The following is a 115,343-nucleotide window of genomic DNA, read 5'->3' as shown; positions in this document are numbered from 1 at the left end:
GTCTGGTCTGGGCACGTTGCCAGCTTTCCAGCGAAGGCGTCGCGGACCCCAGCAAAACCGGGATGGCAAGCTGGTGGGCACGCCAGACTGCCAGGTCGCGCGCCGAATAACGCAGGCCTTCCTGTTGCTTGTAGGAAGGGTCATGCTCTTCATCGATAATCAGCAGTTTCAGGTTCGGCAGCGAAGCCAGCATCGCCAGTCTGGTACCAAGTACAATACGCGCACGACCGGTATGTGCTGCTAGCCAATGTAGCAAGCGCTCACCTTCAGCCATGCCGCTATGCAGTGTGGATAACATCAGGCCAGGGAAACGGGCCCGTATATGCGACTCCAGCTGCGGGGTCAGATTGATTTCCGGCACCAGTATCAACACCTGAGCGTCGGGTAACTGTGCCAGTATGCGGGCTGTACTTTGCAAGTACACCTCGGTTTTGCCGCTGCCGGTCACCCCGAATAGCAAGTGTGGAGCAAAGCCCCGGGCCTGCACCACGGCATCAACAGCAGCTTGTTGCTCGGGGTTAAGCCGGGGTTCGGGACCGGGCCTGACATCATCCTGCACCGGCAACTTGGCCAGCTTTTTGATGGCACGCTGCAAAGAGATCGTCTTGATCGCCTTCAGGTTTTTGGGCAAGGCTGGCAGGGCCACTTCCCCCAGCGGTCGTTGATAATACTCAGCAGCGAAACGGCATAGTTCCAGCCACTGGCTGCTAAGGGCGGGCAACTCATGCCTGACAGCCAGCACGTCGCGTAATTTGGCCGGAGGCACATCTGTCTCGGCCATCACTTCCAGGATCAGACCGACGACTTCCTGACGACCAAATGGCAGGGCCACCAGTTGCCCGGCTTGTGGCAGCAGCCCTCCTTCATCGTCTGCTGCAGACCAGCAATAATCAAAGCTCGTGTCAAGTGGCGTATCGAGCACAACGCGTAAATAGACTTGTTTCACGATCTAGGTGTAACCCTGAAAACTAGCGCTAAGTATTGATTTCATAAGGCTTTTTTACATATCCACAGTTTCTGTGGATAACTTTGTGGAGAAAGGTCTCTTGACATCGGTTTTCGCTAGCGTTTACGGGGGTTTACGCAAAATACCCTATCCATAAGCAAAGATTTAAATCGTTTAAAATCAATGACTTATAAAAAATGCCTGGGAACAAAAAAATTTTTACAAATTATTTTTTTATCGCCCCGATTTTGTGCATAAGTGACAGAAAATGTGCATATAAATGCAAAAATTCAATGCATCTGTTTTATTGGTTTTCCACAGTATTCCGGCTGGAAAAGCACACCAATGCTATGTTTTGCACAGCAACATGAAGCAAGGGCGTGCCTGTCGGGCTCTTGCTGTTTTATCAGCGAATGATTCAGCAATCTTTTTGCACTGAAGGCATGAGCAATCAAGCTGACAGCCGCACCATACGGGAGAAAAACCGTATAAATTAAATATACTTGTGTTGCGTCAGCCAGCTTATTCAACTATCAGTGCAATTTCAATGCACCTCAGCCACGTTGCTTGCGGCTGTATTCATGCACGGTTTCTACCAGCACACTGACTGATTCCACCGGTGTGAACTGGGAGATTCCGTGACCAAGGTTAAATACATGGCCATGACCGGCTGCCGGCTTGCCATAGGCATCCAGAGCGGCGATCACCTGCTGACGGATTTGTTCAGGTTCGGCAAACAGTACAGCGGGGTCAAGATTGCCTTGCAGCGCGACTTTGTCACCGACCCTGGCGCGTGCCTGGCCAAGATTGACGGTCCAGTCCAGGCCGACGGCATCCGCGCCGATGTCAGCGATCTGCTCCAGCCACAAACCACCACCTTTGGTGAAGACGATGGCTGGAATACGCTGGCCATCCTTCTCTTTTTGCAACTGACCAACGATGTCGCGCATATAAGACAGGGAGAATTGCTGGTACTCGGCATCCGCCAGCGCCCCGCCCCAGCTGTCGAAAATCATCACGGCCTGGGCGCCTGCGTCGATTTGTGCATTCAGGTAAGCAGCGACAGCATCGGCATTGACGCGCAGGATATGGTGCATCAGGTCCGGGCGCTTGTACATCATGCTCTTGACGGTATGGAAGTCGCGTGAGCCCTGGCCTTCCACCATATAGCAGGCCAGCGTCCAGGGACTGCCGGAAAAACCGATCAGTGGCACGCGGCCATCAAGAGCCGTGCGGATTTGCGTTACGGCATCAAACACATATTGCAGGCTGCCAGCTTCTGGCACTTTCAATGCCATGACGTCTTTTTCATCTTTGAGCGGCCGCTCGAATTTGGGACCTTCGCCCTCTTCAAAATACAGGCCCAGGCCCATGGCGTCAGGCACGGTCAGAATGTCAGAAAACAGGATGGCAGCATCCAGGCCATAGCGATCTATCGGTTGCAAAGTCACTTCAGTGGCAAAATCGGGATTTTTTGCCAGGCTCAAAAAAGAACCCGCCCCCTTGCGGGTGGCGCGGTATTCCGGCAGATAACGGCCTGCCTGGCGCATCAGCCATAATGGGGTGTAATCGGTTTCCTGACGCAGCAAGGCTTTCAGGAAGGTATCGTTTTTGAGTGGAGCAAAATTCAGGGACATAAGAGCTTTCGGTAATGCTGCGCCTTTTTATTCCAGGATGATGGGAGCGCATGCTGTCAATTTCTGTATAAGTGACATTATCGCCTATGCGGCCCGTATCGGCACCTGATCTGCAATAAGAAGCGTGATGAAGTGCCACTATTTCTGGCAAATTTTTCCAGGAATAAACTGTGGATAACTTTGTGGATAGAAATGACAAAATGCCGGTTTACTGATTATTTTTAAATTCGGTTAACAGGAAAGCTACATAAGTCATTGATTTTATTGATAGTGATCCGTAATTTCTAATAATTATCGAATTTTGTGGATAAATAGCAGGCAGGCTTAATTGTGCATAAGTAGCAAACTACAATTATTTTTCTTGACGATTTTCAAGAAATACTTGCGATAATTGGCGTGCCCAGATTGTGTTGCCAAGTGCTGACGGATGGTAGCCATCTTCGGCCATCAGGCGCTTATCTTTAAAATCCATTTGCATAGTCAAATGCAAGACTTCTGGCTTATTGCTAGCAAAATGACAAACCACCTGATCCAGAACCCGCGCTTTCACCCCCAGGACCGTACGCAGAGGCCATGGCAAGGCCGGGAAATATTGCATGGGAGGAACTCCAGAAACAATAATGCGCATTTGTGACTTTTGTGACTTCTGCAAGATATCAACAAGCCCGGCCAATTCTTGCCGGTAACGGTGTGGCAAGCAAAAACTGCTGGTGTCATTGACACCAAAGGCAAGCAACACCACATCCCAGTCTTGCCCGGTAGCCAGATCGGGTAAAGCTTTCTGCAAGTTGGCTTGTGCATCTGCCAACTTTGCTCCATTTTGTCCGACCGCCACCCATTCGACATTGCGCTTCAGACTGTCAGACAGACACTGGGCCAATTGCGCCGTGATTGCCTGTTGATAAGTATGGACCCCTACTCCGGCCACCGGCGACTCACCTATGCCAAGCAGGCGCAACCTGCGATCACTGTCCCATGCTCCCGCCTGACCATAGGGCAAACCACTGGCTTCCGGCAAACGCGGCGTGACTGCGCGGGTGCGACGCCCCTGCCAGACCAGCAAGGGATACAACGGCAGGGCCAGCAATTCAGGCAGATAAGTTGAGATCATTCAACCTTGATCTTGCTGTATTCGGGATTGCCAGGCGGATAGTTCAGTTTCATGCTGACCAGTTTTTCCTGGACGATACTGGCAATGGCCAGGTTCCTATGGGTCTTGGAATCTGCCGGGATGATATACCAGGGTGCGTGGTCACAGTCCGTCGCCAGAATCGCTCTTTCATACGCCTTTTGATAATCCGCCCAGTACTTTCTTTCGGCCAGGTCTTGCGGGTCGAATTTCCAGTGCTTATCGGGGTCAGCCAGGCGCTCTTCCAGCCGAGCTTTTTGCTCATCCCTGGAAATGTGCAGGAAAAACTTCAGAATGACTGTACCGGTCTGACTGAGCATGCGCTCGAAATCATTGATCTGTGCATAACGTCGCTCGCATTCAGCCTGGTCTATCCAGTTATGTACCCTGGTGATCAGGACATCCTCATAATGGCTGCGGTTGAAAATGACGACCTCACCATTGCCTGGCACTTCTTTGTGGACACGCCAGAGGTAATCGTGGTTCTTCTCTTCAGTACTCGGGGCCTTGAAGGCAACCGTACGGGCCCCCAAAGGATTGATTTGTCCGAATACACCTTTGACCGTACCATCCTTGCCTGAGGTATCCATACCCTGCAGGATGACAAGCAACTTGTACTGACGACCTGCATACAGGAGGTTTTGCAGATCAGAAATTTCTTCAGCCAGCTTCAAGGTGGTCAGCTTGTCGGCTGCCTTGTCCCCATTCTTTTCAGTAGCTGCCGTGCCCAGCAATTTTTTACTGGCGTCGGCGTCCCTGACCTGAAAGCCTTTACCTACACGAAACAAGTCTGCAACTGTCATTCAAGTCCCCATTCATTGTTGTTGGCTCACAAAGGAAAGTTCTCCTGGATCAGAGAAATTATTTTGATGATAATATGAAAGCTCCACAATCTGCATGCAAACCAAATCCAGCCATACTGTTTATCCCTTAAGTATGCTTGAAATTCATTGCCCATAAGATGCGAAAGAAGACTTATTATCTGGCATCCTTGTTATTGCCCGTCATCCTGAGCTTGCTCACTTTCACATTCGCGCAATTTGGAACGCTGCGCGAACTGTCGCGCTTTCTGGTCGGGGCGATGATCATTGGCGGCATACCTTATTTGCTGGTGCTGCTGATGTCCGGCATTGTTTTTTTTCGACTGGACGAAGACAAGTTCGTTTTCTATTGCCATTTTTCACCATTCGTCATGGCGCTGACGTTTGGTACTTGTGCTGCGGTCATGATGATCATCAACAACAGAAGCATGGATATCGCTGACCTGTTCAATGTATTTATTATCGGCGGCTTATACAGCCTGCTGCTTGGTTATGCCTACGTACTGCTGGCGGCTATCATATACAAACTGCTCAAGTCATTAAAGCTGATATATACAGAGCCGCACCGGGCTTTTTACGAATGACCATTGATGCTTGAGTCCATGATGAAATCACGCCTGCGAAATACTTAAGTGCAAGGGCCAGCGATCGACATCATCTGCAATATCAACGCTGGTAAAGGTGCTCTATCTTGATGCATTTATCCATGACGACTTTGATACCCGCTGATTCTGCCCTGGCAGCAGCAATTTCATTGACGATGCCCAATTGCATCCACAGGTAAGGCGCCGCTATCTGTATCGCCTCTTCCACGATGGGTGGAATGTCCGCCGCGTTGCGGAAGCAATCAACGATATCGATACGGTGTTCTTCTGCGGCGGTGATGAGGTCGGCATAACAATACTCACCCAGTATGATATTCCCTGCCTCACGCGGATTGACAGGGATGATGCGATAACCATGTGCCTGCATATAGGCAGCCACGCCATGACTGGGGCGCGAAGTTTTTGAGGACAGGCCGACGACGGCAATGATTTTACTTTTATTCAATATGCTGGCGATCAAGTCAGTTTGATTTGTAGCCATATTATCCTGCTTTCACTTTTTGAGATTATCCGCGAGTCTGTCATCTATCGCGTGTTTGTTATTGACACTCATATTGGGTAATTGCTAATGTCCTGTTTTGCTAATAGGACTTAAGCAAAATTGTCCCAGCAAGACGTCAGCGACGAAGACAGTACTTTAGTACCGAATTTGCTAAATGCGGGAGCTGCAACGCAGCTGGGGCGGTTTCGCGTAAGTCCTAGCTAATTTACAATAGTTTTGATTATGACAGGCAGATCAAAATCAACATCAAGTCTCTGCCCCAACACTATGAGTATACAGTTTTGACCAGGTCAACTCTTGTCTGTGGCCTGACTCTGGCTTTGCTGACACCTGGCACAAAGGCAGGTGAAGCACCGCTGGAACAAACCATACCGCAACAAGTCGTCGTGACTGGTGGGCAAACTGATATGAATGCCAGACGAGACTCTACCGCGGGCAAAATGACAATAAGCCGCAAGCGCATAGAAGAAAGTGGCGTCGAGAAGGTCGGTGATTTGCTGGCGCGCGAACCAGGGCTGCCCAGCACTTTGGGCGCACTTCGCGACCCTGCCTATACGCAATTTTTGATCGATGGTTTGCCCCCCGCCAAAAATCAGAATCCCGCAGACCTTGATTTGCAACTTGTCGATAAAATTGAAATCATCAAGACCACAGTCGCTGAATTTGGCCCCTATGGTATTGCTGGCACCATCAATATCATCACCCGCAAAATCATACCCGAGCAGAAAAAGATAGACCTAAGGGCTGCTTACAATAGCAGTGCAGGTCAATCAGGTGTCAGTATTTCTTCGTCTTTGAGCCGTGGAAAAGATGAAGATATTCTAAGCATGAATATGCAAATGTCTTCCTCCTACAAAACCATGGAGAGTAATAGCAGTCTGAGCCAGACTTCTGTCTCCTCGCTGCCTGGCATGACACAGCAACTGCAAGGACAGCTTGCGACAAGCAACCGCTTTGCAACTCTGGGTGTATCAGGAAATATTATCTGGCGCCCCGGCCAGCGTTACCAGATCGTCTTTTCGCCAGCTATTAATGCCAGCACCAGCACTTGGGAAAATGCAGATATTCGCACATGGGATAATGGCAGCAGCCTGGAGATGAATGAAGTTTTTCATGGAAATACCGAAACACTGAGCCTGCCGCTGAGCTGGACTTTTCGTCTTGATGAACAAAGTCAGCTAACACTACTAGGGCAAGCAAACCGTCACCGTGGCCGCAACGAAACAGTCAGGAATGAATACCGCAGCGGCCCTGGAATCAGCCTGCGCCGTAGTGCTGCAGATAGCTCAGGCAATGCAGATACATTCAAGCTTGACTATAAAACCGTGCTGGCCGATGTCCATGAAATCAAGGCCGGCATGCATCTGACACGCAGTAGTGATAGCTCTGATGAAAAGCACTGGCTTAACGGCAATCGTGACATTGGTCTTGATGAATTCAATGCGCCTTATAGTCTGGTCGAAACCAAAACCCGCTGGTTTTTGCAAGATGACTGGCGCCCTGGTGATAGTCTGTTCTTGAATATGGGTGTATCCGGGGAACAGACAGAACTGGATCTGCAAGAGCAGAATTATCACACCCGTGCGCTCTACCGTGTGCTGTCGCCATCCATGCATGTACAAAAAAAACTGAATGCAGATGGTGATCAAAGAGTGCGCTTTAGTCTGGCACGCTCGTTTAATGCACCACACTCCGGCGATTTGATGCAACGCCCTGTCATTAATACTTTGGCTCCTTGCATGGCAAATCGTGTGTGTATTGCAAATGGCATAGAAACGGCGGACAGTTCTGGCAATCCTGATTTACAGCCTGAGCGCGCCTTGAGCATCAATCTCACTTACGAATATGATCTGGCTGCGAATAGCCTGCTATCCATAGGGCTGTACACACGGGATATCGATAAAAAGCGTGGCTCGGAAATACGACTCGACAATGTGGCCTGGTCAAATCAGGCACGCTATGTGAGTCGTCCGGTGAATTTTGGGGATGCCAGTGTGCATGGCATCGACATGGAATTGCAGCTGGCTTTGCGTGACCTGAATGCACGGGCACCAGATGCCAGCGTGCGTGCAGGCTTTGGGCTGGCCGATTCCAGGGTAAATATGCGTTCAGGGCTGGACATGCTGACTGACAAGCAAACACCATGGAATGCCAAACTGGGTGCGAGCTACACCGCCAAAGCCTGGCCTTTAAAACTGGATATTGATGCCAACTGGATGCCTGGTAACTGGGTACGTGTGAATGCACAACAGCGCATTTTCTCCCCCCGGGAATTTAGCCTGAATGCGGGTGCCATCTGGAAATTCACTCCTGAAACCAGGCTGACGATCAATGTGGCAAACGTCCTGGCAGACAGCAGAGTCAGCGTGACGGAATATGCCAGCATCGATGGCATAGTGCGGCAGCAAAACCTCAACAAATCCCACACCCTTTTGAGTGTGCGCTTGAATTTCAAACTTTAAACCTAAAACACTGCATGGACAAATTGCAGAACAAGCGTATACCCTCAAGGCAATATCAGTGAGTGTGATCAAATGTCGCTGTACATCTCGCATCTGCGATGGCGATGGCACAGCTTGAGCACTTTACTGATGATGGGACAAGCGCAAAAAACTAAAGGCAGCCTTGGCTGCCTTTAGTTTTCATACGTGCTTACTTGATACGCAGCGGAGTGAACCGCTCACGCATTAACGCTTTTGACGCAATTTTTGTATCGCTGCCAGTTGGGCGATCGCGGATGCCAGTTCTGCCTGTGCTTGCGCATAGTCAATCTTGGAATCACGATTGACCAAAGCTTGTTCTGCCAGTTTCTTGGCTTCGTTGGCTTTGGCTTCGTCCAGATCGTGGCCGCGAATCGCTGTATCAGCCAAAACAGTCACTGCATTGGGTTGCACTTCAAGCAGACCGCCGGCAACGAAAACAAATTCGTCTTCAGCCTGGCCTGTAACCTTGATGCGCACCGCACCCGGCTTGATGCGGGTAATCAGTGGTGTATGTTTAGGATAGATACCCAATTCACCAGCCTCACCCGGCAACGCGACGAATTCGGCTTCACCGGAGAAGATCAGCTCTTCTGCGGAAACCACGTCAACGTGAATAGTGTGTGCCATGTTGGACCCTTATTATTCGCTCAAAAAAGCTATGGTGCAGTTAATCTGTCAACTGCACCGCCCTGTTTGCAATTAAGCAGCCAGTTTTTTCGCTTTTTCGATTGCTTCGTCGATAGTACCAACCATGTAGAACGCTTGTTCTGGCAGGTGATCGAGTTCGCCGGAAGCGATCATTTTGAAACCACGGATCGTTTCTTTCAGCGAAACGTATTTACCTGGGGAACCGGTAAACACTTCAGCAACGTGGAAAGGCTGAGACAGGAAACGCTGCATCTTACGTGCACGTGCCACCAGCAGTTTGTCTTCAGGAGCCAATTCGTCCATACCCAGAATCGCGATAATGTCACGCAATTCTTTGTAGCGCTGCAAAGTACCTTGAACAGCACGGGCTGTTTCATAGTGTTCTGCACCGACCACTTGTGGGTCGAGCTGACGGGATGTGGAATCCAGTGGATCAACCGCAGGGTAGATACCCAGGGAAGCGATGTCACGGGACAGAACAACGGTGGAATCCAAGTGAGCAAACGTAGTTGCTGGAGATGGATCGGTCAAGTCATCCGCTGGAACATACACGGCCTGAATGGACGTAATGGAACCAGTTTTGGTGGAAGTAATACGCTCTTGCAGACGGCCCATTTCTTCAGCCAGTGTAGGTTGATAACCCACGGCGGAAGGCATACGACCCAGCAAAGCGGATACTTCAGTACCAGCCAGTGTGTAACGGTAGATGTTATCCACGAAGAACAGAACGTCTTTGCCTTCGTCACGGAAACCTTCAGCGATCGTCAGACCTGTCAGAGCAACGCGCAGACGGTTGCCTGGTGGTTCATTCATCTGACCGTACACCATCGCTACTTTGGAGTTTTCTGGATTTTCCAGATCAACCACTTTAGCGTCAGCCATTTCGTGGTAGAAGTCGTTACCCTCACGAGTACGTTCACCCACACCGGCAAACACGGACAAACCGCTGTGTGCCTTGGCGATGTTGTTGATCAGTTCCATCATGTTAACGGTCTTGCCCACACCCGCACCACCGAACAGACCAACCTTACCACCTTTGGCGAATGGGCAAACCAGATCAATAACCTTGATACCGGTTTCCAGCAATTCCTGGGATGGGGACAGTTCGTCGTAAGCAGGGGCTTTACGGTGGATGGATGCTGTCTGCTCGAGGCTGACAGGACCGCATTCATCGATAGGGTTACCCAGTACGTCCATGATACGGCCCAGCGTTGCTTTGCCGGTTGGTACCATGATGGGGTTGCCAGTGTTGGTGATCGTCATGCCGCGACGCAGACCATCAGAAGTACCCAGAGCAATGGTACGGACGATGCCGTCACCCAATTGCTGCTGCACTTCCAGAGTCAGCTCGGAGCCTTCCATTTTCAAGGCATCGTAAACCTTAGGCATCGCGTCGCGTGGAAATTCAACGTCCACAACAGCGCCGATACACTGAACGATTTTGCCATTAGCCATGTTCGTTCCTTCTTAATATTTAAATTCAGTTTAGACCGCTGCCGCGCCGGCGACGATCTCGGAGAGCTCTTTGGTAATGGCAGCCTGACGGGTTTTGTTATAAACCAGTTTCAACTCACCAATCACGTTACCTGCGTTATCTGTTGCCGCTTTCATCGCCACCATACGGGCCGACTGTTCAGAAGCCATATTTTCCGCAACAGCTTGGAAAATCAACGCTTCTACATAGCGTATCAACAATTCATCAATGACCGTTGCAGCATCTGGCTCGTACAGATAATCCCAGGAATGGGCATTTTTATCTGTCGCCAGTTTGTCCGATGTCAGGGGCAGCAACTGCTCCAGTACCGGCTCTTGCTTCATGGTGTTGATGAACTTGGTATAACTCAGGTAAACCGCGTCCAGCTTGCCTTCCTGATACGCGTCCAGCAGTACTTTGACTGGACCGATCAGCTTGTCGAGGTGAGGAGTGTCGCCCAGTTGTGTCACATGGGAAACCACTTGCGCACCTACGCGATTCAGGAAGCCGAGACCTTTATTACCAATTGCGACCGCTTCTATCTTTGAACCCTTGCCTTCGAGTTCACGCATCTTGCTGGTGACCAGACGCAACACGTTAGTGTTGAGACCGCCGCACAGACCTTTATCTGTCGTAACAACGATCACGCCCACTTTTTTGGACTGATCCTGTTGCACCATGAAAGGATGCGTGTACTCTGGGTTGGCCTGTGACAAGTTAGCAGTGATCGTACGAATCTTTTCACTGTATGGACGAGCCGCACGCATCCGGTCTTGCGCCTTGCGCATTTTGGATGCGGCGACCATTTCCATCGCCTTTGTGATCTTCTTCGTATTTTCTACGCTTTTGATCTTGCCACGTATCTCTTTACCTGCAGCCATGAGTATTGACTCCTTCTAGCTACAGTAAATTAATAGGCACCGGATTTTTTGAAATCAGCAATTGCGGCAGCCATGGCAGCTTCGCCATCTTTGTCCAGTTGCTTGGTTTCTTCGATCTTCTGCAGCAAAGCTGCATGGTTCGTTTTCATGAAGTTGTGCACACCAGCTTCGAATGCCAGCACTTGCTTGACCGGTACATCATCCAGGAAGCCTTTGTTCACGGAGAACAATGTGACGGCCATCAGGGAGATGGACAGTGGAGCATATTGAGCCTGCTTCAACAATTCAGTAACACGAGCACCACGGTCAAGCTGCTTGCGTGTCACTTCGTCGAGGTCGGAAGCGAACTGCGCAAACGCGGCCAGTTCACGGTACTGCGCCAAGTCATTACGGATACCGCCGGACAGGTTTTTGATTACCTTGGTCTGCGCTGCACCACCAACGCGGGACACCGAGATGCCGGCGTTAATCGCAGGACGGATACCAGCATTGAACAGGGATGTTTCCAGGAAGATCTGACCGTCAGTAATCGAAATCACGTTGGTAGGAACGAAAGCGGAAACGTCACCAGCCTGGGTTTCAATGATAGGCAATGCTGTCAAGGAACCAGTTTTACCTTTCACTTCACCTTTGGTGAAGGCTTCAACGTAGTCAGGGTTGACACGCGCTGCACGTTCCAGCAAACGGCTGTGCAAATAGAATACGTCACCTGGGTAAGCTTCGCGGCCTGGTGGGCGACGCAGCAACAGGGATACCTGACGGTAAGCCACGGCTTGCTTGGACAGATCATCATAAATGATCAGCGCATCTTCACCACGGTCACGGAAGTATTCACCCATCGCACAACCGGAGTAGGCGGATACGTATTGCATCGCTGCGGATTCAGACGCAGTTGCTGCAACAACGATGGTGTATTCCATGGCGCCGTGGGCTTCCAGTGCGCGCACGACGTTCTTGATCGACGATGCTTTCTGACCGATAGCAACGTAGATACAAGTCATGTTCTGACCTTTTTGATTGATGATGGCATCAATCGCTACAGCTGTTTTACCAGTCTGACGGTCACCAATGATCAATTCACGCTGGCCACGGCCAACCGGTACCATGGAGTCGATAGACTTCAGGCCAGTTTGCATCGGTTCAGAAACGGATTGACGTGCAATAACGCCAGGCGCGATCTTTTCGATAGGCGCTGTCAGTTTTGCATTGATAGGACCTTTGCCGTCGATAGGCTGACCCAGCGCGTTAACAACACGACCGCGCAGTTCAGGACCGATAGGCACTTCCAGAATACGGCCAGTACATTTGACTGTATCGCCTTCGGAGATGTGTTCGTAGTCGCCCAGGATAACGGCACCAACGGAATCACGTTCCAGGTTCAGCGCCAGACCAAATGTGTTGCCTGGGAATTCCAGCATCTCGCCTTGCATCGCGTCAGACAGACCGTGAATGCGGCAGATACCGTCGGTAACGGAGATAACCGTACCTTGATTGCGAATCTCAGCTGTGTCGCCAAGGCCTTGAATCCGGCTCTTGATCAGCTCGCTGATTTCAGATGGGTTGAGTTGCATACTAACTCCTAATATTTATTACGTTCTTACGCGGTCAGGGCGATGTGCATTTTCTGCAGCTTCGCGCGTACCGACGTGTCGAGCACCTGATCACCAACCACGATGCGCACACCGCCGATCAAAGCAGAATCCACTTTGACAGTCGGGTGCAGTTTGCGGCCAAATTTCTTTTCCAGTACCGCTGCCAGTTCGCTCAACTGTACTGCCGTCATTTCAAAAGCGCTTGTCACTTCAGCATCTGCCGCGCCTTCAAAGGCGTTTTTCAGAGACTGGAACTGGAAAGCGATTTCCGGCAACAAAGTCAGGCGGTCATAGTCAGCAAGTGTATTGATGAAGTTTTTCGCTTCAGCAGTCACTGGAGATTTGAGCGCAGACAAGAAAATCTCAGCTTTTTGATCAGCCGAGACTTTGGGGTTGTGTGCAAGAGCTTGTACATCGGGATGCGCGCCTACCTGCCCCATTTCGGTAACCAGTTCCGACCAGGCGGAGAGGTTACCGGATTGGGCAACACGAAACAGCGCTTCTGCGTAAGGACGAGCGATCGTTGCGAGTTCGGCCATGATTACAGCTCGGTTTTCAGTTGGTTCAACAGATCAGCGTGAGCAGATGCGTTGACTTCACGTTTCAGAATTTGTTCTGCACCCTTGACTGCCAGTGTGGCAACCTGGTCGCGCAATTCTTCGCGTGCTTTAGTCACTTGATTTTCGGCATCAGCTTTTGCCGCAGCGATAATGCGTGCAGCTTCAGCAGCGGCTGTGTTGCGGGCTTCTTCAACGATCTGGGCAGCATGTTTCTCTGCGTTGGCGACACGTTGCTTGCCTTCTTCACCAGCTTTTGCCATTTCAGCCTGTATGCGCTTTTCTGCGGCAACCATTTCTGCTTTGCCTTTGTCAGCTGCAGCCAGACCGTCTGCAATGCGCTTCATGCGCTCATCGATCGCGCTAATTACTGGCGGCCAGATGAATTTTGCAGTAAACAAGGCCAGGATGATAAACACCCCTGCCTGGTACCACATGGATAGATTCAGATTCACTTTAGTTTCCTTATCAAATTAATCGTTCCGCAGGCGCTGGGCCTGCGGTAGAAAAAGGAAAGCTATTAGCCTTTGAATGGGTTAGCAGTTGCGAAGAACATGGCGATACCAACACCGATAATGAACGCAGCATCGATCAGACCAGCCAGCAGCAACATTTTGCCTTGCAGTTTTTCCATCAGTTCTGGTTGACGTGCAGACGCTTCCAGATATTTACCACCCATCATAGCGATACCGATACAAGCACCCAAAGCACCCAAACCGATGATCAAACCACAAGCCAATGCAACGAAAGCGACGTTAGTCATGAGAAAACTCCTAGAAAGTTAAAATTAAAATACCAAAATCAAAAAAACCAAAACCAAAAACTTAAAACCTGAAACTTCAAAACTTGATTAATGCGCTTCGTGAGCCTGACCCATGTATACCAGAGTCAACATCATGAAAATAAAGGCTTGCAGAGGCACGATCAGGATGTGGAAGATGGACCAGGCAGAACCCAGTATCAAGTGACCAATACCACCGAACAAAGAACCAGAAGCACCCAGCAAAGCTGCGATCAACAGGAACAACAATTCACCGGCGAACATGTTACCGAACAACCGCATACCGAGCGAAAAGGTTTTAGCCGCGAATTCAACCACGTTCAACATGAAGTTGAATGGGAACATCATGGGACCAAATGGAGCACTGAACAATTCCTTGATGAAACCGCCCACACCCTTGATCTTGAAACTGTAATACATCATCAGACCAAAAATACCGATGGAAATACCCAGGGTACCGTTCAGGTCAGCAGTAGGAACCACGCGGTGTGGCATTTCAGCATCCAGGCCCAGGGCCGGGAACAGCCATTGCGAGAACAGATCGACTGGCAAGAAGTCCAGCGAGTTCATCAACAGCACCCAGACAAAGACAGACAAAGCCATAGGGGCGATAAAGCTGGTGTTGCCGTGGACTATGCTTTTTGCATTGTTGTCGACCATTTCGATCAGCATTTCAACTGCACACTGGAAACGGCCAGGCACACCGGAAGTAGCTTTGCGAGCGGCCAGATACATGACGACAATTGCCAGCAGGCCACAAAATACCGACCAGATAACGGTATCGATATTGAGGTAAGACATGTCCCACAATGAGGTTTGTGCATGGTGGCCATGGTTGGTCAGATGCCCAAGATGGTGGGCGATATATTCTGATGGTGTGACTTGTTCAACTGAGCTCATGTTCAGCGCCTAAAGAGTAAAATGAAATAGCTTTTCAGTACGACGATGAAGGCGATCAAAAAGGCCGGCCAGTTGACATCGGGGTACCAGAAGACAACCGCTGCCATCAGCGCGACTGTCAATGTAACCTTGAAAAATTCACCGATGAAAAAACTCATCGGATTTGCTCCTCCGGGCCTCCGGGCGCTCATAGTCAGGCGCAACGCGAACAAGGCATTTGGAATTGCACAGGACATTCCCCCAAACAGGGCAGAAAGTCCATAAGAAATATTGCCGAATATTCCAGCCAGCAAAGCCACGACCAGCGCTGCCACCAGTTGCAGCAGTATGATGCGTGCCATGCTTACCTCACTTATCGAGAACTTGCGCAAGACAGCCCGGTTCACTACTGGACGGTGATCCGCCTGGCTGGCGGGGACAATCTTGCGTAAGTCCTAATATTTATCATCAGACCGTTGAATTTGCCTGTATCGCCACGATATATCCGGGCAGCGCAAATCCTCGCCGATCAAAACCACGGAATTATACGTGGTAGTGCGTAATCACGTCAAACGTTTGATGCGGCGCATCAAGATGCAACATTTTGGTGCTTTTTTACTATTGTACTGTTTTCGCCAATAATGCGCTGAGCCAACCCTGACCTTGCTTCCAGCTACCCAGGCCGGATTCACCATTGATATGACCCTTTGCACTGATAATGTGCAAATCTGCCCCCCAGGCTCTTGCCCAATCTTGCGCAATCTGCACATCGCACCAGGGGTCATCATCTGACGCAACCACTGTTACCGGGAAAGGAAACGCCATGCACGGCATGGGGGCAAAGCTGCTCGCCGGAAATTCAGTCCTGCCCACATCAGGCGGCGCCACCAGCAAAGCCGCCCTGACCTTGTTGTTCTTGTCCCCTACCCCGGGCATGCCGCTGGCCACCCACCAGGCAGTCAATGCACAACCAAGACTATGGGCTACCAGTACCACCTCTTCACTGGCCGCATTGATGGCTGCCGACAGGTTGAGCAGCCAGTCGTCTTTTTGCGGTTGATCCCAGTTGTGTTGTTGTACCCGCAAGGCATTTGGCATTTCTGCTTCCCACAGGCTTTGCCAGTGAGCAGGGCCAGAGTTATACAGGCCAGGCAATAAGAGAATTTGCGTCATCTTGATTCTTACGTTTTGGAAAGCAAGCTGCAATACCGATGTCAGGTGCAAACAGATGTCGCACCTGAAGTGCTTGATGATATGTTATTGACCACGAATCTTGAGGATGATGCCGTCGAGACTGTCGAGATCAGCAAAATCAATGAGCATCTGCCCCCTGCCCTTGCTCCCCATCTTCAGGGCAACCTGGGTTGCCAGCAGATCGGACAGTTCTTCTTCCAGACGGGTGATGTCACGCGACTTTTCTGCCTTTTCACGTGGCTTGGCTGTGTTGCCCATTTCTGCCGTGGTCTTGGCTACCAGTTTTTCTGCTTCGCGCACGGACATCCGTTTGGCGACGATCTGGTTGGCCAGCTGTATCTGGGTGGCAGCATCTGTCACCAACAGGGAACGGGCATGGCCCATATCAATGTCACCGGCCATCAGCATGGTCTGCACCGGCTTGGCCAGGTTCAGCAGGCGCAACAGATTCGAGACGGCGCTGCGTGAACGGCCTACGGCATTGGCCGCCTGCTCATGAGTGAAAGAGAAATCCGTGATCAGCCTGTGTATGCCCTGGGCCTCTTCAAGCGGGTTGAGATCTTCACGCTGGATGTTTTCGATCAGGGCCATGGCCGCAGCGGCCTGGTCGTCGACATCCTTGACCAGTACCGGTACTTCTTCCAGACCTGCCATCTGCGATGCGCGGAAGCGGCGTTCGCCGGCAATGATTTCATAACGGGTCACGCCATTATTCTGGCCGACCGGACGTACCAGGATAGGTTGCATCAAACCCTGAGCCTTGATGGAAGCCGCCAGTTCGGCCAGTGCGCCTTCATCCATGCGGGTACGTGGCTGGTATTTGCCGGCCTGCATGTGGGCTACATTCAGGCTGGTAGGTGCACCAGTGACAGTGGGCACGGCTTCTGCAAAATCGGCGGCACCGCCGAGCAAGGCGTCCAGGCCACGGCCCAGACCTTTTTGTTTTTTAATCGACATACTTATTTTTCCAATTGTTTAATTCTTTCCACCATCTCTGCGCCAAAGGCAATATAGGCTTGCGCCCCTTTGGATGCAGGATCGAACACCACGCCGGGGATACCGTAGGATGGTGCCTCTGCCAGGCGGACATTGCGCGGGATCAGGGTCTTGAAGACCTTGTCACCAAAATGCTGTTCAAGCTGGTCAGACACTTGTTGCGACAGTGTCATGCGTGGGTCAAACATGACGCGCAACAGGCCGACGATTTTGAGATCAGGATTCAGGCCAGCCGATACTTTTTTGATCGTATTGGCCAGGTCTGACAAACCTTCGAGCGCATAGTATTCACATTGCATGGGGATAATCACGCCATGCGCTGCACACAGGCCATTCAGTGTCAACAGTGACAAGGCTGGTGGACAATCGACGAGAATGAAATCATAGTCAGCATCCACCTTGGCCAAGGCTTCACGCAGGCGTTTGTCACGATTATCCAGCGAAACCATCTCCACTTCAGCACCGGCCAGCTCACGGTTGGCGGGCAAGACATCGAAACGGCCAGATTCTGAACGTTGTTTTGCTGTTGCCACATCCGACATGCCCAGCAAAACTTCATAGATAGAAGCAGTCAGTTTTGACTTGTTAATACCTGCACCCATGGTGGCATTGCCTTGCGGGTCAAGATCTACCAGCAAGACGCGCTGATCAAGTTTCGCCAGACCTGCGGCGAGATTAACGGTAGTCGTGGTTTTGCCCACACCGCCTTTTTGATTTGCTACACAAAAGATTTTTGCCATAAAGGTTTCCGTGAGATCAGGCCAGGGTTTTCTTGATAAAGACGAGGTGACGTTCTGCCTGCAGGCCGGGTACTGTCAAGGCTTGCAACCTATCCACATGCCAGCCAGCGGGCAGATTATCCATCTCTTGTTGAGATTGCACGCCTTTCATGGCGATGAATTGCCCACCTTCTGCCAGCAAATGCCCAGACCAGTTAACGAAGTTGGCCAACTCAGAAAATGCACGTGAGGTAATGACATCAAAGGCATCTTTGACCTGCAAGGCTTCTACCCTGCCCGTGTGCACGGTGACGTTTTTTAAACCCAGTTCCGTCTTGGCCTGGGTCAAAAATGCCGTCTTCTTGCTGACTGTATCTATCATCGACACTTTTGCCTGTGGATAAGTAATGGCGAGCATCATACCGGGCAAACCACCACCGGCACCCACATCCAGTATATTTTTTGCATCCTTGAATGCTGGTGCCGCAGAAAGCGAATCCAGCAAATGTTGCTTGACCATTTCTCTGGGGTCGCGGATAGCCGTCAGGTTATAAACAGAGTTCCATTTTGACAATAATGCCAAATATGCAATCATATTATCAATTTGATCATTATTTAAATCCAATGCCAATTCCTCGACACCACTCGCCAGCATCGCTCTTAACTGTGCTTGTTCCACGTGAATCATATGGTCAGGCCCTCGATTAGCTTCTTGTTTTTCATTTCAGTTTTATTCTTCGTTTTCATTTCTTGAGCTTGCAGACATGTCGATACCAAGGCATTGCAAAGCACACCTGCTGTTTGATGTTCCACGTGAATCAATCTGCATGGCTTGTGGCGCTTGCCTCAGCCACTTCATCTGCATGCGCCATAAACTCTTTGAAACCGCGCTTCTTCAAATGCACGAGCAGCAGGGAAATCGCCGCAGGCGTCACGCCAGAAATACGGCCACACTGACCCAGGCTTTCAGGCTGGTGCTTGTTGAGCTTTTGCCTGACTTCAATCGACAGCCCGTTGACTTCCATATAGTCAAAACCAACTGGCATTTTGAGGTTTTCATAATGGGCATGGCGCTCGACCTCCCTCGCCTGCCTGTCTATATAACCGGCGTACTTGACCTGTATCTCAACCTGCTCACGCACGTGTGGATCGGTGACACCTGGCCCGGCCAGCTCCTGCCCTTCCACACCCTGCAGACTCATGAGGCTGTCATAAGTCACTTGCGGACGGCGAAGCAAATCTGCCAGGGAATATTCACGCTCCAGCGCCTTGCCAACCACACGCTCGGCTTCCACATCGGCGAGGATGCGCGGGTTGACCCAGGTCGAGCGCAGCCTCTCCATTTCACGTGAAACACTTTCACGCTTTTCTTCAAATTGCTGCCATTGGGCATCGCTGACACAACCAAGCTGACGACCTATCTCGGTCAGGCGCATATCAGCATTATCTTCACGTAGGCTGAGACGGAATTCCGCACGGCTGGTGAACATACGGTAAGGCTCCTGCACACCCTTGGTAATCAGGTCATCGACCAGCACGCCTAGATAAGCCTCATCGCGACGTGGCACCCAGGCTTCTTTGCCCTGGGTTTTCAGTGCAGCATTCAAGCCGGCGAGCATACCCTGGGCGGCAGCTTCTTCGTAACCTGTCGTACCATTGATCTGCCCGGCGAAGAACAGGCCTTCGATCTGGCGGGTTTCCAGAGAGGACTTCAAACCGCGCGGGTCAAAATAATCGTATTCAATGGCATAGCCAGGGCGCAGGATGTAGGCGCTTTCCATACCACGCATGGAACGAACCAGGTCCAGCTGCACATCAAAAGGCAGGCTGGTAGAGATACCGTTGGGATAGAACTCATTGGTGGTCAGCCCTTCTGGCTCCAGGAAAATCTGGTGCGATTCCTTGCTGGCAAAGCGGTGTATCTTGTCTTCTATCGATGGGCAATAGCGTGGCCCCACTCCTTCGATGACACCGGTATACATCGGGCTGCGATCCAGACCTGCACGGATAATGTCATGGGTTTTCTCATTGGTATGGGTAATCCAGCATGGCAACTGCCTTGGATGCATGCTGGCATTACCCATATAGGAGAATACCGGCACAGGATCAAGATCACCCGGTTGCTCCTGCATCTGTGAAAAATCGATGCTACGGCCATCTATACGTGGTGGCGTACCCGTCTTCAGACGACCTTGCGGCAACGCCAGTTCTTTCAAGCGCGCTGACAAGGACACCGCTGGCGGATCACCGGCACGGCCTGCCGAGTAGTTATTCAGGCCCACATGTATCTTCCCATCCAGGAAAGTACCCGCCGTCAGCACCACTGCACGGGCACGAAACCGTATGCCGACCTGGGTCACAGCACCGACAACACGGTTACCTTCAACCAGCAAATCATCAACCGCCTGCTGGAACAGCCACAGATTAGGTTGATTTTCCAGACGACTACGTATGGCCTGCTTGTACAAAATGCGGTCAGCCTGGGCGCGAGTGGCACGTACCGCCGGCCCCTTGGACGAATTCAGTATGCGAAATTGTATGCCAGCTTCATCGGTGGCAATCGCCATGACTCCACCCATGGCATCAACCTCTTTGACCAGATGCCCCTTGCCTATGCCGCCGATGGATGGATTACAGGACATCTGCCCCAGGGTTTCTATATTATGGGTAAGCAAGAGGGTGGATTGCCCCATGCGCGCTGAGGCGAGTGCAGCTTCGGTACCGGCGTGACCGCCACCGACGACGATAACATCGAATTCTTTAGGATAAAACATGGTGGATTTCTGAGAAACTAGGAATGTGAGGCTCGATTATAGTTTGTTTTGCGCCGCAAACTTTAAAGTACCAAAGATTCTCTTTTTATTTGCATGACTGTTTCACGTGAAACATATATTTTAGATAACAAAAATGGAGCCTAAGCTCCACCTTTGTCCTGCCCTATGTTTCACGTGAAACAGTTTTATTTAAAGAAAGCGTCGTAAGTTGTCTTGCAGATCAAGGCTGCCACCACGCACAGGAACATCTTGCGGACAAAAGACGTTCCATGCTTTATTGCCAAATGACTACCCAATACGGAACCGCCTACACCGCATACGGCCATGGTCAGGCCCAACATCCACAGCACATGTCCACTGTATCCAAACCATATCAGTGCCGCCGCATTACAGGCGACATTCAAGACTTTTGCGGCGGCTGTGGCCCGTAGGAAGTCGTAACCGAATATGCGTACAAACAGAAACATGAAAAAGCTGCCGGTACCAGGACCAAAGAAGCCGTCATAAAAACCTATGGCGGCACCAACCAGCATGGCCATATAGGTCTCTTTGGAACCGGAAAATACCGGTTTATTGTCTGCGCCAAACTCCTTCTTCTTGAAGGTATAGACGGCCACACCAAGCAAGATGAAAGGCAGGGCTTTGCGCAAATAAGTGGGCGGTATATGCGTCACCAAATAAGAACCGCCAAAAGAAAACAAAAAAGCCATCAAGGCAGCAGGCACCACCATACTCCAGCGCAGACTGACCATCTTCAGATAGCGACCGGCAGCAACCGTTGTACCCCAGATACTGGCCATCTTGTTGGTGCCCAACAATGTCGCAGGTACGGTGCCCGGCAAGAATGAAAACAGTGCCGGCACCTGTATCAAGCCACCGCCACCTACAATGGAATCAACAAACCCGGCGAAGAAAGCCGCTAAACCAAGCAAAACAATATCCATAAGAAACCAATAGTCTGATAGAAAGTATGAGGTCTTTGCGCAAAGCAAACGACCCTGCGTGTAGTGAATATAGTGAGAACAGAATCAATAAGTTTATACAGAAACCAATACAGGCTAGCAAGGTACAGAGTTGGCCATAACAGTTCACGTGAATAATTCAAGTTCGCCCTATGGACAACACCAACACAGGAGAACTGTGCCAGCACAACCTTTTTCACGTATAGTTTTATCCACGATAAGCCCAGAGAAAACGAGAGAAAGATGAATGACTTTGAATTCAGAACCGTCCCCAGCCTGATCAGCCAAATCGGTGCAGCCACCCGCTTGGGTAAGATCATTCGCCAGGAATATGCCAACATCAGGCATGTGCTGCTGGTGACTGATGCCGGCTTCATGCGTACCGGCCTGGTACAGCCTGTCATAGAAAGCCTGGAAACAGAACAACTCAAAGTCAGTATTTTCTCGGACGTGATTGCCGATCCACCAGAAGCCGTCGTCCTGCAGGCAGTCGCCAATGCCCGTGAATTGCAAGTTGAACTGGTGGTTGGTCTCGGTGGCGGCAGCTCCATGGATGTCGCCAAGCTGATCGCCATCCTGGTCGGCAGCGAGCAAAGCCTGTCCACCATGTATGGCATAGGCAATGTCAAAGGCCACCGCCTGCCATTGATACAAATCCCGACCACGGCTGGTACAGGCTCTGAGGTCACGCCTATCTCCATCGTTACCACCGGCGCAACGACCAAGATGGGTGTGGTCGCGCCGCAGCTGTATGCCGACATCGCCATACTTGACGCACAACTCACCGTCGGTCTGCCCGCTAAAGTGACCGCCGCTACCGGCATCGATGCCATGGTGCATGCAATCGAGGCCTACACCACCAAACACAAAAAAAACCCACTGTCCGATATGCTGGCAGTGCAGGCTTTGAAATTACTGTGGAACAACATTGACGAAGCCTGTACCCATGGCAGCAACCTGGCCGCCAGACAGGCGATGTTACTCGGCGCCATGCTGGCCGGGCAATCCTTTGCCAACGCCCCCTGCGCCGCCGTGCATGCCCTCGCCTATCCGGTGGGCGGTATCTTCCATGTCCCGCATGGCTTGTCGAACTCCCTGGTCTTGCCGCATGTGTTGCGCTTCAATGCACCATACGCTGCCACGATGTACGCAGAACTGGCCAGCATCATCGCCCCGCAAGCCACGGGCAGTGATGAGGCACGCAGCACTGCCATGATCAAGGCCATGGAAGACCTTGCCACCAGGGTTGGCATAGAAACCCGTCTGAGCCAGGTAGGCATCGCTGAAAAAGACCTGGACCAGTTAGCCAGTGACGCCATGTTGCAAACACGTCTGCTGGGGAATAACCCGCGGGAAGTCAGTAGGGAAGATGCAAGGGCAATTTACGCAGCAGCCCTGTAGCTCCATCAATGAAGAGCAGCAGGCAGGGAAATGGTACCTCCTGCCTGCCATCGCGTACCAGCCCAGAAGGCCATACCGGACATGCCAAGCACAGCGCATCAGCAATCTGCACCAGCCATACTGCCTGTCATCATGGCTTGCGCAGAGGTGCGTAATGCCGACGACTTCAGCTGCCTGGTCCAGGGCATTCTGCACGAAGTCCTGCCTCATGAAATGATGGTCTGCGGCGTAGGTGGTGTCAGCCCGCAGGGGAACTATGTGCACAAACTGCTGCAATTCAATTGCCCGATAGAAACGTATCATTACTACCAATCCCTGCTCGACAGCAAAGGCCGTGCAAACAGCCCGCTCATGCAAAAATGGCGTGAGACTCAGGCAGCGGTTTTCTTCCAGGCCGGGCGCGATGATCATGCGTTCCCGGCAGCCTGGCTGACCTCGTTCAAGAAGCAGAAAATGCACAATACCGTTGCCCACGGCATGCTTGACCTGAGCGGGCGCTTTTCCAGTTATTTCATCTTCATCAACCTGCCTGTCGAAGTCAGCGAGCAGCACGCCTATCTGCTCAACCTGCTGACACCGCATCTTCATCTGGCCCTGTCCCACGCCCTGACGACGGTAGAAGAATTCCCGGTCAAACCGGGGCTCAGCAATAAAGTACTCAGTGAACGGCAAAGAGAAATCCTGCACTGGATACATGAGGGCAAGACCAACTGGGAAATCGCCATCATCCTCGACCTGAGCGAAGTCAACGTCAAATACCATATCGACCAGATCTTCTCCAAACTCGATGTGCGCAACCGAGTGAACGCCGTCGCCAAGGCGTATGAGCTCGGCCTGCTGCTGCCCTCATATAAAAGCTGAGTCACAAACCCTCCCCGTCGTAAGCAGCCATCACCAGATAAAGCGCCACTCCCCAAACGGATAGTGGTGTCCGTCATGACATGCTCCTACCCTGTTTTTTCCTGCGCATAAGACCGCAAGGGATCACATCAAAAACACCAACGGAGACTTCATCATGTTGCACAACACACTCAAACGAGTGCTGATCGCCATGGGCCTCAGCCTGACGGCCTATACAGCACAGGCCGCCTGCCTCGACAATGTGGTACTGGTACACGGCAATGCCGGTTCGCCTTCAGACTGGAACGCCACCATCAGCACTCTCAAAAGCCAGGGTTATACCGATGCCCAGTTTTACCGTCCCAACTGGGGTTCCAAGACCAACCCTGCCATCAATGATCATAGTGCTGCCAACACCAATCCGGTCAAGGCATCAATGCAGGCAGCCAAGGCTGCATCCTGCACAGGCAGGATCGATGTCATCGGCCATTCCATGGGGGTCACCCTGGCGATGAAGGCAATCAATGAACTGGCCTACTCTACGTCCGTCAATTCCTTCATCGGCATCGCCGGCGCCCAGCATGGGCTGGAGTCATGCGGTGTCTACCCCTTTAACGTCTTTACACCCACCTGCGGCAGCAATGGCCTGTCCATAGACAGTCCCTTGATACTGTCGGTCAAAAACAAGCGCTATGGCAGCAAGATGTATTCGATCAAAAGTTATATCGATGAAGTTGTCTGCATAGGCAGCTGCTATGTCTATGGCTCGCACACCAGCAATATCGATGGTCAGAATGCCACGTATGATTTTGCCCTCGGCCATTTTGGTTTGAAGGACTATACGACTTATACCCAGGCCAGCCTGGTGTTCCAATGACACGGCCAGAGCCAGTCTAAAATGAAATGAAAAGCCCCTTGTATATTGACAGGCTATCAACGCAACATTGCCATGCCTGCCAATGACAAGGGCTTACCTGGATAAAGCCATGAAAAAATTTCTGTTCCTGCTTCCCCTGCCCGCGCTGGTTTTATTTGGCAGCATGATCATGTCACATGACCAGGACAGGTCAGTCCCGCCACCAATGCCAGATGCAGCGGATACAAAAGTGCAGGCAGCCATGCCAGTTCCTGCAAAAAATACCCTGACCCAGTTCACCAATTTGTGGAATGGTGCTGGCAGCCCTGAGACAGAAAAACCTGACCCGTTCGACCAGTTGTGGGCACGTGTGATATTGCCAGCAGACCCCAATAGCCCTGGCGGCGACGCCCAGGACCAGTTACGAAAACTCGCCCAGGAAAATCCCTACTACCTGACAAGACTATTGATGCTGCATGAAAACGAGAAATCGGCCCATCTCAAAGAAATCATACGAAGCCTGCTGGTCAGCATACGCAGCCGGGAAGTATTTGCCTTGTCCAGGCAACTCGCCACCAGTGCAGACAGCGATCAAAGAATGGCTGGCTTGGTCATGTTGCGCGACCTCAATTTCAACCCGCAGGAAGAACGCCAACTGGTACGCCTGTCACTCAATAATGATCAGCAGGCAGCCGTCATCCTGCAGGCGCTGGCCGCCCTCAAGCCCCCTGTGCCAGCAACATCGGATACCCCGGCCAGCATCAGCAACAATGGTGCAGTGAACAGCATTGACGCGCAGACCAGCAGCGCCATTATTAACCAGCTGCAAAGCCTGACGCACAACGCCGACCCGGCTGTCAGAAGCCAGAGCGTATTACAACTGGCCCTATGGGATAAAAACGAGGGCAGTCTCAATTATTTTTCCGTAGCCCTCAATGACCCTGTAGCCAGCGTCCGCCAGTCGGCCATCTTCGCGCTCGCCCAGTCAGGCAGCAATGCAGACACCGTGAAACAGTTGCTGAACGGCGTCATCAATAATGCCAGCGAAAATACCGCAATCAAAACCAGCGCAAGGCAGGTGCTGGACGTGTTGACGGTAAAACAGTCATCGATCTCAGGTGCATAAGTACAACGCAAAACTCAGGCCAGAGCCAATACCGAACAGAAAAAAGTAGCGCAAATGCGCGTTGATATCGCTCGTCGGCGAACTGCCTCTGCCCTCGCTGAGGACAAACAGCATTCCCCACAAGGCATAGACCAGACACAAAAAAACTTCGACAATGATATTCCCAAAGAAAACCCCCATGCAGGCAAAGACTAAGGATGTGTAAGGTATCAGCACCAAATGCGCTTTATGCGTCAACCCAAACATCAACAGACAGATGAGCCCTGCATAAGCAGCCCCTGTGAAACCACCGAGCATCGCAAAAGCGATCCTGTCCCACACGCTGGAATCAGCGTCCCGCATGGCAGGTGTTCGTAGTGTCTTGGGTTTCATGCTGATCTGGCAGCAAACAAAAAATGTGCAATATCAAGCAACTTAGCAGACATAAAAAAACCCCGCAAGTTGCAGGGTCCTTTTAATCAACCAGGCGACAAGAATACTAACCTGCCCGGGCTTTACCAGTCCGTTCCACAAAAGCTATCAGTTCACCGACGATGCCGCGGCGGAACAGCAGCACGCAGACGATGAAGATCAGGCCGGTAACGATGGTGACAGAATCACCTATGGTGCGGAACCATTCTATCGTCGTGATGTTCGCCAGCAGGTTACCGAGATCGCCGAGCTTGTTTTCCAGCGCGATGATGATGATGGCGCCGATGATAGGGCCCACCAGCGTGCCCAGACCACCCACCAGGGTCATCAGGACCACCAGGCCGGACATGGACCAGTGAACGTCCGTCAGCGTCTCAAAACCCAGTACCAGGGTCTTGGTGGCGCCAGCCAGGCCTGCCAGGGCGGCAGACAGCACGAAGGCCATGAGTTTGTATTTGTCCACATCGTAGCCCAGGGAAACCGCACGTGGTTCATTTTCCTTGACGGCTTTCAGGACCTGGCCAAAAGGGGAATGGACGGTGCGCATGACCAGGGCAAATCCGGCAATCGCAATCAACAACACAAAGTAGTACAGCGTCAGGTCAGAACCCAGGTCCAGCATGCCAAGCAGTTTACCGCGCGGCACGCCTTGCAGACCATCTTCACCACCGGTGAACTTGGCTTGCAGGAAGACGAAATACAGCATCTGCGCCAACGCAAGCGTGATCATGGTGAAGTAAATACCCTGACGGCGTATCGCCAGCATACCCATGACCAGGCCTATCAACGCAGCCGCCCCTACCCCAAGCAAGATGCCAAGCTCGGTAGGCAAACCGGCATCACGCAAGGCCCAGCCAGCAATATAACCGGCAGCACCAAAGAAAGCTGCATGACCGAAGGACAGCAAACCAGTAAAGCCTATGAGCAAATTGAAAGCACAGGCAAACAGGGCGAAGCACAAGAGCTTCATCAAAAACACTGGATACACAATAAACGGTGCCGCCAGCAACAGGGCAAAAGCAATGCCGTAACTGATTTTCTTATTCATGGTGGCTCCGTTTATTTTTCTTTACCGAACAAACCGGCAGGGCGGATCATCAGGACAATCGCCATAACGATGAACACGACAGTCGCCGACAGCTCAGGATAAAACACCCGTGTCAGACCCTCGATAATACCCAGACCCAGACCGGTCAAAATCGAACCGAGGATGGAACCCATGCCCCCAATCACCACCACCGCAAACACCGTAATAATCAGGTTGGAACCCATCAGCGGCGACACTTGTATGACAGGCGCCGCCAGCACGCCGGCAAAGGCCGCCAGCGCCACACCGAAGCCGTAAGTCAGCGTGACCATCAGCGGCACGTTGACGCCAAAAGCCTCAACCAGTTTGGGGTTCTCGGTACCGGCACGCAGGTAAGCGCCCAACTTGGTTTTTTCAATGACAAACCAGGTGGCAAAGCACACCACCAGCGAAGCGACGACCACCCAGGCGCGGTAATTGGGCAGTATCATGAAACCGAGGTTAGTCGCCCCGGTCAGTGCGTCTGGCACTTGATAAGGCTGGCCAGATACGCCATAGATGGACCGGAACACACCTTCCAGCATCAGCGTGATACCAAAGGTCAGCAGCAAGCCATACAGATGATCAAGCTTGTACAGCCAGCGCAGCATAGTCTTTTCAATGACGACGCCAAACAGGCCGACCAGCAGCGGTGCAGCAAACAGCATCACCCAGTAATTGACACCAAAATAATTCATGCCCATCCATGCAAGGAAGGCACCCATCATATACAGGGCGCCATGGGCAAAATTGATGACATTGAGCAAGCCGAAGATCACGGCCAGCCCCAAAGACAGCATCGCGTAAAACGAGCCGTTGACCAAGCCCAGCAACAACTGGCTCAGCATCGCTTGCAGCGGAATACCAAATATTTCCATGGCACGCTAAATAAAAATGGATGGAAAGGGGAAGACCTCTCAACACAGAGGCACGGAGACACAGGGAACATCAAGAGAAAAGCCATTTCTATTTTTGGCTAATCGCAAAATACTTTTTTCTGTGAACGGCTCTGAGCAGAACGACTTCAATTCGACTTCAATTTTGCAAACACACAGGTCGCGACGAAGTCCGCGACCTTACCCGTAAAACAACGGCAATGTTGAAATTCAATTACCGGGATGCAGAGCAAGGCGCAAAACACAGCAATACGAAAGTATTGCGAGGCTTTGCAACGCCGCTATGCGCCCGAGAATTGGATTTCACTTCCAGAGGGAGCATTTGGATTCGGACTTGGTGGTAAATGCCTGCTCACCCGGAATCGTCTGCGCCACCTTGTAGTAATCCCAAGGCTCTTTCGACTCGGCGCTGGATTTCACCTGCATGAGGTACATATCATGGATCATGCTGCCATCAGCACGGATATAACCATTCTTGGCATACATGTCGTTGATCTTGGCAGCCTTCAGTTTTTCCATGACCTTGGCGGTGTCGTCGGTACCTGCTGCCTTGACGGCGTTCAGGTAAGCCATGGTCGCAGAGTAATCAGCCGCTTGCAGGCTGGAAGGCATTTTCTTCATTTTTTCGAAATAGCGGCGTGACCATTTGCGCGCTTCTTCGTTCTGGTTCCAGTACCAGCTATCGGTCAGGTACATGCCTTGCGTGGCATTCAGACCCAGGGAATGGATATCGTTGATAAACATCAGTAAGCCAGCCAGCTTCATGGTCTTGGTAATGCCGAATTCATTGGCAGCCTTGACCGCATTGATGGTGTCACCACCCGCATTCGCCAGGCCCAGGATTTGTGCCTTGGATGCTTGCGCCTGCAACAGGAAGGAAGAGAAATCAGATGCCGACAAAGGGTGTTTAACCGAACCCGCAACCGTACCGCCATTGGCCTTGACGACGTTGGCCGTATCGCTTTCCAGCGATGCACCAAAGGCATAATCAGCCGTCAGGAAATACCAGCTCTTGCCACCCTGTTTGACCACGGCAGAACCTGTGCCCTTGGCCAGGGCCACGGTGTCATACGCATAGTGCACGGTATTGGCTGTACATTCTTCATTGGTCAGGCGGGCTGTGCCAGCGCCGATGGAGATGAAGACACGTTTTTTTTCAGCTGCCACTTTGGACATGGACAGGGACGTACCAGAATTGGTGCCACCGATCAGCATATCGACGCCATCGCGGTCAAACCATTCGCGGGCGCGGCTGGCGGCGATATCGGCCTTGTTTTGGTGATCAGCTGTGACCAGTTCAATTTTCTTGCCCAGTACCGTGCCACCAAAATCGGCAATCGCCATCTTGATGGCTTCTGCACCACCCTGGCCATCAATATCAGAATACAGGCCTGAGATATCGGTGATGAAACCGATCTTGACCACATCGCCAGACACTTGCGCATTTGCATTGAGTGCCAGGCCAGCCAGTGCGGCAGATACTGCGAAACTTGCTACCTTGAGTTTTGTGAACTTAGCTTTCATGCGTCTTCTCCAATCACTTATTATCTGATCTGTCCGCCAGTTGACGTGACAGTTTGCTTGCCTGACTACACACCCAACAACTCATTCAAGACCGGCATTTTTTCCTGCAATTGCGCGGCCGCAAAACTTTCTACAATCTGCCCGTGTTCCATGACATAAAACCTATCAGCCAGCGGTGCAGCAAAACGGAAATTCTGTTCCACCATGACGATGGTATAACCCTTGGCTTTCAAAGTCGTGATCATGCGCGCCAGGGCCTGCACGATGACCGGGGCCAGGCCCTCGGATATCTCATCAAGCAACAGCAGGCGAGCACCTGTGCGCAGGATGCGGGCAACCGCCAGCATCTGTTGCTCACCACCAGACAGGCGCGTGCCCTGGCTGTTCTTGCGCTCGGCCAGATTAGGGAACATCTCGTAAATCTCGGCCACCGACATACCCTTGTGCTCTTTCGATACCAGGGGTGGCAACATCAGGTTTTCTTCTGTGGATAAGGACGAAAATATGCCCCGCTCTTCCGGGCAGTAACCCACACCCAGATGCGCCACCTTGTGGGTAGGCAGGTGAATAGCCTCTTGCCCATTGATCTTGATCGAACCCTTGCGTGCGCCCGTCAAACCGACGATGGCGCGCATGGTCGTCGTGCGCCCGGCACCGTTACGGCCCAATATGGTCACGACCTCGCCCTGGTTCACTTTCAGGTTCACATCATGCAGGATATGCGATTCGCCATACCAGGCTTGCAAGCCGGTAATTTCCAGCGCAGGATTTGTACTTGGTGCACTCATGCATGCGCCCCTTCCAGCTCACCGCTGGTACTGCCCATATAAGCTTCCATGACCTTGGGATTGGTCGATACTTCCTTGTAATTACCTTCAGCCAGCATCGCGCCACGTTGCAAGACCGAAATCTTGTCGCAAATACCTGAGACCACGCTCATATTATGTTCCACCATCAGGATGGTACGGCCAGCCGATACCTTCTTGATGAGCTCAGTCACGCGATGCACGTCTTCATGGCCCATGCCTTGCGTGGGTTCATCAAGCAGCATCATTTCCGGCTCCATCGCCAGCGTCGTGGCAATTTCCAGCGCACGTTTGCGGCCATAGGGCAAATCGACAGTAACAGTATCGGCAAACGAAGTCAGGTCAACTTCAGCCAGCAATTCCATGGCGCGGGCATTGAGCTGATTCAGCGACTGCTCGCTTTTCCAGAAATGAAAAGATGTGCCAAGTTTTCTCTGCAAGCCTATGCGCACGTTTTCCATCACCGTCAGGTGCGGGAAAACGGCAGAAATCTGGAAGGAACGGATAATGCCTTGTCTGGCGATCTGGGCCGGTTTGGCAGCCGTAATATCACGCCCGTTGAAAAGAATTTGTCCCGAAGTAGGGACAAGAAATTTGGTCAGCAAATTGAAACAGGTCGTCTTGCCGGCGCCATTAGGTCCGATCAGGGCGTGGATATGCCCACGCTGTACCTGCAAATTTACTTCGCTCACAGCAGTAAAGCCCTTGAACTCTTTTGTCAAGTGCTTGGTCTCCAGGATGACGTCTGTCATCTCTTCTCCTTTTTGTCCAGCCTATGGTTTTGAATCCAATGTGACAAAACTCCCTCTTTTAATTCGGGGAGCATTTTTTATTAGCTTTTTATAGTACCCAGCAAAGTGATTTCTCAACAATACGGTATAACTACTGTAAGTAGTACCACGCAAGTTGATTTTGCTGCTTCGCCGCAACGTTGCACCCTGCCCCGGCTCCTGACTCCCTGTCTGATCAACCCTCCAATATACTCCTGGCAGCCTTCTCTGCAATCATCACAGTTGGTGAGTTGGTATTACCTGAGGTTATGGTCGGCATGATGGAAGCATCAGCAACACGTAGCCCGGCTATGCCTATGACGCGCAAGGCACTGTCCACCACCGCCCCAGTATCGTCGATACGGCCCATTTTGCAAGTGCCTACCGGATGGAAGATCGTTGTCCCTATGTCACCGGCAGCTTTTGCCAGTTCTTCTTCACTGCGGAACTGTGCACCAGGCTTCATTTCCTCCGGCATATATTTCTGCAAAGCCGGGGCTGCGACGATCTTGCGCGTCAGCGTCAGGGAATCAGCGGCGATCTTGCGGTCTTCCGGCGTACTCAGATAATTTGGCACGATCCTGGGTGCGGCAAAGGCGTCATTGCTGGTGATTCGCACATGACCGCGTGAAGTTGGACGCAGATTGCAGACACTGGCCGTGAAGGCCGGGAAATCATGCAGCGGGTCACCAAATTTCTCCAGTGACAAGGGTTGCACATGGTATTGCAGGTTAGGCGTCGCCTGGCTGGCATCGGAACGGGTAAATGCCCCCAGTTGCGAAGGCGCCATCGACATGGGGCCGCTCTGGAACAAGGCGTATTCCAGACCAATGCGCGCCTTGCCCAGCAGACTGTTAGCCATCTTGTTAAGCGTTCTGGCTCCGCTGATTTTAAAGGCTGAACGTATCTGCAAGTGATCTTGCAGGTTGCCACCTACACCCGGCAAATCATGGACAAGGGCCACTCCCGCCTGTTGCAGGTGGTCGGCTGCACCTATGCCAGACAGCTGCAGTATCTGGGGTGAACCAATAGCGCCAGCTGCCAGCACCGTTTCTTTCACTGACTCGGCAAACCATTCATTGCCACCACCGACAAATTCCACACCAGTACAACGCTTGCCCTGTTCGCCTTCGCTGATGCGCAGACGCCTGACCTGGCAACCGGTCATGATGGTCAGGTTGGGCCGGTCCGATGCCGGCCGTAAAAAAGCCTTGGATGCATTCCAGCGTATGCCGCGTTTCTGGTTGACATCAAAATAGCCGCAGCCCTCATTGTCACCACGGTTGAAATCATCCGATTTCGGTATGCCGACTTCGGCTGCTGCGTCACGGAAGGCATCAAGGATTTCCCACGACAGCCTCTGTTTTTCCACCCGCCATTCACCACCGCTGCCATGGAATTCTGTATTGCCACTATAGTGATCTTCGCTTTGTTTAAATAGCGGCAAGACCTGCTCCCAGCGCCAGCTGTCGTCCCCGGTCAGTTCTGCCCATTGCTGGTAATCCCTTTCCTGGCCACGCATGTAGATCATGCCATTGATGGATGAGCAGCCACCCAGCACCTTGCCGCGCGGATAGATCAGGCTGCGGCCATTCAGGCCGGACTCTGCTTCGGTACGGTACATCCAGTCGGTACGCGGATTATTGATGCAATACAGATAACCAACGGGGATATGTATCCACACATAATCATCCTTGCCGCCTGCTTCTATCAACAAGACCCTGTTGTCTGGATTTTTGCTGAGGCGGTTTGCCAATACGCAACCTGCAGTACCGGCACCGACGACGATGTAGTCAAATTGTCCTGCTGCTTCCATACCATTTTCCCTTGCTGCTGATTAATCCTGCATTTCTGCGACCAGTGCTGCCATCAGTTCTGCCACACTCATATTCCTGACCGCTGCCATGCCCTGCCCGGCCCACATCGACATCAATTCAGTATTTGCTGCCTTGCCCGCCGCTGCACGTATGGAACCCGTCAGTGCGTTCTGTATAGGATAGGCAGGCACCTTGTCAGCCACGGCATCCATGGCCTGCATGAAATGATTGTCCAGACCACGTGCGATACGTCCAGAAAAAGCACGGGTCTGGCGGGTCGTGTCGCTGCTGCTGTCCAGCAGGCGTTGTTTATAGGCTGGATGTATCGCCGATTCCCTGGTCGTCAGGAAGGCTGTACCCATTTGCACCAGTTGTGCTCCCGCCTGCAAGGCCTGCCTGATCTGCCTGCCATCCATGATGCCGCCAGCAGCGATGATGGGCACCTGCATATGCGGCTTGCAGGCTTCCAGCAAGGCGAACAGGCCAAGAGTGGAATCTTTTTGCGCACCGATGAAAGTGCCACGGTGACCACCGGCCTCTACCCCTTGCAGGCAGACTGCATCCGCCCCCATGGCTTGCCAGACGATGGCTTCCTGCAAATTGGTGGCTGTGCCGACCACTTTGATCCCGGCAGCATGCAGGCGCTGTAACTGGCTGCCGTGCAAGACATCAAAAGTAAAACTGGCGACGGCTGGGCGGGCCGTGATCAGCGCATCGAGCTGTGCTTCAAAGTCTTCGCACCAGCGGGTAGGTGTAGGCAGGGTGTCCCAGCCCAGCTCCTGGCAAACAAGTTGCAACAATAACTTGGCGGCTTCAAGTGCCGCAAAATCGACCTGGGGCCGGGTTTGTACGAACAGGTTGATGGCGAACGGCTTGTCAGTCAGTCTTCTGATGTGTTCTGCCTGTTCTATGATGGCCAGTGGGGTCAGCAAAGGAGCGGCGAGCGAGCCCAGGCCTCCTGCATTCGATACTGCTGCGACCAGTTCCGGGGTGGTGGCGCCACCGGCCATGGGGGCCTGGATGATGGGGTGGGGGCAGAGTGTTTGCAAGTCAGCCATTTTGGAGCTCCAATTAAATTTATTAAGTGAGTCGCTAAAAACAGGGAAATCAGACTTTTTTAGTCTTGAATGGAATCAAGTTTTTGTACGCTAACCCATTTACATACTTCTGTCACTGTATTGCGATTGCAAGTCGGGGGTAGCCCGACAGCTACTCACTTTTCTTGTCTCGCCAAGAAAAGTAAGCCAAAGAAGGCGACCCAGGCGTACCCGCCCCTTCGGGGTTCCCGTTTGTGCAGTACAAAAAATGGGAAAGTCCGAAAACTCGCCTGCGGCTCAAACATCGGCCTTTCTCTTTCCATTTTCTGTACTGCACAAACGGCGGCTACACATGGGAACTGCAAAAGTCAAAAACAACAGCAAACCCAAAACCCTGGTTGATTGACCGCCCTCAACGCTATATTCATAACGGTCAAATTGACGTCGCAGTTGCGGTTGTTTTTGACTTTGTTCTTGACCTTAATCCGCTTGGGACGATGTAATTTGTGCGTCACAGAAAATGGAATCAGAAGAGCCGATGTTTGAGCCGCAGGCGAGTTTCGGATCTTCCCATTTTTTGTGATGCACAAATTATGCTGGAGCGTAGCGTAAGCACCCGGAGGGCGAGTCTGCGGTCGCCTTTCTTTGGATACTTTCTTTGGCGAAGCAAAGAAAGTATTTCGGCCGCCGGGCCGAGACCCGGCAGGTATCCACGAAGGGCAATCGTTTTAATAAAGACTCAAGCATGCAACAAACGCCACTGGGCTCCTGCCTGCGCAGGAGCGACGTTAATACCCATACGGTATTACAACCAAACCCCTTCCTCGTCCCGACCTTCTCCTTGAAGGAGAAGGAGGCAGCTGTCGCTAGTCGCTATTTCGCCACCGGCATCGTAAACTCTGCCCCCTTGCCTATGCTATCCGGCCACCGCTGCATGATCGATTTATAGCGCGTATAAAACCGTATGCCCTCTTCCCCATAGGCATGCACATCACCAAACAAAGAACGCTTCCAGCCACCAAAAGAGTGCCACGCCATGGGGACAGGGATCGGCACATTGATACCCACCATGCCGACCTGAATGCGGCGTGAGAATTCGCGGGCAGTGTTACCGTCAGACGTGAACAAGGACACGCCGTTACCGAATTCATGACGATTGATAAGCTCAACAGCAGAGGCAAAATCAGGCACGCGGACTATGCATAATACCGGGCCAAAAATTTCTTCGCGATGTATCTTCATGCCCTCTCTGACATGGTCGAACAGGCAGCCGCCGAGGAAGAAACCTTTTTCATGTCCAGGCACTTTCAGGTCACGGCCATCGACCAGCAGTTGTGCACCTTCAGCTATGCCTTCAGCAATATAAGACTCGATTTTCGCCTTGTGCTGGGCAGTCACTACCGGACCCATTTCAGCATCGGACTCCATGCCGTTCTTGATCTTCAGCGCTTGCACGCGTGGTACCAAAGTTTCTACGAGTTTGTCAGCCACATTGCCAACAGCGACAGCGACCGAGATCGCCATGCAACGCTCACCGGCAGAGCCATAAGCTGCGCCCATCAGGGCATCGACGGCTTGTTCCAGATTGGCGTCAGGCATGACGACCAGGTGGTTTTTTGCACCACCCAAAGCCTGCACACGCTTGCCCCTGCGCGTGCCTTCGCTGTAAATATATTCGGCGATAGGCGTGGAGCCGACGAAAGAAATCGCCGACACATCAGGGTGCTGGAGCAGTGCATCGACAGCCACTTTATCACCCTGCACGACATTGAAAACACCATCGGGTAAACCCGCTTTTTTGAACAGGTCGGCAATCAGCAATGAGCAGGACGGGTCACGCTCGGATGGTTTCAGTATGAAGGTATTGCCAGTCGCAATCGCCAGCGGCGCCATCCACATAGGCACCATGAAGGGGAAGTTGAAAGGCGTGATGCCAGCTGTCACACCGAGTGGTTGGCGCAAGTTGTAATTGTCTATGCCGCCACCGATATTGTCCGAAAATTGTGACTTCAATAATTGTGGCATGCCGCAGGCAAATTCCACGATTTCTATGCCGCGCGTGACTTCGCCCATGGCGTCCGACAAAACCTTGCCGTGTTCGCGGGTGATCAGGGCGGCCATTTCCTGGTGATGCTGGTCCAGCAATTCCTTGAATTTGAACATCACACGGGCGCGTTTCAAGGGGGCGGTTTCTGCCCAGGCTGGTGCGGCAGCCTTGGCGGCGGCAATAACGGCATGTACTTCATCCATGCTGGCGAGGGCGACACTACCCGTCACCTCACCGGTCGCGGGATTGAACACGTCTTGCCTGCGACCACTGCCGGAAGCAAAAATTTCACCATTCATGTAATGCGATATTGTGGATGTCATAAGTAAAATTTAGGTAGAAAACAGAGAATGACAGAGAGAGTAAATCAGTCCCTCTTGTTAATCCAATGAGTTATTATCAATAGCAATATAAGGATTACTGATAATGGATCTGACACAATTGCGTGCCTTCGTCGCCGTCGCCAAAGAAGGCAACCTGACCCGTGCTGCTGAGCAACTGCATGTGACCCAGCCAGCTGTAAGCCTGCAAATCAAGTCGCTGCAAGAACATCTGCAACTGGCTTTATTCACACGCAGCGCCAGCGGCATGCGCCTCAGCAATGGAGGGGCCAAGCTCCTGCCTTATGCAGAAAAGGTGCTGGCCAGCATGGGCGAATTCCGCCAGGCTGCTGCTGCCATGCACACCACCATTTCGGGTGAACTGGCGATAGGCACCATACTCGACCCGGAATTCACCCGCCTTGGTGTCTTCCTGAAACGCCTGGTCGAGACTTATCCACAGTTATCCACAAAGCTGCAGCAAGGCATGTCCGGCACGGTATTACAGCAAGTGCGCGCGGGCAGCCTTGATGTCGGGTTTTACCTGGGTCAGCCACCGGACGATGGCAAGATACCCTGCCATAGCCAGACATTGACGCATTTTACTTATCGTGTTGTTGCACCCAGTGGCTGGAAAAACCGCGTGGCCGGGCAAGGCTGGGCCAGCCTGGCAGCACTGCCATGGTTATGGACGCCACCAGAATCTGCCCACCATCGGCTGTTGAGCCAGATTTTCGCCAGTCACGGAGTCAGGCCGAATGTCGTCGCCCTGGTCGACCAGGAACCCAGCATGCTGGACCTGGTCAAGTCTGGCGTCGGCCTGAGCCTGATCCGCGATTCCATCGCCATACGCGAAGCCCATGCCCACGGCCTGGTGATTGCCGACGCGGTCAGCGTGACGACCGAACTGAGCTTCATCTGCCAGGAAAAACGCCAGCATGAGGCCATGATCGCCGCCAGTTTTGCCTTGTTGAAAACAATCTGGGTTTAAGCAGCCATCACGCACCAAGGAACTACCGCCCTGATTGTCTCCAAAGCCGCACACGGGCGTCAAAAACAAGAAAATATCTGCCCTTATTGGAAATTCAGTTGTATATTTCCACCACTTATCTATTTCGGAAATCCCGTAAGTGAAATTCCTGCTTCCCAGTTTGCTGGTATCTCTGGCCGCCGTTCCTGTCATCAGCCATGCAGAAACGCTCAAACTGCTTATCCAGGAATATGCACCGTTTACCCATACCGACATAAAAACCGGGGAAATCCAGGGCGCATTGACTGAAAAAATCACGGAAATACTCAAGCGCGCCGGCGACAATTACAGCATCAGCAGCACTTCCCTGGCACGCGGTCTGAATTCCACATTAAATGATGACAATACCTGCCTGTTTGGTTTTCGCCGCACGCCTGAGCGTGAAAACTCTTATAAATGGGTAGGCCCCCTGGTTACAGACAATTGGGTTTTGTACAGCCGCAAATCGGAAACACGCATACTAAAAAGTTTTGAAGATGCGAAACCCTATTCCATGGGTTCTTACAAAAATGCAGCAACAGGTATACAACTTGCTGAACAAGGCTACAAAATAGAATTTGCCAGCCAGGATGAAGACAATCCACGCCTGCTGGCCAATGGCAGGCTTAATTACTGGATCGTCTCGGAATCTCACGGCATGTTCCTGGCCCAGCAACAGGGATATGGAAGTGAAATAACCCGTGCCATCAAATGGAAAAGCATAGAACTCAATATGTTATGCAATGTCCGCATGGATAAGCAGCGTATAGAGCTCTACAACAAGATCAATAAAGAACTGGATAACGACGGCACTATGGAAAAAATCATGCACAAATACGGGATCAAATAATGGCAAGGTCAACCAAGGCCAGCAATGCCGTCAATCGCCTGCGTGAACGCAGTAATAATGCCCCCTACTCCATGGTCAGCCTGGCCGATGGCCGCTTTTCGCTGACACTGGCCAATCTTGACAATCCGGATGAGCATCCTCAAGCCATAGGCGAAGCCCTGGAAATCGATGATTTTGTCGCCTACGTCAACAGCCTGCATAAACAGGCACCTAAAAAAGCCAGCAAGCTTGATATCGCCTTTGAAAAAAAACTGGCAGCTGCAAAACAAAAATAGACTAGTGGACTGTCATAGTTGAAACTGAAGTGAAAGACGCTTGCCCGACGATCAGGGCAAGGCGCAAAGCGCAGAGATAGTGAGCTATCGCGGGCATTTGCAACGCAGGCATGCTCGTCGAGCAAGCGGAAGGCACTCTAGTTTCAGCTATGACAGTTCACTAACCTCAGTCATCCACCAGTAGTCCAAATATAAGGAAAACCGTATGAAGTCAGTTGCTAAAAAAACCGCCGGTATTACTTCTGCCATCGCAGCAACACTCGTTGCCAGCCTGTTCTGCACCCCGTTGAGCCAGGCGCAGCAAGCACCGGTAGACAGTGTGGTCATGGTCAGCAAGTTAAGAAAAATCGATGAAAAAGTAGGTACAGGCAAAGAAGCTACTGTTGGCAATACCGTCTATGTACACTATACCGGCTGGCTGCATGACCCCTTTGCCGCCAAGGAACATGGCGCCAAATTTGACAGCTCACAGGGGAACTCGCCCTTCAGTTTTACCATCGGCGCCGGACGTGTCATCAAGGGCTGGGACCAGGGAGTAGCAGGCATGAAGGTTGGCGGCAAGCGCACGCTGATCATACCGCCAGAGCTCGCTTATGGTGCTGCAGGTGCAGGCGGTGTCATACCACCGAACTCCCACCTGATTTTTGATATTGAACTGATTGACGTACGCTAAGATTGACATACGCTAAACCGGAGCGTCTTTCAGGAACGCTGATCAACTTTGATTTCCTGAGCATCCGCGAGTACGGATTCATAAGAATAAATGGCGTAGAAAAAAACCGAAATAGCCAATACGGTGGCCAGCGTTCCGCAAAAAAACAACATGCTCAGTCCTGCCGGGAAAATATACTGATACCAGCCCAGCAGGCTGACAGCGACCAGAGCAAAAAATGCCACGATAATCAAACGGCGACTCTTGCGCATGGTACCTAATGCGATCAGCAAGAGTACAAGCAGGGACAAGCTGAAACTGGTTAATCCTGACACAAAAAAGCCTTTCTTGCTTTGTATAAATGTTAATAGTAAATTAGCTATCAACTATAACAAATTCAATTCTGTTTGCCAGTCTGTGTCAGGCTTAAAATTGTAACCAGACGTCAATAAACCTCTTCTGCTGTTCAAGAGAAAAAGGGGTTGATTTTTTGATCGCAGTCCAGATTCATCAGGATAATTTATGACCTACCTGCTTGCCCTGGATCAGGGTACGTCCAGTTCACGCAGCATCATCTTCAATGATCGTGGACAATTAATCGCCAGCGTACAGCAAGAGTTTCGCCAGATTTTTCCACGACCCGGCTGGGTGGAGCATGACGCCATGGAAATCTGGCAAAGTCAGTTCGCTACCTGCCAGCAAGTCCTGGGCAAGGCCGGCATACAGGCCAGCGAGATTGCTGCACTCGGTATCACCAACCAGCGTGAGACCACTGTCCTGTGGGACAGAAAAACCGGGCAGCCGCTTTATCATGCCATCGTCTGGCAAGACCGCCGGACCGAAGCCTATTGCGAGCAGTTGCGCCAGCAGGGCTATGCAGAGCGCATACAGGCCAAGACCGGCTTGATACTGGACCCGTATTTTTCGGCAACCAAACTCAAGTGGCTGCTCGACGAAATCCCCGACGCCAGGAAGCGTGCAGCAGCCGGAGAACTGGCCTTTGGCACCATAGACTGCTGGCTGGCCTGGCAACTCAGTGCAGGCAACGGTGAGAGACAGTTGCATGTCACCGATGTCAGCAATGCCTCGCGCACCATGCTCTACAACATCCATGAAAGCAAATGGGATGAAGAATTACTGGCCTGGTTTGATATCCCCAGGGCTGTCTTGCCCGAAGTCTTACCGTCGAGCCATCAATACGGTGTCTGTACACTGCTGGGCGCACCCATCCCGATTGCCGGTATTGCCGGCGACCAGCAGTCAGCATTGTTTGGCCAGGCCTGCTTCAGTCCGGGCATGGCCAAGAATACGTATGGCACGGGCTGCTTCATGCTTTTGCACACCGGCGATCAATGTCCGGTTTCACAGAACGGCCTGATCAGTACCGCGGCTTGCCAGACTGACAGTCGCCAGCAGTATGCACTTGAAGGCAGTGTTTTCATCGGTGGTGCGGTCGTCCAATGGCTCAGGGACGGTTTGAAAGCCATACAGCATTCCCCCGACGTAGAACAACTGGCCACCAGCGTGCCTGATTCTGGCGGCGTCGTCTTCGTGCCCTCTTTTACGGGTCTTGGTGCACCTTATTGGGTACCGTCAGCCAAAGGCGCCATCCTTGGGCTGAGCCGTGGCACGACGGTAGCCCATATCGCCAGGGCCGCGCTGGAATCCATCGCCTTTCAAAGTACTGCCTTATTGCAGGCCATGGTCAGGGATGCGGTTTTCCCCATACGTGAACTGCGTGTCGATGGCGGCGCCGCGGCAAATAATATGCTGCTGCAATTCCAGGCTGACCTGCTCGGCATACCGGTGATACGTCCACAGGTGACAGAAACCACGGCGCTTGGTGCAGCTTACCTGGCCGGTCTTGGTGCGGGCGTGTACAAGAATCTCGATGAATGTGCTTCGCAATGGCAGATGGACAGGGTTTTTACACCCGCCATGAGCAGGGACGAAGCAGCCAGCCTGATGCAAAATTGGGAAGTTGCCATCGGAAAAGTAAGATAATGCCGGATTGTCCAGAATCGTCGCTATCATCGTTGCAATCCGAAGCGCGGTGGACTTGAACAAAATGAAATGGAATTAGAGGAGAATAAAAATGAAAATCATCAAATGGACAGTAGCAATACTGGTGGTGGCGATAGGTTTGATCTTTGCCATTGCCTATTCATTGCCAAATGAATACAAGGTCAGCCGCAGCATACTGATACGTTCTACGCCAGATAAATTATTTCCCCTGATCGCCACCCCAAAAGAATGGAAAAACTGGTCGGTCTGGAACCAGCGCGACCCCGCCATGGAATTGACATTTTCCGGCCCTGAGACAGGTACCAATGCCGCCTGGGACTGGAAAAGCAAGACCCAGGGCAACGGCGGCATGAAAATCACCCATGCCAGCCCATACCGACTCATCGACTATGACCTGCATTTTGAAGGCATGGGCAAACCATCGACAGGCAGTTTCCTGTTTGAAGCAGAAGCCACGGGAACAAGAATCACCTGGAGCATGGAAGGCAGCAGCGAAGGTAATCTGATGATGAAGCTATTTGCGCCATTTATGGATAAAATGGTGGGTCCTGATTTTGAAGCTGGCCTGGCCAACCTCAAAAAATATGCAGAAAAGTAATATTTTCAGGTAACAGTGTCACCCGAATCATCCTTTATCGTTAGCCTTAATGAAACTCAAGCCAGCCCTGATACTGGCCCTGCAATTGCTCTGTGCATTGCCGGCCACGCCTGTTTTTGCTGCTAATGCAGGCAATACCGCAGCCAAACCTGGCCAGGGTTCGCAAGCAGTTTTTGTTGTCGCGCCTGAAGATTTGCCCAAACAGAATGTCGGCGTACAAATCGATACGCCCAAGCAAGACCGGGCAGAAAAAAGCAATAAACCTGATGTCCCCATCCAGGTCTGGTCCGGCCCCGTCCCACTGGCAGGTGGTTTGTGGATACTGGTTGCTTCCATGCCGGTGCTGGCATCGCTGTATTTTGCCTATCAATTACTATTGTTCATCCGGGCCAGACGGCGTCGCCTTTCGACAGAACACCGTGCCTGAATGATTGCCGGGTAAAAACAAAAAGCAAACAAAAAGCGCATAAGCTGTCTGGCTTATGCGCTTTTGTTGTTTTTATATCTGTTTTTCACGGAATCTTCATCTGCCTGTCACTTGCCTGTCACCTGTGCATCCTAAAGTCTTTCTTATTGCAGCCCAAGCGCGCAGCTAATCGCAGCAGCAGCCAACCATAAGCGGAGACCAGCATGTCCACTAAAGCCCTGATAGACAGCGCCGTTTTTAACTCAACCACTTCCGGCCGCAAGGGCCTGGCAGACAAGCTGTTTGCCCATTGGTTCAGCCGCCTGGTGTACGCCCAGATATGGGAAGATCCACAATCCGACCTCGACGCCCTGCAACTCAAGCCCGGCGCCAATATCCTGACCATTTCTTCCGGTGGTTGCAATGCCCTGGCTTACCTGTCGGCCGAACCGGCAGCTGTCCATGCTGTCGATTTGAATGCCGCCCACCTGGCCATGCTCAACATCAAGCAAAATGCCATCAAGCACTTGCCAGACTACCAGGCTGTACTGGCCTTTCTCGGTGATGCCAATCAGGCAGACAATCTGAAACGCTATAAGCGCCATGTGCGCCAGCACCTGTCGGAAGATGCCAGTGACTTTTGGGAAAGCCGCTCCATATCGGGCAAACCGCGTTATCACTATTTCTGCAACCAGGCTTATCAACATGGCCTGCTCGGCAACTTCATCGGCTTTGCCCATTTCTTTGTCAGGATGATGGGTGGCGACATGAGCAAAGTCATGCAAGCCCGCAACATGCAGGAGCAGACTGAGCTGTTTGACAAGCATGTAGCACCGGTATTTGAAACCCGCCTGTTCCGCCTGATCGCCAGCCAACCCCTGGCTTTATACAGCCTGGGTATCCCGCCTTCGCAATTCGCCGCCCTGAAACAGGATGCCAAGAATGGCTTGCATATCCTGTTCAAGGAAAGAATGCGTCACCTGGCCTGTGATTTTCCGCTGGATCAGAACTGCTTTGCCCAACAAGCCTTTGCCCGTCGTTATAACACCAAAACGCAGGCCGCACTTCCCTTGTACCTGCAGCAAGAGCATTTTGTCAGCCTGCGTCGCAATATAGACAGGCTGCATGCCCATCACAAGACCCTGACCGACTTCCTGCTGGGCCAGCCACGTGCCTCCATGGATGCCTATCTCTTTCTCGATGCCCAGGACTGGATGGATCAACAACAGCTGACAGCACTCTGGCAAGAAGTGACACGTACCGCAGCAGCAGGCGCCAAAGTCGTGTTCCGTACCGGTGGCAGCGAATCCCCCCTGGAAGGCAAATTGCCGGCCGACATACTGGCAGCCTGGCATACTGACCCTGTGCATAACCGTGCATTGCATGCAACTGACCGCTCCGCCATCTATGGTGGCATGCACCTGTACATCAAAAACTGATTCTTCACTTGAATACTTCACTACCGCCACATGTGGTGGCTGACGCCCTGTGGCTGCTCACTGCGCGTTCGCGCGGTGGCCAGCACTGGCTGGACAATGCCAGCTGCGAAATCCAGTCCATCAATATCGCCGGACAAAGCCAGCCTGTCAGCCTGCTTGATCACAGCAACTGGCAAGAAAGCTATGTATCGAGTCCCCGTTCAACATGGCTGAGATACACCAGGCAGGAAATGTTGCGTCAGTTCAGTCCAGCCACGACGCAGCTCCTGAAGCTGGCCAGTTGTGCCCTCTTTGGCCCCCTGTCTGCCCTGTTCACAGCAACCAGGCTGGATCAGGCGGCCATCGTGGCCAATCACCTGGTATCAACGAATCTGTATCCGGAATGGTCGCTGGCAGATATTGCAGCAATGACAGAGCAGCTGCAGCACAGTTATCCACAGCGCCCATTAATGATGCGCAATATCTGTCCGCAAGTGAATCCGCAACTGGCGCAGGCCTTGACTGAAACCGGCTGGGATTTACTGCCTTCACGCATGATTTACTTATGCGACCCGCAACAAGCCAGTGTCTGGAAACATAATCACGTCAGACAAGACGCCAGACTGTTGGCTAATACAGAAGTCGAAGTAATTGCTCACCATTCTTTAAAGCCAGAAGATATCAAGCTATTACGCCCCCTGTTCCGCCAGCTTTTCATGAACAAGCATTCCTGTCTGAACCCCGACTTCAGTCCGGCTTTCTTTGAACTGTGCCTGGAAACCCAGTTCCTGGAATTGCAGGCCCTGCGCTGGCAAGGCAAATTTGTTGGCGTACTTGGTCTGTACAGTAACCCTGATAATGGCTGGATCACCACCCCGCTGATAGGTTATGACACCAGCCTGCCACAAGAACTGGGTCTGTACCGCAGGCTGATGGCTTTGCTGCTGGCACGCGCCAGGGAGAAACAGTTAAAACTCCATTACAGTTCCGGCGCCAGCCAGTTCAAGCGTTCCCGTGGTGGCATACCTACGCTTGAATATACAGCCATCTATAACCATCACCTGACAGGCAGGCAAAAACCTGCCTATGCGGTTTTCAGCAAACTGGTCCATCAATTTGCCCCGGCCATCTTGCGCCGCGCTGATGGAATCTGATTATTCAATGTATTCAATTCAATCATACTTGCCTTGATACCCACGTTAACTTCTGTGGATAAGCCTATGCATATCCACAGGATGAACTGTGCAAAACGGTCTTAACTTGTGCAGTCAGTTTTTTTATCCCAAAACTGTCCTTTTTTCATACAAGACTTATACGGCCATCTATACATGAACTAAGTCTTTGTTTCTGTGGACAAATACAGACTTATCCACAAAAAATCGCGACGTTAACAACTATTACTATGTATATATAAACTAAGTTATTTAATTAAACGCTTTTTGAAGAACCTCAGGGCATTTCCTGGAAAAACCCGACTGCCGGTAAAACGCAAAAGAAGCTTGAAAAAATAAATCAGCTTTTTATAAAAGATTTTCTTGAAATAAACATCTTTTCAACAAGGCAAACATTTCTTGAAAACCTGTGTTTTTCAAAAAAACCAGTTTCACAAATAACATCAGCTTATTTATTTGAAGCTGATACTGAGTTTTCTAACAGCAAAACCATATTTCTTAACGATTTATTGGAAATTTTCTTGTTCCATAAGCAAAAACGTCCCTGGTTTGCTGGAATTTCTCACTTAAAACAACAAATTTAAAAATATTTCTGTGGATAAGTCAGTCGATATCCACTGTATTCATTGTGTGTAAGCTTAGGTTTACTCAAAAGCAAGTTTACTGTTCAGATTTTGTCCTGTGGATATACAGACTTTTATCACCGCCTTATCATTGGCCTAAACTTTTGATTCTGTGGATGTAAACCGACTTATCCACAGTCAAGTACTCGCGTTAACAATCACTACCATGTATATATAAACTTATTCAATTTAAGCCTGTCCACAGCTCAAAAAAAACCAAAAAAACAAAAGCCGGGATCTGTCGTAGAATTCCTAACTCGTTAAAAGTTAAGGGAATTTTCATGAAACTCTGGTCGCGTTTATTCTTCGCCGGTATGCTCGTCTGTGCTTCAGCACATGCAGAAAAACCCACAGATGCATCGGTCAAAGAACTGCTGACATTGGCCAACAGCCAACAGATCATCAGAAATGTGGAAGCACAGATGGACGGCATGATGAAAAGCACCATGAAAGCCGCCATGAAGGATCAGGCCGTCAACGAAGCCCAGCAGAAAGTGCTTGATAAGTTCAAGGATAAAGTCCTGGATATCCACAGGAAAGAAATGCGTTGGGAAAACCTGGAGCCGATTTTCGTCCGTATCTACAGCAATTCATTAACTCAGGAAGATGTAGACGGTATCATTGCTTTCTATAAATCCCCAGCGGGGAAATCTTTTATCAGCAAAATGCCGGTCATGATGCAGCAAACAACAGGTGAAATGCAAAAACTCATGACGCCCATGATAGAAAAAATGCTTGAAGCCAGTAAGGAAATGACTGAAGAACTGCATAAACTGGAAAAGCAATAGTAATACGTATGTGAAACAGGGGTATGTGGAACAGAAGCAAGGTAAAGAATATTACCGATAATAAAAAGGCGGATATATGTTGATCAAAATAATGTCTGCATTAATTACGTCAAATTTCTACGCTGTCATTTTTCGGGTGGGATAGGGATGTAAGCCGTCTACAAAAACTGTCAGAGTTGCAGTATGCCCCTGAAACGTGATGAAAACGGTGGCCGTAGCAATAGCGATGGTCCAAAAAGCACTATTTATTGCAGTAAATGCTATGCAAATGGCAAATTCCTGCAGCCTGATATCAGCGTTGTGCAAATGCAGGCACTGGTGAAAGAAAAAATGATGGAATTTGGCTTCCCTGGGTTTCTCTGTGGATTTTTCACCAAGGAAATACCAAAGCTGAAGCGCTGGCAAAAAGACTGATCATGCTGAAACACGTCAGTATAGAAAGACAGCGAATGTTCAGATCCTTGTATTCTATGAGTAAATTTACTTAAAAATATACTGACTCACAGGTACATTACCGAACTTGATAAACAGATCTGCTCACCCGCTCACAATACGAGCGTGCAGCACAAATTCTGCCTGCTAAATGGCAATTGTCTTGGCTTTTCCTCAATATAAAAATGACAGTTTGCATCCCTTATCCAAAAAAAGGCAGTGGATTTGATGTTTGAATCCCGTCCCGGATATGACTGAATTCGTAGCCAGATATCCACTGCCTTAGTGCCTCGGCGTCCCAGCTGGAACCCAGGCACATTCACTGCACTGTCCAACAAGCCTTCAATAAATGTTCAACATCAGACAGCCAGCTTCAGTTGCAGGTAGCTGACCAGCGCCAGTTTGTATTCCCTGACCAGTTGCACACGTTCTGCTTTTGTCGCTGCGGCATACAGGGGATTGAGTGACTTCACGATTTCCAGCGCAACGATGGCCAGCCTCAGGCTGTCGGTACTGTTCATGGCAGGCTGCTTTTCGCGTATGACAGCCGCAAATCGCTTGCGCAGACGTAGCCTGTCCTGGTCACTGCGCTTGTATTTCAAAGACGCATTGAGCAGGCAGAAATAAGCCGGATGCTCATGCAGGAACGCGACCATCAAGTCAATAATTCTTTCCCCCAACTCAGCAATGTTTAAACCGGCTGCGATCTCGATCAGTGCAGTCCAACGGTTATCCATCTCATCACTGTATTGTTTGCGCAAAGCCAGCGCAATAGTCTCCTTATCAGGAAAATATTGGTACAGGGCGCCAATTGAAGAAGCTGATTTTTCTGCAATGGCGGTCATCGTTGTTACTTCATATCCCAGCCTGGCAAACAATTGCGCGGCTGCCTCCAGCATCGTTGCCTTACGCTGCTCCCCTCTTTCCTGTTGAGGGATACGTCTCGGTAATTTACCTGTCTTTTCAAAACCTGAGTTCATCCTCATATTATACAGTATTATTATAAATATGAGGATATCCTCAGGTTATATTTTTATGAAAAAGAGGAAAAAATGCAGGGAATAAATCTCGATGCAACAAGGACTGCACTGGTGCTGATTGATCTGCAAAACAGCAATATGGCACGCACGCTTGCGCCCTACAGTTCTGCCAAGGTGCTCGACAATTGTCAGCATCTGGTGAAAGCCATGAAGGCTTGTGGCGCCCTGGTCATTTATGTACGGGTTGATGTGAACAAATTGCTGCACCTGCCTGTCGATATTTCGCTGGCACGTGACCCGAATGCCGGCCCCGCGCCGGAAAGTGTTTCGCAACTGACTGCGGCGATTGATGTACAGGCTGACGACATACTGGTCACAAAATTCCAGTGGGGTGCGTTTTATGGGACAGCGCTGGAGCAGCATCTGCGGCGGCATGGAATACGCAGCATCATCCTCGCAGGCATCGCCACCAATTTTGGCGTGGAATCAACAGCCAGGGCTGCTTTTGACTCTGGTTATGAATTGATCTTTGCAGAAGACGCGATGTCGAGCATCAGTGCAGAATTGCATGAATTTGCCGTTGGCAGGCTGTTCCCCTTCATGGGCAGGGTCAGGAAAACTACAGAAATATTGTATGCCCTGGGTGTATAAAAACAAATAAAAAAGCCCTGTGAATTTTCACAGGGCTTTAAGCACTCAAACTCAAAAAGCTGGGTAAATTCAGCTTTGTAAAGTCATCAAACTGGCATTACCACCAGCCGCTGTCGTATTGACGCACAGTGCACGTTCTGCCACCAGCCGCCAGAGCGGGGCTTCAGCATGTTCATGGCTTTCGACGATGGAGACAATGGCTTCATTCTGTGCTGCGAACAAGAGCTTGTAATGGGCCAGCAAGCCCCCTTCCACCAGCGCCAGTTGTGCACCGCATTGCTCGGCTTCTGCAGCGATGATGAGCTTGCTGACTTCTGCAGGCATGCCACCCGGCAGCAGGGCCAGGGTTTGTGCCGGCAATACTGGCTGGTTACCGGTCGCCAGCACAGCAGCCAGTTGGTTCAACAGGCAATTGACTGTACTGGCTGCGCAGAAGATACGGCCACGCGGCGCAAATGACAGGGTATTGCGCTCACCCGTCGGGCCTGGCAGGACCTGGGTCAGTTTGTAAGGGCTGTGGTGGGCATAGTGTTCGCCAAGTTCGGCAATCTTTTGATGGCCATGTGTTTTGGCCCAGACCAGCAAGGCTTCCAGCGCCGGTGGTGACTGGCGTTCATACACGGTATGCCCGCCCAGGCCGACCACAGGTGTACGTTGCAGGCGTTTCAGGTACAGAGGGCCGCCAGCTTTGGGGCCGGTACCGGATTTACCTTCACCGCCAAATGGCTGCACGCCGACCACAGCACCGACGATATTGCGGTTCACATAGATATTGCCGACATGCGCGCGATCAGTGATGAAATTGATGGTTTCATCGATACGTGAATGGATGCCCAGGGTCAGGCCAAAACCGGTGCCATTGATCTGGTCTATCAATTGCGCCAGGTCATCGCGTTTATAGCGCAATACATGCAGTACCGGGCCGAATACTTCTTTTTTTAGGTCGGCCAGATTGGCGATCTCCATCACCGTAGGGGCGACAAAAGTGCCGCTGCGGCAATCGCTGGCCAGGTCCAGTGTATGAAAGGATTTTGCCTTGTCACGCATGCCGTTGATATGGCTGAGCAGATTTTTTTGTGCTTCAGCATCAATCACCGGGCCGATATCGATGGACAGTCTGTCAGGCTGACCTATGCGCAGTTCTTTCATCGCGCCATGCAGCATTTCCAGGGTCTTGTCTGCAATATCTTCCTGCAGGCAGAGTATGCGCAGGGCCGAGCAACGCTGACCCGCGCTGTCAAAGGCTGATGACAGCACATCATTGACTACCTGTTCTGGCAAGGCGCTGCTGTCGACGATCATAGCGTTCTGGCCACCTGTCTCGGCGATCAGTGCGATATCTATGCCTTCATCAACGGCGCGTTTCGCCAGGGTGCGGTTGATGATCTGGGCGACTTCAGTGGAGCCGGTAAAAATCACCCCTTTGACGCGGTGATCGGCGACCAGCTGGGCGCCGACCACTTCACCGGTACCCGGCAGGAATTGCAGGGCGCCGCGTGGTACACCGGCTTCATGCATCAATTGTATGGCGCGATAAGCAATCAATGGTGTCTGTTCGGCCGGTTTGGCCAGTACCACATTACCGGCTGCCAGCGCCGCACTGACTTCACCAATGAAGATGGCCAGAGGGAAATTCCAGGGGCTGATACAGACTACCGGTCCCAATGCCTGGGTGTTGGGCAGACCTTCCACCTGGGCGGCATAGTAGCGTAAAAAGTCGACAGCTTCGCGCACTTCAGCCAGGGCATTGGGTAAGGATTTGCCAGCTTCACGTATTGCCAGCGCCATGAAGTCCAGGGTTTGCGCTTCCAGCAGGTCAGCGGCTTTTTTCAGGGCTGCGGCACGTTCTACCGGGGCCGTGGTCTGCCAGTCCATTGCATATTGTTCTGCCGCGTGCAGGGCCGTCTGCACATCCTGGGCATCGGCATCGATCACTTCACCAACGACGTCAAGCTGGTTGGCCGGGTTAGTCACGGGATGAGCCTGTGTCGCAGAAACCTGTCCATGCAGGATGGGGCCAGCCGACAGAGACTGTGTGCTGCTTGCGGCAAAGTGGGCAGAAATCCTCTGCAATTCCAGTTCATTCGAAAAATCGAGACCGGCAGAATTTTTTCTTTCCTTGCCAAACAGATCCTGCGGCAAGGCGATGCCGGGGTGACCTGCACCGCCCAGTTCACGCGATACCGCAATGGGGTCAGCCAGCATTGATTCGATGGAAATATTTTCGTCGACGATCTGATTGACGAAGGAAGAATTGGCGCCGTTTTCGAGCAGGCGGCGTACCAGATAGGCCAGCAGGGTCTGGTGCGAACCTACTGGCGCATAAATACGGCAAGGCTTGTCCAGTTTGTCTTTGCCAACCACCTGGTCATACAGGGTTTCACCCATGCCATGCAGGCACTGGAATTCATAATCAGTAATACCAGCTTTTTGCGCCCAGGTGTAAATCGTCGCCAGGGTCAGTGCATTATGAGTGGCAAACTGGGGATAAATCACATCCGTCGCTGCCAGCAGTCTTTGTGCGCAGGTCAGGTAAGACAAATCGGTATACACCTTGCGGGTGTAGACGGGAAAGCCGCTCATGCCATCGACTTGCGAGCGTTTGATTTCAGCATCCCAATACGCGCCCTTGACCAGACGTATCATGAACTTGCTGCCGCTGCGACGCGCCAGGTCAACCAGGTAATCGATAACGAAAGGGCAGCGTTTCTGATAGCCTTGCACGACGAAGCCTATGCCCTCAAAACCTTTGAGGTCGGCATCAAAGGCCAGGGCTTCCATCAAGTCCAGAGACAGTTCCAGCCTGTCGGTTTCTTCGGCATCGATATTAAGGCCGATATTGTATTGTTTGGCCAGCACCAGTAATTTCTTCAGCAGCGGCAGCAATTCATTCATGGTGCGCTCACGCTGGGCACGTGAATAACGCGGGTGCAGAGCTGACAATTTGACCGAGATGCCAGGGCCGTTCTTGATGCCGCGACCATTTGAGGCCTTGCCTATGGCATGGATCGCGGTTTCATAGGCTTTGTAGTAAAACGCTGCGTCTTTTGCCGTCAATGCTGCTTCACCAAGCATGTCGTAAGAATAACGATAGCCGCGTTTTTCATTGTCCTGGCTATTCTTTAGCGCTTCTTCTATGGTCTGGCCGGTGACAAACTGGTTGCCGAGCATGCGCATAGCCAGGTCCACACCTTTGCGTATCAGCGGTTCACCACCTTTGGCGATCAGGCGCGTCAGGGCAGAACCCAGGCCTTGTTCGCTATTTGTGCTGACCAGTTTGCCGGTGACCAGCAGGCCCCAGGTCGCGGCATTGACAAACAGCGACGGTGATTCACCGAGATGCTTGCGCCAGTCGCCCTTGCTGATTTTGTCAGCAATCAGGCGGTCTGCAGTTTGATGGTCAGGGATGCGCAACAAGGCTTCAGCCAGGCACATCAGGGCCACACCTTCTTCGGAAGACAAGGAGAATTCATGCATCAGGGCATCAACACCCGATGCCCGGGTGCGCTGCTGCCTGACCTGACTGACCAGGCGGTGTGCCAGTTCTACAACACTCTTTTGCTGGTCCGCATGAGGATTTACTTCAGACAGCAGCCATTGCACTGCATCGGTTTCTGATCGGCGGTATGCTTGCGTTATGGCGGTTCTGAGGGGCGTCGCTGCGGGAAGTAACTCTGCCTGCAAGGCAGAAAAGGGTGTGTTGGTCATGGGGACTGTGGTCGCAATCATATAAAAATAATCAAAACAAATATGATTTAATTGTATAGATGCTCTTCGATGATTAATTCTGGAAATCGGAACATATATCGAAATTTTCTTTTTTGTGAGAAAATATTCCCGAATATTATTAATCACCACACTGACGATTTCTGACTTCTTATGCTCGACAAAATCAGTAAAAGAATTCTGGCCGAATTGCAAAACGACGGCCGTATCAGTAATGTAGAACTGGCAACCAGGGTTAACCTCTCCCCTGCTGCCTGCCTGGAACGCGTGCGCAAGTTGCAAGAGTCCGGCTACATACTGGGATACACAGCCCAGCTCAACCCGCATCTACTCGATGTGGCTTTGCTGGTTTTCATTGAAGTTGTGCTTGATCGCACTACACCAGATGTATTCGATGCCTTCCGGCGTGGCGTACAGGCCATCCCTGAAGTGCTGGAATGCCATATGGTGGCCGGTGGTTTCGATTACCTGGTCAAGGCGCGCGTCAAGGACATGAATGCCTACCGCGATTTCCTCGGTAAATCATTGTTGCAATTGAACGGTGTGCGCGAAACGCATACCTATGCGGTGATGGAAGAGGTCAAGAACACCAGCTGCCTGCCGATCAAATAAGTGACAGTTTGTCCCGGGAAATATTTGTGAAATATGCCCGGGGTTTGCCTGGCGCCTGTTGCCTAGTGTCGGTTAGACAGCGCCAGTTTGATACCGAAGGACACAAACATTGCGCCGATGAAGCGGTTCAGCCACAGCGTCACTGCCTGGTTGACACGTACACGCTGACGGGCAAACGCTGTAGAAACAGCGAGAAAATGGCACCACAACATGCCATTGAAGTTGAAAATACAACCTAGAACAATCAGGGCCAGTGGTTTATTGCTGGCGTCAGCAGCGATGAACTGTGGCACAAAAGCCAGGAAAAAGATCGCGACCTTGGGATTGAGTACATTGGTCAGAAAGCCCTGCATGAAAATCTTGCGATGACTGAGTATTACTGGCAGGGTCGTGCCTGCTGTGGCAGCCTGTTCTCCTTTTGCCTTGCTCAGCAGCAGTGATACACCAACGTACAGCAGATATGCCGCACCGGCCAGTTTGACGATGGTAAAGGCTGTAGCCGAAGTTGCCAGCAAGGCCGACAAACCCAGCGCCGCCGCCATGATATGCACCAGAGTACCTGCCCCTATGCCCAGGGCCGCTGCCGAACCGGCGCGCCAGCCCTGGGTGGCGCTGCGTGTCATGATCAGGAGGGAGTCGGGGCCGGGGGCAATATTGAGCAATATGCCGGCGATGATGAACTGGGCGAGGTCTTGTGTGCCTAACATGGTGGTATCTCCGTGGTTGAAATCTGGCGAACAAGGGCTACATTATACTGTGCTTTTGATCAGCGCTTTTGATCAATCATTCTGCGTTGTCGTGTGAACCGGAAATTGCAATGACTCGCGCCCTGGGCCAGGGTTTGTGTCCTTTCCAGGTGGATGCCCCGCGTCGCATAATCGTCGAAGTCAAGCCCGCAAATGCTGGGCAGGATTTCCTTGTCTCCATGTTGAGCCGCAAACTTGCAAAAACCGCAGGCTTTGTAGTTGATGCCAAAGTCAAAGCTGTCACCCGGGCCAGGCTCGACGAATTCGTAGACGAAATCTGCCGGAAATTCTTCCTGGTGATTTTCTGTCGTGCTTTGTGCGGCCTGCTCGCGCACCATAGCCAGATTTTCCGGCGACAGGAACTGGTGGCCCAAGGCGAGGCGCTCCGCTTCAGACATGGTGAGCATCTGTGCCTTCAGGGTTTCACGCCCGATGTCGCCAATCACGGGCAGTGGTACAGCATGCCGCCGCAGCACCCGTCCAATGGCCAGAAAACCAATAAGACGCATGAAGAAATGACTCATGCGATTTTCGGCGCCACCGACATATGGCAACTGGGTGATTACGATGTCGAATTCGTCCATCACCTCACGTCTGATGCCATCGATATCAGATAGATGCGCCCGCTCGCGCAGTATCGTTTCAGCAAGGTCGAGGCGATGGCGCATTGCGGCTTCCATGGCACCTCGATGCGATTCGTAAAAAGGATGGATGGTCTCAGTCATTGGATATCTTTCTCTCATGGGTCAGCTTGCCAGAGCCGCTTGATGGTTTGATGTCACCAGCATTGAGCATGGTGCTGCCAGTGCACTGCCGCGATCATGGTAAGCCCGGAAATCTGCTTCTGGCAGCAGCAATCCGCCGGTGCTCCACACCACGTGTGTTGCCTGTTGCATGTGCCCGGTCAGACCATGGCGTGACAAGTAGCTGGTCGCCTGTTCCGAATTGCAGAGCGCGCGTACAGCAGCGAAGCCGGCGGCGGCGGAAGGTTCCACGCGGATTTTCTCAGTTTGCTCCAGCAGGTACAGGTCACGCAAAAGATCCTCGTCGCGCACGGTACAAGCGCCTGCCACCAGATGTCGTACCGAGTCCATGGCAAAACGGGATGCACGCGGAACAGCAAGTCCATCGGCTTCGGTGCGATTATCCAGCCCGTAGTCGTAGACGGAGTCGGTCCGTCCCGTGGCAAGGTCAATGAGCACGCAAGGGCTGCTTACGGGTTCAACAAAAAAGCAATGGACGAAGGGGCCAAATATGTCAGCCAGTCCATGGGCGATACCACCGGGTGCGCCACCCACGCCGCAGGGAATATAGACAAACAGGGGATGGCTGGCGTCAACCACGACCCCTGCTGTCATGAGTTGCTCTTGCAGCTCTGCTCCCGCTGTGCTGTAACCTGCGAACAGCGAAGCAGAATTTTCATCGTCGACGAAGTGGCAGTTCAACTGACCCTGCGCTTGCTGACGGCCTGCTGCAACCGCATCTGCATAGTCGCCGCTATGTTCTACGACAGTGGCTCCGCGCGCCCGCAGGCGTGCTTTTTTCCATTCCTTGGCATCAGATGACATGTGCACAACCGCACGAAAGCCCAATGCAGCCGCCATGGTTCCAATGGCCAGACCCAGGTTACCCGTAGAGCCAACGGCGATCTCATGTCGAGCGAATAATGCCCGGACTTCCGGTGCGTCCAGTCCTTCCACCCGATCATGGAGCGAAATGCCGGCCGCAGCTGCAATGCTTTCTGCATATTCAAATACCTCGTGAAAGCCACCGCGGGCCTTGACCGATCCGGCTACTGGCAGTGCGTGATCGCACTTGATCCAGACTTTCCCCTGCTTCACGTCCATTGTCTTCTGCATGTGTGGCGCCTGTTTCAGTTCAGAACGGACCCGACCACCGTCACTGGCCAGTTCGGGAAACAAGCGTGCGACAAGTGGCTGGAATCGCTGCAGGCGCGCCATGGCGGCGGCTGTCAGCCGTTTGTCGAATCCATTTGCAAGCGCTGGTGTACCACGCATGTCAGATGTCCACAAAAATGGGAGTCCTGCGCGCAGAGACGATAGCGTAGTGGTCCGATCGGAAGAGTTTGGGTCCGTGATTTTCATGGATGTTAAATGAAAGTGAATATTGTGAATGATTTTAGGTGATGAATTCATAGTAGACAAATCACTTATAATGCAAAAAAGTATTAGTGAAACTAAATCATGCTGACTGCCTCCATGTTGGCCTGGTTGCGCTGTTTTGAGGCAGCCGGGCGTCATCACAGCGTTTCGCGCGCTGCGGCCGAATTGTGCATTTCCCAAGGCGCGGTCAGCCAGCAGATCAAGCAGCTGGAGGCTGCCCTGGGACGTACCCTGCTGCTGCGTGCCGGGCGCGAACTGAAACTCAGCCCCGATGGCTTGCAGTTGCATCAGGCGGTCCATGAGGGCTGGCGCGGCATCGAGGCAGCGCTCGCCCGGTTGCGACGCAGCCAGGAACCCCAGGCTGTGGTCCTCAGTTGTTCACCATCGTTTGCCATGAAGTGGCTGACTCCCAGGCTGAGTGATTTCTTTGGTCAGCATCCTGGCATCCCTTTGTCCGTGCAGGGCGAATTCCACGCCGTGAATCGACGGCGTATGGAAGAAGAAGCGCTTGATGCAGCGGTACGCTTCGATACTGGACAGTACCAGGGCTTGTATATGAGGCAACTGCTGGACGAATGGGTGCTGCCTGTCACCAGTCCTGCTTTCTTGAAAGCCCATCCAGGATTGCGGACACCGGCTGACCTGCGACCAGAATGGCTGCTGCATGACGTCAGCCCCTGGGACGGGGCTGACGCTTTTCGGGAATGGGCGCAGTGGTTCGCAGCGATGGGCGAAGAACCACGACAGCTGGACGGTGGGAGACAGTTCAACCTGTCATTGCTGGCACTGGAAGCAGCGGTGGCCGGGCAAGGGGTTGCAATGGGCCGTGTGGCTTTGGTTCTTGATGACATTCGCAATGGCCGGCTGGTCGACTTGTTTTCCACGCCGGTACGCTCGGATGCCGCCTACTACTTCGTCTCGCCACAGGAACCTCGCGGTGATGTGGTCCGCGTCGAATCCTGGCTGAAAAGCCAGGCAGACATGTTCATGGCGGCGCGTCTGATGCTGTGGGATGCACCACATGTTGAGGGCGATGAAACTTGAATCCAGGTAAATCAATAATAATATAGCAATGATTGATCTTTACTTACCATGCTTACGATGGATTTTCCAGGCTACCCGGCCATGGTTTGTGCTTGCGTAATCATTTCTTTCAACAATTTATTGCATAATGACGCTTTTAGTCGGCATTTTCGTTTAAAAATGAATGATCAAAGCTCTCCTATCTGTTTGAAGATGAAGACTTGCCGCTTGACTGTTTAATTTTCCCAGTACTCCATGTCTACTTCTGCACAAACAACAACATCTCCCGACTTATCCACAGTGCAAACCCTGGCTGAATTATTCGCCTGGCGGGTTGCACAAACCCCTGATGCAGAAGCCTACCGGCAATTTGATGATGTGCAGGGCTTGTGGATATCCTATTCATGGCGGCAGACGCAAGAGCGCGTCCACAGCTTTATCAGGGCTCTGTCACCGTTGGGACTGGAACATGGCTCGCGTATTGCCATCCTGTTGCCCAATGGCTTGCACGCAATCTGCATGGACCAGGCCACCCAGGCCTGCGGCTTTGTGCCTGTACCCATGCATGCCCTTGATAACCCGGCCAGTATTGCCTACATCCTCAGCGACAGCGATGCGGCATTCCTGATTGCGGCATCTGACCAGCAATGGAAGGACATCGCCGACGCGGGCCTGGAACTGCCTGCGCTGCGCCAGGTCGTTGTACTGGAAAAAATACTGGATGCAGCTGCCTCGTCTGCCTCATTACCTGCTCATATCCCCGTTGCGCAAATTGATGAATGGCTGGCCAGAGGTGCAAATCTGCAAATCAATGTACTGGGGCCGAAAGAAGATGATCTGGCGGCGCTGGTCTACACCTCGGGTACGACCGGCAAACCCAAGGGTGTCATGCTTACGCACAAGAATGTGATGTCGAACGTAAAGGCAGTTGTCCACAGGGTGTCGCCAGTCATCACAGACGTATTTTTATCCTTCCTGCCGCTGTCGCATACCTTTGAGCGCACGGCTGGCTATTACCTGCCGGTTGCTGCCGGCGCCTGTGTGGCGTTCTCGCGTTCGGTCAAACAATTACCGCAGGATTTGCTTGAAGTACGGCCAACGATACTGATTTCGGTACCGCGCATTTACGAGCGTGTATATGGTGTTATCCAGACCAGGTTGTCAGCCTCTGCCCTGCAGGCCAAGCTGTTCAAACTGGCGATAGAAACCGGCTGGCGGCGCTTTAGCCGTGAGCAGGGCTTGCTCAAGGGCGACGGCCTGACTGCGCTGGTTGATACCCTGCGCTGGCTGCTGTTGGGGCCGCTGGTCGCGAGCAAGCTCAAGAATCAGTTCGGCGGCCGCTTGCGGGTCGCTGTCAGCGGTGGCGCTGCTTTGTCGCAGACCATATCGCAATGCTTTCTGGGCCTGGGCATTCCCATCGTACAAGGCTATGGCATGACAGAGACAGCACCGGTGGTCGCTTTCAATGCGCCTGACGATAATGACCCGGCGACAGTTGGCCGCGCTGTGGAAGGTGTGGAAGTACGCATAGGTGAAAATGCTGAATTGCAGGTACGTGGCCCGAACGTCATGCGCGGTTACTGGAAGCGTGAAGAAGACACTGCCAAAACCTTCATCGATGGCTGGTTGCGCACAGGCGACCAGGCCTCGGTCGTTGATGGTCGTGTGCACATCCTCGGTCGCGTCAAGGAAATCATCGTCACTTCCACCGGTGAAAAAATTGCCCCGGTAGATCTGGAACTGGCCATCATGAATGATGCCGTGTTCGAGCAGGCTTATGCCTTTGGCGAAAACTCCCCCTTCATTGCCTGTGCCGTTGTATTGAACCGCGCGTACTGGACAGAACTGGCCCGCTCCCTGGGCCTCAATCCTGATGACCAGGCCTGCCTGAAATCACCGCAGGCGCAGGAAGCGGTGGTCAAGCGCATCAAGGTCCTGACCAGGAATTTCCCCTACTATGCGCAGCCACGTGCGGCGATCCTGACACTGGAACCATGGACTGTGGAAAATACCCTGATCACGCCGACCCTGAAGCTCAAGCGCAACAACCTGGTCGCGCATTTTGCCGAAGATATCAAGGCGATTTACAAACGTTGAATCTGCAAGCCTTGATGATGGTACAGGGTATGCTGTTTACATAAAAAACAGCATACCCTGTCAGGCGCCTGATGGCTTATCCAAACGGGATGAAGTCTATGCCATTCTGGATTTTGGCAATGACTTGCGCCTGGTTTTCCGTACTTTCGCTAAAACCAGCGAGTGCAGTAGCTATTGTGTCCTTGCCACTGGCAAGCTGGCCCAGCCAGTAATCCATGCCTGGCTGATCCGGTGCTCGATGCAGAACGTTTTGATAGTAAGCAGTAATGACTTGCGTATTCGTCGGGTTGTTGCCATATAGCTGATGAAATTCGTCAGATACGACAAAACTTTTGGCAACATCCCCCAGAGTGGCGCCCTTATCCATCTGCCCTATCCAGTAACCGAGTCCTGGCAAATCCGGTGTGCGGTTGAAAGCTGCCTGGTAGATACGGTAGGCGACACCGGCCGTGCTGTTGATATCAAGCGCCACGCTCATGTCAGAAAACTGCAGGCGCTCCACCTGGTTGACCGTATCCGTACCCTCGGCGCCGGTTTTATCGACGACAGTAAAACCAGAACCCGATGCGCTGATGGTAAAGTCAGCACGCTTGCCGGCATAAATGGCAGTGTCCAGGCCGGCGCCGCCATTGATGCTGTCATTCCCGGCCAGCCCGTTGAAACTGTCGTTGCCGCTGGTGCCGTTCAGGCTGTCGTTGCCCGTTGTACCGACGATGCTGCCGGGGACCGATTTAATCGCCGTGGTGAATGAATAACTGCTGCTGCCGGCGTAGCTGTTGCCTGCTGTATCCCTGATCGCTCCTGCAGGAATGGACAGCTTGTACGTGCTGCCGGCACTTAAATCATTGGTGGGATTGATAGTCAGCTTGTTGCCGGAAATACTGACATTGCTGCTCTTGCTGACATCATAGCTGGCCAGGGTGGAGCCGTCGCCATTGAGCAGGTTGATGATGCCGCTGCCAGCCTTGATGGTTTCGCTGAAGGTCAGCACGATGTCGGCATTGGGGGCTACGCCGGTGGCTAGTGCTGCCGGGCTGAAGCTGGTGACAGAAGGTGGCGTCGTATCGCCACCGAAGAAGCTGGTCAGGTCGAGTACGTCCTGGCCGTTGTTGAACACCAGTCTTTCCATGTTCAGCAGGGTCGCATGCAATTCGCCGCTGGCGCCGGACAGGGTGTCAACATGGATTGAGCCATCTGCTGCCTTGGTAATGGTATAGCTGGTACGTAATGAAGTACCGAGGTTCAGGGTGTCGATCCCGCCACGGCCGTCCAGGGTGAAAGTGGAAGGATTGATGACGGTCCAGGTATTGTCGCCATCGTCGCCGATTACTGTTGCCATGATGTTTACTCCGGTAAATTCACTAACTGCTTACATGTCATTTTCGTGTTCATGATCTTGCTCAGGAACGCACCTGCGTATGTACAGCACCCTCTGCATCGATCGCCAGGTAGCGCACACCGGCCGCATCGAGATAATCCAAACCTGCATCTTCTTTCAGCATGGCGATGGTGGTGCAGCTACCGGCCATCGAGGTCAGCGCGGCCAGTACGCTGACACTACGCCAATACCTGACCGGCATGCCGGTATGCGGATTGAGGATGTGGCAATAGCGCTGTCCATCAACTTCAAAATATTTTTCATAGTCACCGCTGGTAGCCAGGGCGCCTTCACGTACCGGTATGCTGGCAATGATCTTGCCTGGCTGTCTGGGGTCCTGTATGCCTATGATCCAGGGTTCCTGGTCCGGTTTGGGGCCCAGCACCCGTATGTCGCCGCCAAGATTCACATAACCATGGCTGCCACCGGCAGCCTGCAAGACGGCAGCAGCACGGTCTGCCGCATATTCCTTGCCAAAACCGCCAAAATCTATTTCCATCCCTGCCTGCGGCAAACGCAGGGTATTGTCTTTGCGTTCTACCTTGTCCCAGCCTATCAATTGGCATAAGTTTGCCAGGTCCTGTGCCGACGGTATGCGTGTACTCTTGAAATCCCAGGCGCGTCGCAGGATGCCTGCCGTAATATCAAACAAACCTTCGCTGCTGCCGTACAGCACCTGGGCATAGTCGAGCAGGGCACAGGTTTCTTCATCACATTCCGTTGCTTTGCCACCGGCTTCGCCATTGATCCTCGATACGATACTGTCGCTGCGATAGCGTGAATATTTAAGTTCTATCCTCTTCACTTCTGCAATGGCGTCACGGACCATGCTCATCGTCGCCTGCTCATCCATGGCGGCGATAACCACTTCGCAAGTACATGCCATGGCATGGAACGGAATACGGTAAGTCTGCATAAGTCCTGTTTTACTGTTTTCTGGCCCCGGATTCATCAGCCGTCAAAACTGGTGTGACAGACCGAGCTGTATCGTACGCGCCCGGAAAGGCAGCAAACCCGGGCTGCCACTGCCAAACATGCGCCACGAGGCACGTTGTTCATATTGCTCCAGCTTGATATCGGCTTCCCAGTCATCGTTGATCTGTTTTGCCAGCTTGATACCGAGGGTGCGTGCACCATAGGCAGAAATACGCTGGTCTTCGGCGTAATTCTGCGCCCCGGCGGGCGGGTTGGGGGCAAACGGATAAATCGAGGGGTCGGCATCGACATAAAAACTTGCTGCCGATTGCGTGTACAGACGCAGTATCGGTGTGACACTCCAGCCCTGCGCAAATGGCTGGGTATATTCGGCACTGAAAGTATGTGCGCGGATTTTCCAGGAGTCGGCAAAGAAACGGTAGCTGAAACGCGCACTGCCGCCAGTGGCGTTGACATGATGATTCCAGCGCGTCAGCAGGGTATAGGTATTTCTTTCATCAGGGCGTTTTTCAAAGGCCTTATAAGGGTCGGACAGATAACCATGGGCATGCGAAAAGCCAGCGTTCAGTTGCACGATATCATTGCTGCTGATGACCTGGGTCAGGCCAAACAGGGCATCCACGAGCTGCTTGTTTTCGCCTCTTACCCTGCCTGTACTGGCGCTGACGGTGTCATTGGCAAAACCCAGGCCGGCAGTCCAGGTGGTATTTTTGTCTTCGCTGAACTGGCTGCCCTTGACGGAAACGGCGCGTGAAATATAGTCGGCCTCGTTGGAAAAACTGGCGCCGACGGTCAGCGTGTGATGCGGGAAGTAGCGGGTCACATCCGTATCAAGCGCACGCCGGAAGTCCCTGAGCTTGCTCAGGCCATAACTGTGGAAAGAAGGCGATGCGCCCGATATGCTGTCTGTCACGAAAGTGGCGCCAACTGACCATTCTTCATTGAGCGGCGCCATGACTTTCAGCGCATTAGCCTTGACCTTGACCCTGTCTTCACCGGGCTGGCTGTCCTGGTAATCGAGTATTTTCAGACTGATCTCACCCTTGTCGGGGGCTGTTTCAGCATGTGCAGTCCGTATCATGGGCAGGGCCAGGGCGGCAGCCATCAGGGTCAGGCCCAGCTTGCCCACAGGTTTATCCACAGGCTTGTCCACAAATTTATCCCCGGCATGTTTTGCCTGGCACGGACTCGGCAATCTGGTTGGTTTCATGCAATTTCCTGAAAATCGTCTGTCAATTAATCCGCTACAAATTAACAATTAATCAATTGCAGCCACAGCCACCACCGCCTACACCATTGCCGCCAAAGGCAGATTCCTTGCTGGAATAGGTGTGTTCTGCAAACTTGTTTTCCAGCGCATCAGCATCAAAAGTCATGGCTTTCTTGGCCAGTTTGCCTTTTTCCCATGCCTGCACCGGCTGTATCATGCTGCTGCAGGCGGTGCACAGGCAGATGCTGCCCAGCAGTGCCGACAGGTGCAACAGCTGTTTGCCTCGTTTGCTTGTCATGCTTGCTCCGTTCATTGTTTTTCCGCCACGCTGGCCGCTATGGCCTGTTCTATCTTTTGCTTGCTGGCTTCAAAAAAACCTGCATGCTGTGACAACACTTTACCATCCCTGCCTATCAGTATGCTGGTCGGCATGCCCTTGACTTCATATTGCTGGGCAACCTTGCCCTTGGGATCGTAGGCAACGGTGAAATTGCCAGGAGTCGCCTTTAAAAACTGCAAGGCATCATCCTTCTCCGCATCAACATTCACGGCTACTACCTGGAAGCCCTGTGCACCATACTTGCTTTGCAAGGCATTCATCCAGGGAAAGGACTGCTTGCAGGGACGGCACCAGGATGCCCAGAAGTCGAGATAAACGATCTTGCCCTTGTAATCGCTGAGCTGTATGTTGGAGCTGGCGCCGCCTCCGGGATTGTTATGGGTCGCAGGCAAGGTAAATTCCGGTGCCGGCTTGCCACTTTCCAGTGCATGGGCAGGCTGCTTCCACACGACCAGCATACATATCAGCATGGCGGCTGACACAAAACCGGTTGGTTTCCTGGATGATATTCTGGTTTGGCCAGCTACTGTCGCTTGCATGTAGAGTTTCCCTGATGTTGCCTTGAGTAATTCAATCATAAGCCCTTGACCTTCCAATGCAATGTCACTACGGGTAAAGATAAGCAGTATTCTGTAATTTTATGTAACTACTCCTGGCAGCATAAACTATGCCTGCCGTCTGTGTGGCCCGGTATTTTCTGGGTCGCAAGACAGGACAGAAACTTACAGGTATCTTGTCAGCGCATAGCAAATTTTAAACACGAAAGCGAGACAGCAATGGATAAACAGATGGATGAGCAATTCGCCGATGGTCTGGCAATACGCAGGCAAGTCATGGGCGAGGCCTTTGTGGAAAAGGCATTCAGCAATACCGACGCATTTACTGCGCCGCTGCAGGAGTTTGTCACCCGCAATGCCTGGGGCACGGTCTGGTGTCGTGATGGACTCGATTTGAAGACCCGCAGCCTGATCACCCTGTCCATGCTGACTGCACTGGGCCGTGCGCACGAGATCAAGGGACATGTACGTGGCGCGGTGAACAATGGCGCCAGCATGAAAGAAATACAAGAAGTATTATTGCATGCCAGTGTGTATTGCGGCATGCCGCTGGCGATTGATGCCTATCGTTCTGCTCACGAAGTTTTGCAAGAGATGGGCAAGATAGACGCCGCCTGACGCAGTCTTTTCCAGTCCCTTTCAGTCTTCTCAAGAGCGCAATCATGACAGACAGCAAAAAAGCGATAACGGCGGCTGGTATCACCCGGCCTTTTATGGTGGATGAAGTACCTTGGGATGAATTTGCCCATGGTGAACGTTTTGGTTCGCGTTACCGCCAGTTGGGTGAGTACGGCGGTTGCCAGCACGTCGGTGTCAGTATGGAAGAACTTGCACCCGGCAAGCAGGCCTGCCCCAATCATTACCACCACCTGGAAGAAGAGCAGTTGATGATGCTCGAAGGTACGGCGACGCTACGCCTGGGGGATGACAACTATGTCCTGGTGGCCGGTAGTTATGTGGTCTTCCCCGCCGGTCAGAAGGCTGGGCACAGCATCTACAACCACAGTGATGCGCCTTGCCGCTACCTGGTCATCGGTGAACGTAATCCGCATGATGTGGTGGTTTATCCAGACAGCAACCGGGTCGGCGTACGCCTGACTGGGGAGGGATATAACAAATCAGCAACCATGGAATACTGGGAGGGCGAGAAACAGTAATCGGGTGAACAATCATACCAGGGGCCGGTGCAACAGTACGATAGCGTCAGCGATTTTGCACTTAAGGCTAAAAAATCCTCACTTGGTGTCTTCACCTTACCTGCCTGACATGAAATGGCCGATACTGTCGTCAAGGCATCAGGAGCAGATTCAGGGAAAGGGCAGCTAATGCGTCGCATGTGGTATTTTTATATTCTGGCATGGGTGATCTATTCGATACTGATAGGCTTCGTCATACAGATTGATGGTTTATCAAAAGGCCAGTTTGAACTGAAACTGGTACTGTATTCAGAACTCAATACCCTGCCTGCCGCCATGATGCTGGCCCTGATCTGGCCGCTGACTGCTTATATCGAACGCAAGGGTTTGCGGCCATTTGCCATTGTCCTGATCCATCTTGCCCTGTCGATGGTGTTTGGTTTTTTATGCCACTACCTGATCAGCAGTTTCATGCAATTCATTGAGCACGGCGAACGCATCCAGGAAAGCAAACCCCTGAGCGCCTATATCTGGCCCTATCTCTACAACCTGATGATGTATGGTGTGGTCGCCAGTATCTTCCATGCGGTGCGTGCCAGCGAGGCCAGGCGCGCCCAGGCAATGGCAGCCAGTCAGGCGCAGGGTTTGCTGGTGGTGGCAGAACTGGCCAGCCTGCGCAACAAGCTCAACCCCCACTTCCTGTTCAATACCCTGCACTCCATCATTGCCCTGGTACGCAAGGACACCAGGGCAGCCGAGGCGGCCCTGTTCCGTTTTTCCGACATGCTGCGCTATGTACTCGATACGGAAAAAGGTGGCAGCGCCCATGTAGCGCTTGAAGAAGAATTGAATTTTGTGCGCGATTACCTCAACCTCGAAGCCCTGCGCCTGGGCCCCAGGCTGCATGTGGACTGGCAACTGGACGAAGCCGCCAATGGCTATGGCCTGCCCGCGCTGAGCGTACAGCCGCTGGTGGAAAACAGCATCAAACACGCGTTCAATCCGCGCAGCCAGCCCGGCAATCTGTTGATACGGACCAGGCTCAAGGCCATGCGGGGTGTCATGGAAATCACCATCAAGGATGATGGCCCTGGCGCTGAGCTGGCAGCGGTCCAGGCTTCCACCGGCATCGGTGTCAAAACCGTGGAGAGACGCCTGCAACTGGAATATGGTCAGCGTGCCGGCTTTGTCATGGCGACAGCACCTGGGCAGGGGTTTGAAATCTGCCTGACAATACCCCTGTCCTCGATCTGAACCGGAACAGGGCATCAGATATTGAATGAGAAAAGAAAAAACATCATGACCATAGTGAAAACCGCCTTCATCGCAGAAGATGAACCACTGGCCCGCGAAGTCTTGCGCGATGCCGTCAGCGACAGGCACGAGCTCAGTCTGATCGGCGAAGCGGCCGATGGCGTCAGTGCACTGACGCAAATCAACCTGCTCAAGCCCGACGTGGTTTTCATGGATATACAGATGCCGGAAATGACCGGCCTGGAAGTCCTGCGCCGGCTCAGTCACCTGCCGGAAATCATCTTTACTACCGCTTACGATCAATATGCCGTGACAGCCTTTGAATTGCATGCGGTGGATTACCTGCTCAAACCATTTTCACGTGAACGTTTTGATGCCGCGGTTGACCGTCTGCTGGATGCACCACCATCCATGCAGGTGATGGAACACGCGTTGAGTCAGGCCAGCGGGCGCGAGACAGGGCGTCTTGATCGTATTCTGGTGCGTGATCGCGGCCATATTTTCCCTGTGCACGTCAACGATATCGCCTATCTGAAGGCCGATGCCAAGTACACCGCCATCATCGTCGGTGACAAGACGCACCTGGTCAGGCTTGGTATTTCTGAACTTGAATCACGGCTGGACCCGGCGCGTTTCATCCGCATACACCGTTCGTTGCTGGTGAACCTGGATTTTGTTGAATCCATGAAGGCTGATGAGCAGTCACAATTGCGTCTGCATATGCGTGACGGCAGTGTTTTGCTGGCCAATCGCGAGGCGTCCAGGATGTTGCGGGATATGTCGATCTGACTGGTCTGTTTCGACGTGAGCTGTCTTGCTGTCACTCCGGCCAGAGCGACAGCACCAGTTCTTCAATATTACCGGGGTCGTTGAGCTTTTTCCTGGCTTCGGGCCAGTCTGGTGGTTCGGGCACGGCTTTTTGTGTGTGTACCGCCGTATCGATGGCCATCTTGATGCCAAACACCAGAATGCCGCTCCTGACATCGACCGGATTGATTTTCTTTACCGTCTCATAAATCTGGTTATCGTAATGTTCATGCACCGCAGGGCTCATATCGAGCCAGGTTGCCACCTCGCCATCAGAACGGACAGCGACGACCAGATAACCGGCGCTTTGCGGCATCTTCACTTTTTTTAAGGCTCTGTAAATCTGCGTTTGCAAGACCCGGGTGTAGCGGCCAAAACTTTCGATATTGATGCCTTTTTTTTCAAGTTCGGCTTGTGACTGAAAAAAATAAATCGAGTCAAAGCGGGTATCTGCTGCCTGCGTCAGCGTCGTAAAACAAAACAGCATGGTAGCCAGCAGCAGTCTCATCATTCACCTCATTTAGTGACAAACACGCCGGCAGCCCGGTTTTTTTGCACATTGTCCCATGCGAAGACCTTGCCATTCATGGCCACATGCACGCCAGGCGGTAACAACTGGGCGGCGCTGCAGGCAAAGCCGAGGTTGAAGAAGGCGTCAGAATTGGCGATTTCGTAAGGTATCATGGCGCCGGTGAACACGATGGTCTTGCCCAGGTTGGCAGCACCGAGTACTTCGGCGGTTTCACGCAAGGTGTCAGTACCGTGGATGATGACGATCGCCTCTTCTTTGGCGTTCTGGCAGGCTTGCAGTATGGTCTGCCGGTGGCTGTCATCCATGTCCAGGGAGTCCATCAGCATGCAGACTTCCAGCTCTACCGGTATGGTCAGGCGTGCACGTTTGAGCACCTCGGGCAGATGGCTGTCGGCGAAAGCCAGTTTGCCTGCCAGTTCATCATAGTGTTTATCGAAAGTGCCACCGGTGGCGAGTATGCGTAAAGTCATGGTCTGTCTCTGTTGATGTTGGAAAATTCAAGACACATTGTAACGCGCCGGATGCAGGACTGAAAACTGCTACACTAATGCGTTGTAGCACAGCCATACCAGACCATATCAAGTTCATACAAAATGAAAGCCATCGCCCCCGGAACCGTCATCTTTCACCGCCATCGCGGATATGGCGTACTGACTGCCGTCAATTTGTTGAGCGGCTGGGTAGCGGCGCGCTTTGGTGATGAAAAACGTACCCTGGACCTGAACCTGTCCACGGATGAAGTCCAGCATGCAGATGGGGAGCCCATACTGTTCCGCCGCTCACCGCCTGAGCGCATGCCGCATGCGCGCCTGATGGCCATGGTCAGGGAATTGCATGCCGCCGGTTATCAAAAACTCTATCTGTACAGCTGGCCCAAGCCGTCCGGCTTGCACTGGCGCTGGCAATTGTTCACAGGTCCGCGCAACTGGATGCAAAGGCCCTGGCGTGAAGGCTGGTATGGTTCCGGTGCCGACTATAATTTCAATCCCGTGATGGGTTGGGGTGATGCACCCGGTGCGACCACGGCTGAACTGATCGATGCCCTGGCCCGTTTTGATCCGGCCGGGCTGGCCCAGGCCCTGGGCCAGGATGAAGATCATACAGCCTGGTTTGCTGCTACCTGCGATGCCCTCTTGCCGAATTATGCATACAGCCTGGGGGCTGATACACTGGAACAGCCTTTGTCACTGTACCTGCCCGTCATCGCGGTACGCCAGCGCCTGCCTCAATGGGAAGGCCCTGACCTGACTTATCCTCCCGGCTGGGAGCAGACCTGGAGTCCTGACAGCCTGCAGCGCCGCCAGCAACAGCGGGCCGTGGTCAGGCATGATGTGATTCCCAGTGGCTGGAGTCTGCCGCTGGAATTTTGATTATTCGCTACCAGCAAGACATGCTCCCCTTACTGGGGATTTCTGAAGGTGTATTCGAAATAGGCAAACACTTCGCGCAGCAGGGAATAGGCATCCCTGGCTTCAAAGTAATTGGCATGCACATGGCCCGCAGCCGGTACACCAAATTTTTTCATCGCCAGCTGCAGGCGGGCGATGTGAAAGAACTGGCTGACCAGGATGGTTGATTTAAAACCTTTTTCCTGTACCAGCCTGGCGGTCGCCCTGGCCGTTTCAAAGGTATTGACGCCCTGGCTGTCGGTGTAGACGGCAGCAGCAGGCACACCGTGGCTGACCAGGTAGTCTTTCATGACAGCCGCTTCATCGTGACCTTCTTCACCCATACCGCCACTGACCAGGATGGCCTTGCATTTTTGTGCCACGTACAGTTGCAAGGCGGCGTCAAGACGACCGCGCAAACGCGGCGAGGGTTTGCCATTGGCTTCTACCGTATTGCCAGGGACGACGGCCAGGTCGGCGACTACTACCTGGTCACGCAGACCGAGCACGCTGATCGCGGCTGCAATGAACAGCAGGCACAACAAAAGGCCTAGGCTGAGCCGGGTGAGTTTTTTCTTCAGGGTGTCATCAGGCATGAATAAATGGGGGCTTGGATTAAAAACCCCCATGCTACTGCCTTTTGCCTGCTTTGACGATATCGTGGTTGATACTGATGCTCAGGCCGACAGCGCTGCCCGCTTATTGATCTGCCAGGCCCTGGCCCACTGACTGAAGACATCAGCAGGCATGGGTTTGCAAAAATAAAAGCCTTGTCCCACGTCACAGGCCATGTCCTGCAGCAGTTTCTCTGTCCTGGGGTTTTCCACACCCTCTGCGACGGCCCTCAGGTTCAGGTTATGGGCCAGTTGTATGGTGGATTGCACAATAGCGCGACTGTTACCGTCATTTGCCATACCGCGTATATAGACCTGGTCTATCTTCAGCTCGTCAATCTTCAGGTCTTTGAGGCAGGACAGCGAGGTTTGAGCGGCGCCAAAATCATCGATAGACAGGCGGAACCCCATTTTGTGCAGGCTGGCGACGATTTGCACGAGTGCTGCCGGCGTGTCGGTGAACATGGCTTCTGTCAATTCCAGTATCACTGATCCGGCTGGCAGATTGCATGTCCTGAACAGGTGACGTAATTCGTCGACTACCTCGCCCTCCATGATGCATCGGGCTGGTATATTGATGGCAACCGACAGGTTCAGGCCTTCTGCACGCCATCTGAGTAACTGGCCAAAGGCCTCGCGCATGGCCCACAGGGTGAGTGGTTTGATCAGGCCGGATTTTTCAGCGATGGGAATAAACTCTGCGGCAGAAACCGGGCCCGATATGGGATCTATCCAGCGCATCAGGGCTTCGGCTGCAATGATGGTTCCGCTACGCAGGTCAACCTGGGCCTGGTAATGCAGGCTGAGCCCATTTTTTCTCAGGGCTTCCTGCAGTTTGCTGAACAGCATGTGGCTCCTGACAAAATGCTGCTCCTGTTTTTCGTCATAGAATGCCAGGTTCTGGTTGGCGAACTGGGCTTGCAGCATGGCCTGCCCGGCTTTATGCAGCAAGGTGACTGCATCCTGGGCATGTTGTGGGAAGCTGGCGACACCTATGGTATGGGAAACCTGTACAGCAAAGTCATCAATCTTGTATTCAAGCCGGAAAGCCAGGATTTCCTTGATGATTTCCGTAGCATTGATTTCTTCTGAATGTTGGCGGTAGACGCAGACAAATTCATCGCGGCGCACACGGGCGAAAACACCACGTGAACCCACTGCCGCCGTCATGGTGGCAACGATGTTGCAGATCAGTCTGTCGCTTGCCTCCACCCCGATGATGCTGCGGTTTTCAAACATTCTTTGCAGGCGTATATGGGCCAGCATCAGGGAATGCCCACGTTCTTGCGCCAGACTGATTTCCTTGTCCAGTATCTCGATGAAACACAGGCGGTTCGGCAAGCCAGTGAGGCTGTCGTGATAGGCAATCTGTTCCAGATAGGCCAGTTTTTCCTTGTTTCCCTGATCGGCGGCTGCGGCCTCGTCACTGTTTTGCCCGGCACCGACGGCGCGGTTCAGCATCAGCGCAATGCCAATATAAAACAGCAGGGCAACACCGGCCTGCCATAACAGTCTTTCGTTCTGGGCTGACGCCAGTGAGAATTGTGCGGCGATCTGCATGCCTGCAAACAGGATGATCGCCCAGGCCATACTCCATTGCAGCCCCCTGCGCCGGCCTTTCAGGTGCAGGGCGAGAAAGGGAAAGGCGACAGCAGATGACAGCCCTCCTGTTGGCCCTGCTGTCAGTCCAATGATCAGACTGCTGATCAGGGCAAACCAGAGTATCAGGGACTCTGCCTGCACCAGAAGTTTTTCTTTGCTGCTGAGCAACAGCGCCGGGAATAGCAAGACAAGTGCAGTCATCACAACCAGCACGCCAGGCAATTGCGATCCTGCGTGCCAGTAATTAAAGGCAAAAAAGACCAGGGCAGAGAGTAAAAAAAGAATAATCAGACCTCTGGCCTGAAACCGTCTCTCTGTCACCTCAAAGTCTGTACTGACTGCGGCTTCCGGTATTGCCGAATTCTGCACCTGTGGTCTCATCGCAAGGTTCTCCTTCCAATTTTTTTGGACCTGAAGTGCAAGGATGAATGCCCTTTGCTGCAAGCTCTCGACAAGCTGGGTATATTCTATTTCTATGCCTCGCTTATGATGCAAGCAGGAAACATTGCACTTAAAACACCAATCAACCCGGGCTGATTGTGTTGAATATGCATTTTAGTGCATTTTTTGCAAAGTTAAAGTAATTGCAATGTTAATCTTAAAATATTTTTTGCTTGCATCAGCATATCAGTGCCGGATTCATGAAGACGCAGGTATGGAGTCATGCTATTTGCAGGATATTGCGTGGATTGCCGTTGGCAAAGTCAACGATATTCTGGAATGCCATGCGAAAATACAGTTCATAACTATCCTGTTCCACATAGCCAAGATGCGGCGTCGCCAGGACGTTTTCACGGCGTATCAGAGGGTAGTCGGTGGTAACCGGTTCGCTCTCGAATACATCAATTGCAGCAAAGCCGGGCTGACCGGCATCAAGTGCCGCTTCCAGGGCACCGGGCTGTACCAGCTCGGCACGGCTGGTATTGACGAACAGGGCGTCAGCTTTCATCAGTGCCAGGTCTGCCTGGCTGACGATGCCCCTGGTCGCTTCGTTCAGGCGCAAATGCATGCTGATCACATCACATTCAGCGAAAAATGCTTCCTTGCTGGCGGCGACCAGCAAGCCGTCACTGGCGGCCTGCGCACGACTGGGTTCACGGCCCCAGACCATCACCTGCATGCCAAAGGCCTTGGCGTAACCGGCGATCATTTTGCCTATCTTGCCGTAACCCCAGATGCCCAGGGTACGCTTCTTCAGCACGCGGCCCAGGTGATTGTGGGCAGGGTACAGGGAAGAAGTCTGCCAGGCGCCTTGCTGTAACAGGGCTGCGTAATTCGTCAATTTGCGCGAAGCTGCCATGATCAGCGCCCAGGTCAGTTCTGCCGGTGCAGTCGGGTCGCCAACACCTTCCGCTATGCTGATGCCAAGCTCATGCGCTGCTGCGATGTCTATATTGCCAGCCACTTTGCCGGTCTGCGAAATCAGCTTCAGATTCGGCAGTTTCTGTAGCAAGGGCCTGGTCAGGCGACTGCGCTCGCGTATCAGCACCACGGCGTCAAACGGTTGCAGGCGTATTGCCAGCTGACCTGTGCCGGTTGCCGTATTGTTGAAAACCTTGACCTCATGCTCTTTCAACAAATCAAAACAGGGCAAGTGGCGGACTGCATCCTGATAATCATCGAGTATGGCTATTTTCATGACTTATTTTTCCTTAAAACGCGCTTAAACCAGTTAATTTCATCCAACCGGGATTTTCAGAGGCTGGGCTGAAAAATCTTCACTTTCATAAAGCGTAAAACAATGATAATAAAACTGAGGCAAAATTCGCCTGAATCTCCACTCGCGTGTACAATAACCGCCTACGTAGCTTTTTATTCTTCCGCCCCGCGCCATCCTGCCGGGCGCAAGCCAGGAGCCAAGACACCCTCTTGTCTTCGTATTATCCGACAGAACCGCCGCTATGGTGTTCGCCTTGCTTGAGCGCTCTCCTGCGATCGCATCGCCACATTCCAACGACGATCCTGCCGTGCCGCTACACCGGTTTTTTTATTGAAATGGCATTGGAGGTAGTATCGTGAATCAACCCATCATGCAAGGTGTGGCTGCATTGAATGCACCCGCTTACGTGAAACATCAGAAATTGATCAACTGGATCGCCGATATGGCGGCCCTGACCAAACCTGACAACATCTACTGGTGTGACGGCACGCAAGAAGAGTATGACCGTCTGTGTGCCCAGATGGTTGCCGCCGGCACCATGAAAAAACTCAACGAGGCCAAACGTCCCAACAGCTACCTGGCCTGTTCTGATCCTTCTGACGTCGCCCGCGTCGAAGACCGTACCTATATCTGTTCTGCCAACAAGGAAGACGCAGGTCCGACCAATAACTGGATGGCCCCGGCAGAAATGCGCGCCACCCTGAACCCGCTGTTCGATGGCTGCATGCGTGGTCGCACCATGTATGTCGTGCCTTTCTCCATGGGGCCGCTCGGTTCACCTATCGCCCATATCGGCGTTGAACTGTCTGACTCCCCTTATGTGGCAGTCAATATGCGTATCATGACGCGCATGGGCAAGGCCGTGTATGACGTGCTTGGCACAGATGGCGATTTCGTCCCTTGCGTACACACAGTTGGTGCGCCGCTGGCAGCAGGCCAGGCCGATGTCGCATGGCCGTGCAACAGCACCAAATACATCGTGCATTATCCAGAAACGCGCGAAATCTGGTCCTTTGGCTCCGGCTACGGTGGCAATGCGCTGCTGGGCAAGAAGTGCTTTGCACTGCGTATCGCCTCCACAATGGGCCGTGACCAGGGCTGGCTGGCAGAACATATGCTGATCCTGGGTGTGGAATCACCAGAAGGCAAAAAGCATTATGTGGCTGCAGCCTTCCCGTCTGCCTGCGGCAAGACCAATTTCGCCATGCTGATTCCCGCCATCAAAGGCTGGAAAGTCACGACCATTGGCGATGACATCGCCTGGATCAAACCTGGCAAGGATGGACGTTTGTATGCGATCAACCCGGAAGCCGGTTATTTTGGCGTGGCGCCTGGTACCAATACTGCGACCAATTCCAACTGCATGGCTTCATTGACAGCCAACACCATCTTCACCAATGTCGGCCTGACCGATGATGGCGACGTCTGGTGGGAAGGCATGAGCAAGGAGGCGCCAGCGCATCTGATCGATTGGCAAGGCAAGGACTGGACACCAGAAATCGCCAAAGAGACAGGCCGTAAAGCTGCTCATCCCAATGCGCGTTTCACGGTGGCAGCTACTCAAAACCCGGTGATTGATGCAGCATGGGATGACCCGGCTGGCGTGCCTATTTCGGCCTTTATCTTCGGTGGCCGCCGCTCGACAACCGTACCATTGGTGACAGAAGCCCGCAACTGGGTAGAAGGCGTCTACATGGCAGCGACCATGGGCTCCGAAACCACGGCTGCAGCCGTTGGTCAGCAAGGCGTGGTACGTCGTGATCCATTCGCCATGTTGCCGTTCATGGGTTACAACATGAGTGACTATTTCCAGCACTGGCTGGACATGGGCGATAAGATAGCAGCGACTGGCGCAAAACAGCCTGCCATTTTCTGCGTCAACTGGTTCCGCACCGATGAAAACGGCAAGTTTGTCTGGCCAGGTTTTGGCGACAATATGCGTGTCCTGAAATGGATGCTGGAACGCATAGAAGGCAAAGCCGGCGGTGTCGAAAATATCTTCGGTGTCACTCCCAACTATGGCGACCTGAACTGGGAAGGACTGAACTTCACCCAGGCACAGTTTGACACCATCACTTCCATCGACAAGGCAGCCTGGGAAGCAGAGTTGAAACTGCATACCGAGTTGTTTGAAAAACTGGCTTACCATTTGCCGGCTGAACTGGAAGCAACCCGCCTGGCTCTGGAAAAACGTCTGGCGGCTTGAATGTAGGTTGATTTTTGAGTTGGTCAAAAAAGCGCGGCCCCGGTCGCGCTTTTTGTTTTTTAGACACATGCTGGAAATGCGGAGGATTCGGGTGTATAAATACTCAGGGAATATCGCTCATTTACCTGGGGCTGGCATGCGTCTACAAACTGGCGGACTATTCACAGTCATGGCACTGAGTATCAGTCTTACCGTGCCGGTAACAGCCTGGTCCCGCGAGGATACCCGTTTTGATATTGCTTATCCCGACGTCAACCGTCCCAGCACCATGGCAGCCCAGAAAATTCTGGGTACAGCCTATGCGCAGATGGGTATCAAGGTCAATTTCATTGCCCTGCCTGCCGCGCGCGCCATGAGCATGTGGGCCGCCGGCAAACTCGATGCTTATTCTGCCAAGATCATCGATAGCGGCCTGCCTGATTCTGTCAAAAGCAGTGTGCCCATCATGATAGAAGAAGCCGTCGTTTTCGCGACCAAAAAAAATTTTACCGTAGATGGTTACGACAGCCTGAAGCCTTATCAGGTTGGCTATGTGAGTGGTGTCACGTATTTTGAAGACCGTCTCAAGAACGTGCCACAAAAAGAAACCGCCCCCAACCTGGAGTCGCTGTTCAGAAAACTGGATGCAGGTCGTACTGATGTCGCGGTGGATTCACGCTTTGCTTTTTGTCTGGTGCGCAAACTGGGCCTGAATCAAGTCCACATGCTGGAACCATCGCTGGAAAGAAGGCTGGGCTACCACTTCCTGCACAGCCGTCATCAGCACCTGCTGCCAGAGCTGGACAATGTCTTGCGTGCAATGGAAAAGGATGGCAGCATCAAACGCATACAGGAAGAAGTCATGCAGGAATACATGACGCAGTGTACAGAGCTGTCAGGTACAAAAAACAAAAAAGCCACAGGCTGATGCTGTGGCTTTCTGGCTATTGAGACCTGTTTTATCGATGCTTAGCGATGTATAGGCAACACATTGATCTTGCGTTGCAGACCACTCTGTGCCGTAGCCTGGTCTGATGCCTGCATCACCGCACTGACACCAAAGCCGGTTGCGGCTGGCAGAGGCCTGCTCAGGCGGCGCGCCAGTTTATTGATCAGCGGTTTGCTGATATATGCCGCTGGGAAAGCGATAGGCCACACGGTCAGCCAGGCTTCCATCCAGGCGCCGAAGAAATCATGACCAACACCCATCCACAACATGCGCATGACTGCCGTCGCCACCAGACTGACCACACCAGTAGTCAGGATGGTTGGCAACATCGATGCCAGACTCCTCGAACCGGCCACGGCGCGCGGCTGGTGAGGTAAAGATCCAGAGATTGTGGCCAGTGAGTACAAAGACGATTCTTGCATGACGACAATAAATTGATTAAACGCTATACTAAAATTTGATGTCTGATCAGGGGCGACCAGACATCGGCTAGGACTAGTTGCGATCAGCCACGTGCAGCCATGGCGCGCAGTTCAGCGGCCATGTTTGGCGATGTGCCGTCGAGGTCATTGGCGATGCGATGAATGGCCAGCATATTGCGCAGGTTGCGGCCGGCTGTTTTTTCTTCGCGGGTTTTTTTCGGGCTGATGACCAGCAGGGCTGCGCGCAGCATGCCAACCAGCATAGGCTTGAATACGATCAGCATGGTGGCCAGAATACCTAGGCCCAGCAGAGGACGGGCAGCGCCAACAACGGCACTGATGGCGATTTGGGAAACGGGCAGCGCATTGGCGACTGGGAAGGCGATAGTCAGGAAACTCATGATTTACTCCACTCTTTAAACACTTTGTAATGAGGTCATCATATTGCACTGCATCATATAAATCTAATTTTGATTTATCATATCAATTATGCTTTTTGTGAATAATTGTTGTTTACTACATGACCAGGGTGGATAAAGTGAATTTCCTGACATTGGATTTAAACCTGCTGCGGGTTTTTGATGCAGTCATGATCGAACAGAACCTCACCCGTGCGGCTGACAAGCTGGCAATGACGCAACCGGCCGTCTCCAACGCCTTGAAGCGCCTGCGCCATTCTTTGGGTGATGAACTCTTGATTCGTACGGCCTACGGGGTGAAGCCGACACCAAGGGCAGAAACCCTGTGGCCGGCCATACGTCAGGCCCTGTCCAGTCTGGAAAGTGCGATCGCTCCAGCCAGTTTTGATGTCTCCAAGGCCCAGACCACCTTCCGCATGGCCATGGCCGACGCCACGGCAGCGCTATGGATGCCTACCCTGGTCAAGGCGATAGAAAAAGACGCCCCCGGTGTCAATGCCCGCATGGTGCCACTGACCACACGTGAACCCCGCCCCATGCTGATGCGTGGCGATATTGATATCGCCATCGGCTTTTTCCCTGGCGTAGTCGCCCAGCTGACCGGTGGTCAGGGCGCTGCCAACAGCGCCATACGCCATGAACGCCTGTATTCCGGCCACTATGTCTGCGTGATGCGGCAAGACCACCCGCTGGCTGCCAGCAAGCTGACCATTGATGATTATTGCAATGCAAAACACCTGCTGGTGAGTTTTTCGGGGCGCGCTCATGGTCTGGTCGATGAAGCACTGAGCCAGATGGGCCGTGAGCGGCGTATCCTGCTGACAGTTAACCAGTTCTTTACCGGTGGTCGTGTGGTAGCCAATTCCGACCTGCTGACAGTGCTGCCGCGCCACCTGATCTCTGCCACCGGCATGACCGAAGCCCTGATCTGGAAAGAACTGCCTTTCGCCATGCCTGACGTCCACATCGACATGCTCTGGCATGAACGTGACAGCCGTAACCCGGCCCATCAATGGCTGCGCCAGAACCTGGTGAATATGACGCATTCCAATCTGATACCTGAACTTGAGCATGACGTGCTGCTTGATACTTGAGTGTAATGATTCGCGCTGACGCCGGCTGTATCCGGATGGCATCAGCATGGATAAGTGCTATTGCTGCCCGCAGTAAAACTTGCTAGTCTGAAGCTATGTCGCCTTGCCTGTCACTCGTTGCAAGGCGGCACTCATCCAACACGACCAGTCAACGATGCCTGCAAACAGCCTGAACTGTGTACGCTTATTATTGTTACTTGCACTTTACCTTTGCCTGGGTGGAGGCAACCTGCATGCAGCGACACTGAGCCTGGACAGTGACCAGGGCAAGCTGTCCCTGACGTCTCAATTCGACTTGCTTGAAGACAAGACAGGCAAACTCGACATCCAGGACATCCTCAAACCCGAATACGCCAGCCAATTCAGGCACTTGCCGGGTAATCTACGTGCATCGTATTCAAAATCCGTGTTCTGGCTCAGGCTTGACCTGCAGAGAAGCAAACTCACCGTCAGCCAGCAATGGCTGATGGAAATCACCCCCGTCATGCTCGACGATCTGCGCCTGTATCACCCCAGGGCAGATGGCAGCATGGATGTCCACAGGGCTGGTGACCGCCTGCCTTTCTCTTCGCTGGAAGTTCGCCATCATTACCCGGTATTTTTACTGAACCTGCTTTCGACAGACACCACCGTGGTCTATCTGCGAGTGCAAAGCACCAGTTCGGTATTTTTACGGGCGACCCTGTCGACACCGCAAACCTTTGTGGAAGAATCGAATTTCATCTCCAACATGATGGGCGTGTACTACGGCATCATGCTGGCGATGATCCTGTATAACCTGATGCTGGCCGCATCATACCGCAGCCGCGCCATGGGATATTACCTGCTGCTCTCCACCACTACCCTGATTGCCGGCATGAGCACCAATGGCCATATCGGCATGTATCTCGCACCCAACTGGCCGGCCCTGGTCGACATCATCCCTGGCCTGATTTCACCGCTGATACTGCTGTGCATATCGTTGTTCATGTCGACATTTTTACAACTGGGCCAACGCTTGCCACGTGTCAACTGGTTCTTCCGCCTGGTGCAGATCGGCGCCGCCTGCGGTGCCATGGCCGTGCTGGCCGGTTATAACCCGGTAGTCGCGCCGTTTGTACAAACCCTGGGCATGCTGCAACTGCTGGTGGTCTTGCCGGTCTGCCTGTATGTGGGCTTGCAGGGCTACCGGCCAGGCTACATCGTCATGCTGGCATCGATCGCCTGGATTACCGGCGCCATGATGGTGACCATGCGCAATCTCGGCATCATAGAATCGAGCTGGGCCAGCGACTATGGCTTCCAGATAGGTTCTGCCATAGAAGTAATTTTGCTGGCTCTGGCTCAGGCTGACCATATCAACCTCATCAAGCGCGAGCATCAGCAAAGCCAGGCCAAGCTGCTGGAGATATCCCAGCGTAGTGAACAGGAACTTGACACCCTGGTCAAACAGCGCACGATGGAACTGGCCGAAGCCGTCAACCGGCTGCAAAGACTGGACAAGGACAAAAACGATTTTCTCGGCATTGCCGCCCATGACCTGAAAAACCCGCTGACCAGCATCATAGGCATGAGCGACCTGCTGCGAAAACTCTACGAGAAAATGCCGGAACAGCAACGCCAGCATTATCTCGAACGCATCAGCCACAGCGGCCAGCGCATGATGCGCATCATCAGCAACCTGCTCGATGTCAATGCCATGGATACCGGCAACCTCCATCTGCAATTGCAGCCGCTTGATCTGGGCAAAGTCCTGCAGGATGTTGCCCATCAATACGAAGAAATGCTCAAGGCCAAAGACCTGCAATTGAACATGGAAACGGCGCAAGCCGTGATGGTGAATGCTGATTTGGATGCTTGTGTGCAGATGATTGACAATCTGCTTTCCAACGCCATCAAGTATTCACCACTGGGCAAACAAATCTGGCTCAGCGTCAGCAGCAACCAGACCTATGGCATTTTCCAGGTGCGCGACGAAGGCCCGGGTTTGTCAACAGAAGACCAGCAACACCTGTTTGAAAAATTCTCCAAACTCTCCAGCCTGCCGACAGCTGGCGAACATTCGACCGGCCTGGGCCTTTCCATCGTCAAAAAACTCAGTGAGGCCTGCGGGGGCAAAGTTCACTGTGAAAGTGTTGTCGGCCAGGGCTGCAATTTTATTGTGGAGCTGCCATTGGTCACGCAGGCAGGGACTAACGATTGAACATGAGCGTGTGCTTTTCACCAGATGGCTTACAATCTGCATCATCCTTTATTACTGAAATATCACTGAAATCATTATGTTCACAGGCATCGTTCAGGGCATAGCCCGCATTGCGCAAGTCAGCGACAAAACAGGTTTGCGTACTTACCAGCTGGAATTTCCCCAGGGTTTTTGCAAGGATCTGGAGATTGGCGCCAGCGTAGCGGTTGATGGTGTCTGTCTGACTGTAACGGCCCTGCATGGCGACAGCGCTGCAGAATTCGATGTCATGCAGCAGAGCCTGGCCATTACCACTCTGGGTGAATATGCGCAGGATGGCCGTGTCAACGTAGAACGGGCTGCCAAAGACGGTGCTGAAATTGGCGGCCATCCCCTGTCTGGCCATATCGACTTCAAAGCCCATATCGCCCAGATACGCGCGCTCGAAAACAATTATGTGATACGCATCGCGGTGCCGCCAGAATGGCTGCGTTACATCTTCGCCAAAGGCTATATCGCCATCAATGGTGCGAGTCTGACGATTGCTGAAGTCAATCGCCAGGAAGGCTGGTTTGAAGTCTGGCTGATCCCGGAAACCCTGCGCATGACCGTCTTTGCCGAGAAAAAAGCCGGTTCCAGCCTGAACATAGAAATTGAACGGACCACGCAAGTCGTGGTCGACACCGTACGCACCATGCTGGCCGAAACCCTGGGTCCGCTGATGCCGGCACTGGAAAGCCTGCTGGCACAACAAGGCAAGGACCTGGGGCAAATCGTCCAGCCTGATCGCAAGGACAAACCCCATCCCTGAAACCAGCCATGCAGCGGGGCATCTCAGTATTGAATAAGGGCAGATCATGCAAACTGATAAAGCGGCAGTTGAAAACGAAATCAGCCAATTGATACATCAGTGGCAGGATGCAACGGCGGTTGGGGATGTGGATAACTTGCTGGATCTGATGGAAGAAGACGTGGTCTTCCTGGTTGCCGGGCTGGCTCCCATGCGTGGCCGCCAGCAGTTTGCCGATAATTTGCGGGCTGTGCTGCAAAGCCATGCGATCAATTCACGTTCAGAAATTCATGACATCTACACCAGTGGTGATCTTGCCTATAGCTGGTCTTACCTGAAAGTCACGATCAGCCCCAGGCAAGGCGGTCAGGATATGGTGCGGCAGGGTCATGTGCTAACAGTCTGGCGCAAGCATGCCGACGGCAAATGGCGCATTTCGCGCGATGCGAACATGCTGAGTCTGGCACAGGGAAATCCGGCATGATGACGCTAAGAGCCTGTATCAGCCTGATAAGCCGGAATTTATGCATAGGCATATTAACAGCCTTATACACACGCTTATGCACACACTTACCAACAGGCTTGTCAACATACTTATGCACCGCTTTTATAGGCTTATCTACAGCCTTGTCTACAGGTTTATCCACAACTGTCCGGGCGCAAGACCTGGATGCGCCGAATGTTGTTCCCATCACCGTGCGCCTGACCAGCTCTGGTCAGCCCACGGCCAAAGCCCTGGAAGGCCTGGCCGCACAGGGCTATGAAGCCGTGATTTACCTGGCGCCGCCAAATGTGTCTGACGCCGTGCGCGACGAACATATGATCATCGGTCGCCAGGGCATCAATTTTGTGAATATCCCCATACTTTTCAACAAGCCGACGGAAAAAGACTTTGATACCTTTGCCGGCATACTGCAAAGCCTGGGTGACAAAAAAGTGCTGGTGCATTGCCAGGTCAATATGCGTGCTTCCACCATGGTTTTTCTGTACCGTGTTGTTGTCGGCAAGGAAGACCCGCGTGTTGCTTATGAGGCTGTTTCCCGCATCTGGGTGCCAAGCGGCCCCTGGAAGCAATTGATGCTCGATGTGCTGCGCCGACACCATGTGGATTTTGAGCCTTACTGAAAGCCTGCTTTTCAAACTGCAAGCCATACTGAAGTCTGTTGCATTTGCCCCGCGGAAGAAACCGTAACACCGGAAGAAATCGTAATGAATGAAAATATTGATAATGACCATGCCATAATCATTGTTGATCATTCAAGCAGTACATCCGGTGTCACGACTCTGTCAGGGAAGCCACATGCAAAGCAAATCTTTCAAAATGGCGATGGTGTTCGCCTTACTTATCGCCATCCTGGGTGGTGCTTACTGGTACAAGAATAAAAACCCTGCGCCGGGCGGCGGTCTGGAAGTCAATGACGACCCCAATGCCCCACTGACTCTGGTTGATGCAGCGGATCGTGGTCTCGATGGTGCGCCGGCTCTGGCCCTGACTTTCAGCATACCGCTCGACAGTGGCAAGAACTATGACAAATACCTGCAGGTATTTGAAATGCCGCCCTCGGCTGCGGACCTGAAAAAGACCGAAACCACCAATAATGATGAAGACAATGGCTATGACGATGATGGCCAGCCCAAAAAGGGCAAGGTCAGCGCCGTCAGTACCAAACCTGAAGATACCGACAGCAAGGGCGGCAAGCCGGTCAGCGGCGCCTGGGTGGTTGGTGATAACCCGCGTCTCCTCTTCTTTCCCCACATTAAGCCGCAAACCCGCTATGTGATACAGGTACAGACAGGCCTGCCCGCACGCAATGGCAAGACACTGGGGGCTGAGGCACGCTATTCCATCGTTTCGGCGCCGGTCTCTCCTTCATATTATTTCGCTAGCAATGGCATGGTCCTGCCAGCCAAGCAGAATGGCGGCTTACCTGTCGTGACGGTGAATGTGCCCGAAGTTGATGTGCAGTTCCTGCGCGTTAAAAATGACCAGTTGCCACGTTTCCTGGATCGCGTCATCAATGGCAAGCCAAAAACAGCCGACGAAGCCAAGGCCAGCGATGGCGACGGTGAAGGTGACAGTGATTACAACTATGACTGGAGGCGTAGCGCCCTCAAAGGTGCGGTACAGGTCTACCAGCTCGACGATTTGCGCAATATGACTGACAGCGTCTATATGGGACGCTTCATGACCGAGCAAAAACCGAACAAGCGCAGCGTCACCTATATCTCGGTTGAAGACATCAAGGAAATCAAGGAGCCAGGTGTTTACGTTGCTGTCATGAGCCAGCCTGGCCGCTTCCGGTATGAATTCCAGACCACCTATTTCTACGTGTCTGACCTGGGCCTGCAAACCCGCCTGTATGACAAGGCGGCCGATGCCTTCGTCAGCTCACTGACTGACGGCAAGGCAGTCAGCGGCGTCGAAGTATCGTGGATGGATGAAGCCGGCAAGGTCCTGGCCAGGGCAGAAACCGATGGCGACGGCCATGTCAGCTTTGCCGAACAGCCAAAGACCGCCAAGGTGTTGCTGGCGCGTAAAGGTGAGCAAATATCACTGCTGGCCCTGAAAGAGCCTGCCCTGGACCTGTCGGAATATGACATCACCGGCGCGCCATTCAAGGCGACCCGTCTGTTTGCCTATTCCGGCCGCAACCTGTACCGGCCTGGCGAGCAGTTTGATGTGTCGGTACTGGCGCGCGATGCCGATGGCCATACTGTGCCCGCCAAAGCCATACAGGCCAGACTGAAGCGCCCGGATGGCAAAGACCAGTTCACCGCAACCTGGCGCCCTGACCAGCGCTTTGGCGGTTATCTGGTAAAACGCCTGGAATTGCCTGCTGATGCCCCGACCGGTTTCTGGACCCTGGAATTACGTGCCGACCCGGCTGACAAGGTGCCGGGCACGGTCTTCCGTTTTGGTGTCGAAGAATTCCTGCCAGAACGCATGAAGCTGGACTTGTCCAGCAAACAGGCCACCCTGGCGGCTGACAGTGATTACACCGTCGATGTCGAAGGCAATTACCTGTATGGCGCACCGGCAGCCGGCAACCGCCTGCTTGGGGTAGCGCAGTTTGAGCGCAACAAGAATCCGCTGGCCAAGCAATACCCTGGCTTTGAATTTGGTGATGTCACGGAAAACGAAGCGAAGACCCGCACCGAACTTGAGGAAAGCAAGCTTGATGATGCCGGCAAGGCCAGTGTCGATGTTGACCTGACGCCAGTCGCCAAACGCCGCTCACCGTTCACTGTACGTACGACCCTGAGCCTGCTTGAAAGCGGCGGCCGTCCTGTCGTGCGCAGCCTGGAAAAAACCGTCTGGCCTGCCCCTGTGCTGATCGGCCTGCGCCCCATGTTCACCGGCGAGTATGCACCCGAAGGCAGCCCGGTGGAATTTGAAGTGATACGCGCTGACCAGAATGGCAAACTGCAGGCATCACCAACCCTGCCGGTACGCCTGTTCCGTGAAGACCGCAATTATTACTGGCGCTTTGAAGACCAGCGTGGCTGGCAATCGGGCTTTACCGAAACCGACGAGCTGGTGGAAACCGCAGCCACCTCGGTACCAGCCAACGGGCGTGGCAAGATACGCCTGCCTGTACGCTATGGTCGCTACCGCATGGAAGTGCTGGACCCTGATACCAAACTGTCTGCCGTGTACCGCTTCTATGTAGGCTGGAGCGCCCGTACTGACGAAACCCAGGGTGTGCGTCCCGACAAGGTCGCCATGAAGCTGGACAAACCATCCTACAAGGATGGCGATACAGCCCGCCTGACCATGACGCCGCCGCATAAAGGGGAAGCCCTGATCACGGTCGAAGGTGACAAGACCCTGTGGATAAAACGCATGGCTGTCGGTGCCGAAGCGACAACGATAGACATCCCGCTCAATAAAGAGTGGAAGCGTCATGACCTGTATGTCTCGGCGGTGGTGCTGCGCCCTGGCAATGAAGGCGACAAGGTCACACCGGCACGGGCGCTGGGCCTGGCCCACATTCCGTTTGAGCGTGCTGACCGCAAATATGCGGTGACCATGGAGGCACCGGTCAAGGTATTGCCAGACAGCACCGTCAAGGTGAAGATCAAGGTGCCAGAAGCCAAGGGGCAGAAAACCATGGTGACCCTGTCGGCTGTCGATGTTGGTATCCTGAACATTACCAAATTTGTGTCGCCGGACCCGCACGCCTTCTTCTTTGCCAAACTGCGCTATGGTTCTGACCAGCATGATATCTATGGCCGCCTGATAGAAAAAATGCAGGGCCAGAAAGGCAAACTCAAGTTTGGTGGTGACAACACACCAAAACCGACCAAGAACCTGCCGAAGAAAGTCAAACTCATCGACATCTTCAGCGGACCGGTGCAACTCAATGATCAGGGCGAGGCAGAAATCCCGCTGGCCATCCCTGACTTCAACGGTACACTGCGCCTGATGGCCGTGGTCGCCGGTGGTGAACGCTTTGGCGCAAAAGATGCAGAGATGACAGTCGCTGCACCACTGATCGCCGAGCTGGCAACGCCGCGCTTCCTGTCTTTCGGTGACAATGCCATCGTCGCGCTGGATTTGCACAACCTGTCCGGTGCAGTGCAAAACCTGAAAGTCAGCATCAATGGCGGTGAAGCCCTGAAGTTGACAGAAGCCGAGCGCACGTTGAGCCTGAAAGACCAGCAAAAACAGACCTTGCGATTCCCGATAGAAGCCAAGCCCATGCCGGGTTTGCATACCATCACGGTCAATATCAGCGGTTCCGGCATCAAGATGGAGCGCAGCTTTGCCCTGACGGTACAGGCGCCGACACCACAGACCCAGATCACCAAACGCTTCACCATCAAGGCCGGTGAATCGCTGGACATCCGGGAGGCAGAACTCGGCGGCTTGCATCGTGCCTCGCTGGCGGCGCATATGGTGATGTCGAACAAGGCGCCGATAGACATACGTGCGGCGATCCAGGGCTTGCTGACCTACCCTTACGGCTGCGCCGAGCAGACGACCAGTACCGCTTATCCGCATGTGTTTGTCGATGAAGAAGCGGCCAAGCGCTTTGGTCTGAAAGCCTATACCCGCGAACAAAGGGTGGAAATGCTGGACAAGGCGATAGCCCGCCTGGCGACCATGCAGGCGCCGAATGGTGGCTTCAGCCTGTGGGGTAATGCATCCGAGTATGAATACTGGCTGTCGGCCTATGTCACGGGCTTTTTGGTCGATGCGCGTGAGCAGGGCTTTGGTGTGCCCGACGCCATGTATAACAAGGCGCTTGACTACCTGCTGCGTGGTCTGCAGGAGGGCGTCGCCCGCCTGCCGTCGAATCCCAAACCGGTGGTCATCACCGGCAACAGCAATAGCCTGTGGGAAGAAAACCGGGTACGCGACAACAGTCATTTTGGTGTACTGGCTGCCGGTGCCTACGTACTGTCACGGCAAAACAAAGCCCCTCTGGCAACGCTGCGCCAGCTCCATGATTCACGCGGCAATGCGCAGTCCGGCCTGGCCCTGATACAGCTGGGTGTGGCCCTCAAGCAAATGGGTGACAAGGCACGCAGTGATGTGGCCCTGGCCGAAGGTGTCAAGAAAGGTCGTGACAATGGCTACTGGTGGTATGACTACGGCAGCAACCTGCGTGACGCAGCCCTGTCCTATGCCTTGCTGGACCGTCACCAGATCACTATCCCTGGCCGTGACAACCTGGTTGCCGTGATTGCTGCTGAAATGGAGAAATACCGTTATTACAGCACCCAGGAAAAACTCGCCCTGTTCCTGGTTGGCCGTTCCTACAATACCGGTGATACCGCGCCATGGACAGGCAGCCTGACTGTCGCCGGCAAGGCAGAAGAAATTGGCGCCAAGACCAGCCTGTTCCGCGAACTGCCTGCCGGCGATCTGTCAGCGGGTCTGAAGCTGACGAATAACAGCAAGGACAATCTGTATGTGGAATTGTCGATGTCCGGCAACCCGGTCAAGCTGCCGCCGGCCAAGAGCGATGTCATCGAACTGAGTCGCAAGATGTATAACCCTGACGGCACAGAAATCAATGGCCGCGCCCTGAAGGTCGGCGAAACCATACTCATGCGTATCACTGCCCGCAGCCGCAGCGCCATGGGCACAGGCATGATCGTCGACCGCATCCCGGCCGGACTGGAAATCGAGAACACCAATATCGTCCAGGGTGAACAGATGAATGCCGTGACGATAGACAAGCTCAATCCGGCTGAGGTGATGCAGGACCCGCACATCAAGCATGTGGAATTCCGCGATGACCGTTTTGTTGCGGCGGTACGCATGGACTGGAATGTGTTGAACCTGTTCTACCGCGTGCGGGTGGTGACACCGGGTAAATTCGTCATACCGCCGTTGTATGCGGAAGACATGTACAGGCCGGATTTGTATGGACAGACGGGTGGGACAGATGTGTTGACGGTGGTGGAGAGCGGGAAGTAAGGATTATCGTGCAGGTCTAATAGCAAATCGTAGGTTGGGCTATGCATCATCAGCCCAACACCCTGCCTCTGAATAAGGTATTTGTTCATTACGGTCAGGCCTAAAACCCCTCACCGCAGAGGAAAAGCAAGGGGATTTCGTGATTTCTTTGCTTTGATCTGCTATTGGCCAGCCAGTACTGGATTTGTTACTCCTTTCTCTTCAAGAAGAAGGTTGGGATGGAGTTTGGTTGCGATACCGTATGGGTATTAACGTCGCTCCTGCGAAGGCAGGAGCCCCGCGGCGTTCGTTGCATGCTTGAGTCTTTATTAAAACGATAGCCCTTCGTGGATACCTGCCGGGTCTCGGTCCGGCGGCCGAATTCCTTTCTTTGCTTCGCCAAAGAAAGGAATCAAAGAAAGGCGACCGCAGACTTGCCCTTCGGGTGCTTGCGCAAATTGCTAGGTCCCAAGCGGTTGAAGAGCAAAATCAAAAACACAAAAACAAGATCAATTTGACCATCATTCATATTACCCGTTTGCTGTTTATCTGATTTTTCATATTCGAGATTAATAAAAAATTTCCACCGAATGACGCTCAATCTCAAGAAGTACACCAACTTCACCTCTTTGCGTAAAGCTCTGCTCTCCTACAAAAAAACCTGGGCAGCAATCGCCATCGTTGCACTGATTTTCATCATCGCCGACCTCTGCTTCCCCCTGCCCAAGCCAGGCCGCGATTCGCCTTATGCGATGGTCGTCCTTGCCCGTGACGGCACGCCGCTGCGGGCCTTCCCTGACAAGGACCATATCTGGCGGCATGCCATCAGCCTGCAAGAAGTCTCGCCTTACTACGTCGACACGCTGACGCAGTATGAAGACAGGGCTTTCTGGTGGCACCCTGGCGTCAACCCGTTTGCACTGATGCGTGCCGGCTGGCAGTGGCTGCATAATGGCAAAATCATTTCCGGCGGCTCCACCATTACCATGCAGGTGGCACGCATCATCGACCCTACCCCGCATACCATACGTGGCAAGCTCAGGCAGATTGCCCGCGCCCTGCAACTGGAAGCGCATTACTCCAAAAAAGAGATACTGACCCTCTATCTCAACTATGCGCCCATGGGCGGCGTGCTGGAAGGCGTGGAAGCCGCCAGCCGCGCCTATCTGGGCAAACCGTCCAATCGCCTCACGCATGCCGAGGCAGCCTTGCTGACGGTTTTGCCGCAATTGCCATCGGTACTGCGGCCAGACCGTTATCCACAGCGTGCGCAGCTGGCCAGGGACAAGGTGATACGGCGTATGGAAGACCGCTGGAGCAAGGCCGATGTCGCCGATGCACTGAGCGAACCGGTGACCGCCCAGGTGGTGCGCGAACCCTTGCTGGCCCCTCTGCTGGCCCTGCGCATGAAGCAGCAGAACAAGCGTAGCAAGACGCAACAGGCAGTGATACAAACCACGGTGGATACCGCAGCCCAGCAAACTGTCGAAACCCTGCTGGCTGACCGCATACGCCAGTTGCCGCCGCATGTATCGATGGCGGCCATGGTGATGGACAATGCCAGCTTTGAAGTGCTGGCCTATGCAGGTTCTGCCGACTTCAGTGATCGTGAACGTTTCAGCGATGTCGACATGGTGCGTGCTGCCCGCTCACCCGGTTCGGCGCTAAAACCTTTTCTGTATGGCTTTGCCATGGATGAGGGGTTGATTCATTCCGAATCATTGCTGTCGGATACGCCGCAATCTTTTTCCGGCTACCAGCCTGGCAATTTCCAGCAGAATTTCCACGGCCCGGTCAGTGTGTCGGAGGCCCTGGTCAAATCGCTCAATGTACCGGCGGTGGAAGTGCTGGAACAGCTTGGCTCGGCGACATTTGTGTCCATGCTCAGACGTGGCGGCCTGAAGCTGGAATTTCCGCGCGGTGCTACGCCCAACCTGAGTGTGATCTTGGGTGGCGCCGGCGCCAGGCTGGAAGACATGGTGGGCGCCTATTCTGCATTTGCCCGCAAGGGCATGGCAGCCGTACCGCGCCTGACACCGGATGCCCCGCGCAAGGAACAGAGAATGATGAGTGAGGGAGCCGCCTTCATCGTGCGTGACATACTGGAAACCGGTGGGCCAGTGGCCAGGGCGGTCGAAGGCAACGGCACCTATCGCGGCATTGCCTGGAAGACTGGCACCAGCTTTGGTTTTCGCGATGCCTGGGCCGTTGGTGTGAGTAACCGTTATACCATCGGTGTCTGGGTAGGGCGGCCTGACGGTACACCGAACCCTGGTTTTTTTGGGGCTAACGTGGCTGCGCCTTTGCTGGTCGATATTTTCACGGCCTTGCCTGATGGCCGCAACCTCAGCCCTAACCCGCCGCCTGCCACTGTCAGCCAGGAGAAAATCTGCTGGCCACTGGGTACGCGCGCCAGCGAACAGCCTGAACGCCTGTGCCCGCTGCAACGCACTGCCTGGGTCCTGCATGGCGCAACGCCGCCAACCTTTGCCGATCGCCTGAAAACTTCTTCACCTGTCTTCACTTACTACGTCGATACGCAAACCGGGTTGCGTGTCGCGCCTGAGTGCAGCAAACAGGCCAGTGAACAGCGTCAGGCCGCCCGCTGGCCGTCCGCGCTGGAACCCTGGCTCGATGCGGGCCTGCGCAAGGTCGCCCTGCCACCAGCCTGGGCGCCGGCCTGTGCGGCTATTTACAACGCTGATGAAATCATCAAGATAGTCGGGCTCAGCGATGGCGAAATCCTGCATCGGGCAAACAGCAGGGATGTGCCAAAAGCGCGGCTGGAAATTCGTGGTTCGCAGGCAGAAGTCAGCTGGATGGTCAATGGCAAACTGGTCGCAAGCAAGCCAGCGACGGCTTCACAGGTCATTGAGTTTGCCGAAGCGGGGCGTTACGATATCACTGCCTTTGACAGTTTTGGTCGTTATGACAGGATCAGCATCAGCGTTACAAGATGATACGAAACGTCGAGCCTGCCTTCATTTTTTCTCCATAGTTTCAGAACACAATGCAGTCAGTAGCAAACCCGAGGTATATCTGATTGAACTGATGGAAAGGAAGAAAAAATGAAATCCCTGTTATCTCTGTCACGCGCCAGCATTATCCTGATCGCTCTGGTCAGTGGCATGTCTGCCCACGCCCAGCCACCTGGCGGCGATCAAAAGAGGCCGCCAGAGCAAGGCGCCGGCGACAGGCCGCCTCACGAACCGCCGCCACAGGCTTATGAAGATTGCAAAGGCAAGAAAGAAGGCGACGTAGTTCAGATCACTACACCACGTGAAGGCAAGATTGCCGCCACCTGCACAACCTCACCAAAAGGTCTGTTCGCCCGTCCGCAGCGTCCACCACGCCCGCCTGAAGGTGATGACAAGAAACCACCGCAAAAGAAATAATTTGTCACAACAAGTGCTCTTTCCTTACATGTCTGCTCCGGTACGGGCAGGTTTGCCAGAGTAAAATTTCCTTTACTGGCAAATCTGCATGCATGCTGAAAGAAGATGATGAATGAAGAGAAATTGGTCCCTGTTTTTATCCCCGCCCTGATTGCGCTGCTGGTACACGCAGAAGACAGCAAGGGCGATCCTCTGACCCATGCCGAAGTGCTCAGCATCCGTGACCATGCCAATGTCATGATGATGGAAAAAATGCATGCACAGGCACTCGACGAATCGCGGGGCTACGACGACATAGACCCCGAAAACTGCTGGTACGACTGGCAGATGTGCAGGAGAAAAATGGGCCGCCAGCCTGACCTCGACCCCGGCGCCAGTATCAGCATGAGCAATGCCGACGACGAGAGCATGCAGCAGGCCTTTGCCCAGGCACAGCAATCTTTGCCAGATTTCCGCCAGCTGATTGACAGCAGCACAGCCGGTGAATTCCATCCCCTGGTCAAGACCAGATTTGTATTGGCCAGTGGCAATATGTTTGTATGGCTATTGGTGCGGGAAAGTAATAGCGAAGGTTTTCTTGCAGAGTTATTTGAAGTGCCGCCAGCAATGACAGACCATGAAATTGGTGACACTTTCAAGGTCGCCAACGATGCCGTCGTCGACTGGATGATCAACCACAACGGCAGACTGCACGGCGGTTACACTATCCGCGCCCACAGGGCGACACTCGATGCCAGGGAGCAGGCCAAACTGGATGAACATCTGGGTGTCAGGCATTATCTGTGAAAAGTTCTTTGCAGGAGCGGCTTTAGCCGCGAACAGCCTGGACAACTAGCTTTAAATACTATCGGACTTCTTGAAGTCATGCGTGCGAATACGCAAAGCTATTGGCACTTGCGGGAGCTATTTATTTTCTCTTGTAGTCTGTGGATAACGCAGGTAGTAATTATCAAACTCCGCCGTCTCACGCAAAACAAAACCATGGCGCAGGTAGAAACAGTTGGCGTCACTGTCGCGCAAGGCGCCTACGTGGATGATCTTTCCCAACGCATCGGCTTCTGCCAGTACGCGCTGCATGACTGCGCTGCCGAGACCACGCTGCTGGAAATCCGGGTGCAGGTAGAAATGGTCCAACAAGAGATCATTGTCCTGCGGACGCAGTACTAGAAATCCTGCGAGTATCCCATTGAGTTTGATGAGTCTGGTGTATTCGGCGGCAAAATTTTGCAGCAGACGCTGCCGTGCACGTTCGGGATCAAAGCGGCCTATGCGCTCGAGGCTGGGGCGCATGGCCAGCACGCGCAAATCGGCTAATTGCAACGCCTGATCCGGGCTCGCTGCTTCCAGGCTTATCGTAAGGTCATGCATGAGCGTCTTTCTTCATTCAGGCTGGCAAGCACTGGCCAGTATTTTTGCTACGTGGAAGAACGCATTCTTCCCCACTTTTTCCACATCCCATGATCCATTGACCGGCACTTTGCGCTGGTGTGCGATCACCATCTGCAGTTTTGGCAGCACCAGTATATATTGTCCATGCAGACCCCAGGCCAAATAGGCACCATGCAGGACTGAATCAGCCGGTTCTTCTGGCACCCACCACATATAACCATAGCCGACCTTGCGCGCAGCGGTGCTGGCGGGATGCATGTCTGCTGACGGTGTAAAACTGCTGGTGGTCTTGCGCATCCAGGCTGCCGGTATCAGTTGCTGCCCGTTCCAGTTACCCTGGTGCAGGGCCAGCACGCCCAGGCGCGCCATGTCGCGTGTCGATAACAACAGGTGATAAGGCAGATGTATGGACTTGCTGCTGTCACCCATTTTCTTTTGCTTGGCCAGCTGGAAATCTTCCAGTTGCAGGGGCCGGGCGATATCAGCATCAAATAATTCATACACCGTTTTATGCGTGGCATTTTCCAGTACGGTGCCGGCAGCATTGAAATCCCAGTTGTTGTACAGGAAGTAGCTGCCCGGCGCCTGTGTCCCGCGTGCAGGGGCTTTACCCAGATCGTCGCCACTGTTTGCCGCCGGGTGAAAAACCCCGGACCTGGCCGTCAGCAGATCACGGATGCGCGCCTGTTTTTCTGACTCCAGCAAACCGCCGACGTCATCAATGCCGGCTGCGGTCAGTGTCTGCTCAAGATCAATGAGGCCGTTTTCTACATATTTGCCGTACAGCATTGATAGCACGCTCTTGCGCGCAGATTCTATGATGCCCGGTACTTCTGGGTGGCCATAACTGAAAACGATCTGGCCCTTGCGTATAGCTAATAAAGCGGTCGTCGCCTGGGTTTGCAGGTAGTCGCGGGCTTCCGCCTGCCCTTGTTTGCAGGTAGTGCTGATGGATGCGGCAGGTACTTCTTCCCAATGTGCCCCGGGGTAAATGGCGTTTATGCCAGTTGCACTCTCAGTTGCATTTGTCGAGAGGCAGGTGAGCAGTAGGGAAGTGGCCAATGTAGCCAGGCTGATTAAGGACGACAATTTCAAGTTTCTCATCAAGCACCTGATTATGGGTAACGTTGATTTACTTGACTGGTTTTCCTGAGCTTGGTTCCCTGTAGGATTCTGATACAGTTTATGAGGCAGTAAGTTTATTGAGGATACTCAAGAAGCAGGCTGACCAGTGACCTGGTTGATTTGCCGTAGGTTTGGCCCAGTTCTCTCAAGGCTTTGTCGATGGCGTGTGCTGACGCTGTTTCATGCAGCCAGGCATGCCGCTCTGACAGTCTGGCGAATGCCTCCGGTGCCAAGGTCGCATCTGGCAGCAGGTGCAAGCCATAGCGCGTACTGACGGTCTGTTTGTCCAGGGCCACGCCCACTACCTGCGAACGATAGGTGCGTGACCAGGCGTCGGCATACAGGGCCAGGGCGATATCATCGACGCCTTCACGCAGTGGCAGGGCAACTTCATCATGTGCCCAGAAGCGCAACCAGTTGCCGGCAAGGGTGAAGACGGCGCCGGTGCTTAAATGGAATTGCCGGCTGTCATGTCTGGCCGACCAGTCTGGTAGTCCCAGTTGTTTTGCCAGTGTGTTGGCGCTGTCTGCACCGGCTATCGCCGCCACTAGGGCGATGGAGGCCGGTAATGAAGCTGTCACCCCTGTGGTTGTCATGACATGGCCGTCAGCCACATAGCGTTGATTGCGCAGCCAGGTGGTGTCGGGGAACTGCTTTTGCAGGCTGTTCATGGAATACCAGAAGCCCACGGCTTTTTTGCCTGCCAGCAAACCTGCATGGGCCAGCACCCAGGCGCCGTCACAGATGCCAACGATGCGCGCACCCTTGGCGGATTGTGCCTTCAGCCAGTTTTGTAGTTTGCTGGCCTGTACATTGTGTATGGCTGGCACGATGACAAAATCAGCACCCTGTGGATAAGCTTGGTCAAAATCTGCCAGCGTACTGTCGGGCTGCATGCGCAGGGCTGGGTAGAGCTGCACCGGCCCCGCATCTGGAGCGACAGTGATGACCTTGCTGCTGCCAGAAGCTGTCAGCACGGCATAGGGCACGACAAAATCAGTCAGCTCGGTCATTTCATTATCAGCCAGGACGGCAATCACAGGCTGGCTGCGGCCAAAACGTGGCTGGTAGGCCGGGATATCTGTGGACAACTGCGCATCCGCAACGGTGACAGGCTGTTCAGCGGCCGCTCCGGCAGCAAGGACAAGACAGGTGATGCAGGCAATAATGACGAATAAGGGGCCAGACCAGATTCCGGTTTTCATGGGGATGACAGACGCTGAGAAGAAGACAGTACCACTATAAGCTGGCAGAAACTGGCAAAATAGCCAATCTTGTCGCAAAAATCGCCATGAACATTCATACCAAGACCATTCTCTTCATCGCCCTGGACGGCGTACAAAGCCTGGACCTGAGCGGCCCCATGGAAGTATTCACCCTGGCCAACCAGTACCGCAGCGCCGGCATGCCTGTGTACAACTTGCTGACGGCGACGCCGCGTGGCGGCAGCATCAAAACCAATGCAGGGCTGGAGATACACGGTTTTACTGCCCTGGCGGACCTGGATGCAGACTTGTCAACATGCTTATCAACATACTTGCCCACAGATTTGCCAACAGGTTTATCCACAGGTATAGATACCATCATCGTCACCGGTGGCAGTGAGGCCGCCATGCATGCCGCCGCTGCAGAGAATATCTTGCTGCCCTGGTTGCGTGAACGTAGCCAGCACACCAGGCGTATTGCCAGCATCTGTACCGGGGCCCTGGTGCTGGCTGCTGCCGGTTTGCTGAATGGCCGCCGTGCCACCACACACTGGAACACTTGCGCACTGTTGCAAAAGCTCTTCCCGGAAGTCAGGGTCGAAGCCGACGCCATCTTTACTGTCGATGGACCCATCCATACCTCAGCCGGTGTCACTGCCGGTATAGACCTGTGCCTGAACCTGGTGGAAGCCGATGCCGGTCCGGCGCTGAGCCTGTCCATCGCACGTGAACTGGTGCTCTACATGCGTCGTGCCGGCGGCCAGTCACAATTCAGCAACGCCCTGCAAATTCAGTCGCAGACCCTGGGCCAGGCCAGCCCGCGACTACAGCAACTGCTCAATGACATTATCAGCAATCCGGCTGCCGACTGGCGTGGCCCTGTCATGGCCGCACGGGTCCATATGAGCGAGCGCAGCTTCGCCCGCAACTTCCAGCAAGAAACCGGCACCACTCCGGCCCGCTTCGTTGACCAGGCCCGCCTGGAACACGCCAAAAACCTGCTCATCACGACTACATGGCCCCTGGCACGTATCGCCAGCCATGCCGGTTATAACAGCCTCGATACCCTGCATCGCAGTTTTATCAAGCACCTGGGGACGACACCGGGGTTTTTCCGTGAAAGATTCAGTACGAAAAACTAGATGGCTGTTGCCTCAGCAGCTTGCATTAATCCTGTTTCACCAGCACTTCCAGCACCGATACCAGCGCACGGGATTCGGCATCTGTCCCTATTGAAATCCGCAGGAAATTATCTATGCGCGGCAGTTTGAAATGGCGCACGATGATGCCGGAGCTGCGCAAGCCCTGCGCCAGCTGCTGTGCATCAAAATCCGGGTGACGGGCGAAGATGAAATTGGCTGCTGATGGCAAGACCTCAAAGCCCAGGTGTGCCAGGCTGGCAGTCAGCCTTTCGCGGGTTGCCATAATGGCCTGGCAGTTTTGCGCAAAGCTGGCCTGGTCTTCAAAAGCGGCGATGGCGCCGGCCGCTGCCAGCCTGTCCAGCGGGTAAGAGTTGAAGCTGTTCTTGACGCGGTTCAGGCCAGCAATCAGGTCGGCGTGACCGGCAGCAAAGCCTACCCGCAAACCTGCCAGTGAACGCGACTTGGACAGGGTCTGCACTACCAGCAGGTTCGGGTAGCGGTTGATCAGGGTAATTGCCGTATTACCGCCAAAGTCGATATAGGCTTCGTCGATGACAACAACAGAATCACGGTTGTTTTGCAACAGGTGCTCTATCTGTTCCAGGCCCAGCAGGCAGCCTGTCGGTGCATTCGGGTTGGGGAAAATGATGCCACCGTTGGGCTGTGCATAATCTGCCACGTTCAGGCGGTAATCAGCATCCAGTGCAACGGTGCGGTAGTCGATTTCATACAGTCCGCAATACACAGGATAAAAGCTGTAGCTGATGTCGGGGAACAGCAATGGCTGCTCATGCTTCAGCAAGGCCTGGAATACATGGGCCAGCACTTCATCCGAACTGTTGCCGACAAAAACCTGTTCAGCCTGCAGGCCGTGATAGTTCGCGATGACTTCACGCAAACGATCAGAACCAGGATCAGGGTACAGCCGTAAATCGGTATTCGCTGCTGCCTGTATCGCTGCCAGCACCTGCGGTGATGGCGGATAAGGGTTTTCATTGGTATTGAGCTTGATCAGCCGGGCCATCTTCGGTTGTTCGCCCGGTGTATAGGGGGTCAGCTTGTGTACAACTTTACTCCAGTATTGGCTCATGGTTTCTGATGTTGAAGAGTCTGAAAAATTCGAGGCGTTGCCTAAGTCTCGGTATCGAGATTGGCTTTGACGCGCAGCAAAAGCTGTTGCAATTGCAATTGTTCTGTCTGATCCAGGCCCGCTACAGCTTTGCCATTCAAATGCCTGCCCTGCTGGCGCAGGACGCCTAGTACATTTTGGCCGTCCTGGGTCAGATTCAGCCTGACATTGCGCTTGTCTGCCTCGTCGGCGATGGCGTCAAGCAGGCCACGTTCGCGCAGACCTTTGATCAGGCGCGCCAGTTGCGCCTTGTCGCGCCCGCTATGCCTGGCCAGGTCGCTCTGGGTAGAGCCGGGATAGTGGCCAAAAAAGCCCAGCACCTTGCCTTCCATATGGGTGATGTCATGTGGACCGTCACGCAAGGCCTGGTATTGCAGGGAGCGGTACTGGTGCATGACGGTATGGATGAGGTCGAGTACACCATCCTCTTTATTTTTTGAAGAATGGTTGACATTGTCATTTGTTTTTTGCATTATAGTAGATATTGTCAACTAATTTGATGAGTGAATAAATGAGTATAGACCTTAGCACCAGCCGCGTACAACGCATACGCCATGAAATCAAACGCCGTGACCTGCAAGTTGTCAGGGTAGAAAGCCCTAGCCCGCAATTTCGCCGTATTACGCTTAGCGGCAGTGATTTGCCAGGCTTTATCAGTGCTTCTTTTGATGATCATGTCAAACTGATATTGAATGCCGACAGCGAACAAGCCGTCAGGCGCGATTACACACCACGTCACTATGATGCAGTCAAAGGTGAGCTGGTCCTGGAGTTTTCCATCCATGGCGATGGCCCGGCAGCCAGCTGGGCTGCCCAGGCGGCTGCCGGGCAGACGATCACTATAGCTGGGCCGCGTGGCTCGCTGGTGATACCAACAGACTATGACTGGCATTTGCTGGCTGGCGATGAAACCGCCATCCCCGCAATTGCCCGCCGTCTGGAAGAATTGCCGGCCGGCGCCAAAGTCACGGTTATCCTGCTGGCAGAAGCCAGTGAACGTCGCCAGTTCAGTTTTGCGGCCAACGTCAGCCTGCTATGGGTAGAGACGCCGGAAGAATTGCTGGCCATGCTGCGTGCCTGGCAATTGCCGGAAGGTGAAGGTTATGCCTGGTGTGCCGGCGAGGCCAGCATGATGGCGGCAGCAAGGCGCATACTGGCGGAAGAAAAAGGCCATCCAGGTTCGGCGATGCGGGTAGCTGCCTACTGGAAGCGTGGTCTGGCAAATCATCACGAAAACCTGGAAGGATAAACGCGCTGAAATAGTGATGTCTCTGGGTCTGTCGGACCCAGGTCAGCTAACAGGAACTTTTGGTGGATTCATGACTGAAAGCAATTGATCAATTGTTCCGCCGTGCATACAGTCAAGTGTTCTGCCCTTTCAAGCAGAATTGAAGAATGCGTGACCAACGCGCTTCAGTCTGATCTATTCGATCAGATTATCAATCAGCTTACGCCAGATCAAGGTCTCAGATGCTTTGTATTCTTCAGGATGATAATACGTGATCCTGTATGTAACTCCTGAGTTGTCCATGGCGATATACGCGAGGTAAATTCGACGACCATTTGGCCCGGTTGCCGTCAGCTCTTCGATGGGAGTGTTTTTCTTATCCAGACGTCTTGAAAGCACATTGGTAAAGCCTAACTTTTTATAATCTGTCTGGACCTCATCTTCACCACTGAATTTATTAGAGCCAGGATCAAAACCTACGTTCAGCGATAGCCCAATAGTGATTAATCCATCTCCTACTATATGGGGAGTATCTGTACTGAACATACTGTCCAAGTTAGTCGTAGAACTTTTAATACATATTATTGATATCCCTTTGGCGTCTCGCACCTCGGTGGAAAAATTTGATGGGTAGGTGATTACAATTGGCTGTTCCCCATGCTCGACCGCAGTTGTGTTCGCATTAAAAAGATTAACCAGATTACTTTTGATGAATTTAACATCTTGCGCCATTGCCGAGACGCCAAGCAAGCTGCACATTAGCAGCGTAGTAAAGCGTAAATAATTCATTAAGAACCCGATGTTAAGACTTCTTTTACTGACTGGTGACGTACTTTTTTGTTCAGCAAAAAAAGGCCAATTCCTGATTAGGGACATAAGGATTCCTGTAGATAAGTGAATCAGGGGATATCTGATTAAGCAAACGCATCTCCGTCAGAAACCTTAAACAAAGTTTATTTTCTTGTCAACCACAACCCAAGTTTTTCCACACGCAAGAAATAATTTACCTGGTTCTATGTGGTTCATGTTTTTGTCTGGAGTTTGCGCTAATGTCCCGGTAATGATCAAGTAATCTTAGCAATACCAGCGCCAGGCAGCCACCATCTCGCGGGCATCGCCTATGCCCGCCAGCAGTTTATCCAGATTCAGAGTGACTTGTGCACGCGCGGCGGCCGTCAATTCATAAGTATCATCGAAAGCCAGTTCACCCAGATCACGCATAGTATTGGCGACGCAGGCAATAGCAGCGAAGGCCGTTAGCAAGTCTGGAGCGAATAGCCGAAAATCAGGCTTACCACCAGCCAGGGCAAAATAGACTTGCCCCGTCACGGTGTCAAGCATGAAGGGATTGCTGCCTTCTGTCGCTACCACCAGCCAGTGATCTTGCCACTCAGGTAAACGCTGGCCGGTATTGCCATGCCAGCGATAACAAGCCTGGCGGGACCAGAGGTTCTTGAGTACCGGAACATCGACAGGATTACCGCCCGCGTTCAGCGATAAACCGGTAGGTCCGACTTTTTCATGGACTATTTCACCCCAGGGGCCTATCTGTGCATAAAAATTGGCAAGAATGGCAGGCAGGGGTATTTCACCCTGCCAGTCTGTTACTGCCTGCGGGCGCAATTCTCCCCAGGGTGACAACAAGTCACGCAAGACGGCAAAAGTAATGGCGCTTATTTTGCCACTCCGTCTTCCTTGAACATGGTTTTCAGACCACGCAAGGCCTGGCGTATGCGTGACTCATTTTCTATCAGCGCAAAGCGCACATACTCATCGCCATATTCTCCAAAGCCTATGCCGGGCGACACGCAAAGCTTGGCTTTTTCCAGCACTTGCCGTGAAAATTCCAGCGAACCCAGGTGGCGATAATGTTCGGGGATATGCGCCCAGATATACATTGAAGCCTTGGGTTTTTCCACCATCCAGCCGAGTTCATGCAAGCCCTTGACCAGCACATCGCGGCGGCTCTGGTATTGCTCACAGATCTTCCTGACGCAGCTCTGGTCACCTTCCAGTGCGGCAATCGCTGCCACCTGTACCGGGGTGAAGCTGCCATAGTCATGGTAACTCTTGATACGCGCCAGGGCGGCTACCAGCTCCTTGTTGCCGACCATGAAGCCTATGCGCCAGCCTGCCATGTTATAGCTCTTGGACATGGTGAAAAACTCGACGGCGACATCACGCGCACCGGGCACCTGCATGATGGACGGCGCTTTCCAGCCGTCATAGACGATGTCGGCATAGGCCAGGTCATGTACCACCAGGATATTGTGTTCCCTGGCCAGCTTGACGACGCGCTCGAAAAATTCCAGTTCCACGCATTGTGCGGTCGGATTGGAGGGAAAGCCAAAGATCATCATCTTCGGCTTGGGATAGGTTTCACGTATCGCTCTTTCGAGTTCGGCAAAAAAATCCACGCCAGGACTCATGCGTATCGAGCGTATATCAGCGCCGGCGATGACAGCGCCATAGATGTGAATGGGGTAGCTGGGATTGGGCACCAATACCGTGTCGCCCTTGTCCAGCGTCGCCAGCATCAGATGGGCCAGCCCTTCCTTGGAACCGATGGTGACGATGGCCTCACTGTCAGGATTGATGTCGACTTCATAACGGTCCTTGTACCAGCGCGAAATCGCACGGCGCAGGCGTGGTATGCCCTTGGAGGCGGAATAGCCATGGGTATCGGGGCGCTGCGCCACTTCGACCAGTTTTTCGACTATATGTGGCGGGGTAGCCCCATCGGGATTGCCCATCGACATATCGATGATGTCTTCGCCACGACGGCGTGCCGCCATCTTCAGTTCGGCAGTGATATTGAATACGTAAGGAGGCAGGCGGTTGATGCGTGCGAAAGAAAAACGCGGAGTCGTCGTTGCAGGCGCAGACGTGCCTTCAACCACTGAACCCCGGCCCGGCGGAGTAGATAGATTTGTCATGTTCAATAAATTGTACGTAGTCCGGCCAGTCTTTGCAGATTGACAGAACGGGCGCCCGGAACCGTCCGAGCGACGTTGAGGCGATTGCCTCGCGATTGATTGTAGCGAGCAATCACGGATTGCACAAGCTAAGGTATGCTAGGCATATTCAAAAAAGACAAAGATATCCACAATCTACAACAGGAGTTATTCATGACGCCGTATCAAGCCGGTATCCTGCAGCCCATACCTGCACATGCCATTTATCTGGTTTTCGATGTCAGGGTGGGCAGTTCCCCGGATTCTGTATCGAGGGTATTGAGCGCCCTGGCAAATCTCAGCGATGGTCAGCAATTGGTTATCGGCCTCGGCGCTCGCCTGGTCGGTTTGCTGGACAAACACATTGATGGTTTGACAGAATTCCAGGGTGTTGCAGACAGCCGGGTACGTTTGCCTGCCACGCCAGCGGCATTATTCTGCTGGCTGCGCCAGCAGGAGCGTGGCGCCCTGGTCCGTCAATTGCAGCAAGTGCTGCATGCGGTCACACCGGTATTTGAAGTACAGTCACAGGTCGACGCCTTCAAATACCTGGAAGGCCGTGATCTCAGCGGCTATGAAGACGGCACCGAAAACCCTGAAGCTGAAGCAGCCATTGATACGGCTTTTGTCAGTGGCGATGTTGCAGGCCTGGCCGGCTCCAGTTTTGTCGCCGTCCAGCAATGGACGCACAGGTTTGAACGTTTTGACGCCATGACAAAGCAGGCGCAGGATGATGCCATAGGCCGTCGACAAAGCGATAATGAAGAACTGGACGACGCACCGGAATCTGCTCACGTCAAACGTACGGCGCAAGAAGATTTCACGCCCGAGGCTTTCATGCTCAGACGCTCCATGCCCTGGTCCGGTGCTGACAAGGCGGGTCTGATGTTTGCTGCCTTCGGTAAATCCTTCTATGCTTTTGAAGCGCAATTGCGTCGCATGTCTGGTGCTGAAGATGGCATCGTCGATGCGCTGTTCCAGTTCACGCAACCGCAGACCGGCAGTTACTTCTGGTGTCCGCCCATGCATGAGGGCAAGCTTGATCTGCGCCTGCTGGGTGTTGCCTAACTATCTTCCGGTTCAGGCTGTTTGAGCAAGGCTAAAAAACCTTCCAGTGGCAGCGGTTTGGAAAAATAATAGCCCTGGAAGGCGTAGCAATTATGTGCAATCAGAAAGGCGCGCTGGGCGCTGGTTTCCACCCCTTCTGCAATCACGTTCAGACCCAGGTTGACGCCGAGTGAAATGATGGCGCGGACGATCGTCGCATCATTTTCATCATGGCTGAGGTCGCGCACAAAGGACTGGTCTATCTTCAGCTGGTTCAGCGGCAGGCGCTGCAGATAAGCGAGTGAAGAATAACCGGTCCCAAAATCATCCATGGAAAAAGCGATACCAAGTTTTTTCAACTGATGCATTTTTTCCGTCGTGGCGTCGACATTGTCGAGGATAGTGCTCTCGGTCAGTTCTACCTTCAGGCGGGTCGGGTCTATCTGGTGGCGCTTGACGATCTCGGTGAGCACATCAACAAAATCAGGCTGCTGGAATTGTTTGGCGCTGACATTGACTGCCAACGTCAGGTGCCGGGTTTCGTGGCTGCTTTCCCATTGCTTGATCTGGGCGCAGGCGGTTTCAAGTACCCACAGACCTATCGGTATGATGAGGCCGGTTTCTTCCGCCAGCGGGATGAATTCTGCCGGCGAGATAAAACCGCGGTCGGGGTGTTCCCAGCGCAGCAGTGCTTCTGCGCCGATCAGCCTGCCTTCGGAATTGACCTGCACCTGGTAGTACAGCGTGAACTGATTATTGGCCAAAGCGATACGCAGATTCGACTCCAGCAACATGCGCACCACCAGTATGGCCTGCATGGCCGGGTCAAAGAAGCGCACGGCATTGCGGCCGGCCGTCTTGGCTTCGTACATGGCGGTATCGGCGCGCTTGAACAAGTCCTTGACCGTCGTGTCGCCGCCCTGGAACAGGCAGACGCCTATGCTGCTGGAGCCATGGTGTTCAAAATCGGTAATGTGGAAAGGCTGGCTCAGCAACTGACGAATTTTTTCGGCGATCATGCCAGCCTGGCGCATGGCGTCATCGCGCACGCTGCTCAGTTCTTCCAGCACCACCACAAATTCGTCGCCGCCAAGACGGGCCACGGTATCACTGTCGCGCACACAGGTTTGCAGGCGGCTGGCGGTTTCTATCAGCAGCAGATCACCGGCGTCGTGACCACGGGTATCGTTCAGGGTCTTGAAGTTGTCGAGGTCAATGAACAGGATGGCGCTATGGCTGTCATTGCGATTGCTGATCGATATCAGATGCTGCAGCCTGTCCATCAACAGACGCCGGTTGGGCAGTTGCGTCAGCGAGTCATAGAAAGCCAGATTGCGTATCTCTGCCTCATAACCTTTATGACGGCTGATATCATTGAACGAACCGATGTAATTGCTGACCTCGCCGCGGTTATCGATGACTGCCGTCAGGGTGATCATTTGCGGATAGACATCGCCGTTCTTGCGGCGGCTCCAGATTTCACCTTGCCAGTAACGGCGGCTTGCCAGTGATTCATTGATACCGATAAAAAAATTGCGGTCCTGTTGCCGGGTTTTGTACAGCGGTGGACGCTTGCCTATCAGGTCTTGCGGCTCATAGCCGGAAATGCGGGTAAATGCCTGGTTGACCCTGAGTATGGTCCAGTCCGCGGCGGCGACGAAGATACCTTCCTGTGATTCAAAGGTACAGGCGGCAATCTGCAAATCCTGCTCGGCCTGTTTGCGTTCCGTGATATCCGTGATGAAGCAGTGCCAGAGCATGGAGCCGTCAGCTTCCGGCTCGGGCAAGCCATCCAGATACAGCCAGCGCACACTGCCATCCTTGCGCTGCATGCGGAACTCGCTTTGCCAGGGCGACAGATTGCGCATGGCATTACGTATGGTTTCTGTACCGCTTTCTATGTCTCGGTTGTCTATGCGTTTGAACAGGTGCAGGGCGTCGTCCCTGACTTCTGCATGGGTGACTTCAAACATCTGTTCGATGGCGTTGCTGGCAAAAGGTATCGAGGCGCTGTGGTCGGGATGGATGCGGTATTGCAGTACCAGGCCGGGCAGGCGCGAGGCCACCTTGTTGATGCGCTGATAAGCTTCCTGGATTTGCCGCGTGGCGTCTATGCTTTCTGACTGCAGGGCAGTGATGATCAGGGTGATCAGGACCATGGTGGTCATGTAGGCCCACAGTATCAGCAGGTTGGCCTGACCGCCTTCGTAGAACGGCCCCATGCCATGTGAAGTCGCCCACGCGGCAAACAGGGAGGTGGCGAGCACGACAAAGGATGCGCCGGATATCCCGAAACGCATGGCTGCCCAGATCATGATGCCGACCATGATGAAGGTCAGGTGCAGGCGGCTGTAGGGTGAAGCGAAAATCAGCCAGTTGGCCAGTATGAATAATCCCAGAAAGACCAGAATCTCGCTACGCCGCGTGAAGGTGGCGGACAGCACCTTCAATGAGACCGACAATAGCAGAGGCCCTGCCAGCAAGGCGCCGACAGTATCGCCGGCCCACCAGGTAAACCAGACTGCCGCCAGGTCAGTATTGAGGCCATTGAACCATAGTGTCAGTGTGCCGCCGGTGGCCGAAATACACATGCCCAGCATGACGGCAACACCAAAACCGATGACGTCACGGCGGCGCGTGAAATCACGACGGAAGTCTTGCCTGCGCAATAAGTATTTGCTCAGCAATGGCCCCAGGGTATTACCCACAGCCATACTGGCACTGGCCAGTATGCTGAAGCCAGCCGATATTTCAAGCAGCCAGGCTGAGAAAAAAATCGCTATTGCAGCCAGCTTGCCATAACGCAGCAGGCTGGCAATGGCTATACCGGTAGGCAACCATACCAGGCTGACGTTCGGGTTCACATAGGGTACGGCCAGACCTATGCGCCCGGCTACAAAGTAGGCAAGCATGATCAGCAAAAAATATCTCACCCTGATTTCGCGACGGAAATGTTGGAATGGGGCAGGTTGCTGGGGCTTGTACATAGGATTGGGAACGGTGGACTGGCCTGTATGGGTTTAAGCAATTATGCGTCAAAGGCAAGAAAGCATTAGATAACTTTTGTTGCATGAGGACCAATTCACCAACTCTCTTTAATAAAAGAACAAGCAAATCAGTGCATGTTTCTTCCTTGTTAATACATCTGGCGCCTCTGTTGCCGGTTTGGTCTCTTCCGGCATGTGGTTTGCAGCAATTTTTACGTGCCCTTTACTCCCCTGCCTGAAGTCTTTACAAAATTTTTACAGGCTTCTGGCTATGCTTGAATGGTGAAAAATCGGGAGAGAAAGCTCATGGATTATCTGATGGAAATTCTGTATGTCGGCGGGATAGCACTGTTCTTCCTGCTGGTGTGGGCGCTGGTACAGGCCTGTGACAAATTGGGAGCAAAAGCATGAACGCGTTTTACGTCCTGGGCACTATCGTGTCCGCTGCCTTGTTCGTGTATCTGATCGTGGCTTTATTGAATGCCGAGGAGCTGTGATGACGACGCAAGCAATAGTACTGCTGGTACTTTTCCTGGGGCTGCTGCTGGCCCTGTCCTATCCACTGGGCCTGTATATCGCCAGAATCGCCGATGACAGGGCTGTTGTGCCTGGCATGGGCTGGCTGCGATGGCTGGAACGCGGCTTGTACCGCATGGCCGGTATCAAAGCTGATGCAGACAACGGCATGGGCTGGAAACAGTATGCTGTGACCCTGCTGGTCTTTAATGCCCTCGGCGCCCTGGCCGTGTATCTGGTACAACGTCTGCAACTCTGGTTGCCATTAAACCCGCAGGGTTTTGCCAATGTCAGCGCAGATTCTTCTTTCAATACCGCAGTCAGTTTTGTCAGCAATACCAACTGGCAGGGTTATACCGGTGAAGCGACCATGAGTTACCTGACCCAGATGCTGGTGCTGGCCGGGCAAAACTTTTTCTCTGCCGCGACCGGCATCGCCGTGGTATTTGCCCTGATACGCGGCTTTTGCCGTCATTCCGCAGCATCGATAGGTAATTTCTGGACTGATATCACCCGCTCCACCCTGTATCTGTTATTGCCTTTGTCAGTCATTTTTGCCGTTTTCCTCATGGGGCAAGGCGTTATCCAGAATTTTTCCGCTTATAAAGACGTGCAATTGATGGACCCGGTGACTTACAGTCAGCCTAAAGTCGGTGCAGATGGTCAACCTCTGAAAGATGCCAAAGGTGCGCCGGTCATGGAAACCCTGACGACGGCTACCCAGACGCTGCCGATGGGACCGGTTGCTTCCCAGGAAGCCATCAAGATGCTGGGTACTAATGGTGGCGGTTTCTTTAATGCCAACTCGGCGCATCCCTATGAAAATCCAACGGCGCTGGCGAATTTCTTCCAGATGATCGCGATTTTCCTGATTCCTGCGTCTCTGTGTTTTGCCTTTGGTCGTCTGGTTGGCGATATGCGCCAGGGGTGGGCCGTATTGGCTGCCATGACTATTCTGTTCGTGGCGATGACCGCGACGGTCATGATTTCGGAGCAGCAGGCACATCCTGTGCTGGCGTCCCTGAACGTGGACCAGGCGCAATCTGCCCTGCAGGCTGGTGGCAATATGGAGGGTAAAGAAACCCGTTTCGGCATCAGCGCTTCCTCCCTGTTTGTGGCGGTGACTACGGCTGCGTCCTGCGGCGCTGTCAACGCCATGCACGATTCCCTCATGCCCATAGGCGGTCTGGTACCCATCGTACTCATGCAATTTGGTGAGGTGGTGTTTGGCGGTGTCGGTAGCGGCTTGTATGGCATGTTGATCTTCGCCATCCTGGCGGTGTTTATTGCCGGTCTGATGATAGGTCGTACACCAGAATACCTGGGCAAGAAAATCCAGTCCTTTGAAATGAAGATGACATCGATTGCCATTCTGGTAACGCCAGTGCTGGTGCTGGCAGGCACAGCGATTGCCTTGATGGCCGAAGCTGGCAAGGCTGGCATCCTGAATCCAGGGGCGCATGGTTTTTCTGAGGTGCTGTATGCCTTTACCTCGGCTGCCAACAATAACGGCAGCGCCTTTGCCGGCATCAGCGCCAACACGCCGTTTTATAACGTCTTGCTGGCGATAGCGATGTGGTTTGGCCGCTTTGCCATGATTGTCCCTATCCTGGCGATTGCAGGCTCGCTGGCCGGCAAGAAGCGCCTGGAAGCCAATGCCGGCACCATGCCTACCCATGGCCCCATGTTTATTGCCCTGCTGGTCGGTACGGTGGTGTTGATCAGTGTGCTCAACTATGTACCGGCGCTGGCGCTGGGACCAGTGGTTGAACATTTGCAGCTTATGACGAAATAATAGGGGATCTTTATGTCCAGTACCACAGTACAAAAAAACACTGACGGCAAAGTCCAGTCGGCTGGCAAGCCTGATGCCGGCACCGCCAGTGCCGCCAGCGTCAATGGTAGCAAGGCAGGCCTGTCCTTGTTCGACAGCAGCCTGCTGATGCCCGCCATCGTTGACGCCTTCAAGAAATTAAGCCCGCGTACACAATTGCGCAGCCCAGTGATGTTTGTCGTCTATGTCGGCAGCATCATCACCTCCATGCTGTATGTGCAGGCCCTGATGGGCCAGGGCGAAGCCAGCCCCGGTTTCATCCTGGCGATATCGGTATGGTTGTGGTTTACCGTCCTGTTTGCCAATTTTGCCGAAGCCCTGGCAGAAGGTCGCAGCAAGGCGCAAGCCGCATCACTGCGCGCCCTGAAACAGACAGTCATGGCCAAGAAACTGGCCACACCCAAACATGGCACGACCTGGTTGCCCGCCGCAGCGACAGATTTGCGCAAAGGCGATGTGGTGCTGGTAGAAGCCAATGATGTCATCCCTATCGATGGTGAGGTCATCGAAGGTGTGGCCACCGTTGATGAAAGCGCCATCACCGGTGAATCGGCCCCGGTGATACGTGAATCGGGCGGTGATTTTTCAGCTGTTACTGGTGGCACCCGCGTCCTGTCAGACTGGCTGGTCGTCAGGGTCACCTCCAATCCTGGCGAAGCCTTCATTGACCGCATGATTGCCATGGTGGAAGGCGCTAAACGGCAAAAGACGCCAAACGAGGTTGCACTGACGATATTGCTGGTGGCGTTGACCATCATCTTCCTGGTGGTGACGGTGACCTTGCTGCCCTTTTCCCTGTTCAGTGTTGACGCTGCCAGGGCTGCGGGCATTGCTTCTTCACCCATCTCCATCACGGTGCTGATTGCCCTGCTGGTATGCCTGATCCCTACCACCATAGGCGGCCTGCTGTCGGCCATCGGTGTGGCAGGCATGAGCCGCATGATGCAGGCGAATGTGATTGCCACTTCCGGCCGCGCGGTTGAGGCTGCCGGTGACGTTGATGTGCTGATGCTGGACAAGACTGGCACCATCACCCTTGGCAACCGTCAGGCATCAGACTTCTTTCCGGCACCTGGTGTCAGCCTGCCGCAACTGGCCGACTCAGCCCAGCTCGCTTCGCTGGCGGATGAAACGCCGGAAGGCCGCAGCATAGTCATCTTTGCCAAGCAAAAATATAATTTGCGTGAACGTGAAATGAGCAGTCTGCATGCCACTTTCGTACAATTCACTGCCCAGACCCGCATGAGTGGTGTTGATATCGGTGAGCGCGTGATACGCAAGGGTGCGGCGGACTCTGTCAGAAAATATGTGGAGTCACTGGGCCGCCCTTTCCCTGCAGAAGTTGCAAAAACCGTGGACGACATCTCGCGCCGAGGCAGCACGCCACTGGTGGTGGTTGATGATGGCAGGATAATGGGTACGGTAGAGCTGAAAGACATCGTCAAGGGCGGTATCAAGGAAAGGTTTGCCGAACTGCGCCGCATGGGCATCAAGACCATCATGATTACCGGTGACAACAAGCTGACGGCAGCAGCGATTGCCGCCGAAGCCGGTGTTGATGACTTTCTGGCAGAGGCCACGCCGGAAGACAAATTGAAGCTGATACGCAGCCATCAGGGCGAAGGCCGCCTGGTCGCCATGACCGGTGACGGCACCAATGACGCCCCTGCCCTGGCCCAGGCGGATGTGGCCGTTGCCATGGCTTCCGGTACCCAGGCAGCCAAAGAGGCAGGCAATATGGTGGATCTGGATTCCAACCCGACCAAGCTGCTGGAAATTGTCGAGATCGGCAAGCAGATGCTGATGACGCGCGGCTCATTGACCACCTTTTCGATCGCCAACGATATCGCCAAGTATTTTGCCATTATTCCCGCTGCTTTTGTCGCTACTTATCCACAGTTGAAGGCGCTCGATATTATGCATTTGAGCAGCCCTTCATCGGCCATCATGTCGGCAGTGATCTTCAATGCCCTGATCATTGTCTTCCTGATCCCTCTGGCCTTGAAGGGGGTGAAATACCGGGCCATAGGCGCGTCACTGCTGTTGCGTCGCAATCTGCTGATCTATGGCGTGGGCGGCATCTTCCTGCCTTTCGTCGGCATCAAGCTGATCGACATGGTGCTGTCACTGCTTAATCTGGTTTGAATCAAAGGAATACATCATGAGTACATTCAGTTCAAGCCTGCGTCCGGCTGTAGTCTTGTTTGCCGGTCTGACGCTGGTAGTTGGCGTCATCTATCCCTATGCCATGACAGGCATAGGCAAGCTGGCTTTCAGTGACCAGGCCGAGGGTAGCCTGATAGTCCGTGAGGGCAAGACCGTCGGCTCCACCTTGATAGGACAGTCGTTTACTTCTCCCAAATATTTCTGGGGCAGGCCATCGGCCACTGGCCCTATGCCGAATAATGGCAATGGCTCCAGCGGTTCCAATCTTGGTCCCACCAATCCGGCACAGATCGATGCAGTCAAAGGACGTATCGACGCCCTCAAGGCTGCAGACCCCGGCAACGTGGCCAGGATACCGGTAGACTTGGTGACCGCTTCCGGCAGCGGTCTTGACCCTGACATCAGTCTGGCTGCTGCCTATTATCAGGTTGGCCGGGTAGCGCGCGAACGCAAGCTGCCAGAGGCAACGGTCAAGGCACTGGTCGATCAGCTGGCAAAGCAGCCCTTTGCCGGCCTGCTGGGCGAAGCACGGGTCAATGTGCTGGAACTGAACCTGACGCTGGACAAGAAACAATAATTTATCGCGCATTCGGATAATATTGCGATATATGGCTACCAACAGCGAACAGCGCCCCGATCCTGATGTCTTGCTCGCCCATGTGCAAGAGCAGGAGCGCCGCGCCATGCGTGGCAAGCTCAGAATCTATTTTGGCGCTTCAGCCGGCGTCGGCAAGACCTATGCCATGCTGACGGCGGCACGCAAGTTGATCGCTGACGGCCAGCAGGTGCTGGTCGGCGTCATCGAAACCCATGGCCGCGATGAAACCGCTGCCCTGGCTGATGGCCTGGAGATCCTGCCGCTCAAGGCCATTGCCTATCGTGACAAAACCCTGCATGAATTCGATATCGATGCCGCACTGGAGCGTCAGCCACCACTGATCTTGATGGATGAACTGGCGCATTCCAATGCGGCTGGTTCGCGCCACCCCAAACGCTGGCAGGACGTGGAAGAATTACTGAGCGCCGGTATCGACGTGTATACCACGGTCAATGTCCAGCATCTGGAGAGCCTCAATGATGTGGTGGGGGGCATTACCGGCATACGCGTCAGCGAGACCTTGCCGGATAAAGTATTTGACGAAGCGGATGAGGTGGTGCTGGTCGATATACCGGCAGACGAATTGCTCGCCAGGCTGAAGTCTGGCCGCGTATACAAGTTGCAGCAGGCTGAACGTGCAGCCAGGAATTTTTTCCGCAAAGGTAACCTGATTGCCTTGCGCGAACTGGCCCTGCGCCGCACGGCTGACCGTATAGAAGATGATGTACAAGCCTATCGCGTAGAAAAGTCCATCGGTAATATCTGGAAGACCGACGCTGCCCTGCTGGCCTGCATAGGTCCCGATGGCGATGCAGACCACCTGGTACGTAGTGCCGCCCGTCTGGCCAGTCAGATGAATGCGGAATGGCATGCCGTGTACGTGGAAACACCACAATTGCAACGTTTGCCTTCCGCTCAGCGTGAACGCATCCTGAAAACCCTGAAATTGGCCCAGGACCTGGGTGCAGTGACAACAGTACTGAGCGGCGCTGATGTTGCGCAAAGTCTGGTCGATTATGCGCATAGCCATAATTTCTCCAGACTGGTACTGGCGCGTTATCAGCCAGCCGGATTTCGCCTGCACTGGCAACATGGCAAGCTGCTGCAGAGAATAGCCGCCTGCGCACCAGACCTGGACCTGATTGAAGTTGGCCAGGGCAAAACTGTTACAGACGCTGTTCAGGGCAAAGCCCCCAATTCTGCCGGACCGGATGAGCCGGTTGGTCTGCGCTCGCCTGCGCGCCACTGGCGTTATGTGTATGCCGTATTGGCCAGCGTTGCGACCGGCGTGGTTGCCACGCCGCTGTTCGAGATTTTCAACCTGGTGAACATCGCCATGCTGTTTTTGCTGACGGTCGTGCTGGTTGCAGTCAAGTTCGGACGCGCTCCTTCGGTGCTGTCCACAGTGGTAGGCATAGCGGTGTTCGATTTCTTTTTTGTGCCGCCGCGCTTTTCTTTTGCTGTCAGCGATCTGCAATACCTGATGACCTTTGCCGTCATGCTGCTGGTCGGCCTGATTACCGGACACCTGACTGCTGATCTGCGCTACCAGGCCAGGGTAGCGTCACACCGCGAGTCAAGGGCGCGCGCACTGTATGAATTTGCCCGTGACCTGTCTGGTGTCCTGCAGGCAGAACAAATATCAGAAACCACCCAAGCCATCATACAAAGGGCATTCCATGCCCGGGCTACCCTGCTACTGCCTGATGACGCAGGCCGCCTGCTGCCGCCACCTGTCAGTGTGGACGGACTGGACCTGGGTATCGCGCAGTGGGCCTTTGACAAGGTGGAGGCGGCAGGCATAGGCACTGACACCCTGCCCGCCAGCAATTTCTTTTACCTGCCCCTGGTCGCCCCCATGCGTACCCGCGGCCTGCTGGCCATGCAGCCAGAGAACAGGCGCTGGATCATGATACCTGAGCAAAGGCAGCAGCTTGACACCTTCGCCGCCCTGGCAGCGATTGCGCTTGAACGTGTGCATTATATTGAAGTGGCACAGGATGCCCTGATCCACATGGAATCAGAACGCCTGCGCAACTCATTGCTGGCTGCACTCTCACACGATCTGCGCACACCATTGACTTCACTGGTCGGCATATCGGAATCGCTGGCCATGTCCAAGCCGCCGCTGGCTGAGGCACAACTGCATATGGCCCAGTCACTGCGTGACGAAACCCTGCGCATGAGCGCCCTGGTGACCAACCTGCTCGATATGGCCAGGATAGAAAGTGGCGAAGTCAAACTCAATATGCAGTGGCAGGCATTTGAAGAAGTCGTAGGCAGTGCCTTGCGCATCAGCGCACCGCAACTGCAACATCACAAGGTGGAAACCAGGTTGGCCAGCGACCTGCCCCTGATCAATTTTGATGCCGTACTGATAGAAAGGGTATTGTGCAATCTGCTCGAAAATGCCGCCAAATATACCCCGCCGGGATCACAGATCTGTATCGCTGCCAGAGTCGAAGGCAGCATGTTACAGGCCAGCGTATATGATAATGGCCCTGGCTTGCCGGCGGGACGTGAAGAAGCCGTATTTGAGAAATTTACCCGCGGCGAGCGCGAGTCCGCCCTGCCCGGCGTTGGTCTGGGCCTGGCAATCTGTCGCGCCATCATTGGGGCGCATAAGGGAGATATCCATTCTGCCCAATCGCCCCAGGGCGGAGCATGCATCGTCTTTGACCTGCCCCTGGGCATACCACCGGCGATGCCGGACCCTGAAGAAGAACATCAATCAGAAGGACATGATTTTTCAAGCGCATTATGAATGCAACTACCCAAGCAATGCCAGTCGTCTTACTGGTGGAAGATGAACCGCAAATCCGTCGCTTTGTGCGCAATGCCATGGAAGAAGAACAATGGCAGGTCTTTGAAGCTGCCACCATGCAGCGCGGCCTGATCGATGCCGGTACCCGCCAGCCTGACCTGGTCATACTCGACCTGGGTTTGCCGGACGGCGACGGTGTCGACTTCATCAAGGACGTGCGCAAGTGGTCGAATGTGCCTGTCATCGTGCTGTCTGCCCGTGTCAATGAGGCAGACAAGATCAAGGCGCTCGATGCCGGTGCCGATGATTACCTGAGCAAACCCTTTGGTGTCGGTGAACTGCTGGCAAGAGTGAGAGCTACGGTCAGGCGGCAACGCCAGCCCGGTATCAACCTGGATGGTGTGCTGCAATTTGGTGACGTCAAGGTTGACCTGAAAGCCAGGCTGGTCACCAAGGCTGGCCAGATGGTGAAACTGACGCCGACAGAATTCCGGCTGCTGATGGTGCTGGTCAGCAATGTCGGGCGGGTCGTGAGCAACCCGCAATTGCTGCGCGAAGTCTGGGGCCCCAGCCATTCAGAAAGCAGTCATTATCTGCGTATCTATATGGGGCATTTGCGTCACAAACTCGAAGACGACCCTGCTCAGCCACGCTATCTTTTGACCGAGACAGCGGTTGGCTACCGGCTCCTGATACCAGCGTAATTCAATGTAGAAAACAGATGACCGGCAAGTGTTGCGACTTGCCGGAGGGGTTCTTGCGCCCTGAATTTTTATAAAACATTTTTTATGTGCCTGATTCTGCCTGCCACAGCCAACACTGCAGCCGGCATCATCAGCATTAACCAGAACGACAAAGTCGTTATTCAGAAAGGAAGTAAAATGAAAAAATTGATACTGGCAATGGCTGTCAGCACTGTATTTGCAGGCGGTTTTGCCCAGGCGGAAGAAACCAAGCCCGATCATGAAGTGAGTTTCAATGCAGCACTGGCTTCTGACTACCGTTATCGCGGTATTTCCCAGACCCGTCTGCAAGCTGCCTTGCAGGGCGGTGCCGACTACACGCATAACCCAAGCGGTTTTTATGCGGGCACCTGGATGTCTACCATCAAATGGACCAAGGATGCTGGCGGCGGTGGCGACGTTGAAATCGACCTGTACGCCGGCAAGCGCGGCGAAATGACCAAAGACCTCGGTTATGACGTCGGCGTGCTCAGCTATGTCTATCCATCAAATGGCCTGCCTGTCAGCGCCAATACGACAGAGATTTATGGCCAGCTGAGCTATGGTCCGGCGTATGCCAAGTATTCGCATTCCGTTACCAACCTGTTCGGTTTTGCCGACAGCAAAAATAGCGGCTACCTTGATCTGGGCGCGAATGTGGAAATCAGTACCGGTCTTACACTGAACCTGCATGCCGGTCACCAGCAAGTCAAGAACAATGGCGCTTATAGCTATACCGACTGGAAGGTGGGCCTGACCAAAGACTTTGGCATCGTCACAGGTGCCGCGGCCATTATCGGTACAAATGCCGGTGAAGTTGCTTATGCATCGCCAGCCAATGGCAAGTTCCTCGGCAAGACTGCCCTGGTAGTCACTGTCAGCAAAACTTTCTGAGTTTGATTTTGATGAGCCAGATGCAATTCTGGCTCACTCAATTGCTACCAGGCAGCTGTTGAAAATTTCAGATGTCTGGTGCACAGCAATATGTGCATCAGCAAGCCAGCGTGGTGCGGGGCAACTATGGTAAATAGATTGCCCTGTAAAGATTTGCCAGCGACATATCATTGGCGTCATCCAGGTAAATGAATTTGATGTGAGCCAGGTTCCCGGATAATTGGCTGACGAATTTCTGGCTTTGCATGCAATCGATTTTATCTATGATAACAAGCACGGGTAAATCCATATTTGTATTGCGTGCCAGCCTTATGCATTTATACAGTTTCGCCTCCCTTTCCTTATCCCACAAGTTCAGTTCCATATGGAACACAAGCAGGTTGCTGCTGGCCAGAACAGTCTTGGCATCCGCATAAAAAGGCTTGGGAACATCGATGATGACGTCGTGAAAAACATCGTCTGTGCTTGCCAGTTCCCTCATCATCAACTCAGATGAAAGCGCACGGGACCTGGCGCCAGCTTTCATTTCCATGCGTGACCAGCCAGCGTTGTTGTGATCTTTTGTGTACTGGTTTGCCTGTTTTCTTTCGCAGTTTTGCTTTAGCAACAAAACATTTCTGCCGGCCAGTGCCCGCCGTCTGGCCAGCCTTGTGGCGGTGTCAGGCATTGTCGGTGTCGCAGTTTCAGCGATGATCGTCACTATCATGATTCAGGCATTACGGTTAAGCACCACTGGCGGATTCTTTGAGTGTGCCGATAAACTGGAGAGCTGGTGTTGTACAGCTATCACAACAAGAACCAGTCCCAGGAATTTTTGCAGGCTAGCGACCACCACGCCATACTCTTTGCGACGTGAGAAGCTGTCATGATATTGTGCTATCAGCATGGAGATAAAGACTGCGCAAGACAATGCCAGGACCCCTTCTGCAAATCCGTTATTTAGTCTTGCATTGAATAGCATCAGTGCACTCAGGGCGGAGGCAGCCAGTGCATGCAAAAGCACGCTGGAGTTCCATGTATTTATTTCTGTCGTTGCAGAAGGGATGTCTTTTTTGCTGTTGAACAGCTTACTTCGCATATACATGCTGACGGCGGGTAACAGAAGTATCGAACCAGAAATCAGTTGCAGGTTCGATTGCTGCAATTGCAGGTGGACCAGCAGTACCCATCCAGAAAAAGTAATACAACTGCATGCCCCGAGGACCAGCAGGAAGATGTTCAATGAGCAGATGCTCCCGTAACCGGAATGGTCACAGGCGGGTAGTGGCATCATGGCCAAGGGGCTGATCACTAGCAGCAGTATGATAAAAGCCGGGAAAAATTGACTGCTCATATAGCCAGGTATCTTGCTGTTAATGGGTGCAAAATACTGCGCTGAACAATTCTGCCATTCCTTTGACTGCAGTTTGATCTGCCGCCTGATATTCACTGATTGCCAGACCCTCCCGATAGGCCTGGTACAGACCATCGCCACAAAGCAGGGGATGGGGGAATAACTCTGTGTTACTGAGTTGGTTGACAAAGTTGCTGACCCTGATCACTTTGTCATTCGCCGGTAGCGTCTCACGGGAGCTCATGACGACCAGAGTACGCATACGTGTATTGGCAGCCTGGGCAGTCTGCATACGCGCACTAATTTCACTCTCTTGCAATTGCTCGATCTGATCGAGATCTATCACCAGGATGGTGACATGGGCCGCCA

Annotated in this window: 106 protein-coding genes and 1 pseudogene (2 of these 107 running past the window's edge); 48 read left to right on the top strand and 59 right to left on the bottom strand. The window is 53.2% G+C overall.

Annotation, left to right across the window (positions count from 1 at the left end):
* The 4 genes from LZ463_RS20995 to LZ463_RS20980 all read right to left on the bottom strand — a co-directional run.
* Positions 1–946: the beginning of a primosomal protein N' gene (locus tag LZ463_RS20995; protein ID WP_241458107.1), read on the bottom strand. The gene continues 1,085 nt to the left of window position 1, outside the view; only the first 946 of its 2,031 coding nucleotides appear in the window; the start codon lies at positions 944–946; its stop codon lies off the left edge, out of view.
* Positions 947–1,500: 554 nt separating this feature from the next.
* Complete coding sequence (gene hemE / locus LZ463_RS20990) at positions 1,501–2,583, bottom strand: uroporphyrinogen decarboxylase (protein ID WP_241458105.1); 1,083 nt, start codon at positions 2,581–2,583, stop codon at positions 1,501–1,503.
* Positions 2,584–2,935: 352 nt separating this feature from the next.
* A complete protein-coding gene (locus tag LZ463_RS20985) occupies positions 2,936–3,694 on the bottom strand; it encodes an SGNH/GDSL hydrolase family protein (protein ID WP_241458103.1) in 759 nt (252 codons plus the stop codon).
* On the bottom strand, positions 3,691–4,515 hold the full coding sequence (locus tag LZ463_RS20980; RefSeq protein WP_241458101.1) for a PPK2 family polyphosphate kinase: 825 nt from the start codon (positions 4,513–4,515) through the stop codon (positions 3,691–3,693). Before LZ463_RS20980 ends, LZ463_RS20985 begins: the two co-directional genes overlap by 4 nt.
* Positions 4,516–4,673: 158 nt before the next feature.
* Between LZ463_RS20980 and LZ463_RS20975 the strand changes: the two genes are divergently transcribed.
* Positions 4,674–5,117 (top strand): hypothetical protein, encoded by a 444-nt coding sequence (locus LZ463_RS20975; RefSeq protein WP_241458099.1) that lies wholly within the window; start codon positions 4,674–4,676, stop codon positions 5,115–5,117.
* 82 nt (positions 5,118–5,199) lie between these two features.
* Here LZ463_RS20975 and LZ463_RS20970 read toward each other — a convergent pair whose 3' ends face one another.
* Positions 5,200–5,619 carry a CoA-binding protein gene (locus tag LZ463_RS20970; protein ID WP_241458097.1) on the bottom strand — a complete coding sequence of 140 codons (420 nt, stop codon included), beginning with the start codon at positions 5,617–5,619 and terminating at the stop codon, positions 5,200–5,202.
* Positions 5,620–5,921: 302 nt separating this feature from the next.
* On the opposite strand from LZ463_RS20970, the gene LZ463_RS20965 reads away from it, so the two are divergent.
* Positions 5,922–8,102 (top strand): TonB-dependent receptor plug domain-containing protein, encoded by a 2,181-nt coding sequence (locus tag LZ463_RS20965; RefSeq protein ID WP_241458095.1) that lies wholly within the window; start codon positions 5,922–5,924, stop codon positions 8,100–8,102.
* 225 nt (positions 8,103–8,327) lie between these two features.
* On the opposite strand, the gene LZ463_RS20960 is transcribed toward LZ463_RS20965, so the two are convergent.
* From LZ463_RS20960 to LZ463_RS20890, 15 genes are all read right to left on the bottom strand, one after another.
* On the bottom strand, positions 8,328–8,750 hold the full coding sequence (locus tag LZ463_RS20960) for a F0F1 ATP synthase subunit epsilon (protein WP_241458093.1): 423 nt from the start codon (positions 8,748–8,750) through the stop codon (positions 8,328–8,330).
* 72 nt (positions 8,751–8,822) lie between these two features.
* On the bottom strand, positions 8,823–10,226 hold the full coding sequence (gene atpD, locus LZ463_RS20955; RefSeq protein ID WP_241458091.1) for a F0F1 ATP synthase subunit beta: 1,404 nt from the start codon (positions 10,224–10,226) through the stop codon (positions 8,823–8,825).
* 30 nt (positions 10,227–10,256) lie between these two features.
* Positions 10,257–11,126, bottom strand: coding sequence for a F0F1 ATP synthase subunit gamma (atpG, locus tag LZ463_RS20950; RefSeq protein WP_241458089.1), 870 nt, complete (start codon positions 11,124–11,126; stop codon positions 10,257–10,259).
* Positions 11,127–11,155: 29 nt separating this feature from the next.
* Complete coding sequence (atpA, locus tag LZ463_RS20945; protein ID WP_241458087.1) at positions 11,156–12,697, bottom strand: F0F1 ATP synthase subunit alpha; 1,542 nt, start codon at positions 12,695–12,697, stop codon at positions 11,156–11,158.
* Between the two features lie 26 nt (positions 12,698–12,723).
* A complete protein-coding gene (locus LZ463_RS20940) occupies positions 12,724–13,257 on the bottom strand; it encodes a F0F1 ATP synthase subunit delta (protein WP_241458084.1) in 534 nt (177 codons plus the stop codon).
* Positions 13,258–13,259: 2 nt separating this feature from the next.
* Positions 13,260–13,730 carry a F0F1 ATP synthase subunit B gene (locus LZ463_RS20935; RefSeq protein ID WP_241458082.1) on the bottom strand — a complete coding sequence of 157 codons (471 nt, stop codon included), beginning with the start codon at positions 13,728–13,730 and terminating at the stop codon, positions 13,260–13,262.
* Between the two features lie 65 nt (positions 13,731–13,795).
* Positions 13,796–14,038, bottom strand: a complete 243-nt coding sequence (gene atpE, locus LZ463_RS20930; protein WP_110254369.1) for a F0F1 ATP synthase subunit C — start codon at positions 14,036–14,038, stop codon at positions 13,796–13,798.
* A gap of 87 nt (positions 14,039–14,125) precedes the next feature.
* Complete coding sequence (atpB, locus tag LZ463_RS20925) at positions 14,126–14,956, bottom strand: F0F1 ATP synthase subunit A (RefSeq protein WP_241458081.1); 831 nt, start codon at positions 14,954–14,956, stop codon at positions 14,126–14,128.
* A 2-nt stretch (positions 14,957–14,958) separates the two neighbouring features.
* Complete coding sequence (locus LZ463_RS20920; protein ID WP_241458079.1) at positions 14,959–15,297, bottom strand: ATP synthase subunit I; 339 nt, start codon at positions 15,295–15,297, stop codon at positions 14,959–14,961.
* A gap of 256 nt (positions 15,298–15,553) precedes the next feature.
* Positions 15,554–16,108 (bottom strand): RBBP9/YdeN family alpha/beta hydrolase, encoded by a 555-nt coding sequence (locus tag LZ463_RS20915; protein ID WP_241458077.1) that lies wholly within the window; start codon positions 16,106–16,108, stop codon positions 15,554–15,556.
* Positions 16,109–16,192: 84 nt separating this feature from the next.
* Positions 16,193–17,086, bottom strand: a complete 894-nt coding sequence (locus LZ463_RS20910; RefSeq protein ID WP_241458074.1) for a ParB/RepB/Spo0J family partition protein — start codon at positions 17,084–17,086, stop codon at positions 16,193–16,195.
* 2 nt (positions 17,087–17,088) lie between these two features.
* Positions 17,089–17,865 carry a ParA family protein gene (locus LZ463_RS20905; protein ID WP_241458071.1) on the bottom strand — a complete coding sequence of 259 codons (777 nt, stop codon included), beginning with the start codon at positions 17,863–17,865 and terminating at the stop codon, positions 17,089–17,091.
* A 16-nt stretch (positions 17,866–17,881) separates the two neighbouring features.
* Positions 17,882–18,532: a 16S rRNA (guanine(527)-N(7))-methyltransferase RsmG gene (rsmG, locus tag LZ463_RS20900; RefSeq protein WP_241458069.1), complete on the bottom strand. Its 651-nt coding sequence runs from the start codon at positions 18,530–18,532 to the stop codon at positions 17,882–17,884.
* Positions 18,533–18,662: 130 nt separating this feature from the next.
* Positions 18,663–20,618: a tRNA uridine-5-carboxymethylaminomethyl(34) synthesis enzyme MnmG gene (mnmG, locus tag LZ463_RS20895; RefSeq protein WP_241458067.1), complete on the bottom strand. Its 1,956-nt coding sequence runs from the start codon at positions 20,616–20,618 to the stop codon at positions 18,663–18,665.
* A 185-nt stretch (positions 20,619–20,803) separates the two neighbouring features.
* Positions 20,804–21,562: a TSUP family transporter gene (locus LZ463_RS20890; RefSeq protein ID WP_241458065.1), complete on the bottom strand. Its 759-nt coding sequence runs from the start codon at positions 21,560–21,562 to the stop codon at positions 20,804–20,806.
* Positions 21,563–21,823: 261 nt separating this feature from the next.
* On the opposite strand from LZ463_RS20890, the gene LZ463_RS20885 reads away from it, so the two are divergent.
* From LZ463_RS20885 to LZ463_RS20870, 4 genes are all read left to right on the top strand, one after another.
* Positions 21,824–22,981 carry an iron-containing alcohol dehydrogenase gene (locus LZ463_RS20885; RefSeq protein ID WP_241458063.1) on the top strand — a complete coding sequence of 386 codons (1,158 nt, stop codon included), beginning with the start codon at positions 21,824–21,826 and terminating at the stop codon, positions 22,979–22,981.
* A 30-nt stretch (positions 22,982–23,011) separates the two neighbouring features.
* Positions 23,012–23,842 (top strand): XrtB/PEP-CTERM-associated transcriptional regulator EpsA, encoded by an 831-nt coding sequence (gene epsA, locus LZ463_RS20880; protein WP_241458061.1) that lies wholly within the window; start codon positions 23,012–23,014, stop codon positions 23,840–23,842.
* A 154-nt stretch (positions 23,843–23,996) separates the two neighbouring features.
* A complete protein-coding gene (locus tag LZ463_RS20875; protein ID WP_241458060.1) occupies positions 23,997–24,698 on the top strand; it encodes an alpha/beta fold hydrolase in 702 nt (233 codons plus the stop codon).
* A 109-nt stretch (positions 24,699–24,807) separates the two neighbouring features.
* Positions 24,808–25,803, top strand: a complete 996-nt coding sequence (locus LZ463_RS20870; protein ID WP_241458058.1) for a HEAT repeat domain-containing protein — start codon at positions 24,808–24,810, stop codon at positions 25,801–25,803.
* On the opposite strand, the gene LZ463_RS20865 is transcribed toward LZ463_RS20870, so the two are convergent.
* The 9 genes from LZ463_RS20865 to LZ463_RS20825 all read right to left on the bottom strand — a co-directional run bounded on the left by LZ463_RS20865 (position 25,792) and on the right by LZ463_RS20825 (position 36,500).
* Positions 25,792–26,175, bottom strand: a complete 384-nt coding sequence (locus LZ463_RS20865; protein WP_241458057.1) for a hypothetical protein — start codon at positions 26,173–26,175, stop codon at positions 25,792–25,794. The genes LZ463_RS20870 and LZ463_RS20865 overlap by 12 nt on opposite strands.
* A 106-nt stretch (positions 26,176–26,281) precedes the next feature.
* Positions 26,282–27,262, bottom strand: a complete 981-nt coding sequence (locus LZ463_RS20860; protein ID WP_241458055.1) for a branched-chain amino acid ABC transporter permease — start codon at positions 27,260–27,262, stop codon at positions 26,282–26,284.
* A gap of 11 nt (positions 27,263–27,273) precedes the next feature.
* The gene (locus tag LZ463_RS20855) at positions 27,274–28,158 is read right to left on the bottom strand and encodes a branched-chain amino acid ABC transporter permease (RefSeq protein ID WP_241458053.1); all 885 of its coding nucleotides are present in this window, start codon (positions 28,156–28,158) and stop codon (positions 27,274–27,276) included.
* A 321-nt stretch (positions 28,159–28,479) separates the two neighbouring features.
* On the bottom strand, positions 28,480–29,700 hold the full coding sequence (locus LZ463_RS20850; RefSeq protein WP_241458051.1) for an ABC transporter substrate-binding protein: 1,221 nt from the start codon (positions 29,698–29,700) through the stop codon (positions 28,480–28,482).
* Between the two features lie 65 nt (positions 29,701–29,765).
* A complete protein-coding gene (locus tag LZ463_RS20845) occupies positions 29,766–30,488 on the bottom strand; it encodes an ABC transporter ATP-binding protein (protein ID WP_241458049.1) in 723 nt (240 codons plus the stop codon).
* Positions 30,485–31,258, bottom strand: coding sequence for an ABC transporter ATP-binding protein (locus tag LZ463_RS20840; protein WP_241458047.1), 774 nt, complete (start codon positions 31,256–31,258; stop codon positions 30,485–30,487). The genes LZ463_RS20845 and LZ463_RS20840 overlap by 4 nt, the downstream gene beginning before the upstream one ends.
* Before the next feature lie 214 nt (positions 31,259–31,472).
* Positions 31,473–33,092 carry a GMC family oxidoreductase gene (locus LZ463_RS20835; protein WP_241458044.1) on the bottom strand — a complete coding sequence of 540 codons (1,620 nt, stop codon included), beginning with the start codon at positions 33,090–33,092 and terminating at the stop codon, positions 31,473–31,475.
* 21 nt (positions 33,093–33,113) lie between these two features.
* Entirely contained in the window at positions 33,114–34,151 is a 1,038-nt protein-coding gene (locus LZ463_RS20830; protein WP_241458042.1) for an NAD(P)H-dependent flavin oxidoreductase, read from the bottom strand.
* A gap of 852 nt (positions 34,152–35,003) precedes the next feature.
* Positions 35,004–36,500, bottom strand: a complete 1,497-nt coding sequence (locus tag LZ463_RS20825) for a CoA-acylating methylmalonate-semialdehyde dehydrogenase (protein ID WP_241458040.1) — start codon at positions 36,498–36,500, stop codon at positions 35,004–35,006.
* 103 nt (positions 36,501–36,603) lie between these two features.
* Here LZ463_RS20825 and LZ463_RS20820 point away from each other — a divergent pair, with 103 nt between their 5' ends.
* From LZ463_RS20820 to LZ463_RS20805, 4 genes are all read left to right on the top strand, one after another.
* A complete protein-coding gene (locus LZ463_RS20820; protein ID WP_241458039.1) occupies positions 36,604–37,488 on the top strand; it encodes a LysR family transcriptional regulator in 885 nt (294 codons plus the stop codon).
* Positions 37,489–37,627: 139 nt separating this feature from the next.
* Positions 37,628–38,356 (top strand): substrate-binding periplasmic protein, encoded by a 729-nt coding sequence (locus LZ463_RS20815; protein ID WP_241458036.1) that lies wholly within the window; start codon positions 37,628–37,630, stop codon positions 38,354–38,356.
* Positions 38,356–38,631: a hypothetical protein gene (locus LZ463_RS20810; protein ID WP_241458034.1), complete on the top strand. Its 276-nt coding sequence runs from the start codon at positions 38,356–38,358 to the stop codon at positions 38,629–38,631. Before LZ463_RS20815 ends, LZ463_RS20810 begins: the two co-directional genes overlap by 1 nt.
* Positions 38,632–38,836: 205 nt before the next feature.
* Complete coding sequence (locus LZ463_RS20805) at positions 38,837–39,304, top strand: FKBP-type peptidyl-prolyl cis-trans isomerase (protein ID WP_241458032.1); 468 nt, start codon at positions 38,837–38,839, stop codon at positions 39,302–39,304.
* Positions 39,305–39,333: 29 nt separating this feature from the next.
* Here LZ463_RS20805 and LZ463_RS20800 read toward each other — a convergent pair whose 3' ends face one another.
* Positions 39,334–39,618: a hypothetical protein gene (locus LZ463_RS20800; RefSeq protein ID WP_241458031.1), complete on the bottom strand. Its 285-nt coding sequence runs from the start codon at positions 39,616–39,618 to the stop codon at positions 39,334–39,336.
* A 187-nt stretch (positions 39,619–39,805) separates the two neighbouring features.
* On the opposite strand from LZ463_RS20800, the gene glpK reads away from it, so the two are divergent.
* From glpK to LZ463_RS20765, 7 genes and pseudogenes are all read left to right on the top strand, one after another.
* A complete protein-coding gene (glpK, locus tag LZ463_RS20795) occupies positions 39,806–41,287 on the top strand; it encodes a glycerol kinase GlpK (protein WP_241458029.1) in 1,482 nt (493 codons plus the stop codon).
* A 91-nt stretch (positions 41,288–41,378) separates the two neighbouring features.
* Positions 41,379–41,906, top strand: coding sequence for an SRPBCC family protein (locus LZ463_RS20790; RefSeq protein ID WP_241458027.1), 528 nt, complete (start codon positions 41,379–41,381; stop codon positions 41,904–41,906).
* A 49-nt stretch (positions 41,907–41,955) separates the two neighbouring features.
* Positions 41,956–42,333, top strand: a complete 378-nt coding sequence (locus LZ463_RS20785; RefSeq protein WP_241458025.1) for a hypothetical protein — start codon at positions 41,956–41,958, stop codon at positions 42,331–42,333.
* A 203-nt stretch (positions 42,334–42,536) separates the two neighbouring features.
* Positions 42,537–43,751: a BtaA family protein gene (locus tag LZ463_RS20780; protein WP_241458023.1), complete on the top strand. Its 1,215-nt coding sequence runs from the start codon at positions 42,537–42,539 to the stop codon at positions 43,749–43,751.
* 8 nt (positions 43,752–43,759) lie between these two features.
* Entirely contained in the window at positions 43,760–44,884 is a 1,125-nt protein-coding gene (locus tag LZ463_RS20775) for a hypothetical protein (protein WP_241458021.1), read from the top strand.
* A gap of 922 nt (positions 44,885–45,806) precedes the next feature.
* A complete protein-coding gene (locus LZ463_RS20770; RefSeq protein ID WP_241458019.1) occupies positions 45,807–46,313 on the top strand; it encodes a DUF2059 domain-containing protein in 507 nt (168 codons plus the stop codon).
* A gap of 180 nt (positions 46,314–46,493) precedes the next feature.
* Positions 46,494–46,727, top strand: a pseudogene (locus LZ463_RS20765) (zinc ribbon domain-containing protein); the annotation flags it as partial.
* Between the two features lie 377 nt (positions 46,728–47,104).
* Here the strand turns inward: LZ463_RS20765 and LZ463_RS20760 are convergent.
* Positions 47,105–47,725 carry a TetR/AcrR family transcriptional regulator gene (locus LZ463_RS20760; protein WP_241458015.1) on the bottom strand — a complete coding sequence of 207 codons (621 nt, stop codon included), beginning with the start codon at positions 47,723–47,725 and terminating at the stop codon, positions 47,105–47,107.
* Positions 47,726–47,797: 72 nt separating this feature from the next.
* Between LZ463_RS20760 and LZ463_RS20755 the strand changes: the two genes are divergently transcribed.
* Positions 47,798–48,376: an isochorismatase family protein gene (locus tag LZ463_RS20755; RefSeq protein WP_241458013.1), complete on the top strand. Its 579-nt coding sequence runs from the start codon at positions 47,798–47,800 to the stop codon at positions 48,374–48,376.
* 69 nt (positions 48,377–48,445) lie between these two features.
* Here the strand turns inward: LZ463_RS20755 and putA are convergent, their stop codons facing one another.
* The gene (gene putA, locus LZ463_RS20750; protein ID WP_241458011.1) at positions 48,446–52,084 is read right to left on the bottom strand and encodes a trifunctional transcriptional regulator/proline dehydrogenase/L-glutamate gamma-semialdehyde dehydrogenase; all 3,639 of its coding nucleotides are present in this window, start codon (positions 52,082–52,084) and stop codon (positions 48,446–48,448) included.
* A gap of 171 nt (positions 52,085–52,255) precedes the next feature.
* On the opposite strand from putA, the gene LZ463_RS20745 reads away from it, so the two are divergent.
* Positions 52,256–52,714 carry an Lrp/AsnC ligand binding domain-containing protein gene (locus LZ463_RS20745; RefSeq protein ID WP_110254407.1) on the top strand — a complete coding sequence of 153 codons (459 nt, stop codon included), beginning with the start codon at positions 52,256–52,258 and terminating at the stop codon, positions 52,712–52,714.
* A 62-nt stretch (positions 52,715–52,776) separates the two neighbouring features.
* On the opposite strand, the gene LZ463_RS20740 is transcribed toward LZ463_RS20745, so the two are convergent.
* From LZ463_RS20740 to dsdA, 3 genes are read right to left on the bottom strand one after another with little or no spacing between them, the layout of a single operon-like run.
* A complete protein-coding gene (locus LZ463_RS20740) occupies positions 52,777–53,421 on the bottom strand; it encodes a LysE family translocator (RefSeq protein WP_241458009.1) in 645 nt (214 codons plus the stop codon).
* A gap of 59 nt (positions 53,422–53,480) precedes the next feature.
* On the bottom strand, positions 53,481–54,185 hold the full coding sequence (locus tag LZ463_RS20735) for an L-2-amino-thiazoline-4-carboxylic acid hydrolase (RefSeq protein ID WP_241458007.1): 705 nt from the start codon (positions 54,183–54,185) through the stop codon (positions 53,481–53,483).
* Positions 54,186–54,206: 21 nt separating this feature from the next.
* Positions 54,207–55,565, bottom strand: coding sequence for a D-serine ammonia-lyase (dsdA, locus tag LZ463_RS20730; protein ID WP_277624123.1), 1,359 nt, complete (start codon positions 55,563–55,565; stop codon positions 54,207–54,209).
* 99 nt (positions 55,566–55,664) lie between these two features.
* Here dsdA and LZ463_RS20725 point away from each other — a divergent pair, with 99 nt between their 5' ends.
* Together LZ463_RS20725 and LZ463_RS20720 are read left to right on the top strand one after the other, a co-directional pair.
* Positions 55,665–56,627: a LysR substrate-binding domain-containing protein gene (locus LZ463_RS20725; RefSeq protein ID WP_241458003.1), complete on the top strand. Its 963-nt coding sequence runs from the start codon at positions 55,665–55,667 to the stop codon at positions 56,625–56,627.
* Between the two features lie 234 nt (positions 56,628–56,861).
* A complete protein-coding gene (locus LZ463_RS20720) occupies positions 56,862–58,703 on the top strand; it encodes an AMP-dependent synthetase/ligase (protein ID WP_241458001.1) in 1,842 nt (613 codons plus the stop codon).
* A 76-nt stretch (positions 58,704–58,779) separates the two neighbouring features.
* On the opposite strand, the gene LZ463_RS20715 is transcribed toward LZ463_RS20720, so the two are convergent.
* The 5 genes from LZ463_RS20715 to LZ463_RS20695 form a co-directional block, all read right to left on the bottom strand.
* On the bottom strand, positions 58,780–60,042 hold the full coding sequence (locus LZ463_RS20715) for a DUF4214 domain-containing protein (RefSeq protein ID WP_241457999.1): 1,263 nt from the start codon (positions 60,040–60,042) through the stop codon (positions 58,780–58,782).
* Positions 60,043–60,103: 61 nt separating this feature from the next.
* Positions 60,104–60,997, bottom strand: coding sequence for an FAD:protein FMN transferase (locus tag LZ463_RS20710; RefSeq protein WP_241457996.1), 894 nt, complete (start codon positions 60,995–60,997; stop codon positions 60,104–60,106).
* A gap of 42 nt (positions 60,998–61,039) precedes the next feature.
* Positions 61,040–62,227 (bottom strand): DUF3570 domain-containing protein, encoded by a 1,188-nt coding sequence (locus LZ463_RS20705; protein ID WP_241457994.1) that lies wholly within the window; start codon positions 62,225–62,227, stop codon positions 61,040–61,042.
* Between the two features lie 52 nt (positions 62,228–62,279).
* Positions 62,280–62,525, bottom strand: coding sequence for a DUF4266 domain-containing protein (locus LZ463_RS20700; protein ID WP_241457993.1), 246 nt, complete (start codon positions 62,523–62,525; stop codon positions 62,280–62,282).
* 11 nt (positions 62,526–62,536) lie between these two features.
* Complete coding sequence (locus LZ463_RS20695; protein ID WP_241457991.1) at positions 62,537–63,106, bottom strand: TlpA family protein disulfide reductase; 570 nt, start codon at positions 63,104–63,106, stop codon at positions 62,537–62,539.
* A 249-nt stretch (positions 63,107–63,355) separates the two neighbouring features.
* Here LZ463_RS20695 and LZ463_RS20690 point away from each other — a divergent pair, with 249 nt between their 5' ends.
* The 4 genes from LZ463_RS20690 to LZ463_RS20675 all read left to right on the top strand — a co-directional run bounded on the left by LZ463_RS20690 (position 63,356) and on the right by LZ463_RS20675 (position 66,303).
* Positions 63,356–63,742, top strand: coding sequence for a carboxymuconolactone decarboxylase family protein (locus tag LZ463_RS20690; RefSeq protein ID WP_241457989.1), 387 nt, complete (start codon positions 63,356–63,358; stop codon positions 63,740–63,742).
* Positions 63,743–63,786: 44 nt separating this feature from the next.
* Positions 63,787–64,281 carry a cupin domain-containing protein gene (locus LZ463_RS20685; RefSeq protein WP_241457987.1) on the top strand — a complete coding sequence of 165 codons (495 nt, stop codon included), beginning with the start codon at positions 63,787–63,789 and terminating at the stop codon, positions 64,279–64,281.
* Positions 64,282–64,395: 114 nt separating this feature from the next.
* Entirely contained in the window at positions 64,396–65,514 is a 1,119-nt protein-coding gene (locus LZ463_RS20680) for a sensor histidine kinase (protein ID WP_241457985.1), read from the top strand.
* 45 nt (positions 65,515–65,559) lie between these two features.
* Positions 65,560–66,303: a LytR/AlgR family response regulator transcription factor gene (locus LZ463_RS20675; protein WP_241457982.1), complete on the top strand. Its 744-nt coding sequence runs from the start codon at positions 65,560–65,562 to the stop codon at positions 66,301–66,303.
* A gap of 31 nt (positions 66,304–66,334) precedes the next feature.
* Here LZ463_RS20675 and LZ463_RS20670 read toward each other — a convergent pair whose 3' ends face one another.
* Positions 66,335–66,832, bottom strand: coding sequence for a hypothetical protein (locus LZ463_RS20670; protein WP_241457980.1), 498 nt, complete (start codon positions 66,830–66,832; stop codon positions 66,335–66,337).
* Positions 66,833–66,837: 5 nt separating this feature from the next.
* Positions 66,838–67,323, bottom strand: a complete 486-nt coding sequence (locus LZ463_RS20665; protein ID WP_241457978.1) for an asparaginase domain-containing protein — start codon at positions 67,321–67,323, stop codon at positions 66,838–66,840.
* 123 nt (positions 67,324–67,446) lie between these two features.
* On the opposite strand from LZ463_RS20665, the gene LZ463_RS20660 reads away from it, so the two are divergent.
* A complete protein-coding gene (locus LZ463_RS20660; protein WP_241457976.1) occupies positions 67,447–68,223 on the top strand; it encodes an L-asparaginase in 777 nt (258 codons plus the stop codon).
* 29 nt (positions 68,224–68,252) lie between these two features.
* Here the strand turns inward: LZ463_RS20660 and LZ463_RS20655 are convergent, their stop codons facing one another.
* The 3 genes from LZ463_RS20655 to LZ463_RS20645 form a co-directional block, all read right to left on the bottom strand.
* Positions 68,253–68,837, bottom strand: a complete 585-nt coding sequence (locus tag LZ463_RS20655; RefSeq protein ID WP_241457974.1) for a YdcF family protein — start codon at positions 68,835–68,837, stop codon at positions 68,253–68,255.
* 81 nt (positions 68,838–68,918) lie between these two features.
* Positions 68,919–70,838: a putative bifunctional diguanylate cyclase/phosphodiesterase gene (locus LZ463_RS20650; protein WP_241457972.1), complete on the bottom strand. Its 1,920-nt coding sequence runs from the start codon at positions 70,836–70,838 to the stop codon at positions 68,919–68,921.
* 280 nt (positions 70,839–71,118) lie between these two features.
* Positions 71,119–72,096 carry a D-2-hydroxyacid dehydrogenase family protein gene (locus LZ463_RS20645; protein WP_241457970.1) on the bottom strand — a complete coding sequence of 326 codons (978 nt, stop codon included), beginning with the start codon at positions 72,094–72,096 and terminating at the stop codon, positions 71,119–71,121.
* A 376-nt stretch (positions 72,097–72,472) separates the two neighbouring features.
* Between LZ463_RS20645 and LZ463_RS20640 the strand changes: the two genes are divergently transcribed.
* Positions 72,473–74,323: a phosphoenolpyruvate carboxykinase (GTP) gene (locus LZ463_RS20640; protein WP_241457968.1), complete on the top strand. Its 1,851-nt coding sequence runs from the start codon at positions 72,473–72,475 to the stop codon at positions 74,321–74,323.
* Between the two features lie 136 nt (positions 74,324–74,459).
* Positions 74,460–75,230 (top strand): substrate-binding periplasmic protein, encoded by a 771-nt coding sequence (locus LZ463_RS20635; RefSeq protein ID WP_241457965.1) that lies wholly within the window; start codon positions 74,460–74,462, stop codon positions 75,228–75,230.
* A 41-nt stretch (positions 75,231–75,271) separates the two neighbouring features.
* Here the strand turns inward: LZ463_RS20635 and LZ463_RS20630 are convergent, their stop codons facing one another.
* Both LZ463_RS20630 and LZ463_RS20625 read right to left on the bottom strand, forming a co-directional pair.
* Positions 75,272–75,580: a DUF2798 domain-containing protein gene (locus LZ463_RS20630; RefSeq protein WP_241457963.1), complete on the bottom strand. Its 309-nt coding sequence runs from the start codon at positions 75,578–75,580 to the stop codon at positions 75,272–75,274.
* A 176-nt stretch (positions 75,581–75,756) separates the two neighbouring features.
* The gene (locus LZ463_RS20625; protein ID WP_241457961.1) at positions 75,757–76,074 is read right to left on the bottom strand and encodes a hypothetical protein; all 318 of its coding nucleotides are present in this window, start codon (positions 76,072–76,074) and stop codon (positions 75,757–75,759) included.
* A 137-nt stretch (positions 76,075–76,211) separates the two neighbouring features.
* Here LZ463_RS20625 and LZ463_RS20620 point away from each other — a divergent pair, with 137 nt between their 5' ends.
* From LZ463_RS20620 to LZ463_RS20580, 9 genes are all read left to right on the top strand, one after another.
* Complete coding sequence (locus LZ463_RS20620; RefSeq protein ID WP_241457959.1) at positions 76,212–77,186, top strand: LysR family transcriptional regulator; 975 nt, start codon at positions 76,212–76,214, stop codon at positions 77,184–77,186.
* Between the two features lie 154 nt (positions 77,187–77,340).
* Positions 77,341–79,368, top strand: a complete 2,028-nt coding sequence (locus LZ463_RS20615; RefSeq protein WP_241457957.1) for a sensor histidine kinase — start codon at positions 77,341–77,343, stop codon at positions 79,366–79,368.
* 76 nt (positions 79,369–79,444) lie between these two features.
* On the top strand, positions 79,445–80,158 hold the full coding sequence (locus tag LZ463_RS20610) for a riboflavin synthase subunit alpha (protein ID WP_241457945.1): 714 nt from the start codon (positions 79,445–79,447) through the stop codon (positions 80,156–80,158).
* Between the two features lie 46 nt (positions 80,159–80,204).
* Complete coding sequence (locus tag LZ463_RS20605) at positions 80,205–80,621, top strand: YybH family protein (protein WP_241457943.1); 417 nt, start codon at positions 80,205–80,207, stop codon at positions 80,619–80,621.
* A gap of 143 nt (positions 80,622–80,764) precedes the next feature.
* The gene (locus tag LZ463_RS20600; RefSeq protein WP_241457941.1) at positions 80,765–81,262 is read left to right on the top strand and encodes a protein tyrosine phosphatase family protein; all 498 of its coding nucleotides are present in this window, start codon (positions 80,765–80,767) and stop codon (positions 81,260–81,262) included.
* A 175-nt stretch (positions 81,263–81,437) separates the two neighbouring features.
* Positions 81,438–86,567 carry an alpha-2-macroglobulin family protein gene (locus tag LZ463_RS20595; RefSeq protein WP_241457939.1) on the top strand — a complete coding sequence of 1,710 codons (5,130 nt, stop codon included), beginning with the start codon at positions 81,438–81,440 and terminating at the stop codon, positions 86,565–86,567.
* A gap of 569 nt (positions 86,568–87,136) precedes the next feature.
* On the top strand, positions 87,137–89,506 hold the full coding sequence (pbpC, locus tag LZ463_RS20590; protein WP_241457937.1) for a penicillin-binding protein 1C: 2,370 nt from the start codon (positions 87,137–87,139) through the stop codon (positions 89,504–89,506).
* Between the two features lie 108 nt (positions 89,507–89,614).
* Positions 89,615–89,941: a hypothetical protein gene (locus LZ463_RS20585; RefSeq protein WP_241457935.1), complete on the top strand. Its 327-nt coding sequence runs from the start codon at positions 89,615–89,617 to the stop codon at positions 89,939–89,941.
* A gap of 105 nt (positions 89,942–90,046) precedes the next feature.
* Positions 90,047–90,727, top strand: a complete 681-nt coding sequence (locus LZ463_RS20580; RefSeq protein ID WP_241457933.1) for a DUF2314 domain-containing protein — start codon at positions 90,047–90,049, stop codon at positions 90,725–90,727.
* Between the two features lie 117 nt (positions 90,728–90,844).
* Here LZ463_RS20580 and LZ463_RS20575 read toward each other — a convergent pair whose 3' ends face one another.
* The 3 genes from LZ463_RS20575 to LZ463_RS20565 form a co-directional block, all read right to left on the bottom strand.
* A complete protein-coding gene (locus tag LZ463_RS20575) occupies positions 90,845–91,309 on the bottom strand; it encodes a GNAT family N-acetyltransferase (RefSeq protein WP_241457931.1) in 465 nt (154 codons plus the stop codon).
* A gap of 12 nt (positions 91,310–91,321) precedes the next feature.
* Positions 91,322–92,434 (bottom strand): serine hydrolase domain-containing protein, encoded by a 1,113-nt coding sequence (locus LZ463_RS20570; protein ID WP_241457929.1) that lies wholly within the window; start codon positions 92,432–92,434, stop codon positions 91,322–91,324.
* Positions 92,435–92,529: 95 nt separating this feature from the next.
* Entirely contained in the window at positions 92,530–93,660 is a 1,131-nt protein-coding gene (locus LZ463_RS20565; protein ID WP_241457927.1) for a DJ-1/PfpI family protein, read from the bottom strand.
* Between the two features lie 86 nt (positions 93,661–93,746).
* Here LZ463_RS20565 and LZ463_RS20560 point away from each other — a divergent pair, with 86 nt between their 5' ends.
* A complete protein-coding gene (locus LZ463_RS20560; RefSeq protein ID WP_241457925.1) occupies positions 93,747–94,802 on the top strand; it encodes a GlxA family transcriptional regulator in 1,056 nt (351 codons plus the stop codon).
* A 25-nt stretch (positions 94,803–94,827) separates the two neighbouring features.
* Here LZ463_RS20560 and hisC read toward each other — a convergent pair whose 3' ends face one another.
* A complete protein-coding gene (gene hisC / locus LZ463_RS20555; RefSeq protein WP_241457923.1) occupies positions 94,828–95,892 on the bottom strand; it encodes a histidinol-phosphate transaminase in 1,065 nt (354 codons plus the stop codon).
* Between the two features lie 41 nt (positions 95,893–95,933).
* Entirely contained in the window at positions 95,934–96,404 is a 471-nt protein-coding gene (locus LZ463_RS20550) for a MarR family winged helix-turn-helix transcriptional regulator (RefSeq protein ID WP_241457921.1), read from the bottom strand.
* 38 nt (positions 96,405–96,442) lie between these two features.
* Between LZ463_RS20550 and LZ463_RS20545 the strand changes: the two genes are divergently transcribed.
* A complete protein-coding gene (locus LZ463_RS20545; protein WP_241457920.1) occupies positions 96,443–97,180 on the top strand; it encodes a siderophore-interacting protein in 738 nt (245 codons plus the stop codon).
* 174 nt (positions 97,181–97,354) lie between these two features.
* On the opposite strand, the gene LZ463_RS20540 is transcribed toward LZ463_RS20545, so the two are convergent.
* The 3 genes from LZ463_RS20540 to alaC all read right to left on the bottom strand — a co-directional run bounded on the left by LZ463_RS20540 (position 97,355) and on the right by alaC (position 100,095).
* Positions 97,355–98,035: a hypothetical protein gene (locus LZ463_RS20540; RefSeq protein WP_241457918.1), complete on the bottom strand. Its 681-nt coding sequence runs from the start codon at positions 98,033–98,035 to the stop codon at positions 97,355–97,357.
* 198 nt (positions 98,036–98,233) lie between these two features.
* Complete coding sequence (locus LZ463_RS20535) at positions 98,234–98,812, bottom strand: hypothetical protein (protein ID WP_241457916.1); 579 nt, start codon at positions 98,810–98,812, stop codon at positions 98,234–98,236.
* Positions 98,813–98,832: 20 nt separating this feature from the next.
* Positions 98,833–100,095: an alanine transaminase gene (gene alaC / locus LZ463_RS20530; protein ID WP_241457914.1), complete on the bottom strand. Its 1,263-nt coding sequence runs from the start codon at positions 100,093–100,095 to the stop codon at positions 98,833–98,835.
* 192 nt (positions 100,096–100,287) lie between these two features.
* Here alaC and LZ463_RS20525 point away from each other — a divergent pair, with 192 nt between their 5' ends.
* Entirely contained in the window at positions 100,288–101,181 is an 894-nt protein-coding gene (locus LZ463_RS20525; protein WP_241457912.1) for a Dyp-type peroxidase, read from the top strand.
* Here LZ463_RS20525 and LZ463_RS20520 read toward each other — a convergent pair.
* Entirely contained in the window at positions 101,178–104,072 is a 2,895-nt protein-coding gene (locus tag LZ463_RS20520) for a bifunctional diguanylate cyclase/phosphodiesterase (protein ID WP_241457910.1), read from the bottom strand. The genes LZ463_RS20525 and LZ463_RS20520 overlap by 4 nt on opposite strands.
* A gap of 381 nt (positions 104,073–104,453) precedes the next feature.
* Here LZ463_RS20520 and LZ463_RS20515 point away from each other — a divergent pair, with 381 nt between their 5' ends.
* From LZ463_RS20515 to LZ463_RS20480, 8 genes are all read left to right on the top strand, one after another.
* A complete protein-coding gene (locus tag LZ463_RS20515) occupies positions 104,454–104,558 on the top strand; it encodes a potassium ABC transporter ATPase (RefSeq protein ID WP_347176286.1) in 105 nt (34 codons plus the stop codon).
* Positions 104,555–104,644: a K(+)-transporting ATPase subunit F gene (gene kdpF, locus LZ463_RS20510; protein ID WP_241457908.1), complete on the top strand. Its 90-nt coding sequence runs from the start codon at positions 104,555–104,557 to the stop codon at positions 104,642–104,644. The genes LZ463_RS20515 and kdpF overlap by 4 nt, the downstream gene beginning before the upstream one ends.
* Positions 104,644–106,458, top strand: a complete 1,815-nt coding sequence (kdpA, locus tag LZ463_RS20505; RefSeq protein ID WP_241457906.1) for a potassium-transporting ATPase subunit KdpA — start codon at positions 104,644–104,646, stop codon at positions 106,456–106,458. The genes kdpF and kdpA overlap by 1 nt, the downstream gene beginning before the upstream one ends.
* Positions 106,459–106,605: 147 nt before the next feature.
* Positions 106,606–108,642: a potassium-transporting ATPase subunit KdpB gene (gene kdpB, locus LZ463_RS20500; RefSeq protein ID WP_241458191.1), complete on the top strand. Its 2,037-nt coding sequence runs from the start codon at positions 106,606–106,608 to the stop codon at positions 108,640–108,642.
* Positions 108,643–108,658: 16 nt separating this feature from the next.
* The gene (gene kdpC / locus LZ463_RS20495) at positions 108,659–109,240 is read left to right on the top strand and encodes a potassium-transporting ATPase subunit KdpC (RefSeq protein ID WP_241457904.1); all 582 of its coding nucleotides are present in this window, start codon (positions 108,659–108,661) and stop codon (positions 109,238–109,240) included.
* 31 nt (positions 109,241–109,271) lie between these two features.
* Positions 109,272–112,025, top strand: coding sequence for a two-component system sensor histidine kinase KdpD (gene kdpD, locus LZ463_RS20490; RefSeq protein ID WP_241457902.1), 2,754 nt, complete (start codon positions 109,272–109,274; stop codon positions 112,023–112,025).
* Positions 112,022–112,729 (top strand): two-component system response regulator KdpE, encoded by a 708-nt coding sequence (kdpE, locus tag LZ463_RS20485; RefSeq protein WP_241457900.1) that lies wholly within the window; start codon positions 112,022–112,024, stop codon positions 112,727–112,729. The genes kdpD and kdpE overlap by 4 nt, the downstream gene beginning before the upstream one ends.
* A gap of 177 nt (positions 112,730–112,906) precedes the next feature.
* Positions 112,907–113,641 carry a TorF family putative porin gene (locus LZ463_RS20480; protein ID WP_241457898.1) on the top strand — a complete coding sequence of 245 codons (735 nt, stop codon included), beginning with the start codon at positions 112,907–112,909 and terminating at the stop codon, positions 113,639–113,641.
* 124 nt (positions 113,642–113,765) lie between these two features.
* On the opposite strand, the gene LZ463_RS20475 is transcribed toward LZ463_RS20480, so the two are convergent.
* The 3 genes in view from LZ463_RS20475 to LZ463_RS20465 are tightly spaced (at most 19 nt apart) and all read right to left on the bottom strand, a layout consistent with a single transcriptional unit that may run on beyond the window.
* Positions 113,766–114,347: a hypothetical protein gene (locus LZ463_RS20475; protein ID WP_241457896.1), complete on the bottom strand. Its 582-nt coding sequence runs from the start codon at positions 114,345–114,347 to the stop codon at positions 113,766–113,768.
* Positions 114,348–114,350: 3 nt separating this feature from the next.
* Complete coding sequence (locus LZ463_RS20470) at positions 114,351–114,974, bottom strand: hypothetical protein (RefSeq protein ID WP_241457894.1); 624 nt, start codon at positions 114,972–114,974, stop codon at positions 114,351–114,353.
* A gap of 19 nt (positions 114,975–114,993) precedes the next feature.
* On the bottom strand, positions 114,994–115,343 hold the 3' portion of the coding sequence (locus tag LZ463_RS20465; RefSeq protein WP_241457892.1) for a hypothetical protein. It continues 298 nt past the right edge of the window; 350 of the gene's 648 nt are visible here — the last part of the coding sequence; its start codon lies beyond the right edge, outside the window — the gene reads right to left on this strand; it ends in the stop codon at positions 114,994–114,996.

Source organism: Undibacterium paludis, from assembly GCF_022568815.1.
In the GTDB taxonomy this organism is placed as follows: Bacteria; Pseudomonadota; Gammaproteobacteria; order Burkholderiales; family Burkholderiaceae_D; genus Undibacterium.
Note: the sequence above shows the minus strand (reverse complement) of the source record. Positions and strands in the feature narration are given on the sequence as shown.

Bases quoted from the DNA above. Each gene is read 5' to 3' on its own strand.
- LZ463_RS20840 (WP_241458047.1), bottom strand. From the start codon at position 31,258: ATGACAGACGTCATCCTGGAGACCAAGCACTTGACAAAAGAGTTCAAG.
- kdpC (WP_241457904.1), top strand. From the start codon at position 108,659: ATGAGTACATTCAGTTCAAGCCTGCGTCCGGCTGTAGTCTTGTTTGCC.
- LZ463_RS20685 (WP_241457987.1), top strand. From the start codon at position 63,787: ATGACAGACAGCAAAAAAGCGATAACGGCGGCTGGTATCACCCGGCCT.
- LZ463_RS20860 (WP_241458055.1), bottom strand. From the start codon at position 27,262: ATGAATAAGAAAATCAGTTACGGCATTGCTTTTGCCCTGTTGCTGGCG.
- alaC (WP_241457914.1), bottom strand. From the start codon at position 100,095: ATGACAAATCTATCTACTCCGCCGGGCCGGGGTTCAGTGGTTGAAGGC.
- LZ463_RS20575 (WP_241457931.1), bottom strand. From the start codon at position 91,309: ATGCATGACCTTACGATAAGCCTGGAAGCAGCGAGCCCGGATCAGGCG.
- LZ463_RS20560 (WP_241457925.1), top strand. From the start codon at position 93,747: ATGAACATTCATACCAAGACCATTCTCTTCATCGCCCTGGACGGCGTA.
- LZ463_RS20985 (WP_241458103.1), bottom strand. From the start codon at position 3,694: ATGATCTCAACTTATCTGCCTGAATTGCTGGCCCTGCCGTTGTATCCC.
- LZ463_RS20715 (WP_241457999.1), bottom strand. From the start codon at position 60,042: ATGGCAACAGTAATCGGCGACGATGGCGACAATACCTGGACCGTCATC.
- LZ463_RS20805 (WP_241458032.1), top strand. From the start codon at position 38,837: ATGAAGTCAGTTGCTAAAAAAACCGCCGGTATTACTTCTGCCATCGCA.
- LZ463_RS20940 (WP_241458084.1), bottom strand. From the start codon at position 13,257: ATGGCCGAACTCGCAACGATCGCTCGTCCTTACGCAGAAGCGCTGTTT.
- LZ463_RS20905 (WP_241458071.1), bottom strand. From the start codon at position 17,865: ATGGCAAAAATCTTTTGTGTAGCAAATCAAAAAGGCGGTGTGGGCAAA.
- LZ463_RS20585 (WP_241457935.1), top strand. From the start codon at position 89,615: ATGAAATCCCTGTTATCTCTGTCACGCGCCAGCATTATCCTGATCGCT.
- LZ463_RS20710 (WP_241457996.1), bottom strand. From the start codon at position 60,997: ATGCAGACTTACCGTATTCCGTTCCATGCCATGGCATGTACTTGCGAA.
- LZ463_RS20655 (WP_241457974.1), bottom strand. From the start codon at position 68,837: ATGCCTGATGACACCCTGAAGAAAAAACTCACCCGGCTCAGCCTAGGC.
- LZ463_RS20595 (WP_241457939.1), top strand. From the start codon at position 81,438: ATGCAAAGCAAATCTTTCAAAATGGCGATGGTGTTCGCCTTACTTATC.
- dsdA (WP_277624123.1), bottom strand. From the start codon at position 55,565: ATGAAAATCACGGACCCAAACTCTTCCGATCGGACCACTACGCTATCG.
- LZ463_RS20970 (WP_241458097.1), bottom strand. From the start codon at position 5,619: ATGGCTACAAATCAAACTGACTTGATCGCCAGCATATTGAATAAAAGT.
- LZ463_RS20865 (WP_241458057.1), bottom strand. From the start codon at position 26,175: ATGAAACCCAAGACACTACGAACACCTGCCATGCGGGACGCTGATTCC.
- mnmG (WP_241458067.1), bottom strand. From the start codon at position 20,618: ATGTTTTATCCTAAAGAATTCGATGTTATCGTCGTCGGTGGCGGTCAC.
- rsmG (WP_241458069.1), bottom strand. From the start codon at position 18,532: ATGATTCACGTGGAACAAGCACAGTTAAGAGCGATGCTGGCGAGTGGT.
- LZ463_RS20615 (WP_241457957.1), top strand. From the start codon at position 77,341: ATGCCTGCAAACAGCCTGAACTGTGTACGCTTATTATTGTTACTTGCA.
- LZ463_RS20665 (WP_241457978.1), bottom strand. From the start codon at position 67,323: ATGACTTTACGCATACTCGCCACCGGTGGCACTTTCGATAAACACTAT.
- LZ463_RS20740 (WP_241458009.1), bottom strand. From the start codon at position 53,421: ATGTTAGGCACACAAGACCTCGCCCAGTTCATCATCGCCGGCATATTG.
- LZ463_RS20680 (WP_241457985.1), top strand. From the start codon at position 64,396: ATGGCCGATACTGTCGTCAAGGCATCAGGAGCAGATTCAGGGAAAGGG.
- LZ463_RS20820 (WP_241458039.1), top strand. From the start codon at position 36,604: ATGGATCTGACACAATTGCGTGCCTTCGTCGCCGTCGCCAAAGAAGGC.
- LZ463_RS20975 (WP_241458099.1), top strand. From the start codon at position 4,674: ATGCGAAAGAAGACTTATTATCTGGCATCCTTGTTATTGCCCGTCATC.
- LZ463_RS20845 (WP_241458049.1), bottom strand. From the start codon at position 30,488: ATGAGTGCACCAAGTACAAATCCTGCGCTGGAAATTACCGGCTTGCAA.
- putA (WP_241458011.1), bottom strand. From the start codon at position 52,084: ATGACCAACACACCCTTTTCTGCCTTGCAGGCAGAGTTACTTCCCGCA.
- LZ463_RS20875 (WP_241458060.1), top strand. From the start codon at position 23,997: ATGTTGCACAACACACTCAAACGAGTGCTGATCGCCATGGGCCTCAGC.
- LZ463_RS20700 (WP_241457993.1), bottom strand. From the start codon at position 62,525: ATGACAAGCAAACGAGGCAAACAGCTGTTGCACCTGTCGGCACTGCTG.
- LZ463_RS20650 (WP_241457972.1), bottom strand. From the start codon at position 70,838: ATGAGACCACAGGTGCAGAATTCGGCAATACCGGAAGCCGCAGTCAGT.
- LZ463_RS20960 (WP_241458093.1), bottom strand. From the start codon at position 8,750: ATGGCACACACTATTCACGTTGACGTGGTTTCCGCAGAAGAGCTGATC.
- LZ463_RS20690 (WP_241457989.1), top strand. From the start codon at position 63,356: ATGGATGAGCAATTCGCCGATGGTCTGGCAATACGCAGGCAAGTCATG.
- LZ463_RS20550 (WP_241457921.1), bottom strand. From the start codon at position 96,404: ATGCAAAAAACAAATGACAATGTCAACCATTCTTCAAAAAATAAAGAG.
- atpB (WP_241458081.1), bottom strand. From the start codon at position 14,956: ATGAGCTCAGTTGAACAAGTCACACCATCAGAATATATCGCCCACCAT.
- LZ463_RS20660 (WP_241457976.1), top strand. From the start codon at position 67,447: ATGAAAGCCATCGCCCCCGGAACCGTCATCTTTCACCGCCATCGCGGA.
- LZ463_RS20785 (WP_241458025.1), top strand. From the start codon at position 41,956: ATGAAACTCAAGCCAGCCCTGATACTGGCCCTGCAATTGCTCTGTGCA.
- LZ463_RS20890 (WP_241458065.1), bottom strand. From the start codon at position 21,562: ATGGATATTGTTTTGCTTGGTTTAGCGGCTTTCTTCGCCGGGTTTGTT.
- LZ463_RS20565 (WP_241457927.1), bottom strand. From the start codon at position 93,660: ATGAAAACCGGAATCTGGTCTGGCCCCTTATTCGTCATTATTGCCTGC.
- LZ463_RS20735 (WP_241458007.1), bottom strand. From the start codon at position 54,185: ATGACTGAGACCATCCATCCTTTTTACGAATCGCATCGAGGTGCCATG.
- kdpD (WP_241457902.1), top strand. From the start codon at position 109,272: ATGGCTACCAACAGCGAACAGCGCCCCGATCCTGATGTCTTGCTCGCC.
- kdpE (WP_241457900.1), top strand. From the start codon at position 112,022: ATGAATGCAACTACCCAAGCAATGCCAGTCGTCTTACTGGTGGAAGAT.
- LZ463_RS20480 (WP_241457898.1), top strand. From the start codon at position 112,907: ATGAAAAAATTGATACTGGCAATGGCTGTCAGCACTGTATTTGCAGGC.
- LZ463_RS20645 (WP_241457970.1), bottom strand. From the start codon at position 72,096: ATGAAAATAGCCATACTCGATGATTATCAGGATGCAGTCCGCCACTTG.
- LZ463_RS20780 (WP_241458023.1), top strand. From the start codon at position 42,537: ATGTCCACTAAAGCCCTGATAGACAGCGCCGTTTTTAACTCAACCACT.
- LZ463_RS20475 (WP_241457896.1), bottom strand. From the start codon at position 114,347: ATGATAGTGACGATCATCGCTGAAACTGCGACACCGACAATGCCTGAC.
- atpD (WP_241458091.1), bottom strand. From the start codon at position 10,226: ATGGCTAATGGCAAAATCGTTCAGTGTATCGGCGCTGTTGTGGACGTT.
- LZ463_RS20570 (WP_241457929.1), bottom strand. From the start codon at position 92,434: ATGAGAAACTTGAAATTGTCGTCCTTAATCAGCCTGGCTACATTGGCC.
- LZ463_RS20605 (WP_241457943.1), top strand. From the start codon at position 80,205: ATGCAAACTGATAAAGCGGCAGTTGAAAACGAAATCAGCCAATTGATA.
- hisC (WP_241457923.1), bottom strand. From the start codon at position 95,892: ATGAGCCAATACTGGAGTAAAGTTGTACACAAGCTGACCCCCTATACA.
- LZ463_RS20725 (WP_241458003.1), top strand. From the start codon at position 55,665: ATGCTGACTGCCTCCATGTTGGCCTGGTTGCGCTGTTTTGAGGCAGCC.
- hemE (WP_241458105.1), bottom strand. From the start codon at position 2,583: ATGTCCCTGAATTTTGCTCCACTCAAAAACGATACCTTCCTGAAAGCC.
- LZ463_RS20670 (WP_241457980.1), bottom strand. From the start codon at position 66,832: ATGATGAGACTGCTGCTGGCTACCATGCTGTTTTGTTTTACGACGCTG.
- atpE (WP_110254369.1), bottom strand. From the start codon at position 14,038: ATGACTAACGTCGCTTTCGTTGCATTGGCTTGTGGTTTGATCATCGGT.
- LZ463_RS20720 (WP_241458001.1), top strand. From the start codon at position 56,862: ATGTCTACTTCTGCACAAACAACAACATCTCCCGACTTATCCACAGTG.
- LZ463_RS20705 (WP_241457994.1), bottom strand. From the start codon at position 62,227: ATGAAACCAACCAGATTGCCGAGTCCGTGCCAGGCAAAACATGCCGGG.
- LZ463_RS20695 (WP_241457991.1), bottom strand. From the start codon at position 63,106: ATGCAAGCGACAGTAGCTGGCCAAACCAGAATATCATCCAGGAAACCA.
- LZ463_RS20760 (WP_241458015.1), bottom strand. From the start codon at position 47,725: ATGAACTCAGGTTTTGAAAAGACAGGTAAATTACCGAGACGTATCCCT.
- LZ463_RS20835 (WP_241458044.1), bottom strand. From the start codon at position 33,092: ATGGAAGCAGCAGGACAATTTGACTACATCGTCGTCGGTGCCGGTACT.
- LZ463_RS20745 (WP_110254407.1), top strand. From the start codon at position 52,256: ATGCTCGACAAAATCAGTAAAAGAATTCTGGCCGAATTGCAAAACGAC.
- LZ463_RS20630 (WP_241457963.1), bottom strand. From the start codon at position 75,580: ATGTTGCCAACCATCCTGACTACTGGTGTGGTCAGTCTGGTGGCGACG.
- kdpF (WP_241457908.1), top strand. From the start codon at position 104,555: ATGAACGCGTTTTACGTCCTGGGCACTATCGTGTCCGCTGCCTTGTTC.
- LZ463_RS20790 (WP_241458027.1), top strand. From the start codon at position 41,379: ATGAAAATCATCAAATGGACAGTAGCAATACTGGTGGTGGCGATAGGT.
- LZ463_RS20610 (WP_241457945.1), top strand. From the start codon at position 79,445: ATGTTCACAGGCATCGTTCAGGGCATAGCCCGCATTGCGCAAGTCAGC.
- epsA (WP_241458061.1), top strand. From the start codon at position 23,012: ATGGTACCTCCTGCCTGCCATCGCGTACCAGCCCAGAAGGCCATACCG.
- LZ463_RS20470 (WP_241457894.1), bottom strand. From the start codon at position 114,974: ATGAGCAGTCAATTTTTCCCGGCTTTTATCATACTGCTGCTAGTGATC.
- LZ463_RS20625 (WP_241457961.1), bottom strand. From the start codon at position 76,074: ATGAGTTTCCTGACTATCGCCTTCCCAGTCGCCAATGCGCTGCCCGTT.
- LZ463_RS20545 (WP_241457920.1), top strand. From the start codon at position 96,443: ATGAGTATAGACCTTAGCACCAGCCGCGTACAACGCATACGCCATGAA.
- LZ463_RS20675 (WP_241457982.1), top strand. From the start codon at position 65,560: ATGACCATAGTGAAAACCGCCTTCATCGCAGAAGATGAACCACTGGCC.
- LZ463_RS20635 (WP_241457965.1), top strand. From the start codon at position 74,460: ATGCGTCTACAAACTGGCGGACTATTCACAGTCATGGCACTGAGTATC.
- atpG (WP_241458089.1), bottom strand. From the start codon at position 11,126: ATGGCTGCAGGTAAAGAGATACGTGGCAAGATCAAAAGCGTAGAAAAT.
- LZ463_RS20855 (WP_241458053.1), bottom strand. From the start codon at position 28,158: ATGGAAATATTTGGTATTCCGCTGCAAGCGATGCTGAGCCAGTTGTTG.
- LZ463_RS20520 (WP_241457910.1), bottom strand. From the start codon at position 104,072: ATGCTTGCCTACTTTGTAGCCGGGCGCATAGGTCTGGCCGTACCCTAT.
- kdpB (WP_241458191.1), top strand. From the start codon at position 106,606: ATGCCCGCCATCGTTGACGCCTTCAAGAAATTAAGCCCGCGTACACAA.
- LZ463_RS20885 (WP_241458063.1), top strand. From the start codon at position 21,824: ATGAATGACTTTGAATTCAGAACCGTCCCCAGCCTGATCAGCCAAATC.
- LZ463_RS20830 (WP_241458042.1), bottom strand. From the start codon at position 34,151: ATGGCTGACTTGCAAACACTCTGCCCCCACCCCATCATCCAGGCCCCC.
- LZ463_RS20850 (WP_241458051.1), bottom strand. From the start codon at position 29,700: ATGAAAGCTAAGTTCACAAAACTCAAGGTAGCAAGTTTCGCAGTATCT.
- LZ463_RS20580 (WP_241457933.1), top strand. From the start codon at position 90,047: ATGATGAATGAAGAGAAATTGGTCCCTGTTTTTATCCCCGCCCTGATT.
- LZ463_RS20525 (WP_241457912.1), top strand. From the start codon at position 100,288: ATGACGCCGTATCAAGCCGGTATCCTGCAGCCCATACCTGCACATGCC.
- LZ463_RS20915 (WP_241458077.1), bottom strand. From the start codon at position 16,108: ATGACGCAAATTCTCTTATTGCCTGGCCTGTATAACTCTGGCCCTGCT.
- glpK (WP_241458029.1), top strand. From the start codon at position 39,806: ATGACCTACCTGCTTGCCCTGGATCAGGGTACGTCCAGTTCACGCAGC.
- LZ463_RS20770 (WP_241458019.1), top strand. From the start codon at position 45,807: ATGAAACTCTGGTCGCGTTTATTCTTCGCCGGTATGCTCGTCTGTGCT.
- LZ463_RS20540 (WP_241457918.1), bottom strand. From the start codon at position 98,035: ATGTCCCTAATCAGGAATTGGCCTTTTTTTGCTGAACAAAAAAGTACG.
- atpA (WP_241458087.1), bottom strand. From the start codon at position 12,697: ATGCAACTCAACCCATCTGAAATCAGCGAGCTGATCAAGAGCCGGATT.
- pbpC (WP_241457937.1), top strand. From the start codon at position 87,137: ATGACGCTCAATCTCAAGAAGTACACCAACTTCACCTCTTTGCGTAAA.
- LZ463_RS20920 (WP_241458079.1), bottom strand. From the start codon at position 15,297: ATGGCACGCATCATACTGCTGCAACTGGTGGCAGCGCTGGTCGTGGCT.
- LZ463_RS20980 (WP_241458101.1), bottom strand. From the start codon at position 4,515: ATGACAGTTGCAGACTTGTTTCGTGTAGGTAAAGGCTTTCAGGTCAGG.
- LZ463_RS20755 (WP_241458013.1), top strand. From the start codon at position 47,798: ATGCAGGGAATAAATCTCGATGCAACAAGGACTGCACTGGTGCTGATT.
- kdpA (WP_241457906.1), top strand. From the start codon at position 104,644: ATGACGACGCAAGCAATAGTACTGCTGGTACTTTTCCTGGGGCTGCTG.
- LZ463_RS20825 (WP_241458040.1), bottom strand. From the start codon at position 36,500: ATGACATCCACAATATCGCATTACATGAATGGTGAAATTTTTGCTTCC.
- LZ463_RS20810 (WP_241458034.1), top strand. From the start codon at position 38,356: ATGGCAAGGTCAACCAAGGCCAGCAATGCCGTCAATCGCCTGCGTGAA.
- LZ463_RS20870 (WP_241458058.1), top strand. From the start codon at position 24,808: ATGAAAAAATTTCTGTTCCTGCTTCCCCTGCCCGCGCTGGTTTTATTT.
- LZ463_RS20910 (WP_241458074.1), bottom strand. From the start codon at position 17,086: ATGTCGATTAAAAAACAAAAAGGTCTGGGCCGTGGCCTGGACGCCTTG.
- LZ463_RS20515 (WP_347176286.1), top strand. From the start codon at position 104,454: ATGGATTATCTGATGGAAATTCTGTATGTCGGCGGGATAGCACTGTTC.